This is a genomic window from Shewanella gelidii, assembly GCF_014647855.1.
Taxonomy (GTDB): domain Bacteria; phylum Pseudomonadota; class Gammaproteobacteria; order Enterobacterales; family Shewanellaceae; genus Shewanella; species Shewanella gelidii.
This window is the reverse complement of the sequence record NZ_BMPZ01000004.1, coordinates 115,344-230,686: the sequence shown is the minus strand read 5'-3', so window position 1 is coordinate 230,686 and position 115,343 is coordinate 115,344. Positions and strand designations below refer to the sequence as shown.

Annotated in this window: 101 protein-coding genes (1 of these 101 only partly in view); 41 read left to right on the top strand and 60 right to left on the bottom strand. The window is 45.7% G+C overall.

Annotation, left to right across the window (positions count from 1 at the left end):
• From IEY18_RS10185 to IEY18_RS10165, 5 genes are all read right to left on the bottom strand, one after another.
• On the bottom strand, nt 1-400 hold the 5' portion of the coding sequence (locus IEY18_RS10185; RefSeq protein ID WP_188920414.1) for a thioesterase domain-containing protein. It extends 53 nt beyond the left edge of the window; 400 of the gene's 453 nt are visible here — the first part of the coding sequence; the start codon lies at nt 398-400; the stop codon falls past the left edge of the window.
• Nucleotides 401-410: 10 nt separating this feature from the next.
• Nucleotides 411-848 carry a D-aminoacyl-tRNA deacylase gene (dtd, locus tag IEY18_RS10180; RefSeq protein WP_188920412.1) on the bottom strand — a complete coding sequence of 146 codons (438 nt, stop codon included), beginning with the start codon at nt 846-848 and terminating at the stop codon, nt 411-413.
• Nucleotides 849-910: 62 nt separating this feature from the next.
• Entirely contained in the window at nt 911-1,474 is a 564-nt protein-coding gene (locus IEY18_RS10175) for a hypothetical protein (protein ID WP_188920410.1), read from the bottom strand.
• A gap of 9 nt (nt 1,475-1,483) precedes the next feature.
• Nucleotides 1,484-2,419 (bottom strand): alpha/beta fold hydrolase, encoded by a 936-nt coding sequence (locus IEY18_RS10170; RefSeq protein WP_188920408.1) that lies wholly within the window; start codon nt 2,417-2,419, stop codon nt 1,484-1,486.
• Between the two features lie 9 nt (nt 2,420-2,428).
• Nucleotides 2,429-3,340 carry a virulence factor BrkB family protein gene (locus IEY18_RS10165; protein ID WP_188920581.1) on the bottom strand — a complete coding sequence of 304 codons (912 nt, stop codon included), beginning with the start codon at nt 3,338-3,340 and terminating at the stop codon, nt 2,429-2,431.
• Nucleotides 3,341-3,571: 231 nt separating this feature from the next.
• On the opposite strand from IEY18_RS10165, the gene IEY18_RS10160 reads away from it, so the two are divergent.
• Nucleotides 3,572-3,793, top strand: a complete 222-nt coding sequence (locus IEY18_RS10160) for a hypothetical protein (RefSeq protein WP_188920406.1) — start codon at nt 3,572-3,574, stop codon at nt 3,791-3,793.
• A 53-nt stretch (nt 3,794-3,846) separates the two neighbouring features.
• Complete coding sequence (locus IEY18_RS10155; RefSeq protein ID WP_188920405.1) at nt 3,847-4,497, top strand: DUF2959 domain-containing protein; 651 nt, start codon at nt 3,847-3,849, stop codon at nt 4,495-4,497.
• Nucleotides 4,498-4,564: 67 nt separating this feature from the next.
• On the opposite strand, the gene typA is transcribed toward IEY18_RS10155, so the two are convergent.
• Nucleotides 4,565-6,385, bottom strand: coding sequence for a translational GTPase TypA (gene typA, locus IEY18_RS10150; RefSeq protein ID WP_188920403.1), 1,821 nt, complete (start codon nt 6,383-6,385; stop codon nt 4,565-4,567).
• Nucleotides 6,386-6,831: 446 nt separating this feature from the next.
• Here typA and glnA point away from each other — a divergent pair, with 446 nt between their 5' ends.
• Nucleotides 6,832-8,241, top strand: a complete 1,410-nt coding sequence (gene glnA, locus IEY18_RS10145) for a glutamate--ammonia ligase (RefSeq protein WP_188920401.1) — start codon at nt 6,832-6,834, stop codon at nt 8,239-8,241.
• Between the two features lie 93 nt (nt 8,242-8,334).
• On the opposite strand, the gene IEY18_RS10140 is transcribed toward glnA, so the two are convergent.
• The 10 genes from IEY18_RS10140 to IEY18_RS10095 all read right to left on the bottom strand — a co-directional run bounded on the left by IEY18_RS10140 (nt 8,335) and on the right by IEY18_RS10095 (nt 20,229).
• Nucleotides 8,335-8,604, bottom strand: a complete 270-nt coding sequence (locus tag IEY18_RS10140) for a YihD family protein (protein WP_188920399.1) — start codon at nt 8,602-8,604, stop codon at nt 8,335-8,337.
• 236 nt (nt 8,605-8,840) lie between these two features.
• Nucleotides 8,841-10,337 carry a diguanylate cyclase gene (locus IEY18_RS10135; protein ID WP_188920397.1) on the bottom strand — a complete coding sequence of 499 codons (1,497 nt, stop codon included), beginning with the start codon at nt 10,335-10,337 and terminating at the stop codon, nt 8,841-8,843.
• 145 nt (nt 10,338-10,482) lie between these two features.
• Nucleotides 10,483-11,721 carry a phenylacetate--CoA ligase family protein gene (locus tag IEY18_RS10130; RefSeq protein ID WP_188920395.1) on the bottom strand — a complete coding sequence of 413 codons (1,239 nt, stop codon included), beginning with the start codon at nt 11,719-11,721 and terminating at the stop codon, nt 10,483-10,485.
• 68 nt (nt 11,722-11,789) lie between these two features.
• Nucleotides 11,790-12,611, bottom strand: coding sequence for an ABC transporter ATP-binding protein (locus tag IEY18_RS10125; RefSeq protein ID WP_188920392.1), 822 nt, complete (start codon nt 12,609-12,611; stop codon nt 11,790-11,792).
• 82 nt (nt 12,612-12,693) lie between these two features.
• Entirely contained in the window at nt 12,694-13,941 is a 1,248-nt protein-coding gene (locus IEY18_RS10120; RefSeq protein WP_188920390.1) for an ABC transporter substrate-binding protein, read from the bottom strand.
• 203 nt (nt 13,942-14,144) lie between these two features.
• Entirely contained in the window at nt 14,145-15,218 is a 1,074-nt protein-coding gene (locus IEY18_RS10115) for a branched-chain amino acid ABC transporter permease (protein ID WP_188920389.1), read from the bottom strand.
• A 55-nt stretch (nt 15,219-15,273) separates the two neighbouring features.
• Nucleotides 15,274-16,167 (bottom strand): branched-chain amino acid ABC transporter permease, encoded by an 894-nt coding sequence (locus tag IEY18_RS10110; RefSeq protein ID WP_188920387.1) that lies wholly within the window; start codon nt 16,165-16,167, stop codon nt 15,274-15,276.
• The gene (locus IEY18_RS10105; protein WP_188920385.1) at nt 16,164-18,128 is read right to left on the bottom strand and encodes a long-chain fatty acid--CoA ligase; all 1,965 of its coding nucleotides are present in this window, start codon (nt 18,126-18,128) and stop codon (nt 16,164-16,166) included. The genes IEY18_RS10110 and IEY18_RS10105 overlap by 4 nt, the downstream gene beginning before the upstream one ends.
• Nucleotides 18,128-18,925, bottom strand: a complete 798-nt coding sequence (locus tag IEY18_RS10100; RefSeq protein WP_188920383.1) for an ABC transporter ATP-binding protein — start codon at nt 18,923-18,925, stop codon at nt 18,128-18,130. Before IEY18_RS10100 ends, IEY18_RS10105 begins: the two co-directional genes overlap by 1 nt.
• Nucleotides 18,926-19,188: 263 nt before the next feature.
• Nucleotides 19,189-20,229, bottom strand: a complete 1,041-nt coding sequence (locus IEY18_RS10095; protein ID WP_188920381.1) for a DcaP family trimeric outer membrane transporter — start codon at nt 20,227-20,229, stop codon at nt 19,189-19,191.
• A 233-nt stretch (nt 20,230-20,462) separates the two neighbouring features.
• Between IEY18_RS10095 and IEY18_RS10090 the strand changes: the two genes are divergently transcribed.
• The 3 genes from IEY18_RS10090 (at nt 20,463) to IEY18_RS17470 (ending at nt 24,974) form a co-directional block, all read left to right on the top strand.
• Entirely contained in the window at nt 20,463-23,936 is a 3,474-nt protein-coding gene (locus tag IEY18_RS10090; RefSeq protein WP_188920379.1) for a hybrid sensor histidine kinase/response regulator, read from the top strand.
• Between the two features lie 522 nt (nt 23,937-24,458).
• Nucleotides 24,459-24,794 carry a TehB family protein gene (locus IEY18_RS10085; RefSeq protein ID WP_188920377.1) on the top strand — a complete coding sequence of 112 codons (336 nt, stop codon included), beginning with the start codon at nt 24,459-24,461 and terminating at the stop codon, nt 24,792-24,794.
• A gap of 51 nt (nt 24,795-24,845) precedes the next feature.
• Nucleotides 24,846-24,974 carry a hypothetical protein gene (locus tag IEY18_RS17470; protein WP_268244250.1) on the top strand — a complete coding sequence of 43 codons (129 nt, stop codon included), beginning with the start codon at nt 24,846-24,848 and terminating at the stop codon, nt 24,972-24,974.
• A gap of 86 nt (nt 24,975-25,060) precedes the next feature.
• On the opposite strand, the gene IEY18_RS10080 is transcribed toward IEY18_RS17470, so the two are convergent.
• Complete coding sequence (locus tag IEY18_RS10080) at nt 25,061-25,726, bottom strand: response regulator (RefSeq protein WP_188920375.1); 666 nt, start codon at nt 25,724-25,726, stop codon at nt 25,061-25,063.
• 378 nt (nt 25,727-26,104) lie between these two features.
• Between IEY18_RS10080 and IEY18_RS10075 the strand changes: the two genes are divergently transcribed.
• Complete coding sequence (locus IEY18_RS10075) at nt 26,105-26,758, top strand: TetR/AcrR family transcriptional regulator (RefSeq protein WP_188920373.1); 654 nt, start codon at nt 26,105-26,107, stop codon at nt 26,756-26,758.
• Between the two features lie 62 nt (nt 26,759-26,820).
• A complete protein-coding gene (locus tag IEY18_RS10070; protein ID WP_188920371.1) occupies nt 26,821-27,978 on the top strand; it encodes an iron-containing alcohol dehydrogenase in 1,158 nt (385 codons plus the stop codon).
• A 467-nt stretch (nt 27,979-28,445) separates the two neighbouring features.
• Here the strand turns inward: IEY18_RS10070 and IEY18_RS10065 are convergent, their stop codons facing one another.
• The 3 genes from IEY18_RS10065 to IEY18_RS10055 form a co-directional block, all read right to left on the bottom strand.
• A complete protein-coding gene (locus IEY18_RS10065; RefSeq protein ID WP_188920369.1) occupies nt 28,446-28,916 on the bottom strand; it encodes a hypothetical protein in 471 nt (156 codons plus the stop codon).
• A 209-nt stretch (nt 28,917-29,125) separates the two neighbouring features.
• Complete coding sequence (locus IEY18_RS10060; RefSeq protein ID WP_188920367.1) at nt 29,126-29,317, bottom strand: biotin/lipoyl-containing protein; 192 nt, start codon at nt 29,315-29,317, stop codon at nt 29,126-29,128.
• Between the two features lie 307 nt (nt 29,318-29,624).
• The gene (locus IEY18_RS10055) at nt 29,625-30,209 is read right to left on the bottom strand and encodes a uracil-DNA glycosylase family protein (RefSeq protein WP_188920365.1); all 585 of its coding nucleotides are present in this window, start codon (nt 30,207-30,209) and stop codon (nt 29,625-29,627) included.
• A gap of 202 nt (nt 30,210-30,411) precedes the next feature.
• On the opposite strand from IEY18_RS10055, the gene IEY18_RS10050 reads away from it, so the two are divergent.
• The 3 genes from IEY18_RS10050 (at nt 30,412) to glnG (ending at nt 33,586) form a co-directional block, all read left to right on the top strand.
• Nucleotides 30,412-30,954 (top strand): DUF4124 domain-containing protein, encoded by a 543-nt coding sequence (locus tag IEY18_RS10050; protein ID WP_188920363.1) that lies wholly within the window; start codon nt 30,412-30,414, stop codon nt 30,952-30,954.
• Nucleotides 30,955-31,099: 145 nt separating this feature from the next.
• The gene (gene glnL, locus IEY18_RS10045) at nt 31,100-32,158 is read left to right on the top strand and encodes a nitrogen regulation protein NR(II) (protein WP_188920579.1); all 1,059 of its coding nucleotides are present in this window, start codon (nt 31,100-31,102) and stop codon (nt 32,156-32,158) included.
• Between the two features lie 12 nt (nt 32,159-32,170).
• Nucleotides 32,171-33,586 carry a nitrogen regulation protein NR(I) gene (gene glnG, locus IEY18_RS10040; RefSeq protein ID WP_188920361.1) on the top strand — a complete coding sequence of 472 codons (1,416 nt, stop codon included), beginning with the start codon at nt 32,171-32,173 and terminating at the stop codon, nt 33,584-33,586.
• Between the two features lie 153 nt (nt 33,587-33,739).
• Here the strand turns inward: glnG and fieF are convergent, their stop codons facing one another.
• Together fieF and IEY18_RS10030 are read right to left on the bottom strand one after the other, a co-directional pair.
• Nucleotides 33,740-34,609: a cation efflux pump FieF gene (gene fieF / locus IEY18_RS10035; RefSeq protein WP_188920359.1), complete on the bottom strand. Its 870-nt coding sequence runs from the start codon at nt 34,607-34,609 to the stop codon at nt 33,740-33,742.
• An 80-nt stretch (nt 34,610-34,689) separates the two neighbouring features.
• Complete coding sequence (locus IEY18_RS10030) at nt 34,690-35,169, bottom strand: Spy/CpxP family protein refolding chaperone (protein WP_188920356.1); 480 nt, start codon at nt 35,167-35,169, stop codon at nt 34,690-34,692.
• 227 nt (nt 35,170-35,396) lie between these two features.
• Between IEY18_RS10030 and IEY18_RS10025 the strand changes: the two genes are divergently transcribed.
• Complete coding sequence (locus IEY18_RS10025) at nt 35,397-36,125, top strand: response regulator (RefSeq protein ID WP_188920355.1); 729 nt, start codon at nt 35,397-35,399, stop codon at nt 36,123-36,125.
• Nucleotides 36,125-37,495, top strand: a complete 1,371-nt coding sequence (locus tag IEY18_RS10020) for an ATP-binding protein (protein ID WP_188920353.1) — start codon at nt 36,125-36,127, stop codon at nt 37,493-37,495. Before IEY18_RS10025 ends, IEY18_RS10020 begins: the two co-directional genes overlap by 1 nt.
• 9 nt (nt 37,496-37,504) lie before the next feature.
• Here IEY18_RS10020 and IEY18_RS10015 read toward each other — a convergent pair whose 3' ends face one another.
• Entirely contained in the window at nt 37,505-38,638 is a 1,134-nt protein-coding gene (locus IEY18_RS10015; RefSeq protein ID WP_188920352.1) for a hypothetical protein, read from the bottom strand.
• 165 nt (nt 38,639-38,803) lie between these two features.
• Nucleotides 38,804-39,442, bottom strand: coding sequence for a TetR/AcrR family transcriptional regulator (locus IEY18_RS10010; RefSeq protein ID WP_188920350.1), 639 nt, complete (start codon nt 39,440-39,442; stop codon nt 38,804-38,806).
• Between the two features lie 111 nt (nt 39,443-39,553).
• On the opposite strand from IEY18_RS10010, the gene IEY18_RS10005 reads away from it, so the two are divergent.
• Nucleotides 39,554-40,429 (top strand): LysR family transcriptional regulator, encoded by an 876-nt coding sequence (locus IEY18_RS10005; RefSeq protein WP_188920577.1) that lies wholly within the window; start codon nt 39,554-39,556, stop codon nt 40,427-40,429.
• 259 nt (nt 40,430-40,688) lie between these two features.
• Here the strand turns inward: IEY18_RS10005 and dddY are convergent, their stop codons facing one another.
• From dddY to ardA, 3 genes are all read right to left on the bottom strand, one after another.
• Nucleotides 40,689-41,933, bottom strand: coding sequence for a dimethylsulfoniopropionate lyase DddY (gene dddY / locus IEY18_RS10000; RefSeq protein ID WP_188920348.1), 1,245 nt, complete (start codon nt 41,931-41,933; stop codon nt 40,689-40,691).
• A 142-nt stretch (nt 41,934-42,075) separates the two neighbouring features.
• Nucleotides 42,076-42,429: an acrylate reductase cytochrome subunit ArdB gene (gene ardB, locus IEY18_RS09995; protein WP_188920346.1), complete on the bottom strand. Its 354-nt coding sequence runs from the start codon at nt 42,427-42,429 to the stop codon at nt 42,076-42,078.
• Between the two features lie 28 nt (nt 42,430-42,457).
• Nucleotides 42,458-43,978, bottom strand: coding sequence for an acrylate reductase flavoprotein subunit ArdA (ardA, locus tag IEY18_RS09990; RefSeq protein ID WP_188920344.1), 1,521 nt, complete (start codon nt 43,976-43,978; stop codon nt 42,458-42,460).
• A 310-nt stretch (nt 43,979-44,288) separates the two neighbouring features.
• Between ardA and IEY18_RS09985 the strand changes: the two genes are divergently transcribed.
• Nucleotides 44,289-45,248, top strand: a complete 960-nt coding sequence (locus tag IEY18_RS09985) for a LysR family transcriptional regulator (protein ID WP_188920342.1) — start codon at nt 44,289-44,291, stop codon at nt 45,246-45,248.
• On the opposite strand, the gene IEY18_RS09980 is transcribed toward IEY18_RS09985, so the two are convergent.
• From IEY18_RS09980 to IEY18_RS09940, 9 genes are all read right to left on the bottom strand, one after another.
• Entirely contained in the window at nt 45,245-45,922 is a 678-nt protein-coding gene (locus IEY18_RS09980; protein ID WP_188920340.1) for a 4Fe-4S dicluster domain-containing protein, read from the bottom strand. The two genes, IEY18_RS09985 and IEY18_RS09980, sit on opposite strands and share 4 nt — an antisense overlap.
• Before the next feature lie 12 nt (nt 45,923-45,934).
• The gene (locus tag IEY18_RS09975; protein WP_188920338.1) at nt 45,935-48,499 is read right to left on the bottom strand and encodes a DMSO/selenate family reductase complex A subunit; all 2,565 of its coding nucleotides are present in this window, start codon (nt 48,497-48,499) and stop codon (nt 45,935-45,937) included.
• Nucleotides 48,500-48,671: 172 nt separating this feature from the next.
• Nucleotides 48,672-50,285: an ankyrin repeat domain-containing protein gene (locus IEY18_RS09970; RefSeq protein ID WP_188920336.1), complete on the bottom strand. Its 1,614-nt coding sequence runs from the start codon at nt 50,283-50,285 to the stop codon at nt 48,672-48,674.
• The gene (locus tag IEY18_RS09965) at nt 50,285-51,883 is read right to left on the bottom strand and encodes a hypothetical protein (RefSeq protein ID WP_188920334.1); all 1,599 of its coding nucleotides are present in this window, start codon (nt 51,881-51,883) and stop codon (nt 50,285-50,287) included. Before IEY18_RS09965 ends, IEY18_RS09970 begins: the two co-directional genes overlap by 1 nt.
• Nucleotides 51,884-51,887: 4 nt before the next feature.
• Entirely contained in the window at nt 51,888-53,537 is a 1,650-nt protein-coding gene (locus IEY18_RS09960; protein ID WP_188920332.1) for a hypothetical protein, read from the bottom strand.
• Between the two features lie 540 nt (nt 53,538-54,077).
• Entirely contained in the window at nt 54,078-55,058 is a 981-nt protein-coding gene (acuI, locus tag IEY18_RS09955) for an acrylyl-CoA reductase (NADPH) (protein ID WP_188920330.1), read from the bottom strand.
• A 225-nt stretch (nt 55,059-55,283) separates the two neighbouring features.
• Complete coding sequence (locus IEY18_RS09950; protein ID WP_188920328.1) at nt 55,284-55,811, bottom strand: peroxiredoxin family protein; 528 nt, start codon at nt 55,809-55,811, stop codon at nt 55,284-55,286.
• Between the two features lie 130 nt (nt 55,812-55,941).
• On the bottom strand, nt 55,942-57,660 hold the full coding sequence (locus IEY18_RS09945; protein ID WP_188920326.1) for a hypothetical protein: 1,719 nt from the start codon (nt 57,658-57,660) through the stop codon (nt 55,942-55,944).
• A gap of 314 nt (nt 57,661-57,974) precedes the next feature.
• Nucleotides 57,975-59,858 (bottom strand): sigma-54-dependent Fis family transcriptional regulator, encoded by a 1,884-nt coding sequence (locus IEY18_RS09940; protein ID WP_188920323.1) that lies wholly within the window; start codon nt 59,856-59,858, stop codon nt 57,975-57,977.
• Between the two features lie 269 nt (nt 59,859-60,127).
• Here IEY18_RS09940 and exaC point away from each other — a divergent pair, with 269 nt between their 5' ends.
• The 4 genes from exaC to IEY18_RS09920 all read left to right on the top strand — a co-directional run bounded on the left by exaC (nt 60,128) and on the right by IEY18_RS09920 (nt 65,953).
• Complete coding sequence (exaC, locus tag IEY18_RS09935; RefSeq protein WP_188920321.1) at nt 60,128-61,648, top strand: acetaldehyde dehydrogenase ExaC; 1,521 nt, start codon at nt 60,128-60,130, stop codon at nt 61,646-61,648.
• A gap of 451 nt (nt 61,649-62,099) precedes the next feature.
• On the top strand, nt 62,100-62,975 hold the full coding sequence (locus IEY18_RS09930) for an HAD-IIB family hydrolase (protein ID WP_188920319.1): 876 nt from the start codon (nt 62,100-62,102) through the stop codon (nt 62,973-62,975).
• Nucleotides 62,968-64,224 carry a glycosyltransferase family protein gene (locus IEY18_RS09925; protein ID WP_188920317.1) on the top strand — a complete coding sequence of 419 codons (1,257 nt, stop codon included), beginning with the start codon at nt 62,968-62,970 and terminating at the stop codon, nt 64,222-64,224. Before IEY18_RS09930 ends, IEY18_RS09925 begins: the two co-directional genes overlap by 8 nt.
• A complete protein-coding gene (locus IEY18_RS09920) occupies nt 64,211-65,953 on the top strand; it encodes a sugar phosphorylase (protein ID WP_188920315.1) in 1,743 nt (580 codons plus the stop codon). The genes IEY18_RS09925 and IEY18_RS09920 overlap by 14 nt, the downstream gene beginning before the upstream one ends.
• Here the strand turns inward: IEY18_RS09920 and IEY18_RS09915 are convergent.
• The 3 genes from IEY18_RS09915 to IEY18_RS09905 form a co-directional block, all read right to left on the bottom strand.
• Complete coding sequence (locus IEY18_RS09915; protein WP_188920313.1) at nt 65,950-66,318, bottom strand: MmcQ/YjbR family DNA-binding protein; 369 nt, start codon at nt 66,316-66,318, stop codon at nt 65,950-65,952. The two genes, IEY18_RS09920 and IEY18_RS09915, sit on opposite strands and share 4 nt — an antisense overlap.
• A gap of 45 nt (nt 66,319-66,363) precedes the next feature.
• Nucleotides 66,364-67,605, bottom strand: a complete 1,242-nt coding sequence (locus tag IEY18_RS09910; protein WP_188920311.1) for a DEAD/DEAH box helicase — start codon at nt 67,603-67,605, stop codon at nt 66,364-66,366.
• 228 nt (nt 67,606-67,833) lie between these two features.
• Nucleotides 67,834-68,235 (bottom strand): hypothetical protein, encoded by a 402-nt coding sequence (locus IEY18_RS09905; RefSeq protein ID WP_188920309.1) that lies wholly within the window; start codon nt 68,233-68,235, stop codon nt 67,834-67,836.
• Nucleotides 68,236-68,393: 158 nt separating this feature from the next.
• Between IEY18_RS09905 and IEY18_RS09900 the strand changes: the two genes are divergently transcribed.
• Nucleotides 68,394-68,537 carry a hypothetical protein gene (locus IEY18_RS09900; protein ID WP_188920593.1) on the top strand — a complete coding sequence of 48 codons (144 nt, stop codon included), beginning with the start codon at nt 68,394-68,396 and terminating at the stop codon, nt 68,535-68,537.
• A gap of 234 nt (nt 68,538-68,771) precedes the next feature.
• Here the strand turns inward: IEY18_RS09900 and IEY18_RS09895 are convergent, their stop codons facing one another.
• Nucleotides 68,772-69,188 (bottom strand): GNAT family N-acetyltransferase, encoded by a 417-nt coding sequence (locus tag IEY18_RS09895; protein WP_188920306.1) that lies wholly within the window; start codon nt 69,186-69,188, stop codon nt 68,772-68,774.
• Between the two features lie 251 nt (nt 69,189-69,439).
• Nucleotides 69,440-69,847, bottom strand: a complete 408-nt coding sequence (locus IEY18_RS09890; protein WP_188920304.1) for a hypothetical protein — start codon at nt 69,845-69,847, stop codon at nt 69,440-69,442.
• 464 nt (nt 69,848-70,311) lie between these two features.
• Here IEY18_RS09890 and IEY18_RS09885 point away from each other — a divergent pair, with 464 nt between their 5' ends.
• A complete protein-coding gene (locus IEY18_RS09885; protein WP_188920302.1) occupies nt 70,312-72,222 on the top strand; it encodes a methyl-accepting chemotaxis protein in 1,911 nt (636 codons plus the stop codon).
• A gap of 194 nt (nt 72,223-72,416) precedes the next feature.
• Here the strand turns inward: IEY18_RS09885 and IEY18_RS09880 are convergent, their stop codons facing one another.
• Entirely contained in the window at nt 72,417-74,672 is a 2,256-nt protein-coding gene (locus tag IEY18_RS09880) for a M3 family metallopeptidase (protein WP_229779815.1), read from the bottom strand.
• Nucleotides 74,673-74,915: 243 nt separating this feature from the next.
• Here IEY18_RS09880 and IEY18_RS09875 point away from each other — a divergent pair, with 243 nt between their 5' ends.
• Nucleotides 74,916-75,380: a tRNA (cytidine(34)-2'-O)-methyltransferase gene (locus IEY18_RS09875; RefSeq protein WP_188920299.1), complete on the top strand. Its 465-nt coding sequence runs from the start codon at nt 74,916-74,918 to the stop codon at nt 75,378-75,380.
• On the opposite strand, the gene IEY18_RS09870 is transcribed toward IEY18_RS09875, so the two are convergent.
• The 9 genes from IEY18_RS09870 to IEY18_RS09830 form a co-directional block, all read right to left on the bottom strand.
• Entirely contained in the window at nt 75,377-75,913 is a 537-nt protein-coding gene (locus IEY18_RS09870; protein ID WP_283103775.1) for a hypothetical protein, read from the bottom strand. The two genes, IEY18_RS09875 and IEY18_RS09870, sit on opposite strands and share 4 nt — an antisense overlap.
• Nucleotides 75,914-76,039: 126 nt before the next feature.
• Nucleotides 76,040-76,336: a cytochrome c3 family protein gene (locus IEY18_RS09865; protein ID WP_188920297.1), complete on the bottom strand. Its 297-nt coding sequence runs from the start codon at nt 76,334-76,336 to the stop codon at nt 76,040-76,042.
• A gap of 216 nt (nt 76,337-76,552) precedes the next feature.
• Nucleotides 76,553-78,013 (bottom strand): M16 family metallopeptidase, encoded by a 1,461-nt coding sequence (locus IEY18_RS09860; protein ID WP_229779813.1) that lies wholly within the window; start codon nt 78,011-78,013, stop codon nt 76,553-76,555.
• Nucleotides 78,010-79,338, bottom strand: coding sequence for a M16 family metallopeptidase (locus tag IEY18_RS09855; RefSeq protein ID WP_188920295.1), 1,329 nt, complete (start codon nt 79,336-79,338; stop codon nt 78,010-78,012). The genes IEY18_RS09860 and IEY18_RS09855 overlap by 4 nt, the downstream gene beginning before the upstream one ends.
• A 282-nt stretch (nt 79,339-79,620) precedes the next feature.
• Nucleotides 79,621-81,510, bottom strand: a complete 1,890-nt coding sequence (locus IEY18_RS09850; protein WP_188920293.1) for a methyl-accepting chemotaxis protein — start codon at nt 81,508-81,510, stop codon at nt 79,621-79,623.
• Nucleotides 81,511-81,716: 206 nt separating this feature from the next.
• Nucleotides 81,717-82,355, bottom strand: a complete 639-nt coding sequence (locus tag IEY18_RS09845) for a class I SAM-dependent methyltransferase (protein WP_188920291.1) — start codon at nt 82,353-82,355, stop codon at nt 81,717-81,719.
• Between the two features lie 63 nt (nt 82,356-82,418).
• Entirely contained in the window at nt 82,419-82,925 is a 507-nt protein-coding gene (locus tag IEY18_RS17415; RefSeq protein WP_229779812.1) for a hypothetical protein, read from the bottom strand.
• An 84-nt stretch (nt 82,926-83,009) separates the two neighbouring features.
• Nucleotides 83,010-83,603 (bottom strand): tRNA-uridine aminocarboxypropyltransferase, encoded by a 594-nt coding sequence (locus IEY18_RS09835; RefSeq protein WP_188920289.1) that lies wholly within the window; start codon nt 83,601-83,603, stop codon nt 83,010-83,012.
• A gap of 182 nt (nt 83,604-83,785) precedes the next feature.
• Entirely contained in the window at nt 83,786-84,988 is a 1,203-nt protein-coding gene (locus tag IEY18_RS09830) for a multidrug effflux MFS transporter (protein ID WP_188920287.1), read from the bottom strand.
• A 113-nt stretch (nt 84,989-85,101) separates the two neighbouring features.
• Here IEY18_RS09830 and IEY18_RS09825 point away from each other — a divergent pair, with 113 nt between their 5' ends.
• Both IEY18_RS09825 and IEY18_RS09820 read left to right on the top strand, forming a co-directional pair.
• Nucleotides 85,102-86,052, top strand: a complete 951-nt coding sequence (locus tag IEY18_RS09825; RefSeq protein WP_188920285.1) for a LysR family transcriptional regulator — start codon at nt 85,102-85,104, stop codon at nt 86,050-86,052.
• A 237-nt stretch (nt 86,053-86,289) separates the two neighbouring features.
• Nucleotides 86,290-86,619, top strand: coding sequence for a hypothetical protein (locus tag IEY18_RS09820; protein ID WP_188920567.1), 330 nt, complete (start codon nt 86,290-86,292; stop codon nt 86,617-86,619).
• Between the two features lie 18 nt (nt 86,620-86,637).
• Here IEY18_RS09820 and IEY18_RS09815 read toward each other — a convergent pair whose 3' ends face one another.
• Both IEY18_RS09815 and IEY18_RS09810 read right to left on the bottom strand, forming a co-directional pair.
• Nucleotides 86,638-88,110, bottom strand: a complete 1,473-nt coding sequence (locus IEY18_RS09815; protein ID WP_188920282.1) for a tetratricopeptide repeat protein — start codon at nt 88,108-88,110, stop codon at nt 86,638-86,640.
• 121 nt (nt 88,111-88,231) lie between these two features.
• Complete coding sequence (locus IEY18_RS09810; protein ID WP_188920280.1) at nt 88,232-88,945, bottom strand: hypothetical protein; 714 nt, start codon at nt 88,943-88,945, stop codon at nt 88,232-88,234.
• 284 nt (nt 88,946-89,229) lie between these two features.
• Between IEY18_RS09810 and IEY18_RS09805 the strand changes: the two genes are divergently transcribed.
• Complete coding sequence (locus IEY18_RS09805; RefSeq protein WP_188920278.1) at nt 89,230-89,679, top strand: tellurite resistance TerB family protein; 450 nt, start codon at nt 89,230-89,232, stop codon at nt 89,677-89,679.
• A 49-nt stretch (nt 89,680-89,728) separates the two neighbouring features.
• Here IEY18_RS09805 and yjeH read toward each other — a convergent pair whose 3' ends face one another.
• On the bottom strand, nt 89,729-90,994 hold the full coding sequence (gene yjeH / locus IEY18_RS09800) for an L-methionine/branched-chain amino acid transporter (protein WP_188920276.1): 1,266 nt from the start codon (nt 90,992-90,994) through the stop codon (nt 89,729-89,731).
• Between the two features lie 187 nt (nt 90,995-91,181).
• On the opposite strand from yjeH, the gene IEY18_RS09795 reads away from it, so the two are divergent.
• From IEY18_RS09795 to menE, 7 genes are all read left to right on the top strand, one after another.
• Entirely contained in the window at nt 91,182-91,616 is a 435-nt protein-coding gene (locus IEY18_RS09795; protein WP_188920565.1) for an Lrp/AsnC family transcriptional regulator, read from the top strand.
• 91 nt (nt 91,617-91,707) lie between these two features.
• On the top strand, nt 91,708-92,196 hold the full coding sequence (locus IEY18_RS09790; RefSeq protein ID WP_188920273.1) for a Type 1 glutamine amidotransferase-like domain-containing protein: 489 nt from the start codon (nt 91,708-91,710) through the stop codon (nt 92,194-92,196).
• 168 nt (nt 92,197-92,364) lie between these two features.
• Nucleotides 92,365-93,366, top strand: coding sequence for a LysR substrate-binding domain-containing protein (locus IEY18_RS09785; RefSeq protein WP_188920271.1), 1,002 nt, complete (start codon nt 92,365-92,367; stop codon nt 93,364-93,366).
• Nucleotides 93,367-93,582: 216 nt separating this feature from the next.
• Nucleotides 93,583-95,310: a 2-succinyl-5-enolpyruvyl-6-hydroxy-3-cyclohexene-1-carboxylic-acid synthase gene (gene menD, locus IEY18_RS09780; protein ID WP_188920269.1), complete on the top strand. Its 1,728-nt coding sequence runs from the start codon at nt 93,583-93,585 to the stop codon at nt 95,308-95,310.
• Nucleotides 95,304-96,089, top strand: coding sequence for a 2-succinyl-6-hydroxy-2,4-cyclohexadiene-1-carboxylate synthase (menH, locus tag IEY18_RS09775; RefSeq protein WP_188920267.1), 786 nt, complete (start codon nt 95,304-95,306; stop codon nt 96,087-96,089). The genes menD and menH overlap by 7 nt, the downstream gene beginning before the upstream one ends.
• Entirely contained in the window at nt 96,086-97,228 is a 1,143-nt protein-coding gene (gene menC / locus IEY18_RS09770; RefSeq protein ID WP_188920265.1) for an o-succinylbenzoate synthase, read from the top strand. Before menH ends, menC begins: the two co-directional genes overlap by 4 nt.
• 4 nt (nt 97,229-97,232) lie before the next feature.
• Nucleotides 97,233-98,666, top strand: coding sequence for an o-succinylbenzoate--CoA ligase (menE, locus tag IEY18_RS09765; RefSeq protein WP_188920263.1), 1,434 nt, complete (start codon nt 97,233-97,235; stop codon nt 98,664-98,666).
• Between the two features lie 59 nt (nt 98,667-98,725).
• Here menE and rpoH read toward each other — a convergent pair whose 3' ends face one another.
• The 4 genes from rpoH to ftsY form a co-directional block, all read right to left on the bottom strand.
• Nucleotides 98,726-99,583, bottom strand: a complete 858-nt coding sequence (gene rpoH / locus IEY18_RS09760) for an RNA polymerase sigma factor RpoH (protein WP_188920261.1) — start codon at nt 99,581-99,583, stop codon at nt 98,726-98,728.
• A gap of 246 nt (nt 99,584-99,829) precedes the next feature.
• Complete coding sequence (gene ftsX, locus IEY18_RS09755) at nt 99,830-100,816, bottom strand: permease-like cell division protein FtsX (protein ID WP_188920259.1); 987 nt, start codon at nt 100,814-100,816, stop codon at nt 99,830-99,832.
• Nucleotides 100,816-101,487, bottom strand: coding sequence for a cell division ATP-binding protein FtsE (ftsE, locus tag IEY18_RS09750; protein ID WP_188920257.1), 672 nt, complete (start codon nt 101,485-101,487; stop codon nt 100,816-100,818). The genes ftsX and ftsE overlap by 1 nt, the downstream gene beginning before the upstream one ends.
• Nucleotides 101,488-101,538: 51 nt before the next feature.
• Entirely contained in the window at nt 101,539-103,506 is a 1,968-nt protein-coding gene (gene ftsY, locus IEY18_RS09745) for a signal recognition particle-docking protein FtsY (protein ID WP_188920255.1), read from the bottom strand.
• A 283-nt stretch (nt 103,507-103,789) separates the two neighbouring features.
• On the opposite strand from ftsY, the gene rsmD reads away from it, so the two are divergent.
• From rsmD to IEY18_RS09730, 3 genes are all read left to right on the top strand, one after another.
• Nucleotides 103,790-104,380 carry a 16S rRNA (guanine(966)-N(2))-methyltransferase RsmD gene (gene rsmD, locus IEY18_RS09740; RefSeq protein ID WP_188920253.1) on the top strand — a complete coding sequence of 197 codons (591 nt, stop codon included), beginning with the start codon at nt 103,790-103,792 and terminating at the stop codon, nt 104,378-104,380.
• Nucleotides 104,381-104,656, top strand: a complete 276-nt coding sequence (locus IEY18_RS09735; protein ID WP_188920251.1) for a DUF1145 domain-containing protein — start codon at nt 104,381-104,383, stop codon at nt 104,654-104,656. It abuts the gene before it with no gap.
• Between the two features lie 333 nt (nt 104,657-104,989).
• Nucleotides 104,990-106,546 carry a methyl-accepting chemotaxis protein gene (locus tag IEY18_RS09730; protein ID WP_188920249.1) on the top strand — a complete coding sequence of 519 codons (1,557 nt, stop codon included), beginning with the start codon at nt 104,990-104,992 and terminating at the stop codon, nt 106,544-106,546.
• A 104-nt stretch (nt 106,547-106,650) separates the two neighbouring features.
• Here the strand turns inward: IEY18_RS09730 and IEY18_RS09725 are convergent, their stop codons facing one another.
• Nucleotides 106,651-107,214: a NapC/NirT family cytochrome c gene (locus IEY18_RS09725; RefSeq protein ID WP_188920247.1), complete on the bottom strand. Its 564-nt coding sequence runs from the start codon at nt 107,212-107,214 to the stop codon at nt 106,651-106,653.
• Nucleotides 107,215-107,609: 395 nt separating this feature from the next.
• Here IEY18_RS09725 and IEY18_RS09720 point away from each other — a divergent pair, with 395 nt between their 5' ends.
• The 6 genes from IEY18_RS09720 (at nt 107,610) to IEY18_RS09695 (ending at nt 114,363) form a co-directional block, all read left to right on the top strand.
• Complete coding sequence (locus IEY18_RS09720) at nt 107,610-107,975, top strand: hypothetical protein (protein ID WP_188920245.1); 366 nt, start codon at nt 107,610-107,612, stop codon at nt 107,973-107,975.
• A 93-nt stretch (nt 107,976-108,068) separates the two neighbouring features.
• Nucleotides 108,069-108,503: a DUF2057 family protein gene (locus IEY18_RS09715; protein ID WP_188920243.1), complete on the top strand. Its 435-nt coding sequence runs from the start codon at nt 108,069-108,071 to the stop codon at nt 108,501-108,503.
• A 114-nt stretch (nt 108,504-108,617) separates the two neighbouring features.
• Entirely contained in the window at nt 108,618-109,028 is a 411-nt protein-coding gene (locus tag IEY18_RS09710; RefSeq protein ID WP_188920241.1) for a hypothetical protein, read from the top strand.
• A gap of 149 nt (nt 109,029-109,177) precedes the next feature.
• Complete coding sequence (locus tag IEY18_RS09705; RefSeq protein WP_188920239.1) at nt 109,178-109,669, top strand: heavy metal-binding domain-containing protein; 492 nt, start codon at nt 109,178-109,180, stop codon at nt 109,667-109,669.
• A 26-nt stretch (nt 109,670-109,695) separates the two neighbouring features.
• On the top strand, nt 109,696-111,174 hold the full coding sequence (locus IEY18_RS09700) for an efflux RND transporter periplasmic adaptor subunit (protein WP_188920237.1): 1,479 nt from the start codon (nt 109,696-109,698) through the stop codon (nt 111,172-111,174).
• 9 nt (nt 111,175-111,183) lie between these two features.
• Nucleotides 111,184-114,363, top strand: a complete 3,180-nt coding sequence (locus IEY18_RS09695; protein WP_188920235.1) for an efflux RND transporter permease subunit — start codon at nt 111,184-111,186, stop codon at nt 114,361-114,363.
• Nucleotides 114,364-114,436: 73 nt separating this feature from the next.
• On the opposite strand, the gene IEY18_RS09690 is transcribed toward IEY18_RS09695, so the two are convergent.
• Entirely contained in the window at nt 114,437-115,216 is a 780-nt protein-coding gene (locus tag IEY18_RS09690; protein ID WP_188920232.1) for a VOC family protein, read from the bottom strand.
• Nucleotides 115,217-115,343: the final 127 nt, after the last annotated feature.

The following is a 115,343-nucleotide window of genomic DNA, read 5'->3' as shown; positions in this document are numbered from 1 at the left end:
CTTTACAAAATAATGAAACGCGCAACAATACTTTTTTATGGCCACTGGACGTCTCCTGCCACGAGCCAGCCGGCCAGATAACCTGTGCTTCTACATCAGCATTTACCGGTTTTAAATAACGAATGTTGGCATCTGCCAGTACAATATCTCCATCCACCTGAGCTAATGCTTGTTGCAACCATACCATTCCCCAACCTGTCAGGGTCATGATGGTATAAATGCTACCGGCAAACATGGTTTGATGTAGGTTTACATTGGGTACTAATGGCGCGGTTACTGTAAACTCGTCACCATTGAGCTGCTGTACCAATCGACTTGGCGTAACGCCCATAAATTCACTTACGGGTATTGTTTGGTGCCAAGTCTGCTTTAGTTTTTCAAGGAGCGGGGCGATTTGCATGCTTATCTTGTCATACCTGCAAGTGGAACGTGACGGGGCCATCGTTGATCAGCTCAACTTGCATGTCTGCTGCAAATTGGCCGCATTGAGTATTCACCCCTTGCTGCATGCAATAATCAACAAAACTTTCATATAATGTTTCGGCAAGTTGAGGCGTACCTGCACCAGAGAAACTCGGTCTGAGCCCACGGCCGGTATCCGCAGCAAGTGTAAATTGCGAGACGACAAGGAGCTGTCCACCAATTTGGGCAACATTTAAGTTCATCTTGCCTTGCTCATCAGCAAACACCCGATATTTCATCACTTTATTGGCCAGTTTCTTCATCGACTCCACATCATCATGCTGTTCCACGCCAAGGAAAACCAGAAGGCCTTGATTGATAGCGCCAACCATCTCGTGATCTACTGTAACTGACGCGCGCTTTACTCTCTGAATTAATGCAATCAATGCAATGCTTCCTGTTGGTATTGATTGGAAAACATGAACTCCCCCGTTCAAGCAGGATAATGTTATATCGGTTGTTTTGGTTTCATGACTGGAATAGGTTTGATCACCTGCCCAAGCTCTTTTGGCAAACCATTCGCCACATGCTCAATGCCATCCGAGGTCCACAATAAGAATTTACGGATTTCTTCTAACTCAATCGACAGATTAAAGCTTGCGGCTGTTTGCAGCTGCACAACTGTACCTTTTTGCCGAACCACAAACTTAGCAAAATTCAATTGTTGATTCAAAGAGCTAATCAGAATATAGAGTTGATCAGAATTCTGAACTTTAGGATGCACCGCGTAAAAACGGTTCACCAAAATTCGATTAAATCCCGTTTTATCTAACTGTGTTTCTAGCAAAAACTGATGCTTACCAAATTGTACAGCGACACCAGAATCTTTGACAGATTCAACCAAGTACCCCTGTTTCAGGAGCGCTTGAAATATGGCCGTATTAGCTTGCTGGGTATCGAGCCCGCCGAGCTCAATTGCAATCGCGGAATGATTCGACTGAGGGGTCTTTGACTCTGTGGTTGCGCACGCTGAAAGACTGAACAACAAGCTTAAAACGATTAACACTCTCATGGGTTTTCCTTAGCTAGGCCGATAAACAAAGTCCTCTAGAGTCTGTTGAACGGCATGACACATCGCTTGATTGTCTAAGGAGTGGTTGCCTCCTAGAACAAGGTGATACTTTATCTGAGTGTTACTGAACCTATGCTGATACGATTTGACAAATTTGTACGGGCATACCCAGTCATTTTCGCCCTGTAACAGATATGTGGGCGCTTTAATTTTGGGCGTAACTTTGGCAAGCAGTCGCTCTGCATCGAAGTAATCATTCAAAGCAAAGTGCAACTCTGTTTTCGCTAAATCTTCTGCCCGCTGTTCATCAACGAACCTTAAAAAGCGGTCAGGCAACGCAAGCCTCGCCTCCCATTTTATCCATCGGTGGATAAAGTGCTGCTTAACACTGGGATCTTGGTGATGCATTCCTTGATGATAGAGCTGAAACAGTTCTACTGTTGAAGCTTGTACCCCTATCCCTTGGCTGAAACGTCGGTATTCATTCGGAAACTCAAGTGCTGCACCTTGCTGCCCATAAAGCCATTGCACAGCATCTTTTGAAGGAATAAAAGCCCCCCAATAGACCTGAGACTTAACACGCTGGGGATATAGGCCACTGTAAATCAAGCCCAGTGTTGCACCGAAAGATCCTCCAGCCATATACCAGGAGTCAATATTTAACCATTGCCGCACTTTTTCAATATCTTCTAGAAGTGCAGTTAAATTGTTATCTTGTAGACATCCTTGGGGCAACGAATGACCACAGCCCCTTTGATCGAGCAGTAGTACGCGATAACGATTCAAGTCGAATAGCTTAAGCTCTTCTAAATAACAGCCTGCACCGGGCCCACCATGTAGATACAAAATCGGCACCCCCTCGGGATTGCCAAATTGCGCGAGATAGATTTTATGAGTGCCATCAACACTAAGCCTGTCATGGCGGATCAGCGCATTATCGCTCATGTATATCCTTTACACAGGGTTAGACCCACTGTCTTCGCTCTCGCCCGCTCCCTTGGTATCGTGGGGCGTATTTTGTCGACCATCAAGGTATTCAGGCATTGCTGCCGTAATTTCTGCGCCTAACAAAACAATCATCCATGATAAATAAACCCAGACGAACAGTATCGGGATCGTGGCCAATGCGCCATAAATTGCTTCATAACTCGGAAAATGAGTGACGTATAAAGCAAAGCCCTTTTTTCCAGCCTCAAACAATGAAGCTGAGACCACAGCCCCTAACAAAGCGTGCAATAGCTTCACTTTTTGGTTTGGTACCACCATATACAAGAGCAAGAATGCGGCTAATGAAAACAGCATCGGGAGCCGCTGAATAATGAAAGGACCGACACCTGATAGGCTGGGTTCATCAAAAATGGATAGGGTGACCAGATATGATGTCGCAACTAAACTTGCCCCCACAAGTACTGGGCCCAAGGTGAGTACCATCCAATACATTGAAAAGGACACCACAATTTGACGTTTTTCTTTGGTTCGCCAAATATTATTCAAAGCCTTATCAATCGCTGAAATCAAGAAAATTGCGACGATCACAAGCGCAGCAACACCCACAGCGGTTCCTTTAGACGCATTACTGACAAACTCATTGATATAAACCTGTACCGTGTCACCAGATGCAGGCAGAAAGTTCTCATAAATAAACGATTCAATTTGCCCTCGTATTCCCTTAAACACAGGAAACGCTGAGAGCATCGACATGGTGACTGCCACCATAGGAACCAAGGAAAGCAAAGTAACATAGGCAAGATGACCGGCTCGAATATTAATTTGGTCTTGACGCACGCGCCGCCATAGGTGCTTACAAAAGTGCCAGCAACCTTGGGTGAGTCGGCTAAAATATTGGCGGTCATACTTCTCAATCATCATGGGTGTTTATCAACTCTTTTCAAATAACAGCGACTCAGTTCATCTTGGCTTGCCCATATGCTAACAACCAAAAGCACGCATTAGTGATTGTATGCATGGGATAAAGCAAGCACCTATTTGCTCTGGTAGTGACAAAGCATATTGTTTTCATTTGATAACTTCGTACAATAGCTTAACTTAATCCTATAACTATAAAAACAAATAGGTAACCCAATAAGGAGTGTTTTGATGTCGCAACAAGGCTCTGCAGGCAATGTACTTGCCGCTATCGCTAGTTTGTTTTTCCCAGGTCTTGGTCAACTGGTTCAAGGCCGTATTCTCGCCGCAATTTTATTTTGTATCGTCACGATTGTGGGTTATGCCATGTGGTGGCTGATTTTCCCCGCGATAATCGGTGGTATTGCCCATATCTGGGCAGTTATCGACGCGGCAAAATTTCGCGCCGAATAAACTTGCCCGGTGAACTCCACACCGCTCACCTGATTACGCATAAGGCTAAAGTTATGAAAAAGTACATCGCCCTATCACTCGTTGCCGGTAGTTTGCTACTTGGCGGCTGCCAAAGCGCCTACTATGGTGCTATGGAAAAAGTGGGTTACCACAAGCGCGACATTATGGTTGACCGTGTTCAAGATGCCAAAGAATCTCAGCAAGAAGCACAAGAACAATTTAGCTCAGCACTTGAAGAGATGCAGGCTCTGCTCAACCATGACGGTGGCGACTTACAAAGTGCTTATAACAAAGCCAAAGACGAATATGAATCTGCTCAGGGTGCAGCGGATGATGTCACCAAGCGCATCAACAAAGTTGAAGATGTTGCAGAAGCTCTATTTGATGAATGGCAAACAGAAATTGGTGAGATTAGTAAAGCAAGCTTACGCCGCAACAGCGAGTCGAAGCTAAAGCAAACCCGCCGTTCTTACAGCAAGTTACTTTCGAGTATGCGCCGTGCTGAAGATAAGATGCCACCTATTTTGACGGCAATGAAAGATAATATGTTGTATCTAAAACATAACCTCAACGCCCAAGCCATTGGTGCGATTAAAGGTGAGTTTTCTAGTTTGCAAACTGATATCTCTTCGCTCATTCGTGAAATGAATCGTTCAATTGATGAATCAACGAAATTTATTGAGTCATTAGAAAGCGGTAAGTAATCGGCTGCTTGGTTCCAAAAAAAAGCCCGCATGATGCGGGCTTTTTTGTGAATATATAAATAGACGTTTAGTCTTTTGGTGCACGGCTCGCGCGTTTACGCTCACTTTCAGTAAGAAGACGCTTACGAACACGGATGTTCTGTGGCGTAACTTCGACGAGTTCATCATCATCGATAAACTCTAGTGCTTGCTCTAACGTCATTTGAATATGTGGTGTTAGCACTTGCGCTTCATCAGTACCAGAAGCACGCATGTTCGTTAGCTGTTTGCCTTTCAAACAGTTCACCGTCAGATCATTTGCACGCGCATGAAGACCAATCACTTGCCCTTCATATACTTCCGCGGCATGGCCAATAAAGAGGCGGCCACGATCTTGCAAACCAAAGAGTGCAAATGTAAGAGCTTTACCCGTTGCATTTGAAATCAAGACGCCACGCGCACGTTGACCGATATCACCACCCTTCACAGGACCATAATGGTCAAATGTGTGATAGATAAGACCGGTACCAGATGTTGCGGTCATGAACTCAGTTTGGAAACCAATTAACCCACGGCTTGGAATAACAAAGTCGATACGGACGCGGCCTTTACCATCAAGCTGCATATCTTTCATGTCACCCTTACGTGTGCCTAGCTTTTCAATCACAGTTCCTTGATGCTCTTCTTCCACATCAACGGTCAGTGTTTCAAAAGGCTCACACATTTGGCCATCAACTTCTTTAACGATAACTTCAGGACGTGAAACGGCAAGTTCATAACCTTCGCGGCGCATATTCTCAATCAAGATACCAAGGTGTAACTCACCACGGCCTGATACGCGGAATCGATCTGGACTATCGGTTTCTTCGACACGAAGTGCGACGTTATGAACAAGTTCTTGCTGTAAACGCTCTAGGATATTACGTGACGTTACGTATTTGCCTTCTTTACCGGCAAATGGTGACGTGTTGACTTGGAAAGTCATCGTAAGTGTTGGCTCATCAACAGAAAGCGGCGGTAACGCTTCAACAGCTGTTTGCGCACAAATGGTGTCAGAGATTTTCAGCTCACCAAGACCAGTGATCGCAACGATGTCACCGGCGTTCGCTTCTTCAACTTCATGACGATCAAGCCCCATATAACCGAGAACTTGGCCCATCTTACCGTTACGAGTTTTACCATCAGCGCCAACAATGGTGACCTGCTGATTGGTTTTTACGCTACCGCGTTTGATGCGGCCAATACCGATAACGCCTACATATGAGTTGTAATCGAGTTGCGACACCTGCATTTGAAAATCACCTTCTGCATCCGCATCTGGTGAGCTCACTTTTTCCACAATCGTTTGGAAAAGTGGCGTCATATCTTCACTTTGCTCATCTGGGTCAAGCGTAGCAAAACCATTAAGCGCTGAAGCATATACAATAGGGAAATCCAATTGCTCGTCGGTCGCACCTAAATTATCAAATAAGTCAAAGACTTGATCAATAACCCAATCAGGGCGTGCACCAGGACGGTCAATTTTGTTAATGACGACAATTGGCTTCAAACCTTGAGCAAACGCTTTTTTGGTTACAAAACGCGTTTGTGGCATTGGACCATCTACAGCATCAACCAGCAGCAATACTGAATCAACCATAGACAGGACACGTTCTACCTCACCACCAAAGTCGGCGTGACCCGGTGTGTCTACAATATTGATACGGTAGTCGTTCCACTTAATGGCAGTGTTCTTTGCCAGAATTGTGATTCCACGTTCTTTCTCAAGATCATTAGAATCCATCACCCGCTCAGCGGCCTCGCCTCGACTTTCAAGGGTTCCTGACTGCGCCAGCAACTTATCAACCAAGGTTGTTTTACCATGGTCAACGTGTGCAATAATGGCGATGTTACGTAAATTCTCTAGCACCGGATAAACCTCTTACCATTGAACAAAAATATAGGGACTGACAACGACATTTTAGCTGTCGTTGAAATAAAAAGCGTGCCATTCTACTCTAGCAAACACATATCGCACAGGATTATTTTTTAGACACTTGTAAATAATGCTTTGCAACGCACATTGCACCACAATGAACATTGCACCATTATGGCGCGACACTAGCACCAATTTGGTGCAAAAAGGTTGTACAGAAGGAAGGCAAAGTCTTGCAATACCTTATACATCAATCATATAAAAAGTTGGCACAAGTCTCGCAAATAACTTGCTCCAAATCCTGAGAATCGATTACCTTGATGCAAGGCCAATCGAATAGATGTGTAGTCTAACTTGGCCTTGGTCAAAAATGCATCACAAAATATCGTTATAAAGATTAAAAATAAGGGCAACCCCTTACCCTACGCGGAGGCAACATAATGTCAGTTGAACAGGTTTTACAGCAACTAGAAGAGCTGGAAGTCAAATTTGTTGATTTACGTTTTTCAGATACCAAAGGTAAAGAGCAACACGTTTCAATCCCTGCTCACCAAATTGATGCTGATTTTTTCGAAGACGGAAAAATGTTTGATGGTTCTTCAATCGTCGGTTGGAAAGGTATTAACGAATCAGACATGGTTCTTATGCCAGATCCATCTACATTCGTCCTTGATCCGTTCACTGCTGAAACTACAGCGAACATTCGTTGTGACATCCTTGAGCCAGGAACCATGCAGGGCTACAACCGTGACCCTCGCTCAATCGCGAAGAATGCTGAAGAGTACATGCGTTCTACTGGAATCGCTGACAGTGTCTTCATTGGTCCTGAGCCAGAGTTCTTCCTATTTGACGATGTGCGCTTCGGTACTGACATGTCTGGTTCCTTCTATAAAGTTGATTCTGAAGAAGCAGCTTGGAACTCAGGTAAAGAGTATGAAGATGGCAACACTGGCCACCGTCCTGGCGTAAAAGGCGGTTACTTCCCAGTTGCACCGGTTGATTCTTCACAAGATATCCGTAGTGCAATGTGTCTTGTTCTTGAAGAAATGGGACAAGTTGTTGAAGCGCATCACCACGAAGTTGCAACAGCTGGTCAAAACGAAATTGCAACACGTTTCAACACACTAACATTGAAAGCTGATGAAGTACTTACCCTCAAGTATGTTGTACACAATGTTGCACATGCCTACGGTAAAACAGCGACATTCATGCCTAAGCCTGTTGTGGGTGATAACGGTAGCGGTATGCACGTTCACCAATCACTAGCAAAAGATGGTGTAAACCTATTTGCTGGTGACAAGTACGGCGGACTAAGCGAGACAGCGCTTTACTACATCGGTGGTATCATTAAGCACGCTCGTGCAATTAACGCATTTACGAACCCTTCAACAAACTCGTACAAGCGTCTAATTCCACACTTTGAAGCCCCTGTAATGCTTGCTTACTCAGCTCGTAACCGTAGTGCGTCGATTCGTATTCCTGTTGTACCTACACCAAAAGCTCGTCGTATTGAAGTTCGCTTCCCTGACCCAATGGCAAACCCATACTTAGCATTCTCTGCAATGTTGATGGCTGGCCTTGACGGTATCCAGAACAAGATCCACCCTGGCGATGCGATGGACAAAGATCTATATGACCTACCTGCTGAAGAAGCATTGCAAATCCCTACGGTTGCAACTTCTCTACAGAATGCACTTGAGTCATTAGATGCAGACCGTGAGTTCTTAACTCGTGGCGGTGTATTCAACGATGACTTCATCAACTCATACATTGAGCTGAAGAACGCTGATGTTGAGCGTGTAAACAACACGACTCATCCATTAGAGTTCGAAATGTACTACAGCCTATAATTTAGCTGCCTCATAAAAAAAACCGCCTTTAGGCGGTTTTTTTTATGGCCAATATTGGGTGTTCACGGATAAGTGATTCACCCAACCTGTCATCTATTCATCAAGCATGCCACGCGCACGCAAAATGGCGGTTTTGAAATCTTCTTCGTAATCTTTTGCGATCCCTGGGATTAACTCATCCTCAGCTGAATTACGCATTTTTAGATGATAAAAAAGAACATCGTCATTTAGCTCTTCTAACTTCCCAGAAAACTTTGCTTCTTCTGCCAGCTTCTGTAAAAAATCCACTAGGTTGATTTCTGGCTCTTTTAGCCACTCTTCCTGAAGTAACTCAATCAATTCATTTACGCGATGGGTATGCATGTGATCACCTTTATAAACGACAGCAATTAGATTTGTGACTTCAAATTATCCTTCCCTATCGCATTTATCAAGCAATATCCACACCTTTTGCATGAGTATTTGTCATCCTCGAGCTTTGATAGCAATTCGGGATTTGGATCACTCTCGATTCAGTGACAGTACTACAGCCATAAAAAAGCCCAAGCAAATGCTTGGGCTCATAGTGTGCTTTAGTTTATTAAATTATCTCATTGAGTTTATGACTCATTTTGAGCGACATCTTGAAAATGGGTTGTGCGGTTGCGGCCCGCTATTTTGGATGCATAAAGTGCTTGATCAGCTTGCTCAACAAAGTCATCAACCAGCAATTTAGTTGGGCTCGCTTCACTTAACGTCGCCACCCCTATGCTCACCGTGACAGGACAACCAAAATCAACCGCTTCTATTTTTTTACACAGCCGCTCTGCGGTTCTATTGGCCCGCAACTGGTCCGTTTCTGGCAACACAATAACAAACTCTTCACCACCGTATCTCGCAACTAGATCACTATCACGCGCCTGCGCCTTTAAATGAATAGCTAACTCTTTCAGGACTTGATCCCCTTTGTTATGACCATAGGTATCATTAATCTGTTTAAAATAATCAAGGTCGAGCAGCAATATGCTAATTGGTTTGCTTTTTGCGGTGAATAGATCCAACAAATTGGTCAATTTGTCGAAAAATACACGACGATTGAACAAACCAGTTAAACTATCCGTATTCGCTTGGGTTGCTAACAATTCATTGACCTGTTCTAGCATCTTTTTCTGGCCGATAATTTCATTTTCGTACCGCTTCCGCTCGGTTATATCAATAACCGCGCTAAGCACCCAGCTTTGTCCCTCAGCCTTGACCGAGTTTAGCCCAATTTCAACAGGAAACTCCTCTCCTGATTTTTTCCGGGCAAATAACTCACGGCCCGCCATAATCCTGCTATCCAAATTACGCATAAACTGGTTACGCATGCCTGCATGACTGCCTCGCATCGATAGCGGCAGCAATATCTCTAACTTTTCTCCCAACAACTCATCACGGCCATAGCCAAACATGCGCTCGGTTTCTTGATTGACAAGTTCAATATCGCCGTTTTCGTTAATCATGATGATACAAGCGGGCGCGACTTCCACCACTTGAGCCAAAATGGCTTCTGCCTTCTTTAACTTTTGATTGGATAACGATAACTCTTGCAAGGCCATATCTTTGGTGATTTCAGTGCCAATCCAGTTGGTCATTAACTGCAAGGCATCAATATCAATTAAGTCAAAAGGCTTGTGTGATGGATTGGGACTAGAAAAGTTTAGCGTGCCATAGACTTCATCATTCACCATGACTGGTGCACCAATATAGCTCTCTAAACCAAAATCCTTATAGGCAGGGTGAGTTGCAAAATCGCTTTGGGCGACATGCTCAAAGCCAACAGGTCCTTTGGCTGTCAGTGCGCGAATACAATATGTTCGTTGCACAGAAAAGCAGTCACCGTTACTCAATGGGACACCTTCAGGCGCAGTATGGTATAGGATTTTGTATTCATCACCGACGACATGGGACAGAATACCGATATCTAAGCCAAATCGCTGACACCCGAGCTGAAGCAGACGCTCTATACGTTGTTGCAGGCTTTGTTCATATGAAGAGGTAATCGCATATAATGAGCGAATAACCTGTTCGTTTTCCGTCATATCCCTTAACGATGCAAGCTGTGGTGCATATTCCATTGGTAAACCTGAGTTTCAGCGAGTTAATAGTTGAATATAGCCAAAATAAGTAAAAAATCAAATCTGCAGACCGTAACAACACCGGCTAGAATACGGTATTAAGGCTCATAAAATCAGAGCCTTAATACTGCTAAGAACACTACTTTTAAGAAGAAGACTGACGTAAATCTTGAATAACCAACCCATCGTTGGGTAACTCGCCAATTTCAAAAGACTGTACATCACCATTGAGCTTGGTCACCGCTTTTAGGGTTTGTTGCACAGCAAGCTTCTGAGGCGCTTCCAATATCGTCGATGACTCACATTTCAGCGTCATCACATCTTGATGGTTACTACTGGCCACCTCTAGGCGAACTTTTGCCATTTCGGGGTGCGCTAAGCGCACCTTCTCTACTTGTTCTGGGTGAACAAACATCCCTTTGATTTTAGTGGTTTGATCTGCACGACCTTGCCATCCTCGAATACGCATATTGGTTCTGCCACAAGGACTCGCTTCCGTTAAAACAGAAGATAAGTCGCCGGTAGCAAAACGAATAAGCGGATAATCCAAATTCAAACTTGTGACAACGACCTCACCAATTTCACCGACGGCGACAGGCTGTAAACTGCCAGGACGAACGATTTCAACAATAATATCTTCTGCGACAACTAAGCCTTGGTCCGCAATCGTCTCATAAGCAATTAAACCTAAATCTGCGGTCGCATAGGCCTGCAAGGTCGCAATTCCGGCTTCCTTAAATTGCTGACGAACCGCTGGAAAAAGTGCCTCCCCCGTCACCAATGCTTTGGTCAACGAGGACACATCCCGCTGCTGCTCTTTTGCTTTATCCAGCAGAATTTTTAAAAAAGATGGCGTACCACAGTAGCCCTGTGGTTTTAAATCTTCTAGGAGATCAAGCTGTTGTTCTGTTTGGCCTGGCCCAGCCGGAATAACCATACACCCACAAGCTCTTGCGCCAGAGTCCATAATAAAGCCGCCAGGTGTGAGGTGATAAGACAAACAGTTCTGCACCATATCACCTGAACGAAAACCCGCAGCATGAAACGCACGTCCCATGCGCCACCAATCTTGGGTCGTATTTTCAGGATCATAAATTGGGCCAGGAGATTGGAATATACGCTCAATTTTACCTGAGTCAGAATTAATGCCAGCAAAAGGCGGCATGGCTTTCTGCATCGCAATTAAATCAGATTTTCGAGTAATCGGTAGTAAGGCTAAATCTTCACGATTTCTGATTTGAGTGGGGTCAAAATGGGCCAGTAGATCTCGATAATATGCTGACTCTTGTTTCGCATAACTAAGCAGCCCACCAAGTCGAGCCATTAAATCTAGCTCTCGACAGTGGGTATCTTGGTTTTCTCTTAAATCAAAAAAATCACTCATCGACTATCCTTCCCAATTCAGCCACAACACTTGCAAGATCATTCACTTCTAAGGTTTATAAACAACACTTACAACCAACGCTTACGACGCTTATACGATTTCAAATTTTTAAAGCTCTTGCGGGTTTCATTTCCTCCCCCCAAATAGAACTCCTTCACGTCTTCATTATTAAGCAGCTGCTCTTTAGTACCATCGAGCACAATTTTTCCGCCTTCCATGATGTATCCATAATCTGCGGCTTTCAGAGCGTAGTTAGCGTTCTGCTCAACTAGAAGCATGGTAATACCCTGCTCTTTATTAATTTTTTCGATAATTCCAAATACTTCTTTAACGAGCAAAGGAGAAAGGCCCATGGACGGCTCATCTAAACAAATCATTTTGGGTCTTGCCATCATTGCACGACCGATTGCAAGCATTTGCTGTTCACCACCAGAAAGGTAGCCAGCAAGTCCTGTTCGCTCTTTGAGACGTGGAAAATATTGAAATACCATTTCAATATCTTGATTGATTTCATTATCACTCCGCGTATAGGCACCGAGCTTGAGGTTTTCAATCACGGTCATATCTTCAATAATTCGACGACCTTCCATAACTTGGAAAATGCCATCACGAACAACGTCTTCAGCACTTTTACTGTCAATACGCTGACCCATAAAGCTGATATCACCTTTGGTCACTTCACCGTTTTCAGTTTTAAGAAGGCCAGAAATTGCTTTAAGCGTGGTTGATTTACCTGCACCATTTGGACCTAACAAGGTAACAATTTGGCCTTGGGGAACATCAATGCTGACTCCCCTCAATACTTGAATCACTTCGTCATAGACAACTTCAATATTGTTAATTGACAATACAGGGGACAATTCTTCTAATTTTGCTGCAGCTTCGGCCATAAATACTCCGACAATCCTTGGGATTTAACTTTGAAAACTGGCAGTAATCACGCTATTGAGTGATCACTGCCCTCACAATGGATTAGTAACCTAACCAGTCAATACGACGCTCAAGTGTTACTTGGTTAACGCGCTCAACTTTAACGTCACCGCCGTTGTAGTTACCTTTGTAGATATTCACTTGGTTCACACCACGGTGATCTTCAGGTGTCCAGTTTGCGGCAAGACAAACACCATCTAAGCCTTCAGGAACCCAGTTTTGACGGGCATACATGCCTTTCTTAATGTTTTCACCAGTAATTCCGCCATTCTTCTTGGCCCACTGCATCGCTTCTTTCATAAAGAATGCAGAGCAAACGCCGCGAATATAGTGGTGAAGACGTTCTTTTTTACCCTCTGAATCAGACATTTTTGAGACTTCTCGGACGAGCTTCATGCCTGGAACATCATCACTCCAAAATGGATTCATCGTCGGGAAGATGTAATCTTTGATCCCTTCACCTGCAGCTTCAAAGACCTTCTTATCACCACCCCAAATATTCGACATAAACTGAATTTCAGTCCCGACGGTATTACAAGACTTCACTAATGAAAGAACTGAACCACCTAAGTTGCCAATGTAACCATAGTTAGTGCCTGAGCTTTTCAGACTCAAACATTGGGCTTTAAAGTCACCTGGTTTCATAGAGATAACAACGGGCGGCTGAACGTCAAAGCCAAGCTCCTCGGCATATTCAGCACAAGCCGCTTTCGGGGCATTCGGATAGGGGTGGTTCGCGCCAATATGGGTGAACTTAGGTTTACCAGCACTGCCTTTTTTCTTCCAGTCATCAGCAGCCCATTGCACTAGGCCGCGACAAGAGTCTGAATATGATGCGCCATAGAAGAAGTTATATGGTGCTGGCTTTTTCGTATTCGGGTTTTTACCCGTTGGATCGGTTAAGTGACCCGAATAAGAAGCTGAATAGACCGGAACCTTATCCTTGGCCACAAAAGAAATCAGCGCTTCCGTATCCGCAGTTCCCCAGCCTTGCATCGCAACCATTTTCTTACGTGACTTCCATTTCTTATAAGAAGCGATCGCCTGTGGCACCTTGTAAGCATAATCAATGGTTTCAAATTCTAGACTTGTCCCGTCAATACCACCGTTAGCGTTGATATAAGCTAACGAATCGCGTACTCCATCTGCGTACACTTTACCCACAAACGCAGTTGGGCCTGACATATCAGCTAAATGGCCGACAAAAACTGAGTCTTTTGCAACCGCTTGGCTATTTACTCCCATAGCCATTACAGCAATGGATGTCGTTAACATTAGTTTCTTGTGCATGTTTTAGTCCTTCAATGTATCAAGTTTTATTCCTTTATTGAGCAAGCAATCAGAAAGCTGAAGGCATAGCAAAATAGAGAACATACCTGTTGTTTTATAATTGTTGGCACTCACAAAGTCGCTCGTGCCGTTTCTTCCATTACACCCAAGTCACTTCAAACCACTCAACATCCTTCAGAAATGTCTTAGGCAACCACCGCTTTTTAGTAAGAAAAAGGATAGAATTTCCAGTAGTTCTTAATCTGTTGCCAGCGATGCGCTAGCCCTTCTGGCTCAAAGATTAAGAACAAGATAATGACTAAACCAATTGCCATTTCTTTAATATAAGCAAGGCCATCCACCACCATAGGGATGTTGCCCCAGCTCGTATCTTTCATGATGCCAACACCGCCTTCGAGAGCCTCAGGGAGAAGCACCATAAAGACCACCCCCATAAGCGTGCCCTTGATCGAACCAAGTCCACCAATAATCACCATGGCAAGGAACTGTACTGACATGAAAATAGTGAAGCCTTCAGCTGACACATATCCCAGATAGTGGGCGTACATTGCACCACCAATCCCGGCATAGAATGAGGAAATACCAAACGAAAGGAGGCGGTACTTATTCAGTTTTACGCCCATGATTTCGGCTGAAAGATAATGATCCCGTACAGCCACAAAAGCTCGCCCGTCGCGACTGCGCATCAGGTTACAACCCCAGATGTACATAAAGACCAGTGCAAATAAAGCGATGTAGTAAAAGCTTTCATCGGTATCAAAAGCAAAACCAAACAGCTCTACTGGGTTCGCCATTGATCCAGCACTGCCGCCAGAAAACCATTCAGCGCGACCGAAAAAATCTTCAATAATAAATTGCGCCGCGAGTGTCGCAATTGCCAAATAGAGACCTTTAATACGCGCAGCCGGCATACCAAACATCATACCGACAGCCATTGTTAAAAATCCGGCCATTGGAATACAGATAAACACCGGGATATTAAACGAGGTGTTCAGCCAAGCAGATGCAAACGCACCAAAGCCAAAAAAAGCACCATGCCCCAATGAGATTTGACCGGTAAAACCAACGAGAATATTGAGACCTAACGCTGCAATGCCCAAATATGAAATCTGAATAAACAGCGTGAGGTAATATGCGTCTAAAATGAAAGGGGCAAAACATGCCAAACCAATCACAAGTGCAGTAAACCAACGAATCGTTTTGGTTTCGAAAATTGTATTGTCTTGCTTGTAGCTGGTACGGAAATCGCCGCATGGGCGCATTGCCAAACTAGACATACCAGACTCCTTTTTATGTATTTAGCTAAAAATTAATGAAATATTTGTGTTCAACCTAAATGCGTTCAATGTCGCGAGTTCCGAAGAATCCATACGGTTTAAACCACAAGATAATGAGCAGCACATAGAAAGGTGCGATGTCATACATGTTGCCAATATGTAGATATTGGCTATCAAAAAACTCAGCAACGTTCTCTAAGATCCCAATAGTAATTCCGCCCACAATGGCACCCACTATCGAATCCAAACCACCAAGAATGACCGCAGGGAAAACCTTTATCCCAATCGCAGATAACGAGTTCGAAACTCCGTTTACCATGCCAATCACCACACCTGCCGTTGCAGAGACTGTCGCGGCAATGCCCCAACTCATCGCAAAGACTTGCTTTACGGAAATACCGAGGCTTTGGGCAACCTGCTGATCAAAAGCAGTCGCTCGCATCGCCAAACCATGCTTAGAGTGTTTAAAGAAAAAGTAGAAGCCAATCATGATAATTAGCGCGATGACGGTACTCATGAGGTAAGCCAATTCAATGTTCAACCCAAAAATACTAATACTTTGAGTATCAAACACTTGTGGATAGCTTTGTGGCGAGACACCAAAGATCCATTTCACCAACGATTGGAAGAAAATCGAGAGGCCAATGGTCACCATAATGACTGAGATAATTGGCTCGCCAATCATTGGGCGCAGTACAATCATCTGCAGCATCACCCCAAACACAGCCATAAATGCAAGGCTTAATAGGAAGCCGACAAAAAATGGGAGCTCTAGATATATCAAGAGAGCCCAGCAGACCCAGGCGCCAACCAGAAGAAACTCACCCTGGGCAAAGTTTACGATTTGTGTTGATTTATAAACCAACACAAAACACATCCCAACCACCCCATAAAGCAAGCCTACAATCAGGCCATTGATGATCAGCTGTAGTAATAGTTCGAAATTCATGACGCTCTCCTTTGCTCTGAATCAGCGGAAGACTTTGGTTGCGGCTCGATGAGCGTGGCAACTTTGAGCTGAGTTTGAATACGAGATTTAGATCCATCTTGGAAGGTAATCACTGTATCGATATCGACGTTTTCAGCGCCGTCATATATTGAATCAATAATCTCGCCGTACTTGTCGGCAATCACACCACGACGCACTTTACGGGTACGTGTAAGCTCGCCGTCATCAGCATCGAGCTCTTTATAGAGCAAGACGAATTTATTGATTTTCTGAGCGTCAGGTAGAGAAGCATTCACATGTTCGACTTCTTGAGTCAGCTTTTCGTAGACCTCAGGCAGCGTCGACAAATTGGTATAATTGGTGAACGCTAACCCCTTTTGCTCAGCCCACTTCGCGACAATGGAAAAACGAATACACAAAATAGCTGACAGGTATGGACGCTCTTTACCCAAAATGACCGCTTCACCAATAAATGAAGAGAACTTGAGTTTGTTTTCAATATATTGGGGTGAGTACTGCACACCAGTACTGGTATTTGCTAAGTCTTTGATTCGGTCAATTACGACCAGATGACCCGACTCTTTGAAATAACCAGCATCCCCCGTGTGCATCCAGCCATCTTTGACGTCTTCGTCATACGCTTCTTGATTACCCAAGTAGCCAGAAAACATACCAACGGTTTTGGCGACCACCTCACCGACACCTTGGGAGTCAGTGTTGATGACTTTAACTTCTGCAGAATCAAACGCGACGCCAACACTGTCATAGTCGACATCATCTTCATGGTGAATGGTATACGCGCCACACATTTCCGTCTGTCCGTATAACTGTCTCAATGGCACCCCTATCGCTTGGAAAAATCTAAACGTATCTGGTCCCATAGCAGCACCACCGGTTGCCGCAGACTTTAAAAATGAAAAACCAAGGCGATCTCTGAGTGCTTTCATCAATATGATGTCAGCTAAGGTTGATTTACGTCCCTCTTCTAGTGCTTGCTGAGAGCGTTTCATCGCAAAATCAAATAGCTTTTGTTTTAGGGGAGATGAGTCCATCATTCGCGCCTGTACATCAGCTAGAATGCCTTCCCATACGCGAGGCGCTAACAGCACAAAACTGGGGCCAATTTCACGAAGATCCGACATCATCGTTTCTTGTTCTTCAACAAAGTTTACGATTTGACGCGCAATCAAAGCCTGCCCCACAGCATAGACCTGCTCCATAATCCATGGCAGCGGCAGCACTGAGACATAATTGTCGCCAGGCTGGCGAGGATCGGCACGTAAGTAAGAACTGCACTGCTTGATAAAATTGCCACCTTCTAGGAGTGCAATCTTAGGCTTTGAAGTTGTCCCTGAAGTCGTGCAATAAATGGCTATTTGACTTGGGTCAGTCGCATCCACCAGCTGGTCATATGCCCCAGGAGACTCTTTTTCTAACTTTTGACCCAGCTTGTAAATTTCTTCGATATCAATAAGACGCGGGTCATCATATTTACGCATGCCCCTTGGGTCGCAATAGACAATGTGCTTTACATGAGGAATCGTGTCACCCAATTCCAGCAATTTATCACACTGCTCTTCATCCTCGGCAACCACCACACTTGAGCCACTTTTTTCGAGTAAGAAAGCCACCTCTTCGTGTAGCGAGTCTTGATAGATACCTATAGAGAAACAACGCATAGCATGTGCTGCAACTTCTCCCCAGATCCACTCTGGACGGTTGTCTCCGAGCAATGCAATCGTCTCACCCGGCTTAATGCCTAAGTGCACCAATGCTAAAGACATCCATTTCACGCGGTTGTTATAATCTTGCCAAGTAAATTCATTCCAGATACCAAACTCTTTCTCACGCATCGCGGTATCTTGTGGCCAGTTCGCGGCATTATGACGCAGTATTTTGGGGAAAGTATTTAACTCTCCCATCTCAAAGCGTTCCGCGGTTGCATTTGTTTCAGTAGTCATTAGACAACCTCTTGTAACTGCTCGTTTTCTTCAAGACCTAAATAAGCCTGCCTTACATGCTCATCAGCCATCACATCTTCTGGTAACCCTGATATCAATTTCTTACCAAAGTCGAGCACCATCACCTCATGGGATATATCCATCACAACACCCATATCGTGTTCAATCATGACCACGGTGATCCCAAACTCTTCATTTAAGTCAAGGATGTAACGTGCCATGTCCTCTTTCTCTTCTAGGTTCATACCCGCCATTGGCTCATCAAGCAGAATCAGTTTCGGCTTAAGCGCCATTGCACGAGCTAACTCAACACGCTTACGCAAGCCGTACGACAAGGTACCCGCAACTGCTTTTCGCACATGGGTGATATCCAAGAAATCAATAATTTCTTCAACTTCACGACGGTGCTGTAACTCTTCTTTTTGTGCAGGAGATGCCCAGTACAAAGGGCCGGTAAGCCAGTTGTTTTTCATCAGGTGGTGGCGACCCACCATAATGTTGTCCAGCACAGACATATGACCAAATAGCGCCAAGTTCTGGAAAGTTCGACCAATGCCAAGATCAGCCCGATCATTGGGACGTAGATTTGTCACATTACGATCATCAAAATGAATGCTGCCACTGTTCGGGCGGTATCTTCCTGAGATGCAATTCAGCATTGAAGTTTTACCCGCGCCGTTCGGACCGATAATTGAGAATACCGACCCCGTTTTTACATCAAAACTCACATCGGTTAGGGCTTTTACACCACCAAATGCTAATGAGATTTGGTCTACTTTGAGTATTGTGTCTGTCATACTCTAACTCCTGATACTTAGGGCTAATTTTGGGCATAACTTGCCCGTCCGGCATTCCTTGGGATTGCTGGTTAACGATTTGAAAAATAAAATTTATATGTTCGGTGCGCGGAAACGATCTAGCGTGATAGCTATCTGTATGTTCTGGCGAACGATATCGGAATTGAATATAAAGTCATGCTACTACCTTCCCTTGACTTATGTGCTGCTTGATTTGGTGTAGACAGCTAGCTATGACTGCCTACACCACAAGCACTCAATGCTTACAGCGCGTATTTCAGCGAAAGCTGACCGTAGTTAGAATCAACATCTTGGTCTGCCATTTCAAAGTTACCCACTTCAAAGCCTATCGCTAGTTTCGGCGTTAGGTTTTGGAATAAGTTGACACTCCACTGAGTGCGGTCAACATCACCAATCTCAGTTGTTACGTTACCGTATACGATTGAAGAGCGAAGCGTATCGGTCCAGAAGTGACGATAAGCTGCGAGGTAAGCCGTCGTCTCTTCAACTTCATCACCCACTAAATCTGTTGCTGCTGCAATTGAGACATAGCGGCCAACTTCACCAGCGTGATACTGGAATCTAAAGTCATCTTTACCAAACGTTTTAATGCGACCCGCAATCGAACCGCCAAATGCTGTTTCAGATTTACCACTTGTCGTATTCAGGCTACGACCTAACGCAGAGAATGAAACACTACCCCAGTCGCCTTTCCAGTTATAACGTGCAACCACATCAGGTAAATCATCGTTTGACGCATCTCCACCATATGATTCAGGGTTCTCAATCGAAACTTGGAAATTACCCATGTCATAACGTAGCTGACCTTGACGGTTGAAGACGATTCCCACCGTCGCACCTGCAAAATCGGCAGTTTCAGGGAGTGCGCTGGTGTTCATAAACGTCGACCAAGTTTGACCTGCAGTTAAGCCTTTGTACTTGATGAATGCATGACGTAAACGAGGGTTACTTGAGTTAGAAATAACTTGGTTACCGCCACCGCCGTAAAAGTCCATTTCAATGAAGCCCATCAAGTCACCTGAAACATACTTGGTATTGAAGCGAGTTTCGTTTGCATTGATACGGAACTGAGAAGCGCTTTCCTCTAAAGCTGCGCCAGTACCAATCCAGAAATCACGATACCCAACATCACCATCCACATAACGTGCATCGACTTTGATGTAGCCACCAAAAGTAATGGTGTCCGTGTCATTAATTTTGATTTCATACCCCGCAGAAGCAGAACCTGCAATTGCGAGAAGTGAGCTAGCGAGTACGACTTTTTTAATGTTTGTAGTAAGCATTTTTCATCCTCTTTTATTTTTCTAGACTCAAGATGGACAAAAGTTGCTCAACTCTCAATTGTGAATAGGTATTAGTGAGTAAGTATTAATACATAAGTATAAACCCTTAGGTCTTACGACCTAAGTCGTACGCGAGTTTTCAGCAAGCCCCTGTTATTTGTGATATTAATAGGTTTCATAAGGACTTGTGAGTTACAGAGACATCACAACATAAAAATGATAACAGGTTGTCTATGTTTGCAAATTGGCTATTGGTCATCGTCAGCGTTGGCTACATTGGATTATTATTTCTAATTGCTTACATGGGCGATAAGTATCGCCACAAATTAGTCACCTATCAGCACACGATCATCTATGCACTTTCACTCGGCGTTTACTGCACCTCATGGGGATTTCTTGGAACCGCGGGACAGGCGGCGAACAACTCCTTCTCTTATTTACCTGTCTATATCGCCCCCATTCTGCTTTTTATTTTTGCTTGGCCGTTCATTCAAAGGATCATCCGCGTCTGTCTTCGGCTGAATATTACCTCCATTGCCGATCTACTCGCTGCCCGCTTTGGTAAATCTCAAAAGCTGGCCGTCATCGTGACGATCGTCGCCCTCATTGGCACATTGCCGTATATTGCGCTGCAATTAAAAGCGATCGTCAATTCTTATGAAATATTAAGGCAGACTCCGCGACTATCATCTTGGCAACTAGGGTTAATCGTAAGCACGATTTTGGCCGGGTTTACCATCATTTTTGGTGTTCGAGCAATTGATATTACCGAGCGGCACCCAGGTGTGATGGTCGCCATTGCTTTTGAATCATTGATAAAGCTGATTGCATTTCTTACCGTCGGCATCTTTGTGTCATTTATCGTATTCGACTCACCAGTTCAAATCTGGCAACAAGCACGGGCAACACTGCCAAGCTCTACACAGTTTGAATGGCCCAATGTGTTCTCAATGATTGGACTACTTTTCATCGTCGCCTCTGCTTTTCTATGTTTGCCACGTCAATTTCAAGTCACCATGGTTGAGCTCAAAGACCCGAAACACTCCAAATGGAGTCGTTGGACCTTCCCACTTTATGTTTTAGTGTTCGCATTTTTTGCAGCCCCGTTAGGGCAAGCAGGCAATATTCTCTATGGCGAATCCTTGCAGCAAGACGCCTATGTGCTGTTTTTACCCGCCTATTTTGGACAGCAATGGTTAAGCCTATTTAGTTTTTTGGGCGCGATATCTGCTGCCAGCTCCATGGTTATTATTTCCACCATTGCACTCAGTATCATGCTGAGCAATGAAGTCGTTTTTCCGACGCTGTTTAAATTCAGTGATATTCAAAGTACCGACTTTTTCCGCTTTCGCACGCATCTGCTTCGCGTGCGAAAGCTACTGGTATTGTTAGTCATTTTCCTTAGCTTTGGCATGTTTCTAATTGCACCGCCAGACACTTTAGCCTCACTAGGCGAGGTGGCATTTGGCGCTATCGCGCAAATTGGTCCAGCCCTATTTGCGGCTTTCTTTTGGCGCAAGGTGAGTTTAAGCGGAGTCATTTCAGGGATTACATCTGGCTTCGGCGTTTGGTTTTTATTAAACCTATTACCCCAATTAGGCTTTTACCCCCATCCATTTGCAGGCTCCGAATACTCGATGACCACGCTTGCGACCTTGCTCGGTTTGATTATCAATATCACCATGCTGTGGAGTATTTCGATTATTGGACGCCAAACCCTCAAGGAGCAAATGCAAATAGAACACTTTTTCGAACGACCCGATATCCATGCGATTCCCGCCGTACAACCCGGGAAAATTGATCCCAAAGAGCTTGAACTGCTCGTGTCGCGGTTTATCGGTGAAGAAAAAGCGCGACTTGGATTTAACAGTTTTTTCAATCAACATCCTGAAAAAAAAGGAAACAAGCAAACCAACAACCAATCTCTTGTTTTATATACTGAAAATCTACTTGCGAGCGTCATGGGTTCTGCATCAGCAAGGTTGGTCATGTCATGTGCATTACAAGGTCGAGATATTGCTTTAGACGAAGTTGCCCAGCTCATGGAGGATGCCAGTAGCCACCGTCTTGAATTCAGCCGCTCGGTACTACAAAGCGCAATTGAAAATGCGAGCGAAGGGATCTCAGTTATTGATAGCAACCTAAATCTTGTGGCCTGGAATGAACGCTATCTGAGCTTATTCAATTACCCTGAAGGCATGGTGTATATCGGTTGTCCGGTAAAAGAATTAATTCACCATAACCTCAGCCAATGCCATCCAGCAGGCGGTGACATTCATAGCCAAGTTGAAAAACGCTTAGCCTATCTGCGCGAAGGAAGTCGACATAGCACTGAGCGCCAGCAATCCGATGGCAAAATCATTCGTATTGAAGGCAACCCGATTCCCGGTGGAGGATTCGTCATGTTGTTTTCAGACATTACAACCTATCGCGAAGCCGAAAGTTTACTCAAAGAAGAAAACCTAGACTTAGAATCTCGAGTATACGAGCGAACCAAAAAGCTTGAGCACGCCAATCAACAACTCGCCAAGTCCAATGCCGAGCTTGCCAAAGCGAGTCAGCTTGCAGAAGAAGCACATTTAAAGAAGAGCCAATACCTCAAAGCTTGTAGTCATGATTTATTACAGCCTTTGTCTGCAGCAAGGCTATTTTCATCCGCAATTGCACAAGATAATCAACTTACACCACGGCAAGCAGAACAAGTCAATTACATTGATAATTCGCTCAAAGTCGCCAATGAATTGCTGCTAGATCTCAACGAAATGTCGCGCATTGAAAGCGGCACAATTGTGCCGAAAAAAGAACACTTCCCGGTCCAAGAGTTATTTGACAGTCTCTCACAAGAGTTTTCAGCATTAGCGGTTAATCACAATGTAGAAATTCACCTGGTCGATTCGTCCGCATGGATCAATAGCGATAAAAAACTATTACGCCGAATCCTCCAGAATCTACTCAGTAATGCATTTCGTTATGCCAGTGGTGGCAAAGTGCTGCTTGGTTGCCGCAGAGGAAAGCAGATCTCAATTCAAGTTGTAGACAATGGTCCAGGGATCCCAGAAGACAAACATCAATCCGTATTTGAGCAATTTACGCGACTTGATAATCCAGCAACCATGGGGATTAATGGCCTTGGGCTTGGCCTAAACATCGCAAAAGGTCTCGCCTCTTTACTTGGGCATGAACTCAGGCTTGCTTCTGCCATAGGTCGAGGTTGTCGTTTCAGTATCGAAGCGCAAGCCGTGTCCCCCAAGCACTTATCTACAGAAGAAAAGATCGCCGACGTCGTGACCTTACAGGGGGTCAAAGTCTTATGTGTCGACAATGACCTAAACGTTTTACATGGAATGGAGCAGCTACTTCAAGGATGGAAATGCCAAGTCTACTCAGCAAGCTCCATAGATGAAGCACTAGAAGTTTTTGATGATTTGTCGGGTAACATTGATATCATGCTTGTGGATTACCAACTCGATCATGATGAAAATGGTCTCGACTTGATGGCACAAATTCAACAGCGTTCTCCGGTTCCTGTACCGGGAATTTTAGTCACCGCAACGACAGATCAAGATGTGGTTAATCGGGCGAAATCGGAAGGATATAGTCACCTCCGTAAACTCATCAAGCCTATTGCACTAAGAGCATTGATGAGCGCGATGCTTGTGAAAGGGTTGCAAAGAAATTACGCCAGTACCCATGAGCCCGATAATTAATAGCCTATTTATCGTGTGTCGTAAGCGATGACTCATTTGTATTGCATTACGCTCACTACGGATGAAGTGCAACGATAAAGGATGAAGACTTCCCTCTACAGCAACAAAGTATCCACGATTAACCTGTGCCACACTGTCATTTTTACCGCCCTCGCCAGCAACCAAGTCTTTATGACACGAACAGCAAGTGTCATAAAGACACCCTTCATCGACAAAATGTAAATAGCAACTACATTTCAATATGTTAAGAATGTGGTATGAAACCTGCAAAATGATAATAAATATCGTTTACAGGCAGTTCACCATGCAATCATTATATTTCGACTCACTGACCGCTGAGCAGCTAAATGAAGCGCCATTGATTTTTTGCCACGAAGGACAGATACAACCCCAGCGTTCACGACACATGCACTCATATCTACTGCGTCATTACGCCAGACTACGAGATCTTGTTTTTAGTTTGATCTATTCACCAAATTTAATCCCAGCGAATCACCATAATCATCTAGAGAGGTAACACCGATGAGTCATCAAATCATTCCAAACCATTGGAAAATTCAACGTTCTACACCATTTTTTAATCAGGAAAATGTTCCGGCCGCTTTATTAAGCCATCACAATACCGCTGAAGGTGTTTTTGGTCAGTTATGTGTGATGCAAGGAAGTGTCACTTACTACGGGTTTGCCAGCGAACATGCGAAGACTCCTGAAGTTGAAATCGTCATTCAAGCAGGTCAATTTGCAACCAGCCCACCACAGTATTGGCATAAAGTATCGCTCAGTGAAGATGCTCAGTTTCATATAAACTTTTGGTCTGAAACAGAACAGCACGGGAAAATGTTCCATGCACGCTCTTAATTAATGGGTCTTCCCCTAAGCAGCGCGAACAACGAGAAATAAGGAGTAAATATGAAGCCTATCCTGTTGAATTTACGCTTTTTACTCGCCTCTTTGGGAATATTTTGGTTGCTTACCGTCACCCCGCTTCTTCCTGCAATGTTTAAACAAATTGCACTGGAGATGGGCTGGGTAGCCTAATAAACAATGGTGTTGTCCTTGCGAGTAAAAAAGCCCCAAATATTTGGGGCTTTTCATTCAATCGTGACGCTTCACTGACAGTAATTTTATTGATCAGCTAATGCGCTCAGAGACGTGTTTTCTAATTGTAACTGGTTCATCGCAATCACGGCTTGCGTCCGAGTATGTACCCCAAGCTTTAAGAAAATAGCACTTGCATGCGCTTTAATTGTTGCTTCAGATAACCCGAGTTCATGCGCAATCTGCTTATTGAGCATGCCATCTGCAAACATCATCAAAATACGATGCTGACGCGGCGACAGGCTAATTATCTTACTTTCCATACTATTTTCAGCAACTGGGTTCACACCATCGACACCTTCTGGCAGCCATTGCTCGCCATTTAATACGGTTGCAATGGCTGTCATCATTTCTTCAACCGGTGTCGATTTCGGCACAAAACCTGCGGCACCATAATTGATGCTGCGGCAAATGGTTTCTGGATCTTCTTGCCCTGAGACAACGATAACACCCATTTGTGGATAGCAATTACGAATATTGATGAGGGTGTTAAAACCATGTGCCTTCGGAATGTTTAAATCGAGCAGTAGTAAATCAACGTTATCTAAAGTATCAAGTAGTTGGTCTAACTCGGCCACGCTATTCGCTTGAAACAATTCGACGCCTGCAAACTTGGTTGCTAAAACAGTCATAAGGGCCTGTCGAAAAAGCGGGTGATCATCAGCAATTATAATTTTTTGTGGTTGCTGCATTTGTGCATCCTTGTTAAAAGCCGTAAAAAGTGCGCCTACAAATAGGGAATAGCATCTAACTTAAGCGAATTCTAAACCATGCGCAATCAACAGCAAGAATCAAAATGAATTGCACAGAAAAAGGAATCACACACTATTATCGCGTGATTAGCGCAAACCAAGCCATTAGACCTAAGCCCATAGCCTGAATCCAATCGTATTCGTTCCAAGGTATGCCCATCGTGTAACTCATATTGCTTTTAACATCCACTCAATGTCATGAAACATCAAGCGTTTACCACTGTCGTCCCCTACAGATCAACGGACGTAAACAAAAAGATACAGTCTCATCTGACTCAATCGCTAGACGACCGGTCTAATTGATCGTATTGTGTACCAATGAGAACAGAAAATAACACAACACAGCAGCAGATCATCAAAGCCGGTTATCAGCTCATCGCCAACAAAGGCTTTTCTAGTGTCGGGCTATCTTTGATTTTGGCGACCGCGAATGTACCCAAAGGCTCTTTTTATCACTATTTCAAATCCAAAGAACAATTTGGTGAAGCATTAATTCAAGATTTTTTTACACAATACCATCAACAAATTGAAGGGTTAATCCAGCAAAGTGAATTCACAGGTTTAGAACGCACAATGCGCTACTGGCAACTTTGGCTAGAAGCATGTGATCCTGGCGAATCAGTAGATTGCCTACCAGATACAGCACAAGCACAGCGCTGTTTAGTGGTTAAGCTCGCTGCCGAAGTTGCAGACCTGTCCGAATCAATGCGAGTTGCGCTCGAACAAGGTACCCAGAAAACTATTGCATATATTGCCGACTTAATTACCCAAGGTATTGAAGATGGTTCGATATGCCAGCTGAACGCACAACAAGCAGCCCAAAGCCTTTATCAAATGTGGCTTGGCGCAAGCTTACTGCACAAGCTACACAGAAATCCGACGCAAATGCAGAAGAACATCGATATCACGCGTTCGATTCTAGAAAACAACAGACTACAGTCTCGAACCGCAGCAACATATAAAGACTCTTAAAATTGCCCATAAACGGGCGGCGAACACATACCGTGTAACTCGCTGTAATAAAGGAAAATTCAATGCTAAATTTTGAATATTACAACCCAACTCGTATTAGCTTTGGCGAAGGAAAAGTTGCAAGTTTAGACAAGCTTATTCCCCAGTCAGCCAAAGTTCTGATTTTACTTGGTGGCGGGAGCGCTAAGCGCACTGGCACACTCGATGAAGTCAAACAAGCACTTGGTCAACGCACATTCCTCGAATTCAACGGGATTGAACCAAACCCGACCTACGAAACTCTGATGCAAGCCGTCGAAGTCGTTAAACAAGAAAAAATTGATTTCCTACTCGCCGTAGGTGGTGGTTCGGTGATTGATGGGACTAAGTTCGTCGCTGCCGCTGCGCTATACGATGGTGAGCCATGGGACATTTTACTGACCGGAGCAAAACATGTTCATGCCGCAGTTCCCTTCGGAACCGTACTGACCTTGCCAGCAACCGGCTCCGAAATGAATAGTGGTAGTGTGATTACCCGGAAGTCGATTCACGCCAAACTGCCCTTTATGCACCCAACGGTATACCCGCAATTTTCTGTACTCGATCCGACAAAAACTTACTCATTACCCGAACGCCAAGTTGCCAACGGTATTGTTGATGCCTTTGTCCACATCACTGAGCAGTACCTTACTTACCCAGTCCACGCTGCTGTACAAGATCGCTACGCAGAAGGTCTATTACAAACCTTGATCGAACTTGGCCCTCAAATTATTTCTGACACTGAAAACTACGAAGTTCGCTCTAACTTTATGTGGGTTGCGACACAGGCGCTCAATGGTTTAATTGGCTCTGGCGTTCCCCATGACTGGGCAACACATATGATTGGTCACGAACTTACGGCATTGCACGATATCGACCATGCGAGAACTCTTGCCATCGTTCTGCCATCGCTCTTACAAGTGAAAAAGGACAAAAAACACGCCAAGCTGCTGCAATTTGCTGAACGTGTTTGGCATATCACTAACGGAAGTGAAGAACAACGCATTGAAGAAGCGATTGAAAAAACACGCGCATTTTTTGAAAGCCTTGGCGTTGGAACGCGCTTTGGCGACTATGATTTAGATGCCAGTCATATCCCAGCCTTAGTCGCACAATTGGAAGCACATGGCATGGTAGCTCTTGGGGAACATCAAGATATTGATTTAAATACGGCACAGCAAATCCTTGAAGGCGCGCTGTAAACGCTAAGCAAAACATGTCGATACTCTCAAAAAGCGAGCCAAATATAGGTTCGCTTTTTAATTTCCTTTATATTGTTCTTCAAAAAGTAGCTAGCAAAAATAATTATGAAAATTAGAAAAAAGGATTTAGAGAAAAAGCCGAGATATAAAATTTGGCTTCTTAATTTAATATTTATGGTAGTGTTGTTTTCCTGTGGAATACTTTTATCACCAGTGTACTTACTTACACTTTCCCCAATAATACTTGTTGTTAGGGGGATAATCTTTCTCCTACTCGTCCAAGGCATAAAGTGCCCCAAATGTCATAATAAATATGGGGTAAGTGCTAGCATCGGCGGAGCTATAGTAGCGCCAAACCGATGCTTCCATTGTAAAACAAAGGCTGAATAAGAAAACACCTACTTTAACAAGCACTTTTCAAAAGCGTAATTTGGGATATTTCTTCCATACAGAAACCACCCAAAAGCTTACTGAGCTATTTCAAGTTTTACTATTTTTCCTTCAACATGAGAGAGTCTTACCTTCAACCCCTCCTTTATCGGCCCCCCCTCTGCTGATACTGTATGAAAAAATGGGGCTATTAAAAATTGCTCATATTCAAAGAAGGCCCCTGCAACAAAAAAGCTTTCTTTGTGCGTATCAGTTTGAAAGTCTGTGACCCTACCTTCAATAACTTGAAAGCGGCCATTTTTATAATCAGCCAATAATTCATGGTGGTCTGAATAATACGAACATTCAAGAACAAGAAATAATACGGCCATGCCGACTAACGTATAAGAAAAGAGAAATGACTCCCTTACCTTTTTTGCCATGCCCACTAGTTTTTTCTTAAATATGATGCCCAGTAAAACTAAAAACAAATACATTAGCAGGATTGGCATTAACGCATAATCAATAAAAGTATATGGGATGAGCTCAAAAACTGTATAAAAAACCACATTAACCTCTGAATATTGAAACGCCTATGACACCGTCCGAAATTGCTAAAGCACGCTCTCAGCCCCACATAACAGCCATTGCAATTACACCAGCCAATAGCCCAACCACGAATCCCATTAAGCCACAGATTAACCCACGTTTATTAAAAAAGTGAGTTTCCAATCACCTGTTCAATTGCAAGTCGATCAGAGTAATCTTTAACTTTCCTCTAAATAATAGTCTCTATGTATTTCACATCTTTAGGGACTGCTGCGGCATATGAAGCATCTTTCTCGCACAAATTCATAACCACCTGCTCTGAAACGACAAAATCATCCTCTTCTATTTGAATGTTTTCAACAATACCTCGATTGGGAGCAATGACTTCAATGACGACTTTATTCGTTTCAACATCAAACAATTTCTATTTAGATTCGACTTCTTGGCCCTCATTAACATAGAGATGCGCGATTTTTGCATCCAAATTGCTCTCTGGCAGCTTAGGAATTGCTATTTCAGTATCCATATATTTTAGCGCCGCACTTACTCGACAATTTTGAAACGAATTAACTGATAGCAAGTAGGCAGCCGTTTCAAACTTAAAACAAGCAAAGTTCAGGTTCCGCCGGAACAATCTTACGCTTCAACTTGGCTACGAACTGTTAATCACCTCCATTTATAGGTCTTTCAGGTGAAAGTATGAATTACCGTCGTTGTAGACGAAGGCTTTATGGTTTTCCCAGAGCCAATACCACATGCTGTCGAAGCTCGGGCAGCAACTCAGTTTCAAACCAAGGGTTGCGTTTAAGCCATATATTATTTCTCGGGCTCGGGTGGGGCAATGCAATCACCCCCTTTGGCAACGACTGCCATGCCGCAACCGCTGCCGTCACCTGTCGATACTGTGGCGGTAAATGATAAGCCATCGCATACTGACCAATCACCAGTGTGAGTTCAATATTGGTTAATCGTGCGAGTAAGTCGTCACGCCACTTCGCCGCGCACTCAGATCGCGGCGGTAGATCGCCTGACTTGCCCGTACCTGGATAACAAAACCCCATCGGTAGAATGGCCACTTGCTGCGGATCATAAAACGCCTGCTTAGAAATCCCCATCCACGCTCTTAAGCGATCACCGCTGGCATCATCAAAAGGAATACCTGATTGATGCACCTTGCGCCCGGGCGCTTGGCCTGCAATCAGAATTTTTGCATTTGGATGGACTTGCAAGACGGGACGAACATCATGAGACAGCGCACCTTGACACTCCGTACAGTGACGAACTTGGGTCAATAGTCTTTCAAACTCGTTCATTATTTTCCTCCATCTTCTCCTCCAACTCCAAGTTAGAATATGACAACCGTTATCGCCAAAGCCCAGCCCAACCTCATGTTACCTTCTTCATAAATCAATGAAAATATGGCAATAATAGCTAAAGTTAAAACAAATCCGATGATCTTTTGCTCAAAAAAAGCTAGTCTTGAGATGCAACAGATTGCAAAACCAAGGAGCATGTATGCGATTGTTTTTATTAGCTTGTTTAGCTGTGGTGCCCATCATAGCTCAAGCAACAGTATACAGATGGGTTGATGAGAACGGTAAAGTTCACTATTCGGATAAACCAACTTCAAATGCCGAAATCGTCACATTAAAGGAAAATACACATAATAAAGTAACGGTGCCAAAAGCAATTGATTACGAAAAAGACGTCACAGCGCAAGAGGCCGAGGTCGCCGTCGATTATAAGCTATCCATCATCTCTCCAGAGCAAGAAGCGACGATTCGCGACAATGATGGCAACGTCGATATTGTGGCAACAACGCAGCCAAAACCACCCAAATCAGCTTTATATACATTGTATATGGATGGGAAATTGGTGGGAGAAGCCCAACACAATGCAGTCTTCAACCTTAAAAATATTGATCGAGGCACTCATCAATTTGAAGTGAAGATGATCACACAAAGCGGCAAAGTACTTGCATCTAGTTCTCCAAGAACCGTATTTCTTCACAGAGCGCGGGTTGGAAACGTTCAAAAGGCACCGAAAGCAAAAAGCTAAAAATTTATTTAAAAGCTTTTTATCAATAGGTTAGCTAACACTCTTTCATCCTCAGCCCTCTTTTAAGGGATACTTGCGTGGTGCACCAAACTGGTGCACTATTATGGTGCACCGATCTGGTGCATGCCTTATTTTGGGACGCATGATGGATACAGAGAACTTACTCAACCATTTGGTGACCATAGTGATGGTCATCGACTGCAAACTAAAACCCAAGTATGCAAACACTGCTGCCGAGCAACTCCTTGGTGTCAGCCGCCATAAAATTACAGAACATGCACTACCCGATTATTTTCAAATGTTGGGCATAGGTGCATCTGTGCTTCAGGGCGCGGTCGTTGATGGTCAAAGCCTCACCATAAACACGGTGCCATTAGTGACTCTCGATGGCCAACAACATACTGCAGATATCACATTGACACCTTTGGCAGGCAATAGCCCTGATAGCCTGTTAGAACTACGTCTCGTAGATCAGCAACTAAGAATTCATCAGCAATTGACCCAAGATGCACAGCAACAAGCGGCGCAATACCTTGTTCGAAACCTAGCCCATGAAATCAAAAACCCGCTTGGCGGTCTCCGTGGCGCCGCACAGCTGCTATCGCGGGAATTAAACGATCCTGATCAACAAGAATTCACTTCGATGATTATTGAACAAGCAGATCGACTACGTGGCTTGGTTGATCGTTTACTTGGGCCGCAAAAACCGAGTCATCACAGTTCAAACAACATCCATCAGGTGATCCAAAAAGTATTGCAATTAACGCAAATATCGCAGCCGCAAAACGTGACCATCGAGCGCGATTATGATCCATCCATTCCTGATTTTGAAATGGATGCCGACCAAATGCAGCAGGCCATACTCAACATCATTCAAAATGCCACACAAGCGCTCGAGGAAAAAGGTGGCCATATCCGTATTCGTACCCGTACTCGTCACCAAGTCACACTCGGTTCAGAACGTTATAAGCTGGTATTGGAACTTTCCATAATCGATAACGGCCCGGGGATCCCACCAGAGTTGATGGACACTTTATTTTACCCCATGGTGACAGGTCGCTCTGATGGATCAGGGCTCGGCTTATCAATCACTCATAACATTGCGCGGCTTCATGGCGGGCGGATTGACTGTATTTCCAATCCTGGACATACCGAATTCATTCTATCGCTTCCCATTAAAAGCAGCACATCTAGTACCCAATAAAAGGAATGCCCCATGAGCACAAGTGAACAAGTTTGGATCCTAGATGATGACAGCTCTATCCGCTGGGTACTTGAGCGCGCCCTTAAAGGCGCAAATTACAGCAGTGCCAGCTTTGCCTCTGCAGAATCGTTATGGCAGGCGCTAGAAGTATCACAACCCCAAATTATCATCTCAGATATTCGTATGCCTGGCACTGATGGCCTCACACTGCTAGAGCGAATTCAACTACATTATCCTCACATCCCAGTAATCATTATCACCGCCCACTCAGACCTTGATAGCGCAGTGAGTGCTTACCAATCAGGGGCCTTTGAGTACCTACCGAAGCCCTTTGATATTGATGAAGCCATCGCACTCATTGAACGCGCACTAAATCATGCCAATGAGCAAGCACCAAAAATTGCTGAAGAGCAATCAGAAGTAAAAACCCCAGAAATTATTGGCGAAGCACCAGCAATGCAAGAAGTGTTTCGTGCCATTGGTCGTCTTTCTCGTTCTTCAATTAGCGTGTTAATTAACGGCCAGTCAGGAACAGGTAAAGAGCTGGTTGCAGGCGCTCTACATAAGCACAGCCCTCGCAAAGATAAATCATTTATCGCGCTCAACATGGCGGCCATACCCAAAGATCTTATTGAATCAGAGCTATTTGGTCATGAGAAAGGCGCTTTTACCGGTGCGGCGAATGTTCGCCAAGGTCGTTTTGAACAGGCAAATGGTGGCACGTTATTCTTGGATGAAATTGGTGATATGCCACTAGATGTGCAGACCCGCTTACTCCGAGTTCTTGCCGATGGTCAGTTTTACCGAGTCGGCGGGCACTCCCCTGTGCAAGTGGACGTACGTATTATTGCGGCAACCCACCAAGATTTGGAGCAACAAGTTGAAAAAGGTAACTTCCGTGAGGATTTGTTCCATCGACTCAATGTGATTCGGGTGCATCTCCCGCCGCTGTCCCAGCGCCGAGAAGATATTGAGCAGCTTACCCGTCATTTTCTCAACTCCGCAGCGACTGAAATCGGCGTTGAAGCCAAAGTGCTCACACCAGAAACGGCAAAAAAGCTTTCTCAATTGCCATGGCCGGGCAACGTCCGTCAGCTAGAAAACACCTGCCGCTGGCTCACTGTTATGGCATCTGGACAGGAGATTTTACCGCAGGATCTACCACCAGAACTACTGGCCGAGCAACACCAATCGCGCACGCAAGCGAGCGGCACAGAAGATTGGCAAAGCGCACTCAAACAATTTGTCGATCAGCGTTTAACCGAGGGTGAGAGTGATTTGTTGACGGAGATACAACCCGCCTTTGAAAAAATCCTACTGGAAACAGCCCTTGAACATACCCAAGGCCATAAGCAAGATGCGGCGAAGCGCTTAGGCTGGGGACGCAATACGCTGACTCGAAAGCTCAAAGAGCTTGCGATGGAATAATCCATAAAAGGTTACAACGAACTTGTATTATTCGCTTCAAATCAAGCCATAGATGGTCTTATCTGCGACCAACAACAAACGCCAACCTTATTCGGTTGGCGTTTTTATCAAGCAGTAATTGCAGGCCTACCTCAATGGCAAATCATCAGCACGTTAAACTGGATCTTGATGAATAATCACTTCCATATGTTCAAACTCCGCACGGATACGAGCACTGGTTTCATCGGCAATCGCATGGGCTTCTCGTAATGGTAAATCACCATCTAACTCCAAATGCAGCTGCACAAACATCGTTTTACCCGCTTGGCGTGTACGCAAATCATGTATACCACGCACCTGCTCGCAATTTTCAGCAAGTTGTAATATCTGCAAGCGCGTATCATTGTCTAGCTCTCTATCCAGCAAAGACTGAACTGAACGATACGCTAAATCGAATGCTTGCTGGCCAATAAACAAAGCGATCAATACTGCAAAAAGGCCATCAGCCCACCACCAGCCATAACCCGCCAATACCAGTGCAAGCAAGACAGCAGCATTCAGAAGTAAATCAGTTTTATAGTGAAGCGCATCGGCTTCCACCACGCTACTTTGGGTTGCTGCCAGCGCTTTTTTCTGTAACTGCACTAAAGCAAATGTCAACACAATCGCGATGACGGAAACGACAATGCCGACCGTCGCATGCGCAACGGGTTGCGGGTTGATCAGCCGATCTCCCCCATGAAACAGTAATAGAAATGCGGTGCCAAGAATAAACGCAGCTTGCGCTAAAGACGCTAAGGGTTCGGCTTTACCGTGCCCATAACGATGGTCATGATCGGCCGGTGCAATGGCATAACGAATTGCAATAAAATTCACCACAGAGGCCAGCGAATCCGCGACCGAATCCGTTAATGAGGCGAGCATACTTGCAGAGCCTGAATAGCCCCAAGCAAATACCTTAATCACAATTAATGTTAATGCTGTGGCTACAGAAGCGCGGCTAGCAAGTTTGACCCAAAAGTCATATTGGGAAGAGTCGGTCATAGGGGCTTAATCAAAAGATATCGTGCCCCTATTTTAACCCAAATTATTGCGTTTGAATGGCAAGTCAAAAAAAACTCCGACTAATGGAAGCGACCATGACCTCGCTTACCAGCCTTTTGCGTCATGAACTTCTCTTTAAACTCCTGCTGTTGCTCTGGCGTCAGCACTTTATAGACGGCATTTTGTAACTTGAGCTTCTCAAGCTTCATTTGCTGACGCTGTTGTTGCTTGCTGTCCAATAATTGCTGTACTTGTTGCTCATTAAACGTCTCGGCGGTGATCGCTTCAAGCATGGCGCTGCGCTGCGCGGTTCGGGTTGCTTCATCAGGTCGTGATTGCTTCATTTGCTCATGATGGCTCTTCACTAAACCCTTAATTTCTGTTCGTTGCGCTTCACTTAAATCAAGCCGAGACAGCATCTTCATCATCGGCGCTTTACCGCGACGGTCCATCTGCTTACCGTGATGACAATCGCCACGACCACCTGCGACGGTGACCGCAGAAATAGAGAGTAAAGCAAGCGCTAGTGCACCTAATTTCAATGTGTTGTTCGTTTTCATTCTATGCTCCTCGCACCTATCGATTAACTATTGACAATGCCAGTGTACTCGCCGCAATGTAAGTGTGCTGATGGCTCAAGTAAAGATGGGTAAAGATGCTTCAATCAACCTCTCTTTACATACACTTACATTGGGCGTACATGGATTGACATTGCATTTGTTATAGTCAACATTGAATCCCCATTTTGCCTAGCATGAGCCTATAAACCTGAGGAAGTACACTTCAAATGAGCCAGATTTTATTGGTCGACGACGATAAAGGCTTAGCCGATCTGCTTGGGCAGTTGCTCGAAATGGAAGGCTTTGAACTTAGTTTTGCTTACGATGGCGAGCAAGGCTTGGCAATGGCGCGCGCCTATGATTTTGATCTTATTTTGCTAGATGTCATGCTCCCCAAACGCAATGGCTTTGAACTACTGAAAGAGCTACGACTCCACAAACAAACACCAGTACTCATGCTCACAGCAAAAGGGGATGATATTGATCGCGTCGTCGGGCTGGAAATTGGCGCAGATGACTACCTTGCCAAACCTTTTAATGATCGTGAGCTCATTGCGCGCATCCGCGCAATTATTCGTCGCTCGGCGATTACCGCACAAGCACTGGACGCCAATTCACCACTCTCAACTTCCGATACCTCTGCCAATGAAGCGCCCAGCCTACTCAAGCAAGGCGATATAACCCTCGATATTAGCCGGCAAGAAGCCTACTGCAATGAGCAGATTTTAATATTAACCAGCACTGAATTTGCCCTACTTCATCAACTCATAGAGCATACCGGCGCGGTACTTGAAAAAGAAGCTTTGAATGAGCAAGTTCTGGGCAAAAAGCTGATGCCTTTTGACCGCAGCCTAGATATGCACTTATCGAACCTAAGAAAAAAACTTCCCCCACGGGATGATGGTCGAGCTCGGGTCAAAACCATTCGCGGCAAAGGCTATATTTGGATTCCATAATGACGCCTCAATTACCGAATCGCATCTTTATTAAGTTACTCCTAGGTTTCTGGCTATGTAGCTCGCTCATTATTGCGACCATCGGCCTATTGCCATTCCTACAAAAACAGCATGACACGCGTCCCATCCCCGCCAAACTGGAGCGCATTCTTTCAAACGCAGCAGAACGTTTCGTCCAACACCCTGAGCTGTTAGAGTCCCCGAATTTAAACCGCTGGTTACGCCAGCGAAAACACCGCGGCCGTACCATTAAATTTTACGTCGTCAATGCCCATGGCCGTGCAATTAACACCCACAACACCCCCAAAAACTTGCAGCGATTTTTGTTTATCGCCGATGAATCTGACGAAATGATCAGTCAACAGTTTAAAAGTGAATTGTATTTTGGCCCCCTTACACTTAAAAACACGACGCAACCCATGCTATTAGTGGGGCGCTTACCTGAGCATCACCCTCGTCCCTGGTTCCTCTTCTTTTTAGAACACAAAGTGATGACCCTCGCGCTTGCGATAGGTCTGTCAGGATTACTGTGTGGATTATTGGCTTGGCACTTGGGTCGACCACTTAATTCCCTCAGGCGCAGTGCTGATGCATTAGCAAATGGGCAACTTGATAGCCGCATCGACCAGCAAACTCTCAACCGCAACGACGAACTTGGGCAACTTGGCCATAGCTTTAATCATATGGCAGAGGCCATTGAAGCGACAGTACAAGGTCAAAAGCGCTTAATGGGTGATATTTCACACGAGCTAAGAACACCGCTTACACGCTTGCAATTAGCTCTGGCAATTTTGCGCAAAAAAGGCCAAGAGAGCCCGGAAACCCAGCGCATTGAATACGAAGCCGAGCAATTGAACTTGCTTATCGGCGAGTTGCTTGAGCTCTCTCGCGTGCAACAGCAATCCTATAATAGCCAAGATAAAAAAACAGATTGCTCCTTAGCCGAAACCTTAAGCCAAGTACTAGATGATGCGGAATTTGAAGCTGCACAGCAAAATAAAGAATTACGAATAGACATCGATGACGCACTCGCTGCGCCACATTATCCCCGATTGCTCGCAAGAGCTGTCGAGAACCTGCTGCGTAACGCCATTTATTATGCCAATCACCAAATCACAATACAGGTTGAAAAGCAGGGGGAACAAATTCAGTTGATTATCGCCGATGATGGCGAAGGGGTCGCATTACAGGAATTGGAGTCCATTTTCAAACCGTTTTATCGTCCCCAACAGGCACGAGAACGCCAAACCGGTGGCTGGGGGTTGGGCCTTGCGATCACCCATGCTGCGATTGCGGCACATCAAGGCAACATCCAGGCAAGCAATTGCTCTCCTAGTGGGTTAAAAATCACGATCAACATCCCTTGCTAACTACACGACCTAAAAACGCGTGAGTGCTTGGGTGCGATTGTGCTCCAGTTGAGCCATCGGCGCTTGATACTGCTCAATGGGCGTCGTTCCAGTACAAAGAATGTATTTACCGACAGGGTTATAAGCAAACGCTTGGATCATGGCTAAACTCGACTCAAGCTCGCAATACGACTGGCTTTGGTAATCCTCAAGCATCGCCGCACGACGATTTAAAGTATCTTGTGTTTGCATCAGGGGTGCTAAAATAGCACTCAAAATCTTCACATTGAGACCCGCATCTTCATCCATGCCCTTTTTCACGGCGAGCGTCTCTTTAAAATAGCGCCACTCACCCACTTTGGCATTTTTAAGGGAGGTAACCGATGACGGGATACCTTGCTGCCAGCTGTTTGGTGTCGCAGCATATTGTTTATCGGTACCCAGTGACGCAATCGTTAAACGGCCTAAACGAAAGTGATGAACCATCGCACTATGGCTAATCAACTTAGTGATCAATTTATGGGAATTGCTCGCTGCTTGTTGCCAAAACTTCATATCCATTTCAAGTGCATCGGCGAGCTGTTGTGCGGATAAAATATCCACCCTAGCGTACAAGTTTAATAAATATAACTTCTGCCCAGCGAGCACTCGTGAAGCCACAACATCATGACCAAAAGCGCCACTTGCACTGGTGTCCTGCCACTGTTGCAACGCCAGCATTTGCTGATAGCGCTCAATTAGCCATGCCTGCTCCTCAAGCACTTGCGCAAGATTATCCATTTTTGCAAGTTCTGCTAAGCAAGCTTGTGGTGCCTCTTGCGGCATAAAGCAAGCATCGAGGGGCAACGGCGGCACAGCAAAGCTTGTTTGCGTTGACTCAAACTTTGCCAATACCCCATGAACCTGTAGATCGTTTAAGCGCTTCAATCCGACTTGTTGTGGAGATGTACCTTGGGGCGCATGAAACCCTAGCGCAAAAATATAACCATTGTTTTCTAAGTTGCTCGACAGCAATTGCTCATTTTGATTGATCGCATCACCAAACGATTGCACGAGCACCGAAGGAGGTTCATCTTTCGCATTAATAAGAATAAGCAGCACATATGTGCCAAGGGGAAATAACAAAAGAGCCAGTGAAGCCCATCGAATTGCTTTTGATAACATCGATCATTCCTGCTTGATTTAACATCAATATCAAGAAGATGCTAACAGAGCCTTTTCGATCAAAATACTAGACATTAGTCAGTCCATCGTTCCACCAATGAACGACCTGATTGTGAATGAGCAGAAGTGGCTTCTCCACTTCAAAGTCGATTCTGACGTCTCAGATTAAGCAGCACACCGCTGCGCCCCCAGCCAATCGACAAACTCTTGATGGTAAGGGATCCGTTTATCTGAATGCCCCATTAATTGCAGCAATGCAAAACAAAACTGATGGTACATCTGTAAATCATCAAATGACTTATCGGCATCATCACAATTAATCATATTTCCGCGCAGATAGTTACAAACCAGTTCTGTGCGATCAAATCCAAAGACTTCACCAACCTTGGCAATCGCTTCTCGGTTCCAGCGTTCATAGCGACCATGATGAAGCTCAAATGCTTGTCGATGTGCTTCTGATGCTTGGCTGAGAATATCCTCATTAGGCATCACGCGCTCGATAACAAAACGATGATGCTCAAGTGACTCACGTATTCGGCCACAGTGATGAAATAAAAACAGTTTAAGCGGATCGGTATAGGTGAGGCTATCGCGCTCAGCCAGTGCCAACCAATGCTGATAATTGTCACTCGCAATCGCTACAATCAGATCGGCTTCCGTCGCAAAGTGATTGTATATGGTGCCCTTGGAAATTTGGCTCGCCGCGACCAAGTGAGAGCGTCTCAAGTCAAAAACCTTGCTTCCTTGCAAACATCGCTGTGCAACACCTATCAAAAACTGCTCTCTTTGCTGCCAACTGCTCATTTTGGACCCCAGATTAATTTAGTCATCGGCTCACACTGGGAGATTAACAAGCTTCAATCTATACCTCTAATGAGTAATACTGATGGCATCATAAATAAACTCAATAGCCATATGCTGAAACTCGAATTATTGGAAAGTTTTATTGCTGTTGTAGAGTGTGGCAATGTATCAAAAGCCGCTGAGCGCATCTGCCGCACCCAGTCAGCTTTAAGCTTACAAATCAAGAAGCTAGAAGAAACTGTAGGGCAGTCACTATTACTGCGAGATAACAAAGGCGTTCAGATGACTGAAGCGGGGGAAACCCTGCTCAACTATGCCTATAAAATGGTGCAATTGAATGCCCAGGCCATGGGCGATTTAAAAGAGAGCCAGAATAAACAAACCATACGCCTCGGCGTACCCACAGACTACATTAATCGCTACCTACAAAGCAGTTTGATGGAGTTCATCCGTGAATTCACAAATATTGAGCTCAGCATTGATACTGATGTCAGCGGTAACCTTTATAAACGGTTACATCAGGGTGAGTTTGACGCCGTGGTTGCCACCCACTGGCAACAACCAGTCAATGGTGAGCTGCTGTTTGAGAGAAAATTCCATTGGGTTGCTGCAAGTCAAGGTAATGCCCATCAACGCCCCACGGTTCCTATGGCGCTATACCCAGAAAATTGCCCAATTCGCGCACAAGTCTTTGCCAATCACCAAATGTCGATGCGTCCAATCAATGTGCTACTGTCGACTCCCTCACCGCAAGCACTATGTCTCGCGGTTGAAAACGACCTTGCGGTTGCTCCAATTGCCGAGTTTCGGATTAACGACAAAATGCAAATCTTGGATCCGATTGAGCATGGCCTCCCTATTCTACCCACGTTCAACGAAGCGGTTTATGTCAATCCAGAAGCACATTCTGAAGCCATTAACCAACTCATTGCTTTGATCAAAGCCAATGTTGAAAAGCTCTCACCGGCTCAAGTTGAAGACTTTTAACAATCAAAGTCTTGAGGTAAAAACGGGGATGAGAGCAACCATTATACCGTATCAAAGCTCACGGCCAGCGCTTACACGAGACTCCAGACCAAGCCAGAAAACCAGATGACAAATAGAAAAATGGTAGCCTTATCCATGGAAAGGCTACCATCTCATTTAATTGATAACGACAGCTCGCAACAATCGCTACCAACCAACTTGCACTTTTAACTAACTGGCGTAGCGATGCGTTCAGAACAATGCACTTGATAGAAGCCTGCTACCACTTAGTCTTGGTTAAATCACACTCAATCACTTCACCCAGCTTGGCTGGTGTATTTGGCTGATTTTGAGACTCACACAACAGCGTTGTACCGTAGTCATTTCGCTTATCATGGGCGTTGCTACGCGCCCATACGGTAACCATCGCCTTTTTATGAGGCTTTGCCTCACACTGGCCATCAATATCGAAGGCATGTATTGTATTTTGGTGAAAGTAAATCAAGGGATCTTCACTTGGAGAGGTTGAGCTCCACATATTGTATTCGCCCGCTTCTCCTGTATAAAACTCAACCACACGTTGATGCGCATCTTCACGAACTGTTTTCACTAATTCGTTATCTTCACGAATGGCAAAGTTTTTGAATTGATTCACACATGCTGGGTCACGCATCGTATAGTAAATTTCCGAAATCGCATGATTATGATACGGATAGAAGGTATCAACCGATTGAGCAACCATCCCAACTTCGGCGCCAACCTTTTCACCATTAATTTCATCAATTCTTAACAGCCCCCAATGACCAAAGACTTCAGCATAAGCATAACCACCGCGAATATTGTAAAAGTTACGCTTGTTGCGTTCACTATCTTGGGCATACATTGGAAACCATCCCACCGCAGCCCATAGGTTTGGTAAAGCGTTGGCGCTGATATCATACGGAAAGCTCGCTGGCATTTTCATATCGGGGCCAGTGATCATATCGTAGAAGTTTTTGGTGAATTTTTTACCGTACTTTTTGACCTTCTTATCGGTGACTTTATTCTTAAAAAATGATTTAAAAGTTTCGCGAGACAGCCATTTTGCCACCGGAGATTTCTTTTCTAACTTCCCTCCAGGGCTATAAATCCAATCAACATCTTCACGGGCACTGAAACATTGTTTTGCCTGCTCAGGGTTATTGACCACTTGATATATGTTCTTCACCATTAACTTCATGTCACGGCGATCCATAATGCACATTTTTTTTACGCCGCCAGCAGTTTCATACACGGTTTTATCCGAGTTGATGCAACCACTCTCTGCATCATTGGTTAAAGCTATCGCATAACCTTGAAGATATTGCAGTGTTTCATCCCAAAGCATATCCACATATTTTTGATCTTGTTCTGAATACGTCGCAGGCTCGGTTAAGCATTTAAATTCTGCATTTTCTATATCGTTAGCATCTAGGAAATCGGGAATTTCTGCGCTATTGACCGTTGATGTAACCAGCAACGCCGCGACTAAGGTAACTTTTTTCATTTTCTACCTCATAGACTTAAATTTTTTGCTAAAAAAAACCTTCCCCCCTAGCGAAAGGGTTCAGGGGAGAAGGTTCAAATAAAATGCCTAGTTGCGAGTGCATTAGGAGATATCGCAGCTAGCCATCACAATGGAGTAGAGATTACTCTTGGTGCTTGTCAAATTTGAAGGTATGGCAGTTGTTACACATCGGCTTCTTAGCTTTGTGCTCTGCGTGACATTCTTGACAAGGCAGTTCTTTTCCGTAGTGAAGGTTGTTATGTGGGTTCTGCCACTTGTCTTCTTCGCTACGAGCCGTTTGCTTTGCTAAATCATCAACATCATGACACTGCAAACACGCTTCGTCTGAAGGGAACTGCTTAAGACCTTGGTCATGGCAAGCTTTACAGTCTTTACCAATCACATCTTTATGATAATCGCGTTGATCAACGGCTTGCGCCGACAAACTCACCAAGGCACCAAAGACCAGTGCGAGTACAATATTCAATTTTTTCATTATTGATTCCTCAAATTAACCGGTCTGACTAAGCTTTCATCACGCTGCGAGCAGCGGTCATGCCCATAACGATACACTCAGGGATAGAACAGCTACCTAGACGGCTCACACCGTGTACGCCACCTGTAACTTCGCCTGCGGCGTAAAGTTTTGGAATAGACTTACCAGTGAAGCTATCTTTCACTTCAGCTTTCACGTTGATTTGCACACCACCCTGACAGTAGTGAACTTTTGGCCACAAACGGACCACGGTGAAAGGCGCTTCGATGTACTTCCCCTTCGCCTTGGTCATGTTCTTACCAAACTGCTTATCATCACCAGACTTAACGTAAGAGTTGTACTCGGCAATTTGCTCTTTTAGTGGCTTAAGCGGTACATCAAAGTGCTTCGCTAACGCTTCAACAGAATCGAACTTCCAACCCACATCGTACTTCAATACTTTCTTGGTATTCGGGTGCTTCTTCGAGTGCTTGTAGCTTGTGATCAAAAGTGGTGGCATTGCTTCACCCTTCTCGTCACGACATGAAAGCTCCGCATCAGCACGAGTCTTGCGGTCAGCGATTTCGTTCATGAAACGCTTACCAGTTAGACGGTGAACAGCCATGGAATGAGGGAAGTTAAAGATGGTGTAGTTTGATACATAACCAAAACCACCTTCATCAGGTGATGCCCAAGGACCTGACTGGATGTGTGCTAAATGCACAGGGATTGCACCTAAACGGAACATTTCGTACATCCCTTCACCTGTTGCACCTGGCGCGTTGGTACAACCCACTTCAGCAGTTAAGGTTGGATCTTGAGCCATACGTAGGTCAACGTTCTGGCCAAAGCCACCCGTTGCCATGATCACTCCGCGTTTTGCACGGATGTTAAGAACTTCACCCGGCTGATCTTCACCGAAGTGGTAGTTCTGACGCATTTTAACGCCTTCAATCTCGCCATTTTTGCCAACAAGGAAACCTTCAAACTTCGAGCGGTTATGCGCTTTAACGCCTAGACGCTTACACTCTTTGTACAGTGGTTGGGTAATACCGGCACCACAGCTCACTGTTGTTTGGTAAGTACGCGCAACTGAGTGACCCCCTAACTGTTGTAGGTATGGGTGGTACTCTGAACCAGCATCAAGTGTCAATTGCAGACCTTCTACAGCATGCTCAGCAACGTGACGAAGCAAAGCTTCATCAGCAACACCACGACCAGCCTTCACCTGATCAGCAACCATGCGATCAACTGAATCCTTTACGCCTTCAGTTTTTTGCATCGGCGTACCAGGCGCAGCATATAGGCCACCGTTAATGGCAGAGTTACCGCCAAAGTACGACATCTTTTCAAACATATGGACATCTTTAGCGCCTTGACGAACTGACTCGATTGCAGCAGCCAAGCCTGCGAAGCCCGACCCAATGATCATCACTTCGACTTCTTTATCCCATTTCACACCGTCAGCTTTTTCTGAAACTGCCATCGCAGGAGCGGCCAATGCTACACCAGCAGCGGCACCAAACCCTTTGATAAAATTACGGCGGCCAAGCAGATTTTTCTCACTCATCTGTTTTCACCCTTTAGTTTTTAATACACGTTTTGAACACACGCCGATATGATATGAATGGAACCTATTCCAAAACGGGACTCATAGTAAAAACCCTATATTCAGCAGGGTTTAACATAGTGATATTTAGAGGAAAACAGCAAAAAACATGAAAGGAAGAGATCAACAATATTTTGGAAACAATTCCAAAATGTGCCCATGCTAACAACTCAAACATGAGCGCAAGAAAACACAGGTTGGTGTTGCTACAGTACGGGGATATTTTGCCAAGTACAAGCGCATTTTTACTGAGCAAGCACTAGAAAATCATATGAAACTTGAAGATATATATCGTAAGGATCTCAGCCTCCTCATTGCCCTACAAGTTTTGGTTGAAGAGCGAAGCGTCACCCTTGCAGCCAAACGCTTACACTTGAGTCAATCCGCCACTAGCCGTATCTTATCGCGCCTGCGGGAATTGCTGCATGATCCACTTTTCTCGCGTGTGGGTCAGCAACTTCTCCCAACAGAATTTGCCTTACAATGCTATGAACAGCTACAACAGCCTACGGCCCAGCTGCTCAAAATACTTACGCCCAATGGCTTTGATCCTAAAAGCTGCCATCGTCAATTTACCATTGCCGCAACTGATTTTGCCATGCAAGCCGTCTTACCTTTTGTAATCCCCAAAATTTACAGCCAAGCACCCAAAATTAGGCTCAATGTCGTGCCAGTGCAACATCAAGACTTACAATCACAACTTGGGGTTCAGGGCGTTGATATGGCCATTTGCCGCGCCATCAGCCAAACCCATCTATTAAAGCACCAATATCTGGGTGAAGTCGGTGTCAGTTGCTTACTCTCAGCAAACCACCCGCTGGCAGATACCCCACTCACAGTTGCAGATTATTTGCACTACCCCCATGCGACCATTGCCGTCAGTGATGGCGTGAAAGCACTGCTTGATGCGGCTATCGGCTCTTACCCGCCTCGGGTTGAATTACTCAGAACCTCGCATTTAGATAGCGCCTTAAGCCTGCAGCAACAACACCCTCTGATCATCACACTGCCTGCAGGCATGGCAAAACTCGCAGCCCAGCGCCACCGGCTCAGAGTCAAACCTTTACCCTTTAAATTACCACGTGTTGACTACAAGCTATTTTGGCACTCACGCTGCGATGCCGATCCAGCCCAAATCTGGTTAAGGCAAGAAATTGTGCTCGCAGCGTCCCCTTTCATCGATCAAGCACTCGACCAAACGAGTGAGCCGACATCTATCGTGGCCGGTTAAACTTCTGCTGGATTCAATACTCGACCATTGCCCGATCCTGCAGGCTGCGCATGACGGCTCGCTTTAATGATTAAGTTCGGTGTCATCGTCGCAGGTACAGGGAGTGGCGCAATATGTCCATCTCCTAAACCATACTTGGCTTGCAGATTCTCCATGGTGTCAAAGTCCAGTGCTCGCAATGGACATGCTGCAACACATTCCGGCTGTAAACCTTCTTCAAGCCGCTCTGCACAGCCATCACACTTGGTCATCACGCGCCTTGCACTATCCATTTGCGGGGCGTCGTAGGGGCACGCCCTTGCACAGCTATTGCACCCGATGCAGAGATCTGCATCCACTTGCACTAAACCTGTGTCTTGATTTTTAGTCATGGCCTTTGCGGGACAAACTTTCACGCAAACAGGTTTGGCGCAATGGTTACATCCCAAAGAAAGGTAGTAGGCAAATACATTCTGCGAATAGCTGCCGTCACTCTGCGCGATCCAGTCGCCGCCACCGTACTCATAAACGCGCCGCCAAAGCATGCCTTGTAAGCTATCGACACCGACTTGCGTAACGTCCGTTTCGGGTCGCAATACGCGTTGCATCCGGTCTTTGCAGGCAATATGACACGCCTTACAACCAGTACATTTACGGCTATCAAAGTAAAATCCATAATGGGTTAACTTGGCCATATCAAACTCCCTTTAAGCCTTTTGGATTTGCACCCGATTGGTATGCTGCGGATTTCCTTTCGCAATTGGCGAAGGATGATACTTAGTTAACACATTGAGGCAGCCACCGGTATCGATGACGTGACCTGATGGTCCCACCTCTTGGTTTTGGCTGGGCGCATACCATGCGCCTTGACCAAGCATGGCCACCCCAGGGCTAACACGTGGCGTGACTTTAACCTGGGTCCGAATGGTTCCCCGAGCATTGAACACCACAACACGATCTCCCGTTGTCAGCCCTCGCTCCTGTGCTTGCAGAGGATGTAACCAAACCGCATCTTCAACAGCCTCTCGCATCCAAGGGACATTATGGAAGCTTGAATGAGTTCGTCCCTTCGTGTGGTAACCGCATAATTGGATTGGATAATCATCCCTAGTAGCAGGGTCTTCAAATCCATCCCAAGTCACGACATATTGCGGAAGTGGCGTAATCAAATCGCCGGCATTGAGCGTCCAAGTAGCTGCTTTTCGTGCCAATGAAATCGAGTAGATCTCAAACTTACCGCTCACGGTTTGCCGCGGATTTGCCAGAGGATCCTGAATATAATCTCGATAGGCAATATGCGCTTCTGGCACATGCTTTCTGAACAATCCTTGCTGCTGTGCCTCGGCATAGCTTTCTGGCATCACTACATCTGGATTTTTTGCCCGAGTTTGCTGGTATAGCTCTTCACACCATTGCTGGGTTGTTCGTCCTTCGGTAAACGCCTGTTGAACGCCAAGCTTTTCTGCAATTCCGCTACAGATGTCGTACATCGACTTCGCATCACCAAGGGGTTTTAATGAAGAGCTCATCATCGTGAGGTAAGCCAATTGTCCCGAAGCATAACTATCGTTGGCATAGTCTTCCGACTCTAACCAGGTGGTATCTGGCAATAAGATATCGGCATAACGTGCACTTGGCGTCATCCAGCAATCACATACGACTATCATTTCACACAAGCTTTCATCAGCAAGAATCGCTGCCGTAGCGTTACTATCGGAGTGCTGATTAACTAAGGCGTTTCCAGCACAATTAATCACCATTTTGATATTGTGAGGCAACGCGGCGGTATTATTATCAACCTTGTTTTCAACCGCACCACTGGCGGTATAGCGCACACCATCACTGATGCCGGTAAAGCTTGCGCCACGAACAATCGCATCCGACCAAGTAAAGACGGGAATTGTCACATCAACAGGATTCGTTCCCGTTGGCATTTTTGCCATCGGGAAGCCGTAGTTGCGGGGCATGGCACCACTGTTCACCCCTGAGCGCCCAATTTTACCGGTCATCATCGCGAGTGTATAAACAGCCCGCGTTGCTTGATCTCCATTGGCATGGCGACTAATGCCTGCACCAGCAGTGATATAGGGCGTCTGCGCCGTCATGATTGCGTCAGCAAGCGCCACGATATCCGTCTCAGTGACGCCACAAATAGCTGCAGCCCAAGTCGCTGTTCTCGCACCTTGTGCCGCATATTTTCCTAGCCCTAAAATATAGTCATGGTAGTTGTCATCTGGGTCAATATACTGAGCATGTTGTTGAATAAATGGCTCGGGATGCGCCTCAATATCACGCTTGGCTTGTTCCAGTGACGCTTTATCGAACCCGACACAATAGGTATCTAGGAACGACTTGGCATTCGTGTTCACCCAGCCCGAGTGAATCAGTTGATAGATCACTGCTTCAATTAAAGCAGCATCCGTTCCGGGTCGGATAGCCAACCAGTGGTGCTCCAACCCTCGCATGGAATCTGTATATCTTGGATCAACCATGTAGACCTGAATATTCTGCTGATTGGACTCTAGTGCTTTGACAAAGTCATAGCCTTCACCGGACCCACTCATACGAATTTCATTGGGATTAAAGCCAAAACCGACAAAAAGATCTGAGTTCGCAATTTCACTTAAGCTACTACCGGCAATGCTGTCCCATTGGTAACCGTAACTCGCCATGCATGCGGCATAGACGCCAGCCCAAGAATAATCCCAATGATGATTTAAAAAGCCGCCGGTTAAATTCAGGAGCCGATGCCAAGTGGATTTGTTATTTGCAAAGCCGTAATAAGCCCCCGTGCCATAATGGCAATAGATCGCTTCGGGGCCATAGTCTTGGTTAACTTGTTGAATTTTGGCGGCGATTTCTTGAAAAGCTTCATCCCACGTTATCGCGACAAACTGGCCTTCGCCGCGTGGACCAACACGTTTCATCGGCTTGGTTAGGCGATCCGGTGCATAGTTACGTTGCCGCATGGACAGCCCACGTGGACAGGCTCGGATTTGCTGATCAACCCCATAGGTATCCGCAGTTTCATGCTCGGATGAGACTCGTGTAATCACGCCATCTTTGGAATAGACTTTCAGTGGGCAGTTAGAGCCACAGTTGACTAAACATGCCGACCAGTTCACCACTTCAGCAGCAGGTTGGGGATCCGTGGTGGTCACGGGCGGTTTTTCTGGGTCACTTGAACTACGGGTATCACTTGACCCACAACCAACTACGCTTGCGGCACAGCTCATGGCTGCACTCATTTTTAAAAAACTTCGTCGTTCCATAACCCAAATCCCTTATTTGGTGAAACAACATCAGTAAAAGCCATGATGAATTTCAGCGAACAAGCTCCATTTGTGACAAGAGCTTCGCTCTCACGCCTATCTACTGGCATTGCTTTTCATTCCACATCGGTGACTTTGCGCATTTTAGTTACTGGACTTGCTCCTGGTTCGCCTAGAATCTAAGCTGCTCACTGAGCTGCTTATATCCTTTGGCTAGCGCCCAATCTGCCGCCGTTTTCCCTTGCTTATCTTGTAATTTTTTATTCGCGCCCTTCGCGAGCAGGATCTCAACACTGTCACACTTATTCAGCACTGCGGCGGTCATCAAGGGCGTCCGTTGTTTATGATCAACAGCATTAATTTGTGCGCCTTGATTGAGCAGTTGCTGCACGATGTCTGGATTGTTGCTTTGCACCCCCCAATGTAAAGCGGTACGACCCATTTTATCGGCCTCCGTAACAGCACCTTTGCGTTTCGCAAGTTGAGTCACGAGTTCCACATTTCCCGCTAAAGAGGCGGCCATTAAAGGGGTAAGGTGTTGATGATCATAAAGCTCAGATTTGGCACCACTGTCTATGAGCAACTTGGCAATGTCATAACTGCTATTGCCCGCTGCGAGCAGTAATGCTGTCGCGCCGCGGCTATCTTGCCAGTTGAGATCAATCCGAGCTTGGATCAATCGGCGGGCAGCCTGATACTGATTATCCGCAATGGCATAAAATAAGGCATTCCATCCCGGTGTATTATGCAAGTTCACCTTTGCTTTATGCTCGAGCAGTAGCGAGAGGATCTCGTCATAGCCCCCCCCTGCGGCCATCATCAATGCCGTGACTTGACCACTATTTTGAGCGTTGACCAGTGCACCGCTTGCAAGCAGTAGTTTCGCAATATCATAGTGGCCATGTTGTACCGCATACATCAATGGCGTAAATCCATGCTGCTGACGTTCATTGACATCAACCCCATGCTCCAGCAGTGCTTTTATCGCCGGTAAACTGCCTCCTTTTGCCGCCAAGTGCAGCACGCTGTGCTGGTACTTATCCCGCTCACGAATGTCCACACCTTCTTTGATAAGCAACTGTATAAGACTCACATTACCATTGTCTGCGGCAGCCATGATGGGGGTTCGCCCATGTTGATCACGGCTTCGGATATCTGCACCCGCACTGATGAGCAGCTTGGCCAAATCATTATCGTGCCGCGTTACTGCGATCAACAACGGCGTTCTGCCTTTGACATCCGCCCGATTAGGATCAGCACCAGCATCTAGAAGTAATTTGGTGATCTGCATTTGCCGATCCCGAACCGCCAGCATCAGTGGTGAAACCTCATGCTCATCAGCTAAGTGGACGTTCACTTTGGCCTCGAGCAGGGCTTGAACCATCGCGATGTGTTGCTGCTTTACCGCAAGATATAGGGCCGTTCGTTGATACGCATCCCTTGCATTGAACTGCGCCTTTTCAGCAAGAAGCTGCTGCGCTGCTGCGACATCACCGCTATTCACTGCAAGCATTAACGGCGTAAATCCATCGCGCTGCCTGACGCTGTCGTGACCTAAATCAGCTTGAGGGGTCATAACAGAGCCCCGCGCTGGCGTGACGTCATTAGCGCGAGCGCTTTCTTGCACATGCATCGGTGTCTTTATAGCTACCGCTTTATCAGGAATCTGTTCTGAAACGGTAAGAGCTTGGGCTGCTGGTAAAACAAACACCACCATCAGCCCATAACCTCTCATCCAACGTCTCAGAGCAAACTGCGCCATTCGACCGTTGAGTAATTTCATCATTAGAGTCCGTTATCCCATTCAATATTGAGCACTGCGTTGTAGATTTCGACAGCTTTTTTGTCACCTTTGATATAGATGGCTAAGTCAAAATCTTCGGTTAAGGGCAGATGGTTTATCGAAACCCCATTGCCATCACTCACCTGCTCATTTTCGGCACCAATATTGACAGAGTTTTGGCTTGCATCGACCCAGCCGAGGCTTGTCGCCAGCGGTGATTCACCATCAAAGTCAAGCAGGTCAATGGTTGTTGTAACAATCTCGCCCACCACATATTTTTGATCTTCTTTATCAAAGGGAGGTGCCTGCAAACATTCAGTTTCACCATTCGCAATTTCTAGCCCGGGGACATCTTGACCATATTTGTTCGGCTTGAGTCGCCAGCGCGGTCCAACATCCACTCCGGGCTCAAAAGGTTCGCGATTAGTTGTGGTGTACCATGCGTTGGTCAACCCTTTTTTGAGATCTTCAGAGAACGCATCAGGATTGCCAAAAGCAGCATTCTTAAACAGCGTGCCTGCAGGAATGAAATCGCCATCCCCTTCGTAGCAATCCCGTCCAGACTGCCAGTTTTCACCCTCAACTAGATACTCGGGTAATCGACCAATGGCATCTTCGTTTTCCATATCTTCAGGACGAATTTGGTCATTCGGGTTATTGGTAATGGTATGAGTAATTGCAAGTGTGGCACTTTGCACCACATAGGGTGTGGTTGGATTTTCTTTCCACAAGGCGGGTAATGGCATTTTTGCATAGAGGCGAATGTCAATGGGGCGCTTCACTGCGTTTCCCCAGCGGTACAATGGCTTGCCATCATCTTTAAGGGTAATGGAATAATCTTTGCCTACAGCAATATCATCGCGAACTGTCGATTCATTCGCTATCATTTGCTCGCCAGGAACCGTACTGGCTAGCACTTCATCGGTCATCAAACCTTCACGGACAATTTTAAGCTCATTGGCAAGCGTTGCATCGGCACAGGTGCCGATAACGTCTTGACTTAGCGGGTCGACAAGCTTCTTTTGCTCAGCGGTACTTGGATCTTCGGTTGAATAAGGAACGCTTTCATTACACGTCAGCACATGCTCCATGACCACATAGTGTTCTGACGAACATTTCACGGTTTTGCCGCCTAAACCTGCACACCAAGTGCCATAAGGGTCAAGGGTTTTAAAAACATTGGTGGGTGTATTCGACACAGCGAGGCCGTTGCCATGGACAATGTCGGTGACGTTTCCCGCATAGCCTTCCCCATAATCTTCATCAAATATACGATCAGCTGCACCGACAAAATCAGACACGATAAACCCAAGATTGCTTTCTATCGGGAACAGAGTGCGTTCATCTTTATCAGTTTTAGGTTGCATCGCTTCAGGTGGACATGTGGTATGCACGCTATCAGCCAAGCCACAGACAATGCTCTTATCCATCGCATAAGTGGCAAAATTAGCGCCACCTTGTACGTCATTAATACTGAAGGTATGAGTTTCGGTAGTCATCACAGTTTCGCCATGGGCGGTAGCAAACATCAGTACCAGCGGTAACCCAAGCGCACAGCGAATACAGTTCCATAAGCTGAGTTTTAATTTGAAGTTTCTCATCACATTACTCCTCTGCTTCCACAGCTTCATATTCAATGTGTAGCGTGACGTCATAAAGTCGCGCACCTTTGGCATCACCTTTCACATACACCGCTAAATCAAAATCTTCAGTGAGGGGTAATCCATTTACCGACAAGCCATTAGGACCAGAAGTATCCTCACCAAAACCTTTAGAGATGTTGACTGAGTTTTGGCTTGCATCAATCCAACCTAAGCTCGAAGCCAGTGGTGATTCCACACCCTCATCAAAATCAAGTAAGTTGATAATCGTGGTGGTTTTATCTCCAGCTGGGTACTTATCAATCCCGTGGGAAAATGGCGGCTGCAAGCAGTTTTGTTCTGGGATGGTTAAGGACGGAATATCCTGACCAAATTTATTTGACTTCAAGCGCCAACGAGGGCCGCCTAATACGTTATCTTCATCATCCAGAACGCCAGCAAATGGGTCACGGTCTGTGGTGGTATACCATGCATTCGTCAAGCCATCTTGGAGGTCTGCAGAGAAGCTACCCTCTTGGGCAAACAGGCTATTTTTAAATAAAGTGCCCGATGGAATGTAATCACCATCACCTTCATAGCATTCTTTGGTAGAGACCCAATCTGCGCCTGAAACCAAATACTCTGGCAACTGACCAATCGCGGCTTCGTTTTCCATATCTTCTGGACGCAGCTGATCATTAGGGTTATTGGTGATCTGATGATGCACAATGAGCGCCGCATTCAATACCTTGAACTCTGCACCTTCAACTTTCCATTCATCAGGCAACGCCATACGAACGTAAAGGCGTACATCATTTGGACGCTTCACAGCATTGCCCCAACGGTACAAAGGCTTGCCATCATCTTTCAGCGTCACACTGTAGTCGCGACCCACGGCAATATCATCACGCACAGTCGATTCATTGGCGATCATCTGTTCGCCGGGCACCGTACTATGCAATAGCTCGTCGGTGAGCTCGCCTGCGCGCATAATATGAAGCGCATTATCAAGCTTAGCGTCGGCACAATTACCAATAACGCTATTGTCATATGGGTTCGTTAGATTTTTTTGCTCACCCGTGGTGGGATCATCTGTGGTGTAAGGCACCGACTCATAACAGGTCAATACATGCTCTAAAGTGGTGTAATGTTCACTGGAACATTTCACCAGACCACCGCCAAGACCCGCACACCATGTACCTGTACGTTTTGGGGCTTTAAATACGACAGTTTTTGCATTGGCAACTAGTAATCCATCATCAATGTTACCAACCCAACCTTCGCCATAATCTTGGTCATAAATTTTTTCAGCCGCGCCAACAAAATCTTGAACATAAAAGCCAAATTCACTGTCGACGGGATACATCATCTCCCCGCCCTTTTTCACGGCCTTTGGTTGAGCAGCACCCTCAGGACATGCAGGGCTCTCGCCACCGATGCCACAAATGATATTGGGGTTTTCTGCATAAGTGACGCCATCAAAGCCACCAAGCACATCATTGACACTAAACGTATGGCTAACTGAATAAACGGTTCCAGTCGCTTCTTCTATGGCATCATCAACGAGTTCTTTTTCAGGTTTACAACCTTTCGCGCCTGATAAGAATAAACTTGCACAAACAATGAGCAGCCAAGGTGGGGAAGCATGGGGAAATTGGGGGGTGGACTTGTTCATAACACCATCCTTTGCGTTGCTGTTAATTAACAATTCTGCAATTACAAGTACCGCATAACTGCCCCGCTAAAAGTTTGATCAAGGTCAAATTTTGTCCTGAGCTGATGTCTGTATCGCTAACTTTGGTACTTCTGTTTGAGTTAAATTAATCACAATTTATAATTGCTTTATTAACAATTACTTGATGTAGAATTTCACAATCTAGAAGTCCTACAAACATGGGCAAAAGTTAACGAAAATAACAAGTTGAATGGCATGCGGTATGCTAAGGATGTACTAAGAGAGGTTTGATACGAAACGTATTTTTAAAGGCTTGAACAAAAGCAGTGCTTGGTTGCAAATCAACGACAACGAACTAGAATTTAAACCGAAAAAAATGCTGTGCAAAAAATATCTTCACACCTTCACTCCTGAGTATTTAGGTGGGTTACCCGCATATAAATTCAACCCTCTATCGTATAAAATCACAATTCGAAGACAAAAAAAGGGAGCTCAAAGCCCCCCGATTGAATCGATTCATTGCGCGTATTCAATACACCATTACAGCTGAATCAGCACCCGACCTGTCACTTGGCCTTTCACGATCTTAGCTGCATATTCCGGCACATCTGCAAGCGCAACGGTCTGACATGCTTGCGCGTAATATGACTCAGGAAGGAGCGCTAAGATCGCATCCCAGGCAGCAACTCGCTTGTCATATGGGCACGCCACAGAATCAACCCCAAGCAGGTTCACGCCGCGCAAGATAAATGGCATCACTGTGGTTGGTAGCGCAAAACCGCCGGCTAAACCACAAGCGGCGACAGAGCCACCATAGTTCATTTGTGCTAGCGCTGCTGCCAATACTTTATTGCCCACGGTATCCACGACACCTGCCCAGCGCTGACGCTCCAACGGGCGCGCGTCTTTTTCAAGCTCTTCTCGCGGCAAGATTTCAGCAGCGCCAAGTTGCTTTAACAATGGGCCGTTTTCTTCAACCCGGCCACTTGAAGCCACAACGGTATAGCCAGCCTTTGCTAACAAGGTCACAGCAACAGAGCCAACACCACCACTAGCACCTGTGACTAGCACTTCGCCAGACTCAGGCGTCACGCCCGCATTTTGCAAGGCTTGCACACACAACATCGCAGTTAAACCAGCAGTACCGATCATCATGGCTTTGCGCTCATCACAGGCAGCAGGCATAGGCACTAACCAATCTGCTTTTACTCGCGCCTTTTGCGCCATGCCGCCCCAGTGGTTTTCGCCGACACCCCAACCAGTAAGGATCACTTTGTCACCAACGGCATAACGAGGGTCTGCAGACTCAGCAACCGTTCCGGCAAAATCAATGCCTGGAACCATCGGGAATTCGCGAATAATTCTTCCCGTTCCGGTGACTGCCAAACCATCTTTATAGTTCAGAGACGAACAAGCGACATCAACGAGAACCTCGCCTGCTGGCAAGTCGTCTTGCGTGAGTTGACGAACTTCTGCGTGGGTGGCCTTGCCTTCCTGCGTTAATACCAGAGCGTTGAACATATTGAATTCCTGTTACGTGAGTCATAGCCCATTAGCATAGGCGAATCAGACGGATGAATGAACTGCATCTGTTGCATAGACTAAATGCAGTGAGTGCATGGGACAACACGACGAATGGGGAATAGGCAGGAAACAATCAAAGATGTGAGCCGCGCTGCATGCAGAGCAGCTCATAGTGTGACTTGGCCAAATAGCTGACCGGATTAACCGGTCAACAGCACTGGGTTAGTCCGCTTTTTCTACTGACAAATCAACTAAGTTAGCGACAATTTCTTCTGCGGCTTTGGCGGTATCAATATCATCGTCGATGTGGATGATTTTACCGTCTTTGCCAATATAAAAAGTCACGCGGCTTGCTACGCGTACAAAGTTCAGCACATCGTATGCTTTGGCGGTTTCCTTACTCGGATCACTCAACATTGGAAAATCTGCTTTTTGCTCACGGGCAAATTTTTGATTGTCTTCCAGATCATCAACACTGGCCATCATATAAGCCGCATTATATTCGCGGATCAGATGACCTTTTTGAGTTAAAGATTTGCACTCTAACGTGCAGCCCCGTGTATTTGCCATCGGATACCAAGCCAACACCACCACTTGCTTGCCGAGATAATCACTGAGTTGGTAATAGTGGCCGTCCGTCGCTTGCAGCTTAAAATTTGGCGCTATATCGCCAACTTTCAAATCGGTGGCTTGCGCCGCCATTGGCAAAAAAATGCAGGCTAGCAATATCATTTTTATTTTATTGAACATGGTGCGAGTCCTTTTCTGTCGAGCCGAGCTTCATAGAGTTACCTCTCAACCTGAGGCATTTGATGAAGCGCAATAAAAAACGCCAATCACTCATGGTGATTGACGTTTATCATACGCTCAATGGCACAAATTAGTTCAATTTATTGTTGTTCATCTTCATTCCAGCAGCAACCACGACACCTTGCTCTGTTACATCAATGTCAACACTGGTTTGGCCATCATAATCTTTCAGCTGAATAACTTCGGGTGGTAACTCTTCACCATACTGCTCTGCATAGCGCAGCAATGGCGTAAACAATTTTTTGTAGTCAAAAGTAATTAACATCATACCATTGCCAGTCAGTGGCTCGCTCGCAAGCTTGTCTGCCATAGCCAAACTTTTCTCACCACTGTAAATGACAATATGCTTTCCTTTAACAGCCAATTTAGGCTGAACACCAACCTGAGCCGGAATGGGCAACACACCAGACAGATCGACGGCAGAGCCATCCGTCGGCACTTGGATATTTGCGAGCTGTGGCACCATAGGTTTGATCATATTCACCAACATCGCAGGGTTTTCAGCAGACAATGTAATCAACGCATCAAGGGATGTTAGACTTGGGTTATTCATATCTTCACCCAACTCAAAATCTGCAATCGCAATGCTCATACCTTGCACACCATTAGCCATACCTGTCGCCATACCGAGCATCGCAGGGCTTTGTTGAGACAATTCATTCTGCATTTCTGCCAATGGCGCACATTGATACTTAACCTGTAATACATCATCCCAGATAGCAGTGAGTGATGGCACCATCTCATTGACATTAAAGCCGAAACCAAACGAGGTGACTAGCTGATCGATATTGGCGGTATAGTTCGGTATAAATCCGCGCATTTTCTGCAGAGCAGACATAATCACAGAGTTATTACTTTCAAGCACGGTGCGAAAATCCATTTGCATGGCTTTAGGCGTAACATTGAGCGCATCAAGGCCAATCACAGTGCGGGGCCAGTTTGCCACAATCCCCGTGAGATCATTTTTACACTCTGCGCTCCGCATCTCCGCCAGAGGATCTTCATTGACCAGCTCAAAGAATTTTTGCACATGCTTTGCAAGCAAGTTGCCATCTTTCGTCACCAAGGCGGTGACAATTTGCTGATGATCAATGTAACTAATGCCTTCTTCTTTAAATCCATATTTAGCAATTGTTTTCTCGATTGTTTTTGCTTTAGCTATTGACTGTGGATAAGGCACCAGACCCAAAGCACTTTCGAGCAAACCAGGCTCATTGATTGAGGTATTGAACGTGATCGTTAACAAACCGGCGTTCGTCGCCACAACCATGTCAATTGCAGCGTCATCAGTTTCATCCGTCAGGCGGTAAGCTCGGTATTCAACATCTCGCAGGGTGCGCTTTTCGTGGGTGATGCCACTGTCAGCTTCAGCCTTATCTAGCAATGTCCATATGGCTTGTGGATTGGCAATATCCATGCGAAATACGGGTAAAGCACCTTGCATATAGAAGTAGCTACGCGCTTCATCAGGTAAGCCAAACGTTTTAACAAACGTGGCACCATCTTTCATCGACTCTAAATAGGCTTTCAGTAGGCTAGTAATAAATACGGCGTGGGGGTCGGTCTCATTCTGCAATTCGGCAAGTACTGCCTGATTATACTCATCACCATAAATACCGCCGGCGCTATCAATATAGTTTTTAATCGGGAAAGGCTTGGTCTGAACCGAGAGCATTGCGGTGTCAGCCGGAATATAATCCAGAATATTTGGGCCACTTTGCTGTTGGCTATACCAGTAACCAGCCGCACCCGCGGCGACAACGGCAGCGCCAATAATTAACTTTTTCATAGGGTCACTTCCTCTAATCATCCATTTATTGTGAAGCACGATGAAAATATACAGTGGCATTAGTCCGTTCAAGGCTTGAATTCGCCTTTAGGCCGGGGTAATCCCATACTCACAACGGCGTAAGTTAGGATTCTATATAATAAAAATGTTGATTCAACCTATTCATCTAGATAAATGCGACGAATTCGCACTAACTCTCGTTTATTGCCGCTAAATTATACAAGCTTTGAAGCCAACGCCGTTCTCGGGTTCGATATAAGGAAGTGCAATCAACGCAAAAAAGTGGTTTTATTCGCGTTTAATTATCCCGTCATTCACCTCAGGCCAAACTTTTTCAGCTTACGATACAGCGTGTTGCGACTGACCCCTAGTTGCTTTGCCGCTGCACTCACATTCCCCTGACAAGCGAGGTAAACCTGCCGAACTTCAGCCTCTACCGTTTGCTGTATGGGAATCGTTGTCGAAATCGGCGCTTGCCGAGCTGGTACCGAATTATCTGCATATTGATGGTGAAAGGCACTATCCGCTGCGTCCGTTTGAGCAGAGGGTTCGAGCTGCGTTGTCGTTGGCTGACGCAAAAGCAATTGCTGTTGTAAATCACTTAAGTGATGCCATTGTAGTTGCGCCTGCCCTTCGGCCATTAAACATGCAACTTGCATCAGATTATCGAGTTCCCGTAAATTCCCTGGCCAATGATATTCACTCAAAGTGTTAAGCAATTGCGGGGAAATTTGTTGACCGCTATCGCCATAGCGCCGATGTAACTTATGAATAATTCTGTTTTTATCAAGACGCTCCCTTAAAGGCGGCAGGCTCACTAACAGACCATTGAGACGATAATATAGATCTTCACGGAACAAGCCTTGCGCGACACGGGAAGGCAAGTCGGTATGGGTCGCAGCAACCACTTGAATATCCACTTTGTACGCCGAGTTACTGCCGATGGGGGTCACTTCTCGTTCCTGTAGCACCCGCAATAACCGTCCTTGCGCGGCCAAAGGCATTTCTCCAATTTCATCCAAAAATAAAAAACCCCGATGAGCCTCACGGATCTTCCCCACAAAACCAGTACGACTCGCCCCAGTAAAAGCACCGGCTTGGTAACCAAATAACTCCGACTCGACCAATTCAGCAGGGATTGCCGCACAGTTAACCGCAACCAAAGGGTGCTGCTGGCGGGCGCTTTGACTATGAAGTTTTTTAACAAACTGCTCCTTGCCGACGCCGGTTTCCCCTAAGATCAACAGTGGGATACTCCGGCTCACAACTTTGTTCGCTTGCTGCCAAGCACGCTCTAATTTAGGGTCGTGAAAGCGAACTTCAACCTGCTGATTTTTGGTTGGCTCCTGTCGTGCTGGTAACACTCGAGGATGTTTGAATGCCTTGATCTGCGGTAACGATTGCGTTTGCACATGAAGATTTGCGGCAGCGGAGATGCTACGCGCTAGGTTCCAGTCTTGCCCAAAATGCTTGGCAAGATCATCCCCAATCTGGGGTCGAGTGAGTAGCTGTTTTGCCATGGGGTTACAGCCCAATAGCTTACCTTCGCGATCTGCCACAACAATGCCTTGCCAGCCTGAATGAACCAAATTGGATTGCGCAGCCACATCAACACGATAATGGCTATCGGGCAAATGACATAATAAAGCGGTTTCAACTTGCTGGGCCAAGCTCGAAACGAGCATTAATGTTTGCTGGCTATGCTTTTGCTGTTCGCTGGTAATATCCAACACAGCGACTAAGTCGCCACTTGGCGAGAATATAGGACAAGCACTGCAGCTCATAAAACGATGTTGACTAAAAAAGTGCTGCTCACCGATCACGCTGACCGCCTGACGCGCAGCAAGCGCGGTTCCGATAGCATTCGTCCCCTTATGCTGCTCATGCCAATTCACACCAGCATCCAATGCCACGGTTGCCATTTTATTGGAGTACTGCTCTGCCCCCCAATACTGCAACACAAAGCCATCTCGATCCGACAAGATTAAGCGACTCGCGCTATGCGCCATCAACTGCTTAAACAAAGGCACGGCGTGGGATTGTACCAATTCGATCAACTGCTGATGGAGATGACGTTTATGTTCAAGGCCCGCATTAGACAAGCGATAGTCATCAGGTTTGGCCGTTTCCAATAGGCCAGAGGCTTGGCTACGAGACCATGAGTCCGTCAGCCAATCTTGAGAAGATTTTAGCGACATAATAGTGTTCCGTTTTGGCACAACTGACGTGTGCAAGCTTGTCACAGTGCGACAACGGAACCGATTTCAGTGAAATGAGGCATCCACACAAACTGACTATTTTTTACGCTATTCATCATACAGTTACCAGAATTAATCTACAACCAGCATAGAGCTGGCGTGCTAATTGCGTTTTAGATCATATGTTTGTGCCACTGTTCAATCCGATGTTCACCGAGCAGATGGCATGACAGCTCAATTGATTCAATCACAAGAACAAGGACTTCAAAATGATCTATGCACAACCCGGTAGCACCCATGCAGTCGTTAATTTCAAAGAAAAATATGATAACTATATCGGCGGCAAGTGGGTCGCCCCAGTCAACGGTAAATATTTCGACAACAGCTCCCCTGTCAATGGCAAAAACTTTTGCCAAGTGGCACGTTCAGATCAACAGGATATCGAATTAGCATTAGATGCTGCTCACGCCGCAAAAGACAGCTGGGGCAAAACATCGGTGACTGAACGCGCAAATATACTGCTGCGTATTGCCGATCGAATTGAACAAAACATCGAGTCTCTCGCGGTCGCCGAAACTTGGGAAAATGGCAAGGCCGTACGCGAGACTTTAAATGCTGATCTGCCTTTGGTTGTCGACCACTTCCGTTATTTTGCGGGCTGTATTCGCGCCCAAGAAGGAAGCGCTGCTGACATCGATGCCAATACCGTGAGCTATCATTTCCCAGAACCACTTGGCGTGGTTGGCCAAATTATTCCTTGGAATTTCCCGATGCTTATGGCGGCATGGAAACTTGCGCCAGCACTAGCGGCGGGAAACTGTGTGGTGTTAAAGCCAGCAGAACAAACACCGGCTTCAATTCTGATGCTGATGGATCTGGTGGGTGATCTTTTACCCGCTGGCACCGTCAATATTGTCAACGGCTTTGGCGCCGAGGCAGGCCAAGCATTGGCCACCAGCCAACGCATCGCCAAACTTGCCTTTACCGGCTCCACTGAAGTCGGTCATCATATTTTAAAATGTGCGGCGGACTCTCTCATTCCCTCTACCGTCGAACTTGGAGGCAAATCACCTAATGTTTACTTTGCCGATGTGATGGACCATGAGGATGAGTTTCTCGATAAAGCCATTGAAGGGATGCTACTCGCTTTCTTTAACCAAGGTGAGGTCTGTACCTGCCCATCGCGGGCCCTCATTCATGAATCGATATACGACAAGTTCATCGCTAAAGTTGTCGAGCGAGCGAAAACCATCCAGCAATCAAATCCACTAGACACCGATTCGCAAGTCGGTGCACAAGCTTCTCAAGAACAGTTCGATAAGATCCTAAGTTATCTCGCCATTGGCCGAGATGAAGGTGCAGAGGTGCTGCTGGGGGGTGACTTATGTAAGCTCGAAGGCGATCAACAAAATGGTTATTACGTCCAACCAACCATTCTTAAAGGCACCAATGATATGCGGATCTTCCAAGAGGAGATTTTTGGGCCGGTCATTTCAGTGACCACATTTAAAGATGAAGCAGAAGCATTAGCAATCGCCAACGATACCGAATATGGACTAGGTGCAGGCGTTTGGACTCGCGATATGAATACGGCGCAGCGTATGGGTCGTGGCATTCAAGCCGGGCGCGTATGGATCAATTGTTACCATGCTTATCCGGCTCATGCTGCGTTTGGGGGCTATAAAAAATCTGGAATTGGCCGAGAAACCCATAAGATGATGCTCGATCATTATCAGAATACGAAAAACCTACTGATTAGCTATGACGCCAATCCACTCGGATTCTTTTAATACTGCGCCAGCTGTAATTGTGCATTTGCTTCAGGTCAGTTATCTGCTGGCCTGAAGCGTTCAATATTGCAATACAAACTCAAACTTCGCCATAGTTCCTGAGACTTCCCAGCTCCACCCACAGAGAATCTTGCCCACCACGACGACAAACTACAAAATTAAGTCGCCACCTTGCCCACCATCAAAATTGACCGTGCCTAGGCGAAGCACAGCACCAACTCGCCCCATATCTGGGCGCCTCACTGACTTTATGCTCTTCCCCCAATGACGCTTGCACCAATCCAGTGCAACATTGCCAGCCAATGCACACCAGCGCGCGAACCCAGAAGGTTTAAATGAGAGAGTGTTGAGCAAATACTCAATAAAAACAATGATCTTTGTTAGGTAATCGAGCTGGCATAAAACTTGGAATATTTGATTTCAAGGCAACTACTTTGCAGGCAGAGATCAGATGAAATCAGAGCAAGTGATTCTATTTAGCGATTTGGATGGCACGCTGCTAGATCATCATACCTATACCGCTGCGCCTGCACTGCCGTGTATCAGTCAATTGCAGCAAACTCACATTCCGATTGTGCTAAATACCAGTAAGACGCGAGCCGAAATTCAACTCATCCAACAACAGTTAAATTTGGATGGCCCTTTTATCGTTGAAAATGGTGCAGCAGTTTACATTCCCAAAAGCAGCTTTCCGGAACAGCCAGCGGACACCCAATCGTTGGGGCTGTTTTGGATTAAAGAATTTGCGGCTTACAAACAGCATATTTTAAATCGTTTAACACAACTCGCATCAGCATTCGAAGGACAATACCGTGGCTTTTCGAGCCTCTCCTCTCAACAGGTGAGTGCAATCACCGGGCTGAGCCTACAACAAGCGCAACTTGCGAAACAGAGACAATATGGAGAGCCACTTCAATGGCTTGGTGATGACAAAAGTCGAACTGAATTCATCGAACAGGTTCGTTCACAGGGCATTAAGGTTCAATACGGTGGGCGCTTTATTCATTTAAGTGATCATTGCGATAAAGGCCAAGCACTCGAGTGGCTAGCGCAGCAATACCAAAAAACCAATCCACAAAAAATCATTCGCACCATCGCTTTGGGTGATGGCGGCAACGACATTGCCATGCTAGAAGCCGCAGATGTCGCAGTCATAGTGCGCTCACCAGCCCATGACTACCCCGCCTTAACGCGGCGAGATGGAATCTACCGCACCCAACAATTGGGCCCTGAAGGCTGGGCTGAAGCGATACAGGCTTTATTGCTCCACTCAACAGCAAACGCCCCCCGATTACATATTCCTGCAAGAGAGGTTACACATGGCTGATTTCTATCAAAACGGTACCGTCACAACCCTGCATAATTTGTCGCAACGCGACTCAGAGAATATGGCGCAAGAGCTCGAAAGCTTCGCGAAAGTGCGGCCAATGGGGCTAATTCTCCCCTCATTATTTTCAGAACTCGAAGGCAAAGCGCTGCCAGATATTGTGGAAAAAATGAAAAGTGTCAAATACCTCTCACAAGTGGTGATTGGCCTTGACCGAGCTAACCTTGAACAATACAAACATGCGTTACAATTTTTTGACCAGCTCCCACAACATCATCGAGTGTTATGGAATGATGGCCCTCGCCTTAGAGCCATTGATGCAAAACTACAAGAACTAGGGCTCGCACCCAAAGAACCTGGCAAAGGCCGCAATGTTTGGTATTGCATGGGGTATATTCTTGCAACAGGCAAAGCCGAGTCTATCGCCTTGCATGATTGCGATATTCTAACCTACGAAACCGAGTTACTTGACCGGCTGCTCTATCCTGTAGCCAATCCACTTTTCAATTATGAATTTGCGAAAGGCTTCTATGCGCGTGTGGCCAATGGCAAGATCAACGGCCGCGTTTCACGCCTGTTGGTCACCCCGTTAATTAAAGCCCTGAAAAAAACCGTGGGCCACTGTGACTACCTCGAATATATGGATAGCTTTTTGTATCCGCTTGCGGGGGAGTTCTCATTCCGTCGCGATGTACTGACCGACATCCGCATCCCTAGTGATTGGGGACTTGAGATCGGCGTATTATCTGAAATGCATCGTAACTATTCTTCGAACCGGTTATGCCAAGTGGATATTGCTGCAACTTACGATCACAAACATCAAGACCTGTCGCTCAATAGCACCGAAGGCGGCCTGTCTAAAATGTCGATCGATATCAGCAAAGCATTAATCCGCAAACTGGCCACCCAAGGAGAAACCTTTAGTGCAGAAACGTTCCGAACCTTAAAGGCCACGTACTACCGAATTGCGCTCGACTATGTCGAAACCTACCGCAACGATGCGATTATGAATGGACTAACCTTAGATATTCACAATGAAGAGAAAGCGGTTGAAATGTTTGCCGAAAACCTCCTCATCGCCGGCAATACCTTTTTAGAACAGCCGATGGATACCCCATTTATTCCTTCTTGGAGCCGAGTCATTAGTGCTGTTCCCGATATCTTGTCGCAAATTGCCACCGCCGTAGAACTCGATCACCAAGAGTTTCAAGCCACCTACAACTCTAAAGGTGCCTATGCCACAAACTAGCGCGCTGCATCAAAAGCTGGTGAGCCAGCTAACTTTGATCTACCAAGACATTGAATTGCCCATGGCTGTGCCAAGCTTGGCCAACGAACTGATCGCCGCCATGGGGCTGAATTCAAATACATCCATACCCGTGCCGTACCGCAACTTATGGACTGAAGAAGATTTGGTGCTTATCACATATGGCGACTCCATCACCCACGCACAAGAAGCACCGTTAAAAACCCTTCATCGCTTTTTGTCGGAACACTTGCAAGAGACTGTGAGCAGCGTGCATATTTTGCCATTTTTTCCCTATAGTTCTGACGATGGCTTTTCAGTGATAGATTACTCGTCAGTCAATGAATCCTTAGGCAGCTGGCAAGATATCCGTGCAATTGCCAAGAACTACCGCCTGATGGCCGATGTGGTCATCAACCATTGCTCCAGTCGCAGCGTCTGGTTTCAGCAGTTTTTATTGGGTGAAGGCACTGGCCATGATTTCTTTTTTACCGCCCACCCCAGTGAGGAACTCTCTCAGGTAGTGCGCCCACGCACCTCCCCGTTACTCAGAACAGTCAAAACGGGGAAAGGCGAACAACATGTATGGTGTACTTTTAGCCACGACCAAGTTGATTTTGACTTCCGCAACCCCGAAGTACTCAAAGCATTTGTGGCGCTTTTACGCTTATATTTAGACCAAGGCATTCGCACGTTTCGTCTCGATGCAATTGCGTTTTTATGGAAGAAAGTCGGCACTCACTGTATCAACCTGCCACAAACCCACGAGGTGGTGCGCCTACTTCGCACCTTGGTAGAATGCGCGGCGCCAGAAGCGGTACTCATTACCGAAACCAACATCCCCAATACACAAAACCTCACCTATTTTGGCAACGCTAACGAAGCCCATGGCATATACAACTTTTCGCTGCCACCACTATTGCTCAATACTCTGCTAACGGGTAACTGCCTCTATTTAAAACGCTGGCTCATGAGCATGCCACCCGCGCAAAATGGCACCTTCTATTTTAATTTTATCGCCTCCCACGACGGGATTGGCTTACGTCCAGCCGAAGGCTTATTAAACGAGCAAGAACTGCACACTTTAATCCACACCGTCGAAAAATTTGGCGGAAAAGTTTCATGGCGTACATCAGCAGAAGGCAAACAAAGTGCCTATGAACTAAATATTGCCCTCTACGACGCCTTACAAGGCACCATTGAGGGTAAGGATGACTGGAATTTTGAGCGTTTTATGTGTGCCCACAGCATCATGCTAGGACTTGAAGGTATACCGGGAATTTACATACACAGCTTGCTGGGTACCCAAAACGATTACCAAAAGCTACAACACACCCAACACAATCGCTCAATCAACCGCCACCGTTGGGCACAACCGCAGCTGAAGGCGGCGCTTAACAATCCTAGCAGCCACCATCAACGGGTGCTTGAATCATTAAAATTCTTGATGCAATTAAGAAAGGCACAGCCAGCATTTCATCCAAATGCCACCCAGTTTACGCTACATTTAGGGCTGCATCTTTTTGGGTTTTGGCGCCAAAGCCTCGACAAAAAACAGAGCATATTTTGCATCAGCAATATTACCGATCAACCGCAAGCACTACATTTATCGGAGCTCAATTTAATACTCACCGAGTCGTGGCGAGAGCTGATTCAAAACCAAGAAATCGACAGCTTAACCGATACGATTCAACTGCAACCCTATCAAACTCTTTGGCTATCAAATCGCTAAATGTGGAGCAAGATCGACTGCTGATCTTTCTTGGTCATTTTACTGACCACCAGCAGGAAAGAGTTATCAATCAAGCGCTCAATTTCGCCCTGTGGCGTGGCGCTTGCGTCCTCTCGAAAATAGACTGAGATCCAATGTTTTTTGTCCATATGATAGCCCGCAGTAACGTTAGAAAAAACATCACGCAAGGCAACAGCCTCTTCAGGATCACACTTGAGGTTAATAAAATCTTCTCCATGGCGCGCACCGAGTAGAGCAAACATTTTTCCCTTCACTTTAAATACGCTCACATCTGCACCAAAGGGAAAATCCAACCTAGTGGCAGGCTTAGCGAGCATATATTGCTTCAGATTTTCAAGATCCATCTTGATGACCCCCAAGGGTTAACGACTTTCAGTAATACAAACGGCTTAACGTTTGCGTCGACCACTTTGGCCTAATGCACGTTTCTTCGCCCGTTGACGCTGGGCAGCTTTAGAGTTTTTCCGTCCCGTTGGTGCAGCCTTTGTTAAATCAGGCTCAAACCCCGGCAGCCATTGCTGGGCAAGACGTTTATCGATAACAATTTCAATGGCTTCAAGAAGAGGCTCTTCCTCTGGACGCACCAAGGAGATGGCCACACCAAGCCGCCCTGCACGTCCCGTTCGACCAATGCGATGTACATAATCTTCAGCTTTATGGGGCAATTGATAATTGACTACATAATTTAAATCAACAATATCCAGTCCGCGTGCCGCCACATCGGTGGCCACTAATACCGGAAGCGTACCCACTTTAAATTCCGCCAATACTTTTTCGCGAACACCTTGGGACAGGTCGCCATGAAATGCGGCGGCCTGAACACCTTGGGCACTCATCTGTTGCGCAAGCTTATCAGCAGCGTCTTTAGTGCGAGAAAATATCAACACTTGCTGCCAGCTTTGCTTCGATATTAAGTGACAAATCAATTCGCGCTTTCGGTCAGCATCAACCGCATATACCCGCTGCTCGACTTCAACTGCAGTCGCATTACGTTGGTTCACTTCAATTAGCGTGGGCGCGCTCAGTAAGCGTTTACTGAGTTTAAATAAGGCATCATCAAACGTGGCTGAAAACAATAGGGTTTGCCGATTGGCATTCGGCGCAAATTTAAGGATCTGTTCAACCTCTTCCATAAAGCCCATATCTAGCATCCGGTCCGCTTCATCGAAGACCAAGATCTCTAATTCGTCAATCGACACCGCGCCTTGCTTGAGATGCTCGAGTAAACGCCCCGGTGTGGCCACCACCAGCTCAACGCCTTGGGATAGTGCTTCTACCTGCGCCGCAATACTCACTCCACCATAGACCAACGCTTGTGTTAACTCCGTTTTTACGCCATAAGATTGAATACTAGCAAACACCTGTTGCGCTAGCTCTCGAGTCGGTGTTAGCACCAAAGCACGCACCTTGCCACTTGCTGCTGTTGTCGTCATTTTTTGTAAAATAGGCAAGGCGTACGCCGCTGTTTTACCGGTACCGGTTTGCGCGCCAGCCATTAAATCTCCACCCTGTAGAACCACAGGGATCGCTTCACATTGGATCGGCGTTGGTGTGTGGTAATCAAGCGCGGCAAGCTGAGTTAATAATGGTTCGCTAGTCAACAAACAGGCAAAAGTTTTCGGCGCAGTCATCTGTGTTCAAATTGGTGATTGGTCTTAGGCGCATAGTCTATCAAAAATCATTAGGAATTGAGCCACCGCAGAAGGAGAATACGGTAAGCCCAATAAATCACTCTGGTTGTTTATAAAGCTTAAAAAGCACTCATACAGATCTTATGACTAACGCTTACATTAACAGCGGAAAATGCTTAGGAACAAATTACGATGATGAATCAAAAAACCAACAGTTATTTGTCCTGATTAATCTGCTTTAGTACCTTCAATAATTACTGAACTACAATCTCCAATAACGTATGGCCCGCCAGTAAACTCTAATGATAAAAAATGATACGCTAAGTCACAGTATTCATATAAGTACTCAAGTTGTGAACCTTTAGTGTCAAATCGTGCCACAACTAGATTGTCGCTTTCTTGAAGAATTAAGGCTGAATTAAATGACAAAGAACGCTTAACATCGTTTTGTTGCGCGCCAATTTTAGGCATTGGTGCTTTAACAAAAGTAGCAATTAACGCATCTCTAACCTTTAAAGGGTTGCTTTGATTAGTTTTCATCACTTCTTTGAGCTCTGGCTCATCAACAGATGAACATGCACTCATTACCAATATCAATATCGCACTTAATCCAACTCTAATCTTTTGCACCGAACTATCCTTAAGGTATAACGCCCTCATTAATGGGCAATAAAACAGCTGACTAAAAACCACGGGGAACGAAAAATCCAACTGTTTTGTGTCCGCTTAAACAACTTGATACTCATAGAGCTTCCTCCCTAGCAACCCGCATCAGCGGTATGCTTAACGTGACCAAACCAGCAGCAGAAAGCTCAATGAGACCTTTTAATAACTTACATCCACACTACTGTGGTATCGATTTACATGCACGCTTACTTTATGTCTGCATCATTGGTTCTAAAGGAGAAGTTGTTGCTGTGTATTGGCAGTAATGAGGTGAGCCAGACAGGATGTCAAGCCAGCTTTCGAGAGGAAGGAACGCTCCACCGGAAGCGTTAATCATTGCGCCATAAGCATGAGGAGCCACAACTTCATTTGGGGCGTTTTTGGTTTGCAAAGGGGCAAACGCTATCCTCTTTACTCGGCTATGGGCGAAGTGCCACGACTTAAATCGAGTGTGGTCAGCGCAAGTACGTGAAACGAATGCGGCGTATCCTCACCGCAAGTTAGCGGTACTTTTTGACAAGAAAAAAGCGGTCTGGGCTATTCAAGATATCGGTAACTGTGCCAATGACCTCAAACCCCAGTTTTTGATAAAAGCTTGGCGCTTGAAAAGACAAGGTATCCACTTGAGCGGCAACGCAGCCCCTAGATTTGGCTTCATGTTCTGCCCGAGCCATTAAGCGGCGACCTAGACCTTGTTGTCTCGCACTTTCGTCGACCCATACAATATCAATTAACAACTGATTGTATATCGTGCGCCCACAAACGCCACCAATGAGGCTGCCTTGATCATCGGTTGCGATAACGGATAGGGGTTTGGATGTTTCGTCGCCCATATGATTCATATTGAACTGACGCAACTTCGAAACTAATGCATCAAATACTTCTAAATTTTCTTCGTGCGAGACTTCAATATTCACTAAATAGTTTCCCAGTTGATGTTGAGCTGCATTGATCCAAGGGTAGTCAATAATAACGGATATATGGCTCTCGCTAATGAAACCAGTGACTTTGCCCCACTGTACGTGTGCTTTTCCGTCTTTTCAATGACACGCACTTTCACCCTGTACTTTGCTGCACTGACCAAGTCACCTTGGGGCAATCAATCATACCCGTGAATAATATCAATCCCACAAGGCTTGTGCATTGGCGCAGAATAACCTCTAAGAGGCTAGTCAAATACATACGGACATGCCGAGTAATCGTTAAACTTTTCATCCCAACGACGGACATCATTGGCGCGTCGCCAACGACCGTGCCAAAACTCCATCATACAATGGCCAGAATCGAGTTTAACTAGAAATGTATCTCGCTCATTCACTTGCTCATAAATTGGATATTGCGTACTACTCATCCAGTTTTTGCTGTCACGATTATTCGCCCATTCTTGCCAAAACTTCTCAACACTTATCCAGGTTTGTTGTGAAACATGCCAAACCTGAGCTTGATTGGCGACGTGAATAACTTGTCCATGGTACTCACCGGTTTTCGGGGCGGCTTGGCTCGTCAAACTCACCACCAAAAAGCTACCACTCATGATGAATGCAAATAGAGTAGCAAGGATTTTATTGATAGGCATAGCTGATACTCGTGTTCAATTTGTGTGTATAAGACCTGATGCTCGCGTAAATAATTTCGACCATGAGACCCATGATATCGAAATGGTGTTTTTGCGTTCATCAGCGCTAAACTCACAGCATATGTCCCCAAGCTCAACGCTCATCACTTTCAGACTAACTTTCACTTTTAACCACCAAACATTCATTTACCATACCCTTTAGCTGTTTAATGATGCAAAAACTGTAATTTTTATTAAAAAAACACATTTTAAAGTAATTTAATTACGAAATGTTCTTAGGGTTCTCGCTGAACTGCCGATATACTAGTTCAGCAGTTGATCAATTAGCTCTTAAGCAAGTTGCAATTAAGCAAACTGCATTCGGTCAGTTGCACGCCACTTCATCGTGATGATGTGAAATCGTAATCGTGCCAACTTACAACTCGCTTTTATCTAACGTCAGTTCGTTTTTATGGGAAAATCAAATGAAGCCATTCTCTGCTTTATCGATTAAAAACCGCTTGGTCTTAGCCATGCTGCTTGCCGTTGTGGTTTCGACCAGTGTCGTCGCCTTAGTCGGGCACACTAAATCCAAAGAGCTCCTTGTGGATCGCTTGCAACAATCCGATTTGCCAAATCTTGTTCAACGGGTGCGAAATGCAGTGAATGGCGAGATATCTGAAATGCAGGTGCTCACCCAATCGATAGCCACCAATCCATATATTCTCAATTGGGTGAATAACGGTTTTCCCGCAGATGAAGAAGCCACTTTAGTCGACTTTCTAGGCCGAGTTGCTAAAGCGAATGGTCTAAGCAATGCATCCTTCGCCGACAAGCAGAGCAATAAATATTGGAACCAAGACGGCTTCTTACGCGAACTACAAAACGACAATGCCGATGGCTGGTTTTTCGCATTTAAAAATAGCGGAAATGCAGAGTCAGCCAGTACTTACACCTATCCCAATGGTAACGTAGACGTTTTTGTCAATTTCCAGCAATTGAATGGCCAAGGGGTTTCAGGCGTCTCTAAATCATTCAATGAAATGGTGCGCTATCTCAGTGGCTTTAAAATTGAAGAAACTGGCTTTGTCTATTTGGTTGACGGCTCTGGCCTTGTGAAAATCCACAAGGACAAGTCGATTAGCGAGAAACAAAATATTTCGGCACTGTATGAAGGCGTCAACACCAGCGCTCTTTTAGGTAAACAAGAGTTTGCATTTGGTGCCACCGACGATCAAATTATTGCCACCAGCTTTATTCCAAACCTAGGTTGGTATGTTGTCGCCGAGGTGCCCAAGCAAGAGTTATATATCGGTTTAAACAATGCCGAAAACTATATGCTGATGACCTTCCTCATCGTGACAATTATCTTTGTCGTCATTAGCCTCATATTAGCCAATAACTTAGTACGTCCGCTCAATCATATGGCGGAAGCATTTGAAGAATTAGGCAAAGGAGAAGGTGACTTAACCAGTCGCATTGATGAATCCGGTGCAGAGGAAATCTCGCGCTTAGCCAAAGGCTTTAACGTCTTTGTGGCCAAGATTCAAACCGTTGTACAAGATGTTGCAACCACGGCAAAGGATGTTACCGCCGCTTCTGAAAATGTTTATCAAGATGCCGAGAACTCGAGAGTGATGTCTGATCGTCAGCGTGATGAAGCGCATCAGGTCTCCGTTGCCATCAATGAAATGGGTAGCACCATTGCGGAAATTGCCAACAACGCAGGCGTGGCCGCACAAACGACCAACGAAGCCAACGAAATGGCTCTCAATGCTCAAGGGGTCGTGAGGGAGTCAAATACCACGATCAATCAAATGGCCGAGAATATGGAAAGCGTCTCCACCAATATTGAAGTATTAGCGGAAAAAAGTATCTCAATTAGCAGTGTTCTCGACGTAATCCGCGGTATTTCAGAACAAACAAATTTATTAGCCCTCAACGCAGCAATTGAAGCGGCTCGAGCCGGTGAACAAGGGCGCGGATTTGCGGTGGTTGCCGATGAAGTTCGTGGGCTTGCCAAGCGAACCAGCGACTCAACCGATGAAATTCATGCCATGATTACAGAGTTACAAGATGGAGCGAAGACTGCTGTTGCATCGGTGCAGCAAGGTCGAGAGCATGCCGAACTGGGAGTACAAGCCGCAGTAAAGACCAATCAGGCACTCGAAGAAATTGTCGGCAACGTGCAACATATTTCCGATCTCAACACACAGGTCGCTACGGCGACCGAAGAACAGTCTGCAGTGATTGGCGAAATTAATATCCACGTCGTTAATATTAGTGATAGTACAGATAAAAGCGCTGAAGGCGCATCGAGCATTGCTAAATCCAGCGACTCTCTCAAGTCAATGGCGCAAACATTAGATGAGTTAGTTAATCGCTTTAAGCTATAGACAGGCTGTTTTCAGCGACAACTCAAGCGAGACATCTGCACCAGATGTTGCGCCCAACAAAAAACCTAGCCCAATATTCTAACGAAGAATACATAAGGCTAGGTTTTTTCATATCCACATGAATTAAGCGCAGTATTCAGGAGCGGCTTTCAGTAATCTTCGCCCCAAAGACTTGTGCTCGTATTCGGTGAGCGTTACTTCTTCACCGGAAAACCACGATCACGCATTAACGCGTCAACATTGGCATCACGACCACGGAAGGCGCGATAAGCTTCAGCAGGGTCAACAGCATTACGCACGCTAAATAGGTGTTGAACTAGCTTGTCTGCCAACGCTTTATCGTAGAAGCCATCTGGCGCTTCAGCAAATGCCTCCGCAGCGTCAGAGGTCAACACTTCAGCCCACATGTAACCATAGTAAGCTGCCGAGTAACCCTCACCACTAAAGATATGACCAAAGTGCGGCGTACGGTGACGCATCACAATTGACGACGGCATATTCAGTTTGCCTAGGGTCTCACGTTCAAACTTATCTGGGTCAATGCCTGTTGGGTCAACGGTATGCAGCTTCATATCAATCAGTGCCGACGCTAGGTATTCCGTGGTTTTAAAACCTTCGTTAAATGTCGCGGCTTGTTTAATCTTCTTCACCAAAGATGCAGGCATTGGTTTGCCTGTTTTATAGTGAACAAGATATTTGTCGATCACTTCATCGGTCGTCAACCAACGCTCAAGAAGTTGGGATTGAAACTCAGTATAGTCACGCACACCACCATTGAGTGTTGGGTAATCAACATTTGATGACAAGAAGTGCAATGCGTGGCCAAACTCGTGGAAATAGGTCTCTGCATCATCAAAACTGATCAGGGTTGGTTCGCCTGGCGCACCTTTACTGAAGTTCGAGTTGTTTGAAGACAACACATTGGTTTTGCCGTCAATATTGGTGTGTGAACGATAGCTCGTTGCCCAAGCCCCTGAGCGTTTACCTTTCCGAGCGAACGGGTCAAGGTACCAAAGACCAACGTTTTCGCCGCTAGCTTTATCTGTGACTTCCCAAACTTTAACGTCTTCATGGAATACAGGCACTGAACCATCGGTTATCGGCGTGAAATTATAGTTGAATAAACGACCCGCAACGTAAAACATCGCTTCACGAAGCTTGTCTAACTGGAGGTATTCTTTCACTTCATTTGAATCAAGATCGTATTTTTGCTTACGAACTTTCTCTGCATAGAAACGGTAATCCCAAGGCTTTATTTCTTTGATACCGTCTTGCGCTTGACCAATGGCAAGCATATCCGCCACTTCTTCATCAACACGGGCAATTGCCGCAGGCCACACTGATTCCATCAATTTAATCGCATTCTCAGGCTTTTTCGCCATGCGATCTTCTAAGCGCCATGATGCGTAGTTGTCATAGCCCAATAGGCCAACACGCTCATGACGTAGTTTGAGGATCTTGGCAATAATCGCATTGTTATCATGCTCATCACCATTGTCACCACGATTGTAATAGGTTTCCCATACTTTTTGGCGTAAGTCTCGCTCAGTCGAGTAGGTTAAGAATGGGTCCATCGATGAACGCGTATTAGTGATTGCATATTCGCCGTCACGCTCGCGGTCTTTTGCAGCTGATGCTGCCGCAGTAATCACGGACTCAGGTAAACCACCCAATTGCGCTTTGGTCAAATAAAGCACATAGCCTTCTTCATCAGCCAAGATGTTGTTACCAAACTGGGTATGAAGCTTAGCCAGCTCGCCATTGATTTCTGCAAAGCGCTTTTTCGATGCATCATCAAGCAGCGCTCCGTTGCGTGCAAAGCCATCATAGGTCAGCTTAACAAGACGTTGCTGGTCTGCGCGCAAAGTTTTCATCTCTTCACTATTGTAAACCGCTGAAATGCGGTCAAATAATGCTTGGTTTTGATTAATCTTTGAAGAAAATGCTGAGAACTCAGGAATAATCTCGCCTTGAATTTCACGGAATTCCGGGGACGACTTGTTTGCACTCCATATTCCCCAGTAACTAAATACACGATTCAGTACTTTACCCGCGCTTTCCATTGCGACAATGGTGTTTTCAAACGTGGCTGGAGCCGGGTTTTTAGCAATGGTATCAATTTCTGCAAGGTTTAAGGCCATCGCTTCACGCGCAGCGGCTTTTAAACCAACCAGTGACACTTTGTCGAATGCTGGAACACCTTGGTAAGGCCCGGTCCACTCTGCAAGTAACTGTTCTTTAGCCGCTTGCACTTCTGGAGTGAGCTGACTAACGACTGCCGCTGCTTGTTTCACGATTTCCGCAGGCTTTTCTGCAACTGTTGCTGGCTTTTGAGCAGCGGTTTTATCCGTGATTTCAGTCGACTTATCAGGCGAGCAACCGGCGAGCATGCCACCGATCAACATAGCCGAAAGCAGCGCCGTTTTTTTAAATACTGGCTTTTTTAACATGCGATTTGATTCCCTAATCCAATTTGAGTTGTTCACAACTTCTTGGTTATCTTCTTGTAATACCTATTATCAACCAGCCACTTTAATCCCTTGCTCACAAAAACGAAATAGTTGAGGTAAGAAGCACGGCAACAAATTTGTAAACAGTCATGAATCCAGCAAAAGAAGCGTTCGACGCGATCTTACCTTCTCAAGTCATTTTGCCGTATAATCCGCCTTCGTTTTTAAAAAGGCCTTTACGCTATGTTTCATATCGCACTCTATGAGCCAGAAATTGCTCCCAATACAGGAAATATTATCCGTCTAGCGGCCAATAATGGTTGCCGCTTGCACTTAATAGAGCCATTGGGGTTTGATTTGGAAGAGAAGAAGCTACGTCGAGCTGGACTTGATTACGCTGATTTAGCACGCGTGACGCGCTATCCAAACTTTACTGCATTTCTAGAAGCGATGGCGGGTAAGCGCATTATGGCTTGCACCACCAAAGGTAGCCGTCCCCATACAGAGCTCAGTTATCAAAAGGATGACGTGCTGCTATTTGGGCCAGAAACGCGCGGTTTACCGATGGACATTATCGAGTCCGTGCCAACCGAACAACGACTTCGCATTCCGATGATGGCCAACAGTCGCAGTCTAAACTTGTCGAATGCAGTAGCCATTATTAGCTATGAAGCATGGCGCCAGCTGGGACATTTAGGCGCGAGTTAAGGCTGTTTGAACGGCTGCATTTCTATTCCGCGAAAAAACAGGTAACGCTCAGCATCATCATCGAGGTACTGGGCGTTTTGCAGCCATGTCCAACCTTGCTGCTTACGATCAAATCGCAGCTGAATTAATGCCGGACGATGATTCAGCTCGCCTTCACCCACTAGTGAAAAATCACCGCGTTGGCCATACAGAGTAAACATTTGCTGTTTATCTTCATCAACGCCATCAAAATACGTCAATTTGATCTGTTCGCCTTGAATACGAAACCACCAAGTCTCACTGAATTGATGCCGAGCACTACGGCTCACTGATAATAGAAGTTGCCGCTGGTCCGCCGAACAAACACTCTCAACGCGCACAAGTTTAGGAGACTGATTCGCACGCGCCGAAGCGCCTTGCCAATGCCCTGCAAGCGCTTGGCAAAACGATGAGAACTCTACGTTCCCCGCTGCGACGTTAGGCGAAACGATCACCAACAAGAGCGCACACGCGACCCGATGACAAATTAGCCACTGGCGCTTTATCGTTTGCATAACAACTGGATGAAGCAGGTTAATATTCACCACCGATTACTTTCATCGAACCTGCTTCTCACTTTAGCCAATTGCGACTAAGAGTCAACGTTCTGCCTCATCGGTTGGTCTGAGACCCAACCTCATTTAAAGCTGTTTGTATTGGGTCATTTGCATTTTTTCGGCAAGCGTTTGTGGTGCAGGATGGCATACGCCACAATCTCGATTCAAATTTGCCTGACTTGGCAAAACTGGCGGAAGATCATCGCCATTTTTCCATCGATGACAATCCATACATGAGACGACATCAAGGTGATGCTGGGTATCGATCCAGATGTGAGCCGGAGTTTGCTGCCACTTTTCATCATGGCATTCGTTACACCCTTCTATCGAATTTGACGAGCCGCTTATGAGCAAAGCGCACAACAACATAAGAATACGCATCTCGGTCACCTGTTCGTTGGGTTTGTTTCATTGTAACCGAGACGCCCACTGTTTAAAAAACAAACAGCCGAAGTTGCAGGGGCTATAACATTGGGACTTTATAGATTTTTCAATTGAGAAATTCACTTGTCGCAACATCGATTGCATTCAAGCATAAATCATAAAAAAAACCCGCTACTGCGGGCTTTTAAATAAAGAATACCAGACTAATTCGCCTTACTGAGCAAAGCCAACATCCTTAATATCAACTTTAGTAACCTCGCCATAATCTGCAGCAAGCGCTTCTATTTTGCTCGCATTCCCAATCAACACATATTGCAGGTTTTGCTGCGGGAAGTACTTGGCAATGAGGCGCTGACTTTCAGCAACGGTCAAGCCGTCGACTTTGGCTTGGAAGTCATTGATAAATGATTCATTGAATCCATATAGGTACATGTCACCAAGGAGGCCTGCAAGTTGACCACTGGTTTCGTATTTTGGTGGGAATTGCCCTTTCACATAAGATTTGGCTGATTCAAGTGTCGAGGCATCGACACCTTGCTCCCATAAACGTGCGTAGGTTTTCAGCGCCAGATCCATTGCTTCTTTGGTTGTTTCGGCTTTGGTGAAAGTGCTCATACGGAAAACTCCACCATGGCTATATGACACAAACCCTGAGCGCGCGCCATATGTCAGCCCTGCATTCACGCGTAGCTCATCATTGAGCCACGAAGTAAACCGCCCGCCAAGAATGGTATTCACGACTGTTAACCCGACAAAGTCGGCATTATCACGACGCACACCTTTGCCTCCTATCAGGAATGTGGTTTCAATGGCATCGCCTTTATCGACCAATAGCACCTTGCTTTGGCTGTAATTTGGTAAGTTGTTAGCAAGATCGATTTGAGGAACATCTTGCGTTGCTTGCCACGGACCAAACAAAGAAGTCAGCTTGGCTTTCATCGCCGGAATATCAAAGTCACCGACAATATTTAACGCGGTATTCTGTGGCTGGTAAAAACTGCCATGAAACGCCCTTAATAATGAGGCATCCACTTTAGCGAGTGACTGCGCTGTACCCGAAGTAGGTTGACCATAAGGGTGCTGGCCATAGGCAAGCGAGTCAAAATAGCGTCCGATCACCGCTCGCGGACTCTCTTTTGCTTGGGCTAAGCCTGCGATTTGTCGTTGCTTGAGCTTAGCGAGTTCCGCTTGCTCAAAACTTGGCTTAAGCATTACGTCACGGATCAACGGCAACATGGTATCCACGTCTTTTGCCATAAAATCAGCACTAATATAGGTACCTTCTTTACCAGCACCCGCTGATAAGCTCGCCCCTAAAAAGTCTACGAGCTGCTCAATTTCCGCTTTCGACTTGCCTGCTGCTCCCAGCATCAAGCCTTTGGCAGTCATATTGGCTAAGCCTGAAGTGGTATCATTTACGGCACCGGCTCGTACCACGGCGTTGACCGTAATCAAGGGGACTTCTTTTTGCGGCATTAGATTCACCGTAAGTCCATTGGCCAATTGAAATGCTTGGTATGCTGGCATGGAAAAGCTTGCTTCTGCTGCTTGTTCTGGGGATGTTGCCCCCGTAGACACACAACCACCAAGCAAGACGGCACTGGCCACGAGACTCGCCGCCGCAAAACGACGGATCACAAAGCGACACGGCTTATTCATATTTAATCGCTTCATTTGTCGCTCTCCTCTTTTGCTGCAAGTACACCGACAGTACGGTTCGATTTACGTAAATAAGTTTGCGCAACCCGCTGTATATCTTCTGGAGTAACAAGATTGAATGCCTCAGGTGCATTAAATAGTTGTTCAAAGCTACCAAAGAATAATTCGTAGGTGCCAACCGTATTGGCTTTGCCATTAATAGTTTCCATCTTGCGATAAAAATCCATCAGCTTAATATTCTTCACTTTCTCAAGTTCATCTGCCGCCACACCATCACGAGCAACTCGATTAATTTGTTCAATTAGAGCCAACTCAACTTGCTTAGCGTCCACACCAGGGCTAGCCACGCCCATCACGTAGAACAAGTTGGGGTCAAATGACATTGGCATATACGTATCAGCGCTTAACGCCAACTGCTTGTCCACCAAGCCTTGGTACAAGCGAGAGCTGTTGCCTTCACTTAATATTGAAGCCAATAAATCTAACGCATAATAGTCTTGATGGCTGGTTGCAGGCACATGGTAAGCCAGCATAATGTTTGGCGTGCTTGCAGAGGTTTTTTGCACAAAGACGCGGCGCTCACCTTTTTGTAAAGGCTCTACAGTCTTTACTGCTTTCGGTGGTGTTTGAGCCGGAATAGGCGCGAAATATTGATCGGCCAGTGCTTTTACTTCTGCGAGTTTTACATCACCAGCAATAACCACTACGGCATTGTTTGGCGCATAGTAGGTCTTATGGTATTGCACCAAATCTTCAAGCGTCCAAGCATTGATATCGGACTCATGACCAATCACTGACCAGCTATAAGGGTGTGCTCTAAAAGCAACACCTTTGACTTCTTCCATCAAAGTGCGCCAGTTTGAATTTTCTAGACCGGTGGTTCGCTCCGAGGCAACCACGCCACGCTCGCTTTCAACCATATCGGCATTAATATCCAGATACTGGATTCGGTCCGCTTCTAAATCGAAAATAGTTTCAAGGGCTGCGGCTGGGAACCAGTCGGTATAAACCGTTAGATTTTCAGTGGTATAGGCGTTATTTGCGCCACCTGCCGCCTCCATGGTGCGGTCAAACATTTTGGGGCCGAATTTTTTAGAGCCGTTAAACATCATGTGCTCAAAGAAATGCGAAATGCCGGTGATGCCCGGCACTTCATTACGAGAGCCGACCTTCCAGAAAAGATACATATTGGCGTTGGGGATTGACGCATCTTCCAAGACCATAATTTTCATTCCGTTTTCGAGCGTAAAGCTCTTGATGTCTTCGGCGCTTGTGGCCAAAACTGGGTGCGACATCATCATGCCTATAGTCAGTAGCCATGCCGATAGCTTGCGCTTCATGGTTGTGCTCCTTGTTGATTTTTAAACTCTTTTCCCGTCGCTTCCTGCGCCAAATATCCTTTGGTCGTCAGTCGCTTCAACTGCAACATGGTCACAATTGACGGCAGAATCATTGGCATCATATAACAGTGCAAAAGGTAAAATAAATCAAGTGATAAACAAGTTTAGGAACCAATGATTTGTAAGAGGGTGTGATACCGCATGCTGCCATAAAAAAGCCCTAGCGAAATGCTAGGGCGATTTGTATGTCAATCATGATTGAATCATGAGTACATCAAGGCACTAGACCTTAAACATACTGATGGCATCACGTAGGCGGTTTGCCATCGCGTTCAAGTCTGAAGCTGTACGCACATTTTCTTGTACATCTTCTGCGGTACTTGCTGCCAAGTCATTCACACTCACTACGTTTTCATTAATTTCAGCTGCAACGCTTGATTGTTCTTCCGCTGCAGTTGCAATTTGATTGTTCATGTCTTGAATGGTGCGAATTTCTTGGTCAATCTGCTCGATCGCATTACTAGCTTCTGCTGATTTATCCAATGTTTGACCTGCACTATTGGCATTCTCAGTCATTAAACCAACCGAGCGAGAAGCTTGTGCTTGTAGCTCCTCAATCATAGATTGGATTTCGTTGGTGCTTTCTTGGGTCTTGGTCGCGAGGGTACGAACTTCATCGGCTACAACAGCGAAGCCTCGGCCATGCTCACCAGCACGAGCCGCTTCAATCGCCGCATTGAGCGCCAGTAGGTTTGTTTGATCTGCAATACCGCGGATCACATCTAAAATGCCACCGACATTTTCTGTTTCGGTATGCACATTCGAAATAACTTCTTGCACCTGACCAATATCATCCACCAGCTTGGTGATTTCTTGGTTCATTTGCCCCACAACACCTAAACCGACCTGCGCACTTTGGCTTGCACCATCAGATGAGCTTGAGGCTTCAACGGCATTTTGTGCAACTTCAGCCACCGTCGCGGTCATTTCATTCATGGCTGTTGCAACCTGTTCAAGTTGTGCCATTTGCGACTGCGAAGATGTATCAACTTTGTCAGAAGACTCGCCAAGTTGACTTGATACCTGAGTCAGCTGAGTCGATGACTCATTGATATCCGAAATAATTCGCTTCAGACTATTGGCCATCGTGACCGTGGAGCGGTAAACACCGCTACTCTTATCATCAAGGGTTGGGATGTGGGTTAAGTCACCGCTGGCGATGCGATCAACAAGAATTTCAATCTCTTTTGGCTCGCCACCAATCGGGACATACATCAGTTTGGTGATCAACACATAAACGCCTGCCGCACCAATCAAGATAAAGAAAATCCCAGCGATTGCATTGGTTTTAACAGCCGTATTTGACGTCGCATCGATATCAGTCTGTTTTGCCCATGCCCATACGGTCCAGCCTAATGAAGCAATCTTTTGCTGCACCACAAAGAAATCACCTTTGTCCGGCGTCGAATATGAGTGTTCACTGGTAGTTTCATTGGCATATTTGCGGTAGCTCGGACGAAGCTCGAAGAGGTTTTTACCGACATAATCAGCGTAGGCCGCCGCAACTAAGAAGCCATCTTCACGTGCAACAAAGATGTTCTTTTCAGGAGAAAGTTGATTCACATATTCGGTAATGTCGCTCATTTTCAAGCTCATTCCAATCACCGCAATCACTTGGCCGTTTTGCTTCATCGGCACCACAATCGCCATGGTCAAATCGCCTGTGGTCGCCATAAATGGATTGGTAACCGTTCGCGGTGCGCCGGTCATTCCACTGAGGAACCACTCACGCTTTTTCTCTTTCGCGTTGAAATTAGGAATAAGGCCGTTGGTTGCCGCGGCATAAGTCACACCTGTCGGAAGACCAATAAAGAAGTTCAGCACTTGCATCCGCTCTTTACTTTTCACCAGTTGCTCAATCACTTTATCATTGATGACAACTTCACCTTGCTCAACACTCAGGGCAGTACGAACGCTTTCCAATGCGCCAAAATATCCTTCGACCTTTCCTTCAATCGCTTTAGAAATTAGGAATGACTTGTTTGATAACTTACTACGATAATCACGCGTTGAAGATTCATCGATTTGGTAATAACCCAAGCTAGATAACACAACAATAATTGTCGTAATTAACGCTCCGATTGATAACATGAGTTTGATTCTGGCACTCATCGTTCGCCCCTATTTTTGAGATTGACTTATTTAAAATAGCATAATAGGCAGGGGGCGTTACGTGCAGAAACCCAGTCTTATGACCTACATCAACAAAAACCACAAAATGCATCAAAACATATGTAATTCAGCTATATAGTCCATAAGAAGCGTCAATAATTTGGCTTTTTGTAACAATTCATGACAAAAACCAACATTTAGATCATTTATTGATATTTGTGGAAGTAAACCACATCATTCGCAACAAACTCTAAGCGCCAGTTAAACTGCTTAGCAATCCATTCAAATGTTGCATTTGAATAGAATACAATATGCGTCAAATCATGTTTGTAATGCCAAGTTGCAAACGCCTCCTGACTCAATACTCGCTTCGTCATTATAGCTAACACACCACCCGCGGCTAACATTCGATCAAGTTGGGTAAGTACCGCGTTTGCCTGATATATATGCTCAATCACTTCTGTCATGGTGATGAAGTCATATTGGCGTGTCAGCAACTCGGGTTGATGCTGGTAATAGAGATCATAGTTCTCCATCTCCAGCCCAACTTCGGCAGCCATAACACTAATTGTTGGACCCGGACCGCATCCAAAATCTAGGCCCTTCTTCTCTTTTGCAAGTGTGCTGAATAACGGCTCAACTGCGCGAGACAAGAAACGTCGGTAACCCAAATCTGCCGGATCATTTTGATGATGATCATAAGCAGCTTTCTCTTCATCGGCAGTTAAATGAAAGACTTGAGGAACCCAAACTAAATCGCAGCATTGGCACTGCACATAGTCTCGATGTTTTTCTTGAAAATAGGGTCTTACTTTTTGGCTAGCGCACAGGGGACAAGTTTCCACAAGAGCCTCAAATTTGGATTTTCAGCCAATATTATAGACTCGGCGGCGTGCTGTACCAACCCATTAGTCTTTTGACTTGGGGATTTTTCGCGATTGCTTGGCTGCAGATTTGGCTTCTTGTAAATACTTTTGCTCGCGACGTCTACGCTCGTCAAAGTGAGCTTGTGCTTTGTCTGCTTGTTCTTGTTGCCAGTCACCGTGCTGTTGCCGTTCTAACACTTCACGTTCTCGCTTCTGGGTTTCCGCTGCGGCTGCCCGTGCTTTTTGTAATTGCTCGGCCTCCACTTGCTGAGATTTTTGCTGCGCTTGATTCACTTTGGGGCTTAAGGTCATCTTCGGTTTAAGCCGAACTTTGGCTTTGGGTTGCTCTCTACTGTTTTGTTGACCGATGCGGTTTACATGACGGGAGTCATTTAACTGTTTTTCGGCACTCACATCTTGAGCATTGGCCGTTGGCAGGCTGGCTATTAAAGCCACAATAACGAAAGGCAAGCAAATCTTGGCAGTCCAATGTTTATAGACGCAAATTAGGTTTTTCTTACGAAGCGACTGGCAACGGAAATGCGCCATAACTTGATCCTCCAAATACGTTGACCCACGTGCATACAAAAAATCACAATCCCAGTTTCCCATTTCTCAGTCAATGATGAGTATTTAAGAGTATCTGGATCGGACATGACTCGGCATTGAGTTTAAACGTTGTTCAATCATGGCGTCAAAGGCTTGATAAAGTGCAGAAATATCGGCCTCTGGCTCTGCAGCGCCAAGGGTTAATGCCGCAGCTTCTAAAGTTGATAAGCTATCGGGACGGCTAGATTTTCGGATCCGGTAATTCGAGGCATGATGCAGATCCAAGTGCAAAGCCGGTAATTTCATAAGCCACGGGTTAAGCTGCAACATCCGAAACGCTTTTCGCCAAGTCCCATCTAATAAAATAAATGAGCTGCCGCGATGTGGTTTGGCCTCATTCACACTTGAGCTTTGATCAGAAGGGTACAGCAAATATGTTTGCGATGTCTGCGCTTGAATCGATTGTTGAAGGCTCGCAAAATCATCCGCAGTTTCTCCCACGACAACCTCAAGCTTAGGGATCACCAACTGCATTAAACGAACGCTATTCTTGGCATGCCCCACCTCAGAAGGATGCTGCATAACAATGAGGCGAGACTCTATTTCTAGATGGCGAATCGCACTGCATACACAAGCAGATTGAGGGTAATGGCATTGAGCGCAAATCACACGAGACACGGGCTTTCTCTTCTTGGATAAACAACATTTGGCAATATGATTCATTCACAGTAGTTCGCAAACAAAACAGCGAGTTGGTTACTGCTCGCCGCTGCCTTTGTTTTACCAGTTTAACTCGGATCTACCACTGACTAAATAGCCGCTTGCCCATCACATCAATGTAGAGTTGTACTGAGTTGAATTTAATGTGCAAATTGTTCTTGGTGCCAATGATTGAGGCCACGGAAACACATCATAACCAGCAGCAAAGTTGCTAAAGACACCATCACAAGCGTTACTGCAAACGGTGCCGTCAAGTCACTTAATTGTACAAGGCCAGCCAAGAAGGATGCACCACTCATTTGAATAAAGCCAAGCATGGCGGTCGCAGTTCCGGCACGCTCTCCAAATCCAGCTAATGCCATCGTCGTCGCAGGCCCAAGCAACAATGCAAAACCAATACACAACAGCATCATTGGCAGCATAAAGCTAAAGGCAGCCGCCATGCCTGACTGAGGACCAAACCACTGAGCAAGCACTTGACACACACCCGAAAAAACCATTGCAGTTAAAGACACAATTACCGAACGACGATTACCGAGCCGACGGATGATAAGCGGTGCAACAAAACAAGCGAGTGCATTTACAAACGCATTTAGTCCAAATAAGCCACTAAAGGCTAATTCTGAAACCCCTAAATGGTCGATTAACCACATCGGCGAATACGACACATAACAAACAATCGCGGCCATACCTGTCATACAAGCCGTAGCATAAAACATAAAGTGACCGTTACTCACCACAGGGCGATATTGAGACCAGCGATACAAGCCCTTTTGTACTATCGTTGTGCTCGGTTTGGTTTCACGGAAAAAACGACTAACAAACAGTAGAGCGATCAGACCATAACCCATCATGAACAAAAATGTGGAGCGCCAACCAAACTGCAGTGCCAATAAGCCACCTAAGGTGGGTGCCAGTGCGGGGATGACACAGATTGCACCATTGAGGTAGCTATATATCTTGGCGCTATCCTTGGCAGTAAAGCTATCTCGAACCGCGCTGAATACAACAATAGAAGTGGCACAGGCCGCCAAGCCCTGCAACACCCGTGCAAGTTGTAACCAACTAAATTCCAGCGCAAAAACCGCAAGAGCGCTACTTAAAATGTACAAGCCAATACCCGCGAGAGCGACAGGTCGACGACCAAATTTGTCAGCAAGTGGGCCAATTAGGATTTGCCCAACACCCATTGAAAATAGGAAGAGGACGAGGGTGGATTGGATTTCAGCCGCAGACACGGCAAACTCTTGCGCCATCACAGGCATCGACGGCAAATAAATATCAATGGCAAGCGGGCTCAATACCACCATCACCATCAGCAGAAAAAGAAAATTAACGCGCATGAATGCTTTGCTCACTTGAAACGAAATACGAGGATTAGAACAATTTTATCGCACTCGAGGTATGAACAGAAATGGTATAAAGTTGATATCAAATTTCTTCTGAGGAATATCTGATGAACTTAGATAGTTTAGCAAAAATTGATCTCAACCTACTTGTGACTCTACAAATCCTATTGGAAGAAAATAGTGTGACACGTGCGGCCAACCGTTTGAATTTAAGCCAGTCAGCAATTAGTAAAAGTTTAAACCGACTGCGAGAGATCCTTGACGACCCCCTATTTCAACGCACAGCACATGGCTTAAGGCCAACTGCCCACGCATTGCAACTAAAAGAGAAATTACCGCAAATCCTACAAAGCCTTTATCAGTTAACCCAACCCGCCAGCTTTGTGATGTCGCAAAGCCAGCGGCATTTTTCTTTTGCCACCCAAGAAACGATTTATGAAACGTCGCTGCCCCGCTTTATCGGGCCGCTGTTATCAAATGCGCCAAATATTCGCTTGCATGCTTATGTTTGGAACGAGCACTCGATGCAAGACTTGGTACAAGGGCAACTCGACTTTGCTATTGCCGGTAGAGACATTCAGCCACTATCAGATGTACAAATTAGCCGCCTTCCAGAAGGAATTCACCATCAAACCTTATTCAACGACCATCAAGTGTGTCTCGTCCGAAAAGGACACCCCATTTTAAAAGTTGTAGAACAAGGAGGGTGGAACCTAGAGCAATATTTACAACTGGCTCACGTACAAGCACGCTGTGAAAACCGTAACTGGTGGTCGTTAGACTACTTTTTGGCAGAATCGGGGCACAATCGCCAACTCAGCACCATCGTACCTGACTTCTACAGTGCAATTTCCGTTTGTGCTCATACCGATCTTATTTTTACTGTCCCCTCAAAGTTTGCTCAGCAAACTAAAAAGCTCTACCCCGTGGTTGAGTTACCTTTGCCGATGGAATTTTGCTCCTTTGCCTATGTGCTGCTTTGGCATCAAAGGGATCATGAAGATCCCGGCCATCAATGGATTCGACAGGTGATCTGCGACAGTATCGGGGAGGGCTGATCAAAACGAATAGTCATGCAGATATGATTCAGTTTTTGGAAAGGTTGGCCGATGTATAATAATTAACCAGCGTGAGACTTGAAGCGAGATAGATAACCGGGTTAAATCAACTTTCATGCCTCTTTATCGCTGCAATGTTTGTGTTGAAACATTTAGTTAGAAAAAACTTAATCAATTAAGATGATTTTTTCTGCAATTATTGTCAAACTTAGGAATCATCAAAATGCTGAGGTCGTCATGATTAATCACCATTTCAGGCGCAATTTACTACTGCAAAGGTTTACGGGGATAAAGGGCTCTTTAGCTTTTATTCTTGGTCTTTGTATTATTATTTTAGCGCTGATCGCATTGCCATTTTTGTTATTATTTGGCGCGATAAGCTTTTTGATTTTAAGCCTTTTTGGACGAGTTTATTTGAAACAAAAAATGAACCAGTTTCATCAAGCGCAAGAAACCTTTCGTCAATCTCAAGTCGATGATGAATTGCCGCCGACGCCCTTTGAGCGGGATGGATTCACGCCAAAACAGCGTCAAGGTCAAACCTTTGAGCACGATCCCAATGCATAATGAGACCCGCGGTTAATCTCAGGCTTTCAATAGCTCTTGGGCTCGTGTAAGGGATTTTAACTGTTCAGGATCAAGGGTTATCTGCTGCACCTGCTCAACTTGCAGGGACAGCGAGTCCCATAACGGACGAATAACTTCTAACTCTTCAGCCGTCGCATGGTTTTTTGCAAGAACCAATAGCGCAGCAGAACCAACCACATCGATTCGCCCAAGCACGCCATCAGCCAACGCAATACTCAACTCAATCATTGCCGGCACATTGTACTCATATTGGATAGCCTGCTGCAGATATCGCTCTGCATCTTTCACACTAAGCTGCTTGCTTAAATGCTTAGGTTCTTCTGATTCATTGGCGGCACCATCTAATATCTGTGTCGCCACATGAAGCATGGCATCGACTTGGCCTTGTACTGCGGCCTCTTGCATCCACACTTGGCTTGCTTGCAAATCCACATCGCATCCTTCGCCACTGGCAAGCATCAAAGCTAAATGGAATTGAGAATGTGGGTAACCTGCTTGCGCAGCCTTTTGGATCCACAAAAAGCTCTCTGACAATGCTTGGCGCTGATAATAGTACACACCTAGATTTGCCATCGCTTCGGCCACATCCAACTCAGCGGCTTGCAGTAAAAACACCTTGGCTTGCCCTAGATCCTGCGCAAGGGTTTCGCTCCCCACAAGATAAAAATATCCTAACAATGCCATTGCTTGATCAACACGCTGCGCTGCAGCTGATGCAATCAAATGCTCTCCGGTAATCACATCTTGCTTGACACCATAGCCATGCAGCAAACACACACCATACTCAAATTGTGCACGAGGATGACGATGACTGGCTGTTGAAAACCAATATGCCGCTTGTTCAAAGCTTGCTTCTACCTGCGCATTCAAGCTGTTTTCACTGGCTTGCGTATGCGTATCGCCGTCTAAGCTTTGCTGCTGCTCTATGATTTGCGCTTGCTCTTTTAGCAATAGCGCCTTCGACTTCAGCGACATCCCGACAAGATACTGCGCTTCTACGTCAGCCTCCATAACGGCGCGATAACACAGGTCTCGACCTGCGATAACATCAAATGGAACAAACAAATAATCAGGGGATGATTTGGCGATACATAGTGTAGAGACTTGCTCTAATACGAGCAGTAAATCAGCGATGGATTTCTGTGCTAATTCGATTAATTGCGTCAGGGTGAGGTGGAACTTCTCGGGGTGAGCACCACGGTTACCGCCAGCGCGAAGCTTATGCAGTTTTCGCGCAATACGAGCATCAATAACACGCTGCTGATTTAGACGCTCAATGCGATCAAATAAGTTCGGGCTATCTAGCTCTAGCCGCTGCTGCTCTGCAATTAATTGGGTAAGGCGATGGCAAATACTGCGCACGCGCAGTAATGTCTGTGTCGGGACATCATGAACATAGCTTTTGGCAAGACGATAGTCTTCACCAATACTCGCGGAGAACAAAGATGCAAATTCGGTATCATTGAGCAAGCGACATTCCCTCTTATACAACAGTCAGTCAACACTGTACTCAGTTCAACAGGGTTAGAGCAAGTTAGATGTTTTGGAAATTTTATCAGCAATAAAAAAGCCGCTCGAAAGCGGCTTCTCTTTATTCTGCGGCAGCCTGTTGTTGTCGGGATACCATATACAGTCTAAACAAGGCGATATTTACAAATAATGCAAAAAACGAAACCACAGCTTCAACGATTAACTGTAGTGGCAGCCCCACTGGCGCGGCCAACTGTCCTAGCATACCGCCCACGATAGAGATCGGTAAATACAGCATCAGGATGAGCGCTGTTTTGACAACGATAGGGCCACCAAATTTAAAGCTGCCCTTAATCGCTTCCATCGGTGTTAATCGCTCAACTACCACCATAAAGTTGACAAACGCCAACCGCGTAAATAAATAAATACTAATGGCCAACCCAACAATCCATAACGGGCCTGCAGCCAAAGCAATCATCGTTGGGGCAGCTACGGCAAGCCCAGAAAAAACGCCCGCAAGCAATAATGGCGGCACAAACGGCAAGCTGGCCTTAAGCATCATCAAGCTACCGACTTGGTGCCCTTGAGAGCGGACTTCAAGGTATAGGGTCAGAACAGCAATCAACATTGAAAAGACGAGCAAGAGAACCATCATGGCAACCATATGACTGGTCACAAATTGCGGGTTTTCAGGGTCTGCGGCAGCGATTTCCATGCCCAACCACATTTGTATCCCGATTTGTAACAAAAGAAATGGCATAGTTAGCACAGCCAACTGGCCAATATGATTACGGAAAAAGTGGTACGCTTCGGTCAAAATAGCTGACAATGACATGGTGCTTTCCAGTATAGAAATTAGTCGATATAAATTAGGCCGCTAAGGATAACTAATATCACTCGCTATTGCACCGCTGGATTGCACAATTTAGCGGAGTTAGGCGAAGATATTTCAGACAATTTAGTCAATTTCACTCGAAACTAACGTTCCAAATTGAAATAAACAGTCGAAATTTCTACACATTTTGCCATTGAAATGCCAAAGAGTGACCAACTGAGGCAGCAAAGTGAACTAACTTGATCATCTTAACTCTAATCAAATACAACCAGCCGGAGATGCTTATGATCGCGAAACTCAAACAACTCTTCTTGCAAGACAGCAAGCAACAAGACCCCGCAACACTGCAGTATAAGTTAAACCTAGCGGCTGCAAGTTTACTCGTTGAAGTGATCTATGCTGATGAGGACTTTGATCAAGCAGAGGCTGCAATTTTACCTGAATTGCTCCATCAAACCTTACAGATTGAACAACAGGAAGCCGCCTCATTAATTGAAGCAGCCAAACAAGCCCGTCACGATTCAACATCTCTGTTTGAATTTACCGCTGAAATTAACGACCAATTTGATTTGGAACAAAAGAAGCAATTGATTCTTGCCATGTGGCGAGTCGCATATGCTGATGGCCAGTTATGCCAATTTGAAGATCAAATTATTCGTCGTACTGCCGATCTATTTTACCTAAAACACAGTGAAATTATGCAAATGCGAAACCGCGCAATGAAGGCGTCTTAAACGAAGCGTCAAGCCTCAGTTAAGACACCTAATTTCAACATGTCTGTTTTTAAATTGGCTCCGCTGCATTTTGCTGCTTACGGGCGATATGTTGCTTTTGCCACCAAAGGAATGGCGCTGCAATCAACATCACTGCAATGGCATATAACATGTCTTGTCCTAAGGCCACACCGATCAGCAAACAAAATATCGAGCCCACAATAACCAAAGGCCAGTTGTGACGGGGTAATAGTTTCGCAGCAGCCAACATGCTCATCAAATAAATAATCACAAACACACCGTTGCTCCAAGCAATTAAGTGCTCAAGCTGGTAGCCGCCAACATACGTCATCACCATCACAATCGCCATGACCAACAGAATGGTCGACAGTGCACGTACCGGCACACCGTGGCGGTTTAGTTGCTGGAAGTAGCGGGGTAATATGCCCTCTTGACTAAAGCTCCACATAAGCCGCGATGCGCTCGCGCAATATACATTCACTGTTGCCAGGCCACTTGCGATACCCAAAATGCCGATCACTTGCGCACCATAGCCGCCAAGTAACTGATCAAACGCGCCGATCATGGCAACATTGGCGTCATTGGGAAAAGCCAGCAATAACAATGTACAAGCCATATATACTAAACCAACGAGTACAGTACCAATCATCATCGCCGGCACCATGTCTCGCGCTGGTGATTTAAAATCGTTCGCAAGGTGAGTCATTGCTTCTACGCCTAAAAAGCTCCAGAAACCGATACCAACGGCCGCCATCACGAGGCTAAACTCAGGCAGCTCCTGCTGAGTCACCACACTCAATTGCGCCCCTTGAATTCCCGCAGCAGAAAAAAGGCTCATCACCACGGCAACCACGCCTAGCGTTAGTGCAAACTGTAATTTGGCAGAAACCTGTATGCCTTTTAGGTTCAGTAACAGCAAACAGGCAATGACCACAAGCTCTGCACAAACCTGCCCCCAACCCGACATAGGAACGAGTGCGTTGACAAACTCAAACGTCATTAAGATTGCCGCTGGCGAGCCCAGTGGGATCACCAGAAGAAAAATCAAACCGATGGTTCTTCCCGCCACACGACCAAATGCGCGCTCTACAAAATAAGCAGGACCGGCTGCATGGGGAAAATGGCTAGCAAGTCGGGCAAACACAAGCGTGACAGGTACAATTGCCAAAGTGAGTAATGCCCAGGCAAACACAGCACCCACGCCGGCTTTATTCACTGTAATTTGCGGTAAAATGAACACTCCGGTTCCAAGCAAAGTGGTGGCCATTAAACCTGCCCCTTGCCAACGTCCGATGGTTCCTCTAATTTGATTCATGACCTTACCTAGTGTGGATTTGTTTCATGCTAGTATAATAATATCTGATGCAACAAACTGACGGTTCGCACCAACAATACGTGAGACTGCACCGTCAAATCGTCGGCAAATATACAAGATGCAAACGATTCGTCGGCACCCTTGTCATTTGCATTTAGATATCCACTTAAAACAGCAAAAGGTTCCTATGGACAAATTTGATCAAGCAATTATTACAGCACTCAAACAGAATGCGCGCCAAAGTGTTTCAAGTATTGCTGAACAAGTTAATTTGTCTAGAAGCGCTGTATCGGAACGCATAAAGAAGCTTGAGAATACGGGCATCATTCGTGGTTATCAATTGCTTCTGAGCGAGTCTCAAAAAGATGGTGTCTCTGCTTATTTTGAAATTCAGCATAAAAATGCTAACTGCCAGAGCATTATTCATGTTTTTCAAGCGATTCCAGAAGTCGTCACCTGTCATGGGATCACAGGCGACATGGATATTTTGGTTTATGTTCAAGCAGGCTCAATGCGACGGATCCACGAAATACGCGAGTACTTTGACAACATGCCTGACATCATAAAAATTAAAACCCATGTGGTGATGAGTGAATGGATTAACAACAAAGTCTCAACCTAGACCTAAGCTGATTCAAAACGCCATTGATTTACAATCAAATTCCATGCGTCACGCAAACGCTTAAATAGAGTGACAAGATGAAAAGGACTTCATGATGCACCTTGCGCTACTGAGCAATGCAGAGACTCCAAACGGCAAAGCCGCAATCGGCCAACTTCTTAGCCGATGTAATCTACAATCATCTGCCGGAGCTTATATTGGCTCAGAGCCTGCTCCCCAAGAGATCTTTTTTACTCAAACGAAAAATATTTATGCGTCGATTGGGTATCAATTAGATTTGTATTTGGATTTCGAAGACGGCTTCTGCATCGACGTTTTTCATCAAGCCCTAAGCAAACCGTTTATCCACCTTTCCGGAGGCAATACTTTTCGCTTTTTAAACGCAATGAACCAAAGAAATGTCGCAAATGCACTCATCAATTATACCGCGCAAGGTGGTTTACTTATCGGTGTAAGTGCCGGTGCAATGCTACTTACCCCCTCAATTATCACAGCAAACCTTTGTGGGGATCCGAATGATGTGGGAATCGAAAATTTACAAGCACTCAACCTCACGTCTTTTCTTTTCGCGCCACACTAGGATCAACGCCACATATCTAAGCCAATAAACGTCGAAATCTAGATTTCAAAATTGCACAAAGGGCAATTGCTATAAATTAAAATTTAATAAATATCTATTCATAAATCACTCAAAACTAATATTAGGTCGTATGATGAATGAGCCAGGGTTTTGGCTTGTGAGGCGTCTATGAAGGATATTCGACTAAGTGACCTAGATTTATTAAGTTTGAGCATTTTGGTGAATCTATATGAGCATCAATCTGCTTCTTATGTTTCTCAAAAACTCAACATACCCGCACCAAAGATCAGCCGTTGTCTAAAACATGCAAGAGAGCTGTTTGAAGATGAACTCTTCATTCGTCGTAAGTACGGCTTAGTGCCAAATGAGTTCAGCAGCAAACTCTATCCCATTGCCAAAGAAATTGTAGAATCCGCCAAAGGCTTTCAAAGCTTACATCAAGGTGAAATTGACTATGTAGACGAGCACTTTGAGATTGTTGCTCCAGACTTAGTCTCCTATCGTTTTCCCAATGCTTTGATGGGGGCAATCAAAGAGGCACGTAAAGAGCTAACCTTTAATATTTCATCGTGGACACAAAGCTCTTTACAAGAAATTACTGCCGGAGAGGTCGCCCTCGGAGTTTGCTGCAGCCAACACTGCGCTCAATGTGGCTATGGTCATGAGGTGAATTTAGGCCAATACCAAAATTATTTAGAAACCATTCCCCTCACGACACTCGATAAACTGTATCTCGTGTGTAAGCAGGATCATCCGATCCTCAAGCAAGAGATTACACTGGAGTCCATTGCAGATTACCCGTTCGTCAATACTGTTTTTGGTAAAGCGGGGCAAACCAGTCATGAGCCGGGGCCATTTCAGCAATACTGTACTGCCCACTATTTGCCATTACATACTGAAATCGCTATTACCAGCGTATCCAGCCTATTTGACTACCTCAGAAGCAGTCAAGCACTCGCTTTAATTCCATATAGTGCAGTGTTCGATATGGTGAATGAGATCCCAGAGTTGCATGCTTGCCAGCTTTCCATCTATGAATCCCATCGTTTATATCAAGACATCAAACCGCCAACGTTATATTTAATCAAGAAAAAACATAACGATAGCGTTAAGCTCAATTGGCTTATCGGCCAATTGCAGCTACTGATAGGCAACATGATGCACGCATAGTAATGTTACACAAAAGAGACTCAAGAGCGCCGAAAACTAGGCGCTCTTGATCGATTTCAACATTCCCCCTGTATTGATGATGACAAGAGTAGAAATGGTTCACAGTCTACAAAATTGTGTTGGGAACTCTTTTTACTGCAACCCAATCTTAGATATCATGTTGTTTAGCCACGTATCGCGCTACACTCTAGCTATGATTTTTAAGGGTTTTCATCAATGCAGACATCATCAACCGCCGAATTAAATCTATTATGGGGCGAGTTAATTCTAGAAGAACTCACCCGTTTAGGTGTGCAGCATGTTTGCATGGCGCCGGGCTCACGCTCAACACCACTCACCTTAGCCGCGGCAAACCAAAGTAAATTGCAACAGCATTTGCATTTTGATGAACGGGGCTTGGGCTTTATGGCACTCGGATTAGCCAAAGCCAGCGAAACACCGGTCGCGATAATCACAACATCAGGCACTGCCGTCGCCAATTTATATCCTGCGATCATTGAAGCCTGGCTAACCCATGTGCCGCTAATCGTTCTCTCAGGTGATCGCCCCCATGAACTGGTTGGCTGCGGTGCTAACCAAGCTATCCCCCAGCCAAGTATTTATGCGCTATACGCCAAGGCGATCAATCTACCGACACCTGACTTGCATTTTCCGCCACAGGCTTTACTCGCAGAAATAGATGATGCAGTGCAGCAGCTAAGTGGCCCACTACACATCAACTGTATGTATCGGGAGCCTCTGTATCCGCAACAAGCGGCAGCAGACCGGATGCAAAGCTTCACGGAATACTTGCAGCCCTTATCTGCATGGCAGCAACAATCACAACCCTATGTACAACACCATCGCACGTTGTCTCAACAACTCCCCAGCCCAGAGCAACTCGAAACATTTGGCCAAGGCAATGGTGTCATCGTGGCGGGAACTTTGGCTGCCAGCGAATCACCAGAGTGGTTGGTGGCACTTGCAGAACATTTAGGCTGGCCATTGCTCGTTGACGCACAATCACAACTGAGACAGCACCCCAAAGCAATTCAATATACAGATCAGCTGTTATTACAGCCAAAGTCAAAGCAATGTCTCGCTTCTGCCGATCGAGTTTTAGTTGTTGGTGGCCGCTTGCTTTCCAAACGTCTCATTAGCTTCATTGGCGAACAAAACTGGCAACATTATTGGCAAGTTTTACCACATCAAGAACGTCTCGATCCCAGCCATAGCTCGAAGCAAGTCTGGCACTGCAGTTTGAAGCAGTTGGCGCAATCCACTTGGCCAAAGCAGGATGGCAGTCAAATAAAACACAAGTTACAAACAGAAAACCAAAGGTTAGAGCAGCTGTTGTGTCAGCAAATCGATCAAGCAGAGTTTGGCGAAGCACAGGTAATTCGCGCTATAAGTCGCGCTCAGCAGGCTAATTACTCACTATTTATTGGAAATAGTTTACCCATTCGTCTTTACGATATGTATGCCCCAGCCACGCAGACATTACCACAAATATTTACCAACCGCGGCGCCTCTGGAATTGACGGATTGCTGGCAACCGCATGCGGTGTCGCGGCAGCAAAGCAACTGCCGACAACCCTTATCATTGGCGACATCTCTCAATTGCATGATCTCAACTCACTTGCGATTGCGCGTCAGCTCCGCAGCCCGATGGTGATAGTGATTTTCAATAACGATGGCGGCAATATCTTCAATTTATTGCCAGTGCCCAGTGAGTCACTCCGAAGCGACTATTATCGTTTAAGCCATGGGCTAGAATTTGGTTATGGTGCTGCAATGTTTAACTTACCTTACGATCGGGTCGAACAGCTCGCTGACTTCCAACAAGCATATACAGAGGCATTGAATTATGCAGGAGCCTCAGTAATCGAAGTCAGCATTTCTTCAAATCAGGCAAGCGAGCAGATTGCTCAAATTGCCAATTGGGTGAGGCAAAGCTCATGTTAACAATTAGCAAGCGCGGTGATGAGTCACTCCCTCCATTAGTGCTATTACATGGCTTTTTGGGTAATAAACGTGACTGGCTCAGGGTTCTTCCACAGCTCAGTGAACATTTTCACTGTATCTGCATTGATTTGCCTGGCCATGGCGGGAGTTATCAAACGGATTTACCCGTGCCAGGGTTTGATGCCACTTCAGCCATGATCATGGAAACGCTCAAAGCATTAGGCGTCGACAAATTCCATCTCCACGGTTATTCGTTGGGTGGACGTATTGCATTACACTTCGCCCGTGATTATCCACAGCACCTACTCAGCCTTTCTCTTGAATCCTGCCATCCTGGGCTCCTAGATGAAAAAGAAATTGCTGCGCGTAAACACAATGACTCCAATTGGGCAGAGCGTCTCATCACCATTGAGTTGGAAGACTTTCTTAAAAAGTGGTACCTGCAACCCGTCTTTGCTGATCTCGATGATTTTTCTCGCTTGCGGCTCATTCAAGATCGTTCAGCCAATAAGCCAATGTCACTGTATAACTGCTTCACTGCAACGTCACTGGCTTTGCAACAAGATTTGTGGCGAGTGCCTGAAACATTACCCTTTCCATGTCGCTATATCGTTGGCAAAAAGGACAAGAAGTTTTCAGCACTTGCTCATCAGTGGCAGCAGCAAGTGCCGTTTTTAGAGGTACACAGCGTCGCCAACGCGGGACACAATGTGCATTTAGAAGCATCGGAAGCATTTTGCCAACTGTTAACTCAACAGGCGCCAGGTCGTATGCAATGAGTGAAGCGCGTTCCGCTGCGCAACCCTTGATCTCGCAGCTCAAAATTTACCGTTATCAAATACCTTTAGTACGCCCGCTGCCGGTTGCAATGCAAAGGATTGACCATCGGTCGGGGCTTGTTCTACAGGTAACATTAGACTCCCCCTCACTGCCTTCAAAGGCAACTGGTGTCGGCGCTGGCACGGTTGAAACATTGGTTGTAGAAGTTGCACCGCTAAGCGGTGACGATATCACAGGCAACCCGCTGGTAGGCTTTAGCCAAGAAGCGCTAGAACAGGTTGTCAGACAGCTGCAACGGATAGCACCAAAGCTGACTCAGCAACCTATAAGCCTATTGCAATCCTTTGCCGAGCAAGTAAGCGAGCCAAGTCTTGCATACGGGCTCAGCCTCTTACATGCCAAAGCAAACCACCTTCTACACCCCGTCAGACTGGCTTCAAAGGCTGTTCCACTCGTGTATCAAGCCCCCGGGGAATCAGAAGCCGATGTCATCGCTCGCATTCAGGCACTACCCGCCGATATCAACGCAGTCAAAGTAAAGGTTGCGCAAACCTCGATGACACAGGAAATAACGCTCATTCATCACATTCTCGCTCAGCGCCCAAAGTTAACTTTACGTTTAGATGCCAACCGAGGCTTTGGACTTGAACGCGCAATAGAATTTTGTGCCAGCTTACCACTTGAGCATATCGAATATATCGAAGAGCCTTGTGAAAACCCTGATGACAACCTCAAGCTACACCAAGCGACAGGAGTAAGCTACGCTCATGATGAATCGCTCAACACCCCTGGCTATGACTTTAAGCCATTGCCTGGACTCACTGCTTTAGTCATTAAACCCATGCTATGGGGAAGCTTATCTCGTTTACAAACCTTAATCGAATCCGCACACGAACATGGCGTTCGTTGTATTTTAAGCTCTGCACTTGAAGCCAGCTTAGGCATCCAAGACATTGCAAATCTGGCCGCAAGCCTAACGCCTGATGAGCCACCGGGCATTGATACTTTAGCGGCATTTTCAAAGGACTTAATTCATTCAAGTGGGAAGGCACAATGCCTCTCTCTCAATGACTTGCAGCAAATCCCCAACTTACCTGCATCAAGCAGCTCTTCAACAACCTCAATACAATCCGTCTAAACCTATGACAACACACCTGAACACGCCTCAGATAAGCCCATTTGCACAAGCAGCCACATTGCACCCTCAGGCAATTGCGTTGATCCACAATGGGCATGCGTTGAATTACCAAGTGCTTTATGCCCGCATTCAAGGCGCCGCTCAACAGCTAAAGTTGGCAGGGTTATCACCCAATGACCGATTGGCCAGTATTAGTCACAATTGTATTGAAGCCATTATTCTTTACTGGGCATGTATTGAGGCGGAAGCTATCTTTTGCCCGATGTCTCCTAAATTTCCGAGCCAGCAGTTAAACGACTTATGCCAACAATTTTCGATTGACCATTATTGGGCGCCAAGTCATTTGCCTAACTTGCAAGGAAAACGGATTTCTATCGATTTTGAACAGACAGCTGACAACGAGCCTCGGGTCATCAATCCGCAGCATGCCGTTAACTTTGTACTCACGTCCGGTAGCAACGGCAGCCCGAAAGCCGCTGTCCATAGCCTAAAAAATCATATCGCAAGTGCAGAAGGCGCCACCAGCCAAATACCACTGCATTCACAGCATCGCTGGCTCTTGTCTCTCCCTCTTTTCCATATTGGTGGCTTAGCAATTTTAAACCGTTGTGCCATTGCTACTGCCGCAGTGGTGCTCCAAGATGAGAGCAACACATTAAATGTGCAATTACCACGAGACCAAGTGAGCCATGTGTCGTTAGTCGAAGCGCAACTACAGCAACTGCTTACCACGCCAGAAAGCTTACAGTCCGTGCAATATTTGCTGCTTGGCGGTGGCGCGATTTCACCAACGAGTATTCATGCACTCAAAGGGTTCTCCCTCCATGCATTTTGCAGCTATGGGATGACGGAAATGGCCTCACAAATTACCACATCTGTAGCAAATGCGGATGGGCTGAGCGGCCAACTGCTACCCGGTCGTCAACTGCGTATTCAACAGGGGCATATCCAAGTTGCCGGTGATTGCCTGTGCTTGGGTTACGTGAACCCTGCCAACAAAGATCGCCCTTGGCAGCTGCCTCTGACAGTCGATGGTTGGTTTGATACTAAGGATATCGGCGTATGGAAAAATGGTCATTTGCAGGTGGTTGGACGCGCAGATAACATGTTTGTCTGTGGTGGTGAAAATATTCACCCCGAAGAGATCGAGCAAGCACTCAAGCAGTTACCCCACATTGCTGACGCCATTGTGTTTGCCGAACCTGATGAACGCTTTGGTCACTTGCCCGCAGCCATTATAAAAATTTACCCGGAGCAAGCCGCGCTCAGTAAACACGAGCTGGAAGCATACTTATTGCAGCACATTGCGCGCTTTAAACGACCACGGAATTACTACCCATGGCCTCGCGGCATACAAGCGATAGGTTTAAAAATTACCCGAGCACAGGTCATCAACAACACCGATCGCAGGCAAACGCTTAAGTTTGCAGAGTCATGATCAATATTCAGACACAAAAAAACCTGCCGAAGCAGGTTTTTAAATGTCTTAACCGAAATCTAAGCTTGCATACAGCCCTTCAGCTTATTCATCGCATTCTTTTCTAATTGTCGAATACGCTCTGCTGAAACTTGGTAATGCGCTGCAAGTTCTTGCAAGGTGGTTTTTTCTTCATTTAACCAGCGAGACTGCAAGATATGCTGACTTCTTTCATCCAAAGTTTTAATCGCTGAAAGCAATCTTGCTTGAGAATTACTTTCCCAGTCGGCATTTTCAACCTGAACCGCAAGATCTGAAGAGTGATCTTCTAAGTAATGAACCGGTGCGTAGTCTTGGTCATCATCATTGTCACTTGCAAGATCAAATGCAGGGTCTTGCGCTGACATCCGAGATTCCATTTCGGTCACATCGGCTTTGGAAACCCCGAGATTTTCTGCAACCATAGAGACTTCATCATCGCTAAACCAGCCTAGGCGTTTCTTAGCTTTACGCAGATTAAAGAAGAGTTTGCGCTGTGCTTTGGTGGTTGCGACCTTCACAATACGCCAGTTTTTCAGTACATATTCATGAATTTCAGCTTTAATCCAGTGCACTGCAAACGAAACCAATCGAACCCCAACATTGGGATCGAATCGTTTTACGGCCTTCATCAGGCCAATGTTACCTTCTTGAATCAAATCAGCCTGTGGTAAGCCGTATCCAGCGTAGCCTTTGGCCACGTGAACCACAAAACGAAGGTGAGACATAATCAGTTTTTTAGCGGCTTGAATATCACCAGTTTCTTGAAGACGCTTCGCTAACTCATACTCCTGTTCAGCATCCAGCATCGTAATGCTTTTAACCGATTGAATATAAGCTTCAAGGCTACTGCTTCCCTGAGGAACCATCAATGCCATTGATTGCGTGTTATCTGTCATTACTACTCCTAAAACCACTCTACTTGCCTGACTTCCGCATGTGCATCTGCGTGACATCACATTCGGACGTTGAACTATCGACGAAATGACAGAGTATGTCAACACTCTGGCATGTCTTGAAACATTTTTGTCATCCTAATAGACCGGAAATACGCAAAAAAGTTTCACCAAGAAGTTATTGATACCACGACAAAGCCTGCCAAAAGCTGAACAGGCTGAGAGAAGAAATATATGATTAACGGATTTTTAAGAAGGTTCGATTGCTCGAATATGTTGCCGAACCGATAAAAACGAGCCTAACCAGCCCAAGAACGAGGCCAATAGCATCAATTCTAACAACTCTACAAACGTTAAAGACTGCATTTGTAATGAACTGCCATACAGACCCAATAACTCCACTAATGCGCCTTCAAGATACCAAACCAGTACATTAATAATGAGCCATGCAAGCATACCGCCGATCACTCCAAACCAAATGCCGGTATATAAAAAGGGCCGTTGGATAAACGATTCCGTTGCGCCAACAAGCTTCATCACTTCAATTTCTGTACGTCGATTCATAATTGCCAAGCGGATGGTGTTGCCAATGACCAATACTACCGCCAGAACCAATAACAAGGCGACGGCTAAAACTGAACGCTCCAACAGGCGAACCACTGCTTGTAGTCGCTCTAACCATTCAATATCTAAGCGACCAAAGCTGACTTCCGATTCTCGCTCTAGCTTACTCAAGAGCAAACGCGCTCCTTTCGGATTCGAGTGCTTTACTGTGGGCGTCACCATGACCACGGCGGGCAGAGGATTCGTATCAAGATAAGATAAAGCCTCTCCAAAACCAGATAAGCGCTGGAACTCTGCTAATGCTTGCTCCCGACTAATATATTGCACTTCGGCAATTTCAGGATAAACGCGGATCCGTGCGATTAAGCTTTGAATTGACTGTTCGCTGCGACCTTCGTCGACAAATAATGAGATTTCAGCTGCGCTATTCCATGATTGGGTAATCGATTCGGCATTTTTCACTAAGACCTGTAAAGCTGCAGGTAAACTTAAGCTCACTCCTAGCACTGCCATTGTCATGATTGACGATAATGGATTACGCCACAGTTCTCCCATGCTGGCCATGGCTTGCTGCACATGGCGGACAAAGAACATCACAATACGTCCAGATAAAGGAAGTTTGCTGCGATTTAGTGGTTTCGCTTTCGTAGGTTGACGCGATGCTTGTGCCATTAGAGTTGTAACTCCTGTGCGCCGAGTAACCGCCCTTGCTTCAGCGTGAGGGTGCGATACTTCATTCGGGCGATGAGCCCAAGATCATGCGTTGCAATTAGAACGCTTGTCCCTGCGTCATTGAACGTTTCGAACAAACGTAGAATATCCATCGAAAGTTTCGGATCTAAGTTACCGGTTGGCTCATCGGCTAACAAAAGAGGCGGTTTATTTACGATCGCCCGAGCAATGCCGACCCGTTGCTGTTCTCCTCCAGAGAGCATAATAGGGGCGTGTTTTTCTTTGCCATAAAGGCCCACCATATCAAGCGCACCGGCGACTCGTTTGCGAATTTCACCGTGAGAAAAGCCTTCGATCACTAAAGGCAACGCCACATTATCAAAAACCGTTTTATCCATTAACAGGTGATGGTTTTGAAAAATCATCCCGATATCACGTCGCAAGTAAGGGATCTGCTTTGGCTTTACTTGAGCGATATCGTGCCCATTAATCCATAGTCGCCCAGCGCTTGCGCGTTCAATCACAGTAATCAACTTGAGCAAGGTGCTTTTGCCCGCACCGGAGTGCCCGGTTAGAAATGCCATTTCACCTTTTTGCAGGTGAACACTCACATCATTCAGTGCCTTTTGGCCACCGGAATACACCTTACTCACTTGCTCAAATCGAATCATCTATGCTCCATCATTGTCCGAAGTTCGCTTGATTACTGCTGTTGTTTTCGCTTAGTTGTTTTCTTGACTAAAGAGTGCGTCAATAAAACTCTTCGCTTCAAATACTCTCAAATCGTCAATTTGCTCACCAACGCCGATATGACGGATTGGGATACCAAATTTATCTGCTATCGCAAAAATCACCCCACCTTTTGCTGTGCCATCCAACTTGGTAATGGTGATACCCGATACGCCAACTGCTTCTTGGAACAACTGTGCTTGGCTTATTGCATTCTGCCCCGTCGATGCATCTAGCGTCAGCATCACCTCATGGGGTGCTGTCGCATCAAGCTTTTGCATTACTCGAACCACTTTTTTCAACTCTTCCATCAGGTGGCCTTTGTTCTGCAAACGGCCAGCGGTATCTGCGATAAGTACATCGACATTACGCGCCTTTGCAGCTTGTAACGCATCAAATAAAACAGACGCACTGTCAGCCCCTGTATGCTGCGCAATCACAGGGATCTCATTCCGCTGCCCCCAAACTTGAAGCTGCTCAACCGCTGCGGCACGGAATGTATCGCCAGCAGCCAGCATGACTGATTTGCCTTGGCTTTGATATTGTTTGGCCAATTTACCAATCGTCGTGGTTTTACCCACGCCATTTACACCAACCATGAGGATGACAAATGGGCCTTCGCTGTTTTCTGGCACCAATGGAATGCTGACTGGCTCCAGAGTTTTTTGCATTTCCTCTTGCATCAACTCATAGAGCGCTTCAGCATCTTTTAACTGTTTACGAGAGGCGTGGTCAGTCAACTTTTCAATTAATCGAGTCGTGGTTTCTACACCAACATCAGCAATAAGCAGCTGCTCTTCTAATTCTTCGAAAAGATCATCATCAATCTTTTTGCCTTTGAACAGGCCAATAAAGCCACTACCAATATTCTCGCTGGTGCGTAATAGCCCTCGTTTTAAGCGTGCAAAGAAACCTTCTTTTTGCGGACGGGCTTGAGGTTCAGGTTGAGCTTCTAATCCATCCGACTCGGCGTCGACCACCTCAGACTCTGCTGCTGCGTCATCGACGTCAAGCTCAGCTTCTGATTCTTCAGCATCAGACTCTTCAACTTCTGCGACTTCAACCTCATCTGCAGACTGCTCTTCAACAAGCTCAATGTCATTTTGTTCAGAGGCTTGCTCACTTTCAAATTGAGCCGCTATATCTTCCAGTTCAGTCGCATCTTCAACTTGCACATCGTCGCTGTGGGCAGCTGATTCACCTTCTACTAATTCTGTTACTTCAGCTGCAATGGCTTGTGACTTGCTTTCTTCAACAGCGGGTTCAACGGCATTCGTCGCCAGATCTGTATTATCTGTCGGCTCAGGTGGCGCGGTATCTTCGACATCCGACACGGAAGCAGCTTCAGCTTGGGGCTCTGAGGGTTGTTCGGCTTCAAAACCGCGCTTAAAACGAGCAAAGAAACCTTGCTTTTGAGGTTGAGTCGATGTCTCCACCGGCTCCTCAACGGCTTCATCAGCCTCCTCTACAGTCGCTTCTACGTTAGCTTCTTCAACTTCTTCGATGCGCTGTTGCGCCGACGCTTCGCCTTCGACATCCAGCTCTTCAGAATCAGTTTGCTGTTCCAGATCTTGCCCAAGCTCTGGAGCCGGCTCAGCTTCAATGAATGTCGCTTCTTCTTCAATGACAACGGCTTCGTCATCATCATCTTCATCTTCAACGACCGTCACTTCGGTCTCTTGCTGAATCTCGGTGGACTCGTCCACAGCAGTTTTTGGGGCGTCGACCTCATCACTCGCAACATTTTCTTCAGCTGCAGGCTCTATCTCAGCCTCACCTGCAAATCCCGACTCGTCCGAAGGCTCTAGCGCTTGCTCTGATGACGGTTCAATAATTTGCTCGGACGTACTGTCTTCGTCAGTCTGTTCGGTGGGTAAATCTGAAACCACCTCTGTTTCCGCTTCAACCTCTGCTTCAGGTTTGTCTTTGCGAAACCAGGAAAAAAAACCTTTCTTTGCCATGTTTTATACCAATACCTAACTTTCAATGTGCAGTTTCTGTTTTGCCCATGCCGTTATACCAAATTCCAACAATGATTACGCCCAAAGCAGATCAATTTGTGGTTAGCCTATCAAGTTCTCAACTTTTTCAACCTAATTAGGCTAGAATAGCGCGCTCAAAAACAGCGAAAAATCCGCCACATATTTGTTTGGGGTTTATCAGCAAGAAGGTGTGCCGCGTTAGCAAACATAAAGTGAGCTATAGTCTACCACTTTCTAGCAGCAGTCAAAATTAGAGGGCAAGATGGCTAAAAATCGGAGCCAAAGCGGCCAAGTCAGAATTATTGGCGGCCAATGGCGTTCACGTCGACTACCGATCCACGACCTTGAAGGGTTAAGACCCACAACCGATCGTGTGCGAGAAACATTGTTCAATTGGCTCGCACCCGATATTGCTGGTGCGCGCGTTTTAGATTGTTTCGCTGGCACAGGGGCTTTAAGTCTTGAAGCTCTTTCTCGCTATGCCGGTCATGCCACAATATTAGAGCTGCAAGCAAGTGCGGCAAAGCAGCTCTCTACCAATCTTGCAACGCTTCAATGCGACAACGCCAAAGTCATAAAGGGAGATGCGCTTCAGTTTTTAGCTGCACCATGCTCTGTGGGATTCGATATCATTTTTGTCGACCCCCCTTTCAATAAAGATCTTGCCGAACCTTGCCTACAGCAACTGACGGCAAATGGCTGGCTTAATCCACATGCACTCATTTATGTAGAAACAGAATCCAATTGGGATTGCAACGCAGTGCCACCGAATTGGCAGCTTTTAAAAGAGAAGAAAGCAGGCCAAGTATGCTTTAGGCTTTATCAATATCTACCGACTTCGGAGACCCAATAAATGAAAGTGCTAGTCACCCTTGGTAAACTCATTACGCTCTTTGCATGGCTGATTATGTTCTATAACTTAGCAATGCCATTCGAAGGAAAAATTGCTCTGCTGCTCAATGTTTTACTGATGATCACTTGCGTCATGCATGCCGTTCAAGCATTCATATTCCACTCGCTATTCAAACAGCTGATGACTCTCAAGTTGCGAGACTATTTACAAGTGATGTTATTTGGTGTGTTTACGCTTTTAGAGTATCGCCAAAGAGTACTTAAGCAAGGCCAATAGAGAAATAAGTGCTGGTCAGCCAACCTCGCCAGCACCTTCATACTTAAGCATGAAAATCAGCCTGTTCAACACACTTGTTTTTGTTAGAACCACACGCACAAACCCTCAAAAAATACACAAAAATAGCATAAAAAGACCTGAAAAACAGAATCTTACATAATTAACCTTATAAATCCCCCGGCCAATTTTATATCGACTAGACTTAATAGGACTTAGCCTAAAGGCGGTGTTGCTATTAGTTCTGCTTTCGCGCATTACTCATTAACACGATGTGACTCCTTTGCTTGGATGCAACCTTGTTTGCGAAACGCAAACTATACATGGACTGTAATCATGAGAAAAAATTTACCTATCACAGATAGCGAACGTACGTTTGCGCCAACCACCAAACTCATTTCCAATACGGATCTCGTTGGAACCATCCAACACTGCAATGATGCCTTTGTCGAAATTAGTGGTTACAGCCGCGAAGAACTCATTGGTCAGCCACATAACTTAGTGCGCCACCCGGATATGCCTCCCCAAGCATTTGAGGTCATGTGGCAACATCTCAAACAAGGTAAACCTTGGATGGGAATGGTTAAAAATCGTTGTAAAAATGGTGATTATTATTGGGTAGACGCATACATAACTCCAATTACCCAAGATGGACAGATTGTCGGTTACGAGTCAGTTCGATCATGCCCAACCAGAGAACATATTGAGCGAGCAGAAAAGCTTTATCGTTCAATTAATGCCGGTTCAGCAAAAAAAATCGATATCCCCCTTGGTAAAGAAAACCAATTTCTTGTCGCGGCGACAATACTTTGTGCATTGTTATATCTTGCGTCATTCCCTCAGGTCGCGGCATTGACATTTGTGGCGATTACCGCGATTTATGCCGTTTGGATGTCTCAAACCAAACAGACCAACCTCAACATGTTAAATGGCCAACTTGATAGTGCTTTTAAACATCCACTTGCTATCAACACGTATACCAAAGACAAGCCCGGTCTTGGTGGCGTCAAAGTCGCAATCAAAAGCGAACAAGCCCATTTAGGTGCTGTACTCACGCGTATTGAAGATGCCGCCTTGGGCGTTGCAAACCAATCTGATATTGGCCTTAAGCTTTCCAATCAAGCCTGTGACAACATGATCGACCAGCAAGCGGAGACGGAACAAGTCGCTACGGCGATGAATGAAATGACGGCAACAATTTCTGATGTCGCCCAGCACGTCCAACAGACCGCCGATCACGCTAAGTCAGCTCACCACCAAGCCATGTCCAGCCAGAAAATGGTGGCGACTACGACAGCTTCAATCTCGCAGCTGCAAAATACAGTGCACAATGTTTGTGAAGCTGTCAGCAGCTTATCCAACCAAACAGAGAACATCGCCCAAGTCACGCAGATGATCGAACAAATCGCGGAGCAAACCAATTTACTAGCTCTGAATGCAGCGATTGAAGCTGCTCGAGCAGGCGAGCAAGGACGCGGGTTTGCCGTGGTCGCCGATGAAGTTAGACAATTGGCAATGCGCACCCAAATTTCAACCAAAGAGATCCATACCATTACGACGGGGTTAATTAGTAGCGCTCAACAAGCTGTAAAAATTGCGCAACAAGGCACCAAAGACGCGGAAGTAGGTATGCAAAATGTTCATAGTACTGAATCAATGCTCACTGAGATCGGAGCTTCTATGGAAACCATTGCATCCATGTCGACCCATATGGCCTCTGCAGTTGAAGAGCAGGCAAAGGTCTCTGAAGATATTAATCGACAGGTCATTAATATTTCCGAACTGTCGGTGAATAGCCTCGATCGCGCGCAGCACTCTGTGGAAAGCATTGAAAACACTCAGGCCGTTGCCAAGCAACTGCACGAGTTAGTGACCTGCTTTAAACGCGAGTGATATCAAAACAACTGCGCTAACAAGCAACTGAATTTTAACCAATAAAAAAGTCCTCACTGCGAGGACTTTTTCAATTCATTGTCTATATGAAGGAAGCAAACGTTTTACTTCTTCGGGTATGGGTGAACAATACCTTTGTGACAATCAATACAGGTCTTTCTCTTGTCAGGATCTTTCTTGAAGTTCCTTGCATGCATTCTCTTCGCCATTTTGCTCATCGCTTCAGGCTGATCTTCATAGATACGAGAGTGACAGTTTTGACAGGTTGAAGAGTCGATTGAGCGTAGGAAGTCGCGCGCTAGATCAGCTTGCTCTCTACGGTTTTCATCCAACCATTCTTGTGTGTTAAATCCATCTATCGTCATGTAGCCGATAATGTCTTTCGAAACAATAATCTTCTTGATGAGGTAATTAATTGGCTCTTGCGGAAGGTGACATTGTTGACACTCAACCACGATACCTGCGCTGCCGCCGCCATGGGCAGAGGCAAGAACTTCATCTTTCAGTGAATGGTTGCTATGACAAGTCATACAAAATTCATCTGAACTCGTAATATGTAAGGTTTGCTGGGTCGCAAAATAGCCAACCACACCAATAACAATACCGACGACCAGTAAAGCCAGTACTGAGAATTTTGCGCTAGGTTTAAACAGGGCACGCCAATTCATTACTCTTCTCCAATTTAATTCTTTATCTGAATTATATTATTTAGTTTTTTAAGAAATACATTATAAGCTAGGTTGACTCGTTTGATCCGACTCAAAAAGCACAAATTGAGATCCAGCTCTAATTATGGCAGCGATTACTTTATCGTAGACCACTTTTTTACCTTACATGCGCTTCAGCTAAAGATAGATTACTGCACCACATTGAAATAATTTTGATCTTAATCACATTGATATTAATCAGTATTAAGAAAAAATTTAGTGTGACTAAAATTAAATTATTGTTGCATTTGTATAGTTTGCACCATTTTTCACAATTTTTTTGAAATATTTTTTTTAATTTCTAGGTCTTTTGAAATATTGGAACATCAAAATTATCGCAATGAAGGAGAGTGAATATGTCAAAACAACGACAACATATATTACTCGCGATAGTTTTACTTATTCAGCTGATACTCCCCGCGTATGCGTCTAATGATTCAAGTTCTAACCTAATATCGGTTCAAGCTGAAGCGATGGTGGCAAACTTGGCTTCCGTCGAACACAGTAACCAAGATCCTCAGCTCTCGTCTTCATCAACATCGAACCAATGTAGTCAATATTCAGCAACACCCTGCCCAACATCAGCATGTGGTCAACTTTATTTAACCAGTATCGATTTGCAGCTCATCACCACTCTCGATGGCTCTGAAGCCATTGATACGAAATTCTGGGCGGTTCAAACCGCAGAGCTCAAACCTGAGCAACTCCCGCCAATTCTCTAAAAGCACAAATGTTGCACTCACCTCTTTACGATTAGATTTCAACTTTTAGTGAATTAGATTGCGAGCCGACCGGCTTCGCACTGGAGACTTATTATGAAAAACTTAACTCTGCTATCTGCGTTAGTTGCATCCACACTAGCTTTGGGCTCAAGTATTACTCATGCCGCGAGCGTATCTCTCCCAGAAAGCTTAGAGATCCGCTCCCTCAATGGGCAAGCCGTCACCGGAGTGTCGCAGATCCAGCTGTCTGAAGGTGAACACCTGTTAGAACTTCAATATGACGATTTATTTGAGTCAAATGCAGATGACACTGGCGCACGAGTCACATCACAAGCACTTTATCTACCGATAGAGTTACAAGATTCTCAAGCGTATCGCTTGGTTACTGCGAACATCAACTCCGAAGAAGATGCGCGTGCTTTTGTTGATGCGCCAGTCGTCTATTTACTGGATACACAGGGTAATCGACGCCAAATTGACCTTGTCACACAAAAGCAGCTGATGCTGCAAGTGATATTAGGTCACTAGTGCAATACCATGAAGATGCTCTGCGGAATGCGGCAAACATTAGTTTTTCGACATGAAGCAGTGCATTTTCACATTCTCATGATAGAATCAAAAAGTTGATGCAATGGGAAGACAATGATTCATTCAGTGCTTAGTAAGATTTTAGTCCTATTAATTATGCTCAGTTTTTTGGGGCAGGGCTTATTGTCTGACGGTCACTGGATGGTTGCCGAAGCTGCGGAACCACAGCAAACCATGGTGCCACAAATGCAGCAATCAGCCTGCCATGATACTGCTGACGAGACGAAAGATGTTCAACAGAGTGACATTGCCCACTCTGAGACCCATCAATCAAATCATTGCTGCAATGGCTCAGAGCAATGCTCGGATGACTGCAAACATTGCCTCGTCATTGCAACAACTGCAAATTTACACCAAGCTAAATCTTGGCCAGGATTTAGCCCATCAGAACCTTCATTGGCTACAGCAATGCCTCATTTCCACTCGATTGAATTGACAAAAAATTTACGCCCTCCAATTGTGTGATAACGCCTAAATAATACGTATTCCTTAAACCGTTTCTTTTCAGTATTAAACGGACAAACATCGCTATTGAAATATTGGTTTCAATTGCGCATTTACGTGATTAAACACGCTCCTTTGTACATTTAGTAAAGGAGTTTGGAGCTATATTTATGAAAATCATCATGAGCTTTCTGCTCGTTGCATTCAGCCTACTAACCTTTCAAACGAAGGTTTTTGCTGCAGCCGAAACACAATCTACCCAGCCTCACTCTCAACAAGAAAGCCAAGGCTATCACTGCCCGATGCACCCCAAAATCAAAGGACAACAAGGCGACTCTTGTCCAAAATGCGGCATGAACTTAACCCCCATTGGTCAACAAACCAAGCCACACGCAAAACACAAGATGACGCACGCAAAGTACCATTGTCCGATGCATCCAAAGGTCAAAGGGCAACAAGGCGACTCGTGTCCAAAATGCGGCATGGACTTAACCCCCATTGGTCAACAAACCAAGCCACATTCAAAGCACAAGATGACGCATACAAAATACCATTGTCCGATGCACCCAAAGGTCAAAGGACAACAAGGCGACTCGTGTCCAAAATGCGGCATGGCTCTCAAGCCTGTCGCAAACACAAAGTCACACAAACACCATAGCTAATCGCTGAGTGGAGATGAGGCATCGTCATGATCAATTTATACAAGAGTATCCAAGCCAAGCCTAAGGCTATGGTAAAAGTAGCAACGTCAGTGACCCTAATGATGACGTTATTTGTTTTCAGCACATTCAGTGGAAATGCGCAGGCAACGATTGAGCAACCGCAAATATATAGCTGCCCAATGCATCCTGAGCAAGCAAGCCATGAAGCAGGCCGGTGCGCAGTGTGCAATATGTTTTTAACCCAAGCTAACAGTGCGACGTCGGCACAAGATTCTGCACATTCAGATCATGACCATACCGCACCCCATGCTGCCGCCCCAAGAGACAGTCATCAAGCAGACATTTTTAACCAAGTGCAAAGTTCTTTAACTGAGCCGGAACAGCCATCAAGTATTAAATATGTATGCCCAATGCACGCCCATATCATTAGCGACGATCCAAGTAGCTGCCCCATTTGCGGCATGGACTTAGAGCCGGTAGAAACAGGCGGCAACCTTGAAGAACTGCAAATCCAAGTCTCCGGCAGTATTCAGCAAGCACTCGCGATAAAAGTTGCTGAGGTGAAGCGTGGAATGCTGTGGAAATACGTCCAAACCGTTGGCCATGTCGACTATGATGAGAGCCAAATTCAACACATTCACTCCCGTGTTAGCGGCTGGATCGAAAAACTAAAAGTCTCTGCAATTGGCGATAAAATAACGAAAGGTGACTTGCTCTATGAGCTATATTCTCCCGATTTAATCAACGCACAAGACGACTATTTACTGGCACTTGATACCTTAAATCGCTCTGCAAACAACGGTAATTACCAAGATCTCGTGCGACGTTCTCAACTACGACTAGAGCTGCTTGGCATGACAAAGCCACAGATTGAACAGCTCGCCAAAAATCAAAAGACACTTTATAAAGTACCTTTTTATGCCACGCAGGATGGCATCGTTCAAAACTTATCAGTACGTGATGGCATGTATATTCAGCCCATGACAGAGGTGATGTCTCTAGTCGACTTGTCGAAAGTTTGGGTGATTGCAGACGTTTTTGAGAATGAACAAAGCTGGTTAACTTTAGGCCAACCCGCAGAGGTTTCCATACCGGCAATGAACCTTACTGATATTGAAGGCAAGATCGATTATATCTACCCAGAACTCGATCCAATGACTCGCAGTTTACGCGTTCGCATTGTTCTCAATAATAACCAAGCCGAACTCAGACCCAACACCTTAGCTAAAGTGTCGTTATATGGCGGTGCCAAACGAGGGTTACTCATCATCCCTCAAGAAGCATTGATCCAAACCGGTCAAGAAAACCGAGTCATCGTCAAGCAAAGTGACAATAGCTTTGTTGCACGCCAGGTGTCCTTGGGCATGCTAAGCCAAGGAAAAGCCGAGATCGTCAGTGGCTTATCTGAAGGTGAGCAGGTTGTCCTTTCTGGTCAGTTTTTATTGGACTCTGAAGCCAGTCTCAAAGGCAGCTTAATGCGCCTTAGTAGCGGCCATGAGCACTAGGAGACCAACATGCTAGCTAAAATAATCCAAGCCTCAATTCAACAACGCGTAATGGTGCTCATTGTCGCCTTGATGATTACCGTTTGGGGCATACAAGCACTGCGCCAAACACCGCTAGATGCATTGCCGGATCTGTCCGATGTGCAAGTCATCATTAAAACCCCGTATACAGGCCAAGCGCCGAAGTTGGTTGAAGAGCAGGTCACCTATCCACTTTCAACCGCAATGCTCGCCGTACCTGGCGCTAAAACTGTTCGTGGTTACTCCTTCTTTGGCGACTCTTACGTTTATGTGATTTTTGAAGATGGCACTGATATTTATTGGGCACGATCACGTGTGCTTGAATACTTAAGTCAAGTGAGTAGCCGGTTGCCGCAGGGAGTTCTACCTACGCTTGGCCCAGACGCTTCAGGTGTCGGGTGGATCTTTGAATATGCACTGGTTGATCATTCCGGTTCACTGGATTTATCCCAGTTAAAAAGCCTTCAAGACTGGTACTTAAAGCTTGAACTCCAAAGCGTTGCAGGCGTCTCTGAAGTGGCAACCGTAGGCGGTATGGAACAGACCTATCAGATCGTCATCGAACCCGACAAAATGGCGCAATATAAGCTAGACATTGCTGCGGTTTTAAAAGCGGTTAATGATACCAATTCAGAGGCTGGAGGCTCTGTCATTGAAATGGCCGAAGCTGAATATATGGTACGCGCCAAAGGTTACCGACAAACCTTAAATGACTTTAAATCCATTCCACTTGGATTAACCAGCCCTTCCGGCACTCCTTTAACCTTAAAAGATATAGCAACGATCAGAAAAGGGCCTGCTTCTCGCCGCGGAATTGCCGAGCTTGACGGCCAAGGCGAGGTCGTCGGCGGTATTATCGTGATGCGGTACGGAGAAAATGCATTAGCGACAATCGACGCAGTAAAAGCGAAGCTTGCAGAACTCAAGTCAGGGCTACCTGAAGGCGTCGAAATCGTTCCGACCTATGATCGCTCACAGCTCATCAACAATTCGGTCGATAATCTCTTCAATAAAGTCATTGAAGAGATGTTAGTTGTTGGTCTCGTGTGTTTACTATTTTTACTGCACGCGCGTTCAACGCTAGTTGCCGTCATTACCTTGCCACTTTCAATTTTGATCGCATTCATCGTGATGAACAAAATGGGAGTTAATGCCAATATCATGAGCCTTGGCGGGATCGCCATTGCGATTGGTGCCGTCGTCGATGGCGCCATTGTCATGATAGAAAACCTTCATAAACATCTAGAGCACTTTAAGGACGACGAGGGCAGACAACCCTCACCAACAGAGCATTGGCAAATCGTCGCAAAAGCATCGATAGAAGTCGGTCCTGCGCTATTCTTTTCCCTGCTGATCATCACGTTAAGCTTTGTGCCAGTTTTTTCATTGGAAGCACAAGAAGGGCGCTTGTTTAGCCCGCTTGCTTATACCAAAACCTTTGCCATGGCGGCGGCCGCAATATTATCCATTACACTCGTGCCAATTCTGATGGGGTATTTCATCAGAGGAAAAATCCCCGCAGAATCAGCCAACCCATTCAGCCGAGCCCTCATCGCGCTTTATCGTCCTGCATTAAAATGGGTACTTAAATTTCCCAAGTTCACACTGGTTATTGCACTGGCCACTCTTGTGAGTGCTTGGTATCCAGCCAATCGAATGGGTAGTGAATTTATGCCAGATCTCAATGAGGGAGACTTACTTTATATGCCCACCGCTTTGCCAGGTATTAGTGCCAGTAAAGCAGCAGAGGTCTTGCAACAAACGGATCGGCTGATCAAAACTGTTCCCGAAGTTGCCAGAGTCTTCGGTAAAGTCGGTCGCGCAGAAACAGCAACCGATCCTGCTCCACTGACCATGCTGGAAACCACGATTATGTTGAAGCCTCAAGAGGAGTGGGGGCCTGATATCCAACTTGAGGATATCATCGACAAGCTACAAAAGACCGTCAAAATCCCTGGATTGACCAATGCCTGGGTACAACCCATTAAAACCCGTATTGATATGTTGTCGACAGGCATTAAGACCCCTGTGGGCATCAAAATTACCGGACAAGATGTCAAACAATTACAAGATATCGGCACCCGCATTGAGTCAATCTTAAACCAACTGCCGCACACTCAATCCGCTTACGCTGAACGTGTCGGCGGTGGCCGTTACATAGACATCAGTCCCAAGCTCGATGTCGCCTCGCGATATGGAATGACACTCAAAGATATTCAAGACGTCGTTCGTTTTGCTATTGGCGGAATGGAAATTGGTGAATCCGTACAAGGTGCTGAACGATACCCCATCAATTTAAGATATCCTCGCGAATTAAGAGACAACATAGAAAAGCTCAAAACCCTGCCTGTTATCACAAAAACAGGCCACTATTTACCTTTGGGGAACCTAGCAGATATCGTAATTTCTGAAGGCGCGCCGATGTTGAAAAGTGAAAATGGCCGGCTCATTTCTTGGGTTTTCGTTGACATAGAAGGCACATCTATTGGTGAATATATTCAAGCCGCAAAGCAAGCTTTACAGGCTGATTTGAAGCTACCGGCCCGTTATAGCTATAGTTTTGCTGGCCAATATGAATATATGCAGCGGGTCGACGCCAAGCTACAACAGGTAATTCCGATGGCTTTAGCAGTGATCTTTATATTGCTTATGATGACCTTCGGCTCAGGGCTACAAGCAAGTATTATCATGTTGAGCTTGCCCTTTGCACTCGTGGGAAGCACTTGGCTTTTATACCTACTTGACTACAATATTTCTGTCGCCGTTGCTGTCGGTATGATTGCTCTTGCCGGTGTTGCTGCAGAATTTGGTGTAGTGATGCTGGTCTATTTGAATAACGCGATTCAGTACGCCAAAGAAAAAGGTCAATTCAGTACAATTTCAGACCTAAAAGCAGCCTTGATTGACGGCGCCGTGATGCGGATCCGCCCAAAAGCAATGACAGTTGCCACTATTTTCTTTGGTTTGTTGCCTATTATGTGGGGCGCAGGTTCAGGAAATGATGTGATGCAAAAAATTGCAGCGCCGATGGTCGGAGGCATGATTACTGCACCATTGCTATCACTATTTGTACTACCCGCACTCTACTTAATCATCTATCGCAGAACATTGATTTGCAGCGATAGCGCACCAGACGAGCCACGACTTGGAGATTCTTCTCGCAACTAAATAGCAGCTCTCATCACCCATTCAGCCAGCAAATATGCTGGCTGAATTTTTAGCGCGAACAGATCATAAGCCCCTAAGTTGCAGGCATCTCGAAAATAGAGAAAACACCACCCTGAGGATCGTTGACTACACTAAAGCGACCCGTATTGGGAATATCCGTCGGCGGCACACAGACTTTTCCGCCAAGCTCAACCACTTTTTTTGCGGCTGCATCACAGTCATCAACTTGGAAGTAAGCCATCCAATGCGCTGGAATATCACCCCACTCCTCAGTCATGGCTATCATGCCGCCAACATCACTACCTGCAGCTTGCCAATGGGTATAAGGCATGTCTGGCATATCCCCAGATTTGTGGCTCCAGCCAATCACTTGCGGATAAAATGCCTTCGCTTTTTCTGGATCTCGACTCGCCAACTCACTCCAACACAGGGTTCCATGTTCAAGCGCGCGCTTAATTCCGATATGAGATTTGCCTTGCCATACAGCAAAACGTGCACCTTCAGGATCCGCCAAAAATGCCATACGTCCTGCATCTCCGACATCATGAGGACCAGCAAGAACAGTTCCTCCTGCTTGTTTGGCCGCCTCAACAACGTCGTCGGCACTATCAACAGCAAAATAGATAGTCCAGTGAGTTGGCGTGCCTTCATCTAGCATTTGCTGCGGCATTTGATATAACGCCCCAACATCATCACCATCAAAATGAACCATGGTGTATACGCCTTCTGGCATTGGCATGTCATTATCAGCCCAACCAAACATAGATTGATAAAATGCTTTCGCGCCTTGCCAATCCGTTGTGGCTAATTCAACCCAGCAAGGCTGGCCTTGAAGATACGTTTCAACTTTCATATCACTTTCCTTAGAATCGTTTGATTTAATCTATCCAAGCTCCATTTTGAACGCCACTGCGAGCCGTACTCTAGAAGCAGTCGTAACTTTGCAATTCCCCATAGTCAATCTAGTTTTGCAAAGATAT

What these genes read in the sequence shown, in the direction of transcription:
- IEY18_RS09890 (WP_188920304.1), bottom strand. Translation starts at nt 69,847, where the DNA reads ATGCCTATCAATAAAATCCTTGCTACTCTATTTGCATTCATCATGAGT.
- IEY18_RS10025 (WP_188920355.1), top strand. Translation starts at nt 35,397, where the DNA reads ATGAGCCAGATTTTATTGGTCGACGACGATAAAGGCTTAGCCGATCTG.
- IEY18_RS09705 (WP_188920239.1), top strand. Translation starts at nt 109,178, where the DNA reads ATGAAAATCATCATGAGCTTTCTGCTCGTTGCATTCAGCCTACTAACC.
- IEY18_RS10135 (WP_188920397.1), bottom strand. Translation starts at nt 10,337, where the DNA reads ATGGAATATGCACCACAGCTTGCATCGTTAAGGGATATGACGGAAAAC.
- IEY18_RS10120 (WP_188920390.1), bottom strand. Translation starts at nt 13,941, where the DNA reads ATGCACAAGAAACTAATGTTAACGACATCCATTGCTGTAATGGCTATG.
- IEY18_RS10160 (WP_188920406.1), top strand. Translation starts at nt 3,572, where the DNA reads ATGTCGCAACAAGGCTCTGCAGGCAATGTACTTGCCGCTATCGCTAGT.
- ardA (WP_188920344.1), bottom strand. Translation starts at nt 43,978, where the DNA reads ATGAGTGAGAAAAATCTGCTTGGCCGCCGTAATTTTATCAAAGGGTTT.
- IEY18_RS09885 (WP_188920302.1), top strand. Translation starts at nt 70,312, where the DNA reads ATGAAGCCATTCTCTGCTTTATCGATTAAAAACCGCTTGGTCTTAGCC.
- IEY18_RS10095 (WP_188920381.1), bottom strand. Translation starts at nt 20,229, where the DNA reads ATGCTTACTACAAACATTAAAAAAGTCGTACTCGCTAGCTCACTTCTC.
- IEY18_RS09785 (WP_188920271.1), top strand. Translation starts at nt 92,365, where the DNA reads ATGAAGGATATTCGACTAAGTGACCTAGATTTATTAAGTTTGAGCATT.
- IEY18_RS10075 (WP_188920373.1), top strand. Translation starts at nt 26,105, where the DNA reads ATGAGAACAGAAAATAACACAACACAGCAGCAGATCATCAAAGCCGGT.
- ftsX (WP_188920259.1), bottom strand. Translation starts at nt 100,816, where the DNA reads ATGGCACAAGCATCGCGTCAACCTACGAAAGCGAAACCACTAAATCGC.
- IEY18_RS09715 (WP_188920243.1), top strand. Translation starts at nt 108,069, where the DNA reads ATGAAAAACTTAACTCTGCTATCTGCGTTAGTTGCATCCACACTAGCT.
- IEY18_RS09805 (WP_188920278.1), top strand. Translation starts at nt 89,230, where the DNA reads ATGATCGCGAAACTCAAACAACTCTTCTTGCAAGACAGCAAGCAACAA.
- IEY18_RS09960 (WP_188920332.1), bottom strand. Translation starts at nt 53,537, where the DNA reads ATGAACAAGTCCACCCCCCAATTTCCCCATGCTTCCCCACCTTGGCTG.
- yjeH (WP_188920276.1), bottom strand. Translation starts at nt 90,994, where the DNA reads ATGAATCAAATTAGAGGAACCATCGGACGTTGGCAAGGGGCAGGTTTA.
- IEY18_RS09795 (WP_188920565.1), top strand. Translation starts at nt 91,182, where the DNA reads ATGGACAAATTTGATCAAGCAATTATTACAGCACTCAAACAGAATGCG.
- menD (WP_188920269.1), top strand. Translation starts at nt 93,583, where the DNA reads ATGCAGACATCATCAACCGCCGAATTAAATCTATTATGGGGCGAGTTA.
- IEY18_RS09850 (WP_188920293.1), bottom strand. Translation starts at nt 81,510, where the DNA reads ATGAGTGCCAGAATCAAACTCATGTTATCAATCGGAGCGTTAATTACG.
- IEY18_RS09980 (WP_188920340.1), bottom strand. Translation starts at nt 45,922, where the DNA reads ATGGCCAAGTTAACCCATTATGGATTTTACTTTGATAGCCGTAAATGT.
- menE (WP_188920263.1), top strand. Translation starts at nt 97,233, where the DNA reads ATGACAACACACCTGAACACGCCTCAGATAAGCCCATTTGCACAAGCA.
- IEY18_RS09855 (WP_188920295.1), bottom strand. Translation starts at nt 79,338, where the DNA reads ATGAAGCGCAAGCTATCGGCATGGCTACTGACTATAGGCATGATGATG.
- IEY18_RS10165 (WP_188920581.1), bottom strand. Translation starts at nt 3,340, where the DNA reads ATGATTGAGAAGTATGACCGCCAATATTTTAGCCGACTCACCCAAGGT.
- ftsY (WP_188920255.1), bottom strand. Translation starts at nt 103,506, where the DNA reads ATGGCAAAGAAAGGTTTTTTTTCCTGGTTTCGCAAAGACAAACCTGAA.
- IEY18_RS09730 (WP_188920249.1), top strand. Translation starts at nt 104,990, where the DNA reads ATGAGAAAAAATTTACCTATCACAGATAGCGAACGTACGTTTGCGCCA.
- IEY18_RS09965 (WP_188920334.1), bottom strand. Translation starts at nt 51,883, where the DNA reads ATGAGAAACTTCAAATTAAAACTCAGCTTATGGAACTGTATTCGCTGT.
- IEY18_RS09880 (WP_229779815.1), bottom strand. Translation starts at nt 74,672, where the DNA reads ATGTTAAAAAAGCCAGTATTTAAAAAAACGGCGCTGCTTTCGGCTATG.
- IEY18_RS10080 (WP_188920375.1), bottom strand. Translation starts at nt 25,726, where the DNA reads ATGCAGCAACCACAAAAAATTATAATTGCTGATGATCACCCGCTTTTT.
- IEY18_RS10100 (WP_188920383.1), bottom strand. Translation starts at nt 18,925, where the DNA reads ATGACAGACACAATACTCAAAGTAGACCAAATCTCATTAGCATTTGGT.
- IEY18_RS10015 (WP_188920352.1), bottom strand. Translation starts at nt 38,638, where the DNA reads ATGTTATCAAAAGCAATTCGATGGGCTTCACTGGCTCTTTTGTTATTT.
- fieF (WP_188920359.1), bottom strand. Translation starts at nt 34,609, where the DNA reads ATGACCGACTCTTCCCAATATGACTTTTGGGTCAAACTTGCTAGCCGC.
- IEY18_RS09930 (WP_188920319.1), top strand. Translation starts at nt 62,100, where the DNA reads ATGAAATCAGAGCAAGTGATTCTATTTAGCGATTTGGATGGCACGCTG.
- IEY18_RS09820 (WP_188920567.1), top strand. Translation starts at nt 86,290, where the DNA reads ATGATTAATCACCATTTCAGGCGCAATTTACTACTGCAAAGGTTTACG.
- IEY18_RS09970 (WP_188920336.1), bottom strand. Translation starts at nt 50,285, where the DNA reads ATGATGAAATTACTCAACGGTCGAATGGCGCAGTTTGCTCTGAGACGT.
- IEY18_RS09700 (WP_188920237.1), top strand. Translation starts at nt 109,696, where the DNA reads ATGATCAATTTATACAAGAGTATCCAAGCCAAGCCTAAGGCTATGGTA.
- IEY18_RS10005 (WP_188920577.1), top strand. Translation starts at nt 39,554, where the DNA reads ATGCTGAAACTCGAATTATTGGAAAGTTTTATTGCTGTTGTAGAGTGT.
- IEY18_RS10105 (WP_188920385.1), bottom strand. Translation starts at nt 18,128, where the DNA reads ATGACTACTGAAACAAATGCAACCGCGGAACGCTTTGAGATGGGAGAG.
- IEY18_RS09925 (WP_188920317.1), top strand. Translation starts at nt 62,968, where the DNA reads ATGGCTGATTTCTATCAAAACGGTACCGTCACAACCCTGCATAATTTG.
- IEY18_RS09690 (WP_188920232.1), bottom strand. Translation starts at nt 115,216, where the DNA reads ATGAAAGTTGAAACGTATCTTCAAGGCCAGCCTTGCTGGGTTGAATTA.
- IEY18_RS09920 (WP_188920315.1), top strand. Translation starts at nt 64,211, where the DNA reads ATGCCACAAACTAGCGCGCTGCATCAAAAGCTGGTGAGCCAGCTAACT.
- IEY18_RS10155 (WP_188920405.1), top strand. Translation starts at nt 3,847, where the DNA reads ATGAAAAAGTACATCGCCCTATCACTCGTTGCCGGTAGTTTGCTACTT.
- exaC (WP_188920321.1), top strand. Translation starts at nt 60,128, where the DNA reads ATGATCTATGCACAACCCGGTAGCACCCATGCAGTCGTTAATTTCAAA.
- IEY18_RS10010 (WP_188920350.1), bottom strand. Translation starts at nt 39,442, where the DNA reads ATGAGCAGTTGGCAGCAAAGAGAGCAGTTTTTGATAGGTGTTGCACAG.
- IEY18_RS17470 (WP_268244250.1), top strand. Translation starts at nt 24,846, where the DNA reads ATGAAGCCTATCCTGTTGAATTTACGCTTTTTACTCGCCTCTTTGGGA.
- IEY18_RS09735 (WP_188920251.1), top strand. Translation starts at nt 104,381, where the DNA reads ATGAAAGTGCTAGTCACCCTTGGTAAACTCATTACGCTCTTTGCATGG.
- glnA (WP_188920401.1), top strand. Translation starts at nt 6,832, where the DNA reads ATGTCAGTTGAACAGGTTTTACAGCAACTAGAAGAGCTGGAAGTCAAA.
- IEY18_RS09725 (WP_188920247.1), bottom strand. Translation starts at nt 107,214, where the DNA reads ATGAATTGGCGTGCCCTGTTTAAACCTAGCGCAAAATTCTCAGTACTG.
- IEY18_RS10140 (WP_188920399.1), bottom strand. Translation starts at nt 8,604, where the DNA reads ATGCATACCCATCGCGTAAATGAATTGATTGAGTTACTTCAGGAAGAG.
- IEY18_RS10115 (WP_188920389.1), bottom strand. Translation starts at nt 15,218, where the DNA reads ATGTCTAGTTTGGCAATGCGCCCATGCGGCGATTTCCGTACCAGCTAC.
- IEY18_RS10020 (WP_188920353.1), top strand. Translation starts at nt 36,125, where the DNA reads ATGACGCCTCAATTACCGAATCGCATCTTTATTAAGTTACTCCTAGGT.
- IEY18_RS09830 (WP_188920287.1), bottom strand. Translation starts at nt 84,988, where the DNA reads ATGCGCGTTAATTTTCTTTTTCTGCTGATGGTGATGGTGGTATTGAGC.
- rsmD (WP_188920253.1), top strand. Translation starts at nt 103,790, where the DNA reads ATGGCTAAAAATCGGAGCCAAAGCGGCCAAGTCAGAATTATTGGCGGC.
- IEY18_RS10110 (WP_188920387.1), bottom strand. Translation starts at nt 16,167, where the DNA reads ATGAATTTCGAACTATTACTACAGCTGATCATCAATGGCCTGATTGTA.
- ardB (WP_188920346.1), bottom strand. Translation starts at nt 42,429, where the DNA reads ATGAAAAAATTGAATATTGTACTCGCACTGGTCTTTGGTGCCTTGGTG.
- IEY18_RS09915 (WP_188920313.1), bottom strand. Translation starts at nt 66,318, where the DNA reads ATGGATCTTGAAAATCTGAAGCAATATATGCTCGCTAAGCCTGCCACT.
- IEY18_RS09940 (WP_188920323.1), bottom strand. Translation starts at nt 59,858, where the DNA reads ATGTCGCTAAAATCTTCTCAAGATTGGCTGACGGACTCATGGTCTCGT.
- IEY18_RS10090 (WP_188920379.1), top strand. Translation starts at nt 20,463, where the DNA reads ATGTTTGCAAATTGGCTATTGGTCATCGTCAGCGTTGGCTACATTGGA.
- IEY18_RS10175 (WP_188920410.1), bottom strand. Translation starts at nt 1,474, where the DNA reads ATGAGAGTGTTAATCGTTTTAAGCTTGTTGTTCAGTCTTTCAGCGTGC.
- IEY18_RS09695 (WP_188920235.1), top strand. Translation starts at nt 111,184, where the DNA reads ATGCTAGCTAAAATAATCCAAGCCTCAATTCAACAACGCGTAATGGTG.
- IEY18_RS10085 (WP_188920377.1), top strand. Translation starts at nt 24,459, where the DNA reads ATGAGTCATCAAATCATTCCAAACCATTGGAAAATTCAACGTTCTACA.
- ftsE (WP_188920257.1), bottom strand. Translation starts at nt 101,487, where the DNA reads ATGATTCGATTTGAGCAAGTGAGTAAGGTGTATTCCGGTGGCCAAAAG.
- IEY18_RS10050 (WP_188920363.1), top strand. Translation starts at nt 30,412, where the DNA reads ATGCGATTGTTTTTATTAGCTTGTTTAGCTGTGGTGCCCATCATAGCT.
- glnG (WP_188920361.1), top strand. Translation starts at nt 32,171, where the DNA reads ATGAGCACAAGTGAACAAGTTTGGATCCTAGATGATGACAGCTCTATC.
- IEY18_RS09985 (WP_188920342.1), top strand. Translation starts at nt 44,289, where the DNA reads ATGAAACTTGAAGATATATATCGTAAGGATCTCAGCCTCCTCATTGCC.
- IEY18_RS10070 (WP_188920371.1), top strand. Translation starts at nt 26,821, where the DNA reads ATGCTAAATTTTGAATATTACAACCCAACTCGTATTAGCTTTGGCGAA.
- IEY18_RS09720 (WP_188920245.1), top strand. Translation starts at nt 107,610, where the DNA reads ATGTCAAAACAACGACAACATATATTACTCGCGATAGTTTTACTTATT.
- IEY18_RS09710 (WP_188920241.1), top strand. Translation starts at nt 108,618, where the DNA reads ATGATTCATTCAGTGCTTAGTAAGATTTTAGTCCTATTAATTATGCTC.
- IEY18_RS10055 (WP_188920365.1), bottom strand. Translation starts at nt 30,209, where the DNA reads ATGAACGAGTTTGAAAGACTATTGACCCAAGTTCGTCACTGTACGGAG.
- rpoH (WP_188920261.1), bottom strand. Translation starts at nt 99,583, where the DNA reads ATGACAGATAACACGCAATCAATGGCATTGATGGTTCCTCAGGGAAGC.
- dddY (WP_188920348.1), bottom strand. Translation starts at nt 41,933, where the DNA reads ATGAAAAAAGTTACCTTAGTCGCGGCGTTGCTGGTTACATCAACGGTC.
- IEY18_RS09975 (WP_188920338.1), bottom strand. Translation starts at nt 48,499, where the DNA reads ATGGAACGACGAAGTTTTTTAAAAATGAGTGCAGCCATGAGCTGTGCC.
- IEY18_RS09790 (WP_188920273.1), top strand. Translation starts at nt 91,708, where the DNA reads ATGATGCACCTTGCGCTACTGAGCAATGCAGAGACTCCAAACGGCAAA.
- IEY18_RS10030 (WP_188920356.1), bottom strand. Translation starts at nt 35,169, where the DNA reads ATGAAAACGAACAACACATTGAAATTAGGTGCACTAGCGCTTGCTTTA.
- IEY18_RS09865 (WP_188920297.1), bottom strand. Translation starts at nt 76,336, where the DNA reads ATGCGTATTCTTATGTTGTTGTGCGCTTTGCTCATAAGCGGCTCGTCA.
- IEY18_RS09860 (WP_229779813.1), bottom strand. Translation starts at nt 78,013, where the DNA reads ATGAAGCGATTAAATATGAATAAGCCGTGTCGCTTTGTGATCCGTCGT.
- IEY18_RS10125 (WP_188920392.1), bottom strand. Translation starts at nt 12,611, where the DNA reads ATGGCCGAAGCTGCAGCAAAATTAGAAGAATTGTCCCCTGTATTGTCA.
- IEY18_RS09910 (WP_188920311.1), bottom strand. Translation starts at nt 67,605, where the DNA reads ATGACTGCGCCGAAAACTTTTGCCTGTTTGTTGACTAGCGAACCATTA.
- menH (WP_188920267.1), top strand. Translation starts at nt 95,304, where the DNA reads ATGTTAACAATTAGCAAGCGCGGTGATGAGTCACTCCCTCCATTAGTG.
- IEY18_RS09825 (WP_188920285.1), top strand. Translation starts at nt 85,102, where the DNA reads ATGAACTTAGATAGTTTAGCAAAAATTGATCTCAACCTACTTGTGACT.
- IEY18_RS17415 (WP_229779812.1), bottom strand. Translation starts at nt 82,925, where the DNA reads ATGGCGCATTTCCGTTGCCAGTCGCTTCGTAAGAAAAACCTAATTTGC.
- IEY18_RS09945 (WP_188920326.1), bottom strand. Translation starts at nt 57,660, where the DNA reads ATGAAAAAGTTAATTATTGGCGCTGCCGTTGTCGCCGCGGGTGCGGCT.
- menC (WP_188920265.1), top strand. Translation starts at nt 96,086, where the DNA reads ATGAGTGAAGCGCGTTCCGCTGCGCAACCCTTGATCTCGCAGCTCAAA.
- IEY18_RS10170 (WP_188920408.1), bottom strand. Translation starts at nt 2,419, where the DNA reads ATGAGCGATAATGCGCTGATCCGCCATGACAGGCTTAGTGTTGATGGC.
- IEY18_RS09810 (WP_188920280.1), bottom strand. Translation starts at nt 88,945, where the DNA reads ATGTCATTGTCAGCTATTTTGACCGAAGCGTACCACTTTTTCCGTAAT.
- IEY18_RS09870 (WP_283103775.1), bottom strand. Translation starts at nt 75,913, where the DNA reads ATGCAAACGATAAAGCGCCAGTGGCTAATTTGTCATCGGGTCGCGTGT.
- glnL (WP_188920579.1), top strand. Translation starts at nt 31,100, where the DNA reads ATGGATACAGAGAACTTACTCAACCATTTGGTGACCATAGTGATGGTC.
- IEY18_RS10130 (WP_188920395.1), bottom strand. Translation starts at nt 11,721, where the DNA reads ATGAGTGATTTTTTTGATTTAAGAGAAAACCAAGATACCCACTGTCGA.
- IEY18_RS09875 (WP_188920299.1), top strand. Translation starts at nt 74,916, where the DNA reads ATGTTTCATATCGCACTCTATGAGCCAGAAATTGCTCCCAATACAGGA.
- IEY18_RS09950 (WP_188920328.1), bottom strand. Translation starts at nt 55,811, where the DNA reads ATGTTCAATAAAATAAAAATGATATTGCTAGCCTGCATTTTTTTGCCA.
- acuI (WP_188920330.1), bottom strand. Translation starts at nt 55,058, where the DNA reads ATGTTCAACGCTCTGGTATTAACGCAGGAAGGCAAGGCCACCCACGCA.